General features: G+C 42.7%; 106 protein-coding genes, 1 tRNA gene and 1 other RNA gene (1 of these 108 running past the window's edge). 74 read left to right on the top strand and 34 right to left on the bottom strand.

Going from position 1 to position 115,343, the window contains the following annotated elements:
• A protein-coding gene (locus tag L4D20_RS21560; protein WP_428803655.1) for a hypothetical protein crosses the window boundary here: on the top strand, window positions 1-455 show its end. Its footprint begins 1,717 nt before the window's first position; only the last 455 of its 2,172 coding nucleotides appear in the window; its start codon lies off the left edge, out of view; it ends in the stop codon at window positions 453-455.
• Between the two features lie 72 nt (window positions 456-527).
• On the opposite strand, the gene suhB is transcribed toward L4D20_RS21560, so the two are convergent.
• Window positions 528-1,331: an inositol-1-monophosphatase gene (suhB, locus tag L4D20_RS21555; RefSeq protein ID WP_428803654.1), complete on the bottom strand. Its 804-nt coding sequence runs from the start codon at window positions 1,329-1,331 to the stop codon at window positions 528-530.
• A gap of 178 nt (window positions 1,332-1,509) precedes the next feature.
• Here suhB and trmJ point away from each other — a divergent pair, with 178 nt between their 5' ends.
• From trmJ to L4D20_RS21455, 20 genes are all read left to right on the top strand, one after another.
• Window positions 1,510-2,235 (top strand): tRNA (cytosine(32)/uridine(32)-2'-O)-methyltransferase TrmJ, encoded by a 726-nt coding sequence (gene trmJ, locus L4D20_RS21550; RefSeq protein WP_428803653.1) that lies wholly within the window; start codon window positions 1,510-1,512, stop codon window positions 2,233-2,235.
• A gap of 114 nt (window positions 2,236-2,349) precedes the next feature.
• Window positions 2,350-2,853 (top strand): Fe-S cluster assembly transcriptional regulator IscR, encoded by a 504-nt coding sequence (iscR, locus tag L4D20_RS21545; protein ID WP_428803652.1) that lies wholly within the window; start codon window positions 2,350-2,352, stop codon window positions 2,851-2,853.
• 26 nt (window positions 2,854-2,879) lie between these two features.
• Window positions 2,880-4,094, top strand: a complete 1,215-nt coding sequence (locus L4D20_RS21540; protein WP_428803651.1) for an IscS subfamily cysteine desulfurase — start codon at window positions 2,880-2,882, stop codon at window positions 4,092-4,094.
• Between the two features lie 33 nt (window positions 4,095-4,127).
• A complete protein-coding gene (gene iscU / locus L4D20_RS21535; RefSeq protein ID WP_428803650.1) occupies window positions 4,128-4,505 on the top strand; it encodes a Fe-S cluster assembly scaffold IscU in 378 nt (125 codons plus the stop codon).
• A gap of 65 nt (window positions 4,506-4,570) precedes the next feature.
• Window positions 4,571-4,894 (top strand): iron-sulfur cluster assembly protein IscA, encoded by a 324-nt coding sequence (iscA, locus tag L4D20_RS21530; protein ID WP_428803649.1) that lies wholly within the window; start codon window positions 4,571-4,573, stop codon window positions 4,892-4,894.
• A 128-nt stretch (window positions 4,895-5,022) separates the two neighbouring features.
• Window positions 5,023-5,538 (top strand): co-chaperone HscB, encoded by a 516-nt coding sequence (gene hscB / locus L4D20_RS21525; protein WP_428803648.1) that lies wholly within the window; start codon window positions 5,023-5,025, stop codon window positions 5,536-5,538.
• Window positions 5,539-5,653: 115 nt separating this feature from the next.
• Entirely contained in the window at window positions 5,654-7,507 is a 1,854-nt protein-coding gene (hscA, locus tag L4D20_RS21520) for a Fe-S protein assembly chaperone HscA (RefSeq protein WP_428803647.1), read from the top strand.
• Window positions 7,508-7,519: 12 nt separating this feature from the next.
• Window positions 7,520-7,858 (top strand): ISC system 2Fe-2S type ferredoxin, encoded by a 339-nt coding sequence (gene fdx, locus L4D20_RS21515; protein ID WP_428803646.1) that lies wholly within the window; start codon window positions 7,520-7,522, stop codon window positions 7,856-7,858.
• A gap of 38 nt (window positions 7,859-7,896) precedes the next feature.
• Complete coding sequence (gene iscX, locus L4D20_RS21510) at window positions 7,897-8,097, top strand: Fe-S cluster assembly protein IscX (protein WP_428803645.1); 201 nt, start codon at window positions 7,897-7,899, stop codon at window positions 8,095-8,097.
• Window positions 8,098-8,240: 143 nt separating this feature from the next.
• Complete coding sequence (pepB, locus tag L4D20_RS21505; RefSeq protein WP_428803644.1) at window positions 8,241-9,536, top strand: aminopeptidase PepB; 1,296 nt, start codon at window positions 8,241-8,243, stop codon at window positions 9,534-9,536.
• Window positions 9,537-9,625: 89 nt separating this feature from the next.
• On the top strand, window positions 9,626-10,057 hold the full coding sequence (ndk, locus tag L4D20_RS21500; protein WP_428803643.1) for a nucleoside-diphosphate kinase: 432 nt from the start codon (window positions 9,626-9,628) through the stop codon (window positions 10,055-10,057).
• Between the two features lie 202 nt (window positions 10,058-10,259).
• Complete coding sequence (gene rlmN, locus L4D20_RS21495) at window positions 10,260-11,381, top strand: dual-specificity RNA methyltransferase RlmN (RefSeq protein ID WP_428803642.1); 1,122 nt, start codon at window positions 10,260-10,262, stop codon at window positions 11,379-11,381.
• Window positions 11,382-11,736: 355 nt separating this feature from the next.
• Window positions 11,737-12,717, top strand: coding sequence for a cytoskeleton protein RodZ (gene rodZ, locus L4D20_RS21490; RefSeq protein ID WP_428803641.1), 981 nt, complete (start codon window positions 11,737-11,739; stop codon window positions 12,715-12,717).
• A 9-nt stretch (window positions 12,718-12,726) separates the two neighbouring features.
• On the top strand, window positions 12,727-13,881 hold the full coding sequence (ispG, locus tag L4D20_RS21485) for a flavodoxin-dependent (E)-4-hydroxy-3-methylbut-2-enyl-diphosphate synthase (protein WP_428803640.1): 1,155 nt from the start codon (window positions 12,727-12,729) through the stop codon (window positions 13,879-13,881).
• Between the two features lie 15 nt (window positions 13,882-13,896).
• On the top strand, window positions 13,897-15,165 hold the full coding sequence (gene hisS / locus L4D20_RS21480; RefSeq protein WP_428803639.1) for a histidine--tRNA ligase: 1,269 nt from the start codon (window positions 13,897-13,899) through the stop codon (window positions 15,163-15,165).
• A 78-nt stretch (window positions 15,166-15,243) separates the two neighbouring features.
• The gene (locus L4D20_RS21475) at window positions 15,244-15,858 is read left to right on the top strand and encodes a YfgM family protein (protein ID WP_428803638.1); all 615 of its coding nucleotides are present in this window, start codon (window positions 15,244-15,246) and stop codon (window positions 15,856-15,858) included.
• 12 nt (window positions 15,859-15,870) lie between these two features.
• Window positions 15,871-17,031 carry an outer membrane protein assembly factor BamB gene (gene bamB, locus L4D20_RS21470; protein WP_428803637.1) on the top strand — a complete coding sequence of 387 codons (1,161 nt, stop codon included), beginning with the start codon at window positions 15,871-15,873 and terminating at the stop codon, window positions 17,029-17,031.
• 218 nt (window positions 17,032-17,249) lie between these two features.
• Window positions 17,250-18,737 carry a ribosome biogenesis GTPase Der gene (gene der, locus L4D20_RS21465; RefSeq protein ID WP_428803636.1) on the top strand — a complete coding sequence of 496 codons (1,488 nt, stop codon included), beginning with the start codon at window positions 17,250-17,252 and terminating at the stop codon, window positions 18,735-18,737.
• An 81-nt stretch (window positions 18,738-18,818) separates the two neighbouring features.
• Window positions 18,819-19,697: an alanine--tRNA ligase gene (locus tag L4D20_RS21460; RefSeq protein WP_428803635.1), complete on the top strand. Its 879-nt coding sequence runs from the start codon at window positions 18,819-18,821 to the stop codon at window positions 19,695-19,697.
• Window positions 19,698-20,008: 311 nt separating this feature from the next.
• Window positions 20,009-20,236: a zinc ribbon domain-containing protein gene (locus L4D20_RS21455; protein WP_428803634.1), complete on the top strand. Its 228-nt coding sequence runs from the start codon at window positions 20,009-20,011 to the stop codon at window positions 20,234-20,236.
• Between the two features lie 28 nt (window positions 20,237-20,264).
• Here L4D20_RS21455 and xseA read toward each other — a convergent pair whose 3' ends face one another.
• Window positions 20,265-21,596 carry an exodeoxyribonuclease VII large subunit gene (gene xseA, locus L4D20_RS21450; RefSeq protein WP_428803633.1) on the bottom strand — a complete coding sequence of 444 codons (1,332 nt, stop codon included), beginning with the start codon at window positions 21,594-21,596 and terminating at the stop codon, window positions 20,265-20,267.
• A 209-nt stretch (window positions 21,597-21,805) separates the two neighbouring features.
• On the opposite strand from xseA, the gene guaB reads away from it, so the two are divergent.
• From guaB to L4D20_RS21425, 5 genes are all read left to right on the top strand, one after another.
• On the top strand, window positions 21,806-23,269 hold the full coding sequence (gene guaB / locus L4D20_RS21445; protein WP_428803632.1) for an IMP dehydrogenase: 1,464 nt from the start codon (window positions 21,806-21,808) through the stop codon (window positions 23,267-23,269).
• Window positions 23,270-23,395: 126 nt separating this feature from the next.
• Window positions 23,396-24,949: a glutamine-hydrolyzing GMP synthase gene (guaA, locus tag L4D20_RS21440; protein WP_428803631.1), complete on the top strand. Its 1,554-nt coding sequence runs from the start codon at window positions 23,396-23,398 to the stop codon at window positions 24,947-24,949.
• A gap of 284 nt (window positions 24,950-25,233) precedes the next feature.
• Window positions 25,234-26,946: a chitinase gene (locus L4D20_RS21435; RefSeq protein WP_428803630.1), complete on the top strand. Its 1,713-nt coding sequence runs from the start codon at window positions 25,234-25,236 to the stop codon at window positions 26,944-26,946.
• Between the two features lie 250 nt (window positions 26,947-27,196).
• The gene (locus L4D20_RS21430) at window positions 27,197-28,729 is read left to right on the top strand and encodes a Na+/H+ antiporter NhaC family protein (RefSeq protein WP_428803629.1); all 1,533 of its coding nucleotides are present in this window, start codon (window positions 27,197-27,199) and stop codon (window positions 28,727-28,729) included.
• Window positions 28,730-28,931: 202 nt separating this feature from the next.
• Entirely contained in the window at window positions 28,932-29,561 is a 630-nt protein-coding gene (locus L4D20_RS21425; RefSeq protein ID WP_428803628.1) for an acetate uptake transporter, read from the top strand.
• A gap of 85 nt (window positions 29,562-29,646) precedes the next feature.
• On the opposite strand, the gene L4D20_RS21420 is transcribed toward L4D20_RS21425, so the two are convergent.
• Window positions 29,647-31,191, bottom strand: a complete 1,545-nt coding sequence (locus tag L4D20_RS21420; protein WP_428803627.1) for an alanine/glycine:cation symporter family protein — start codon at window positions 31,189-31,191, stop codon at window positions 29,647-29,649.
• 395 nt (window positions 31,192-31,586) lie between these two features.
• On the opposite strand from L4D20_RS21420, the gene L4D20_RS21415 reads away from it, so the two are divergent.
• The 10 genes from L4D20_RS21415 (at window position 31,587) to L4D20_RS21370 (ending at window position 43,178) form a co-directional block, all read left to right on the top strand.
• A complete protein-coding gene (locus L4D20_RS21415; protein WP_428803626.1) occupies window positions 31,587-32,564 on the top strand; it encodes an ion channel in 978 nt (325 codons plus the stop codon).
• Window positions 32,565-32,871: 307 nt separating this feature from the next.
• The gene (locus L4D20_RS21410) at window positions 32,872-33,459 is read left to right on the top strand and encodes a DedA family protein (protein ID WP_428803625.1); all 588 of its coding nucleotides are present in this window, start codon (window positions 32,872-32,874) and stop codon (window positions 33,457-33,459) included.
• A complete protein-coding gene (locus L4D20_RS21405; protein WP_428803624.1) occupies window positions 33,456-34,589 on the top strand; it encodes an ATP-grasp domain-containing protein in 1,134 nt (377 codons plus the stop codon). Before L4D20_RS21410 ends, L4D20_RS21405 begins: the two co-directional genes overlap by 4 nt.
• Before the next feature lie 65 nt (window positions 34,590-34,654).
• Complete coding sequence (locus L4D20_RS21400; RefSeq protein ID WP_428803660.1) at window positions 34,655-35,194, top strand: hypothetical protein; 540 nt, start codon at window positions 34,655-34,657, stop codon at window positions 35,192-35,194.
• 1 nt (window position 35,195) lies between these two features.
• Window positions 35,196-35,960, top strand: coding sequence for an NRDE family protein (locus tag L4D20_RS21395; protein ID WP_428803623.1), 765 nt, complete (start codon window positions 35,196-35,198; stop codon window positions 35,958-35,960).
• 101 nt (window positions 35,961-36,061) lie between these two features.
• Window positions 36,062-36,490 (top strand): YHS domain-containing (seleno)protein, encoded by a 429-nt coding sequence (locus L4D20_RS21390; RefSeq protein WP_428803659.1) that lies wholly within the window; start codon window positions 36,062-36,064, stop codon window positions 36,488-36,490.
• Between the two features lie 38 nt (window positions 36,491-36,528).
• Window positions 36,529-38,310, top strand: a complete 1,782-nt coding sequence (locus tag L4D20_RS21385; RefSeq protein WP_428803622.1) for a bifunctional lysophospholipid acyltransferase family protein/GNAT family N-acetyltransferase — start codon at window positions 36,529-36,531, stop codon at window positions 38,308-38,310.
• A gap of 308 nt (window positions 38,311-38,618) precedes the next feature.
• Window positions 38,619-39,131 (top strand): hypothetical protein, encoded by a 513-nt coding sequence (locus tag L4D20_RS21380; protein WP_428803621.1) that lies wholly within the window; start codon window positions 38,619-38,621, stop codon window positions 39,129-39,131.
• A gap of 10 nt (window positions 39,132-39,141) precedes the next feature.
• On the top strand, window positions 39,142-41,739 hold the full coding sequence (locus tag L4D20_RS21375; RefSeq protein WP_428803620.1) for an LruC domain-containing protein: 2,598 nt from the start codon (window positions 39,142-39,144) through the stop codon (window positions 41,737-41,739).
• 170 nt (window positions 41,740-41,909) lie between these two features.
• Window positions 41,910-43,178 carry an O-acetylhomoserine aminocarboxypropyltransferase/cysteine synthase family protein gene (locus L4D20_RS21370; protein ID WP_428803619.1) on the top strand — a complete coding sequence of 423 codons (1,269 nt, stop codon included), beginning with the start codon at window positions 41,910-41,912 and terminating at the stop codon, window positions 43,176-43,178.
• Between the two features lie 65 nt (window positions 43,179-43,243).
• On the opposite strand, the gene L4D20_RS21365 is transcribed toward L4D20_RS21370, so the two are convergent.
• Window positions 43,244-43,774: a hypothetical protein gene (locus L4D20_RS21365; RefSeq protein WP_428803618.1), complete on the bottom strand. Its 531-nt coding sequence runs from the start codon at window positions 43,772-43,774 to the stop codon at window positions 43,244-43,246.
• 448 nt (window positions 43,775-44,222) lie between these two features.
• Here L4D20_RS21365 and hflX point away from each other — a divergent pair, with 448 nt between their 5' ends.
• Window positions 44,223-45,566, top strand: coding sequence for a GTPase HflX (gene hflX / locus L4D20_RS21360; RefSeq protein ID WP_428803617.1), 1,344 nt, complete (start codon window positions 44,223-44,225; stop codon window positions 45,564-45,566).
• A 228-nt stretch (window positions 45,567-45,794) separates the two neighbouring features.
• Here hflX and L4D20_RS21355 read toward each other — a convergent pair whose 3' ends face one another.
• On the bottom strand, window positions 45,795-47,126 hold the full coding sequence (locus tag L4D20_RS21355; RefSeq protein ID WP_428803616.1) for an MBL fold metallo-hydrolase: 1,332 nt from the start codon (window positions 47,124-47,126) through the stop codon (window positions 45,795-45,797).
• A gap of 483 nt (window positions 47,127-47,609) precedes the next feature.
• On the opposite strand from L4D20_RS21355, the gene L4D20_RS21350 reads away from it, so the two are divergent.
• Both L4D20_RS21350 and L4D20_RS21345 read left to right on the top strand, forming a co-directional pair.
• Complete coding sequence (locus L4D20_RS21350; protein ID WP_428803615.1) at window positions 47,610-47,939, top strand: helix-turn-helix domain-containing protein; 330 nt, start codon at window positions 47,610-47,612, stop codon at window positions 47,937-47,939.
• Window positions 47,936-49,189 carry a type II toxin-antitoxin system HipA family toxin gene (locus L4D20_RS21345; RefSeq protein WP_428803614.1) on the top strand — a complete coding sequence of 418 codons (1,254 nt, stop codon included), beginning with the start codon at window positions 47,936-47,938 and terminating at the stop codon, window positions 49,187-49,189. Before L4D20_RS21350 ends, L4D20_RS21345 begins: the two co-directional genes overlap by 4 nt.
• A 97-nt stretch (window positions 49,190-49,286) precedes the next feature.
• On the opposite strand, the gene ssrA is transcribed toward L4D20_RS21345, so the two are convergent.
• Both ssrA and smpB read right to left on the bottom strand, forming a co-directional pair.
• Window positions 49,287-49,652, bottom strand: a transfer-messenger RNA (tmRNA) gene (ssrA, locus tag L4D20_RS21340).
• Between the two features lie 66 nt (window positions 49,653-49,718).
• Window positions 49,719-50,201 (bottom strand): SsrA-binding protein SmpB, encoded by a 483-nt coding sequence (gene smpB / locus L4D20_RS21335; RefSeq protein WP_428803613.1) that lies wholly within the window; start codon window positions 50,199-50,201, stop codon window positions 49,719-49,721.
• Between the two features lie 114 nt (window positions 50,202-50,315).
• On the opposite strand from smpB, the gene L4D20_RS21330 reads away from it, so the two are divergent.
• Both L4D20_RS21330 and L4D20_RS21325 read left to right on the top strand, forming a co-directional pair.
• Window positions 50,316-50,759: an SRPBCC family protein gene (locus L4D20_RS21330; RefSeq protein ID WP_428803612.1), complete on the top strand. Its 444-nt coding sequence runs from the start codon at window positions 50,316-50,318 to the stop codon at window positions 50,757-50,759.
• Window positions 50,749-51,084, top strand: coding sequence for an RnfH family protein (locus L4D20_RS21325; protein WP_428803611.1), 336 nt, complete (start codon window positions 50,749-50,751; stop codon window positions 51,082-51,084). The genes L4D20_RS21330 and L4D20_RS21325 overlap by 11 nt, the downstream gene beginning before the upstream one ends.
• A 117-nt stretch (window positions 51,085-51,201) precedes the next feature.
• Here L4D20_RS21325 and bamE read toward each other — a convergent pair whose 3' ends face one another.
• From bamE to nadK, 3 genes are all read right to left on the bottom strand, one after another.
• On the bottom strand, window positions 51,202-51,561 hold the full coding sequence (bamE, locus tag L4D20_RS21320; protein WP_428803610.1) for an outer membrane protein assembly factor BamE: 360 nt from the start codon (window positions 51,559-51,561) through the stop codon (window positions 51,202-51,204).
• Window positions 51,562-51,757: 196 nt separating this feature from the next.
• Complete coding sequence (recN, locus tag L4D20_RS21315; RefSeq protein ID WP_428803609.1) at window positions 51,758-53,422, bottom strand: DNA repair protein RecN; 1,665 nt, start codon at window positions 53,420-53,422, stop codon at window positions 51,758-51,760.
• A 188-nt stretch (window positions 53,423-53,610) separates the two neighbouring features.
• On the bottom strand, window positions 53,611-54,495 hold the full coding sequence (nadK, locus tag L4D20_RS21310; protein ID WP_428803608.1) for an NAD(+) kinase: 885 nt from the start codon (window positions 54,493-54,495) through the stop codon (window positions 53,611-53,613).
• 141 nt (window positions 54,496-54,636) lie between these two features.
• Here nadK and grpE point away from each other — a divergent pair, with 141 nt between their 5' ends.
• From grpE to L4D20_RS21285, 5 genes are all read left to right on the top strand, one after another.
• Complete coding sequence (grpE, locus tag L4D20_RS21305; RefSeq protein WP_428803607.1) at window positions 54,637-55,239, top strand: nucleotide exchange factor GrpE; 603 nt, start codon at window positions 54,637-54,639, stop codon at window positions 55,237-55,239.
• Window positions 55,240-55,541: 302 nt separating this feature from the next.
• Window positions 55,542-56,813, top strand: a complete 1,272-nt coding sequence (locus tag L4D20_RS21300) for a dicarboxylate/amino acid:cation symporter (protein ID WP_428803606.1) — start codon at window positions 55,542-55,544, stop codon at window positions 56,811-56,813.
• Between the two features lie 234 nt (window positions 56,814-57,047).
• The gene (dnaK, locus tag L4D20_RS21295; protein ID WP_428803605.1) at window positions 57,048-58,967 is read left to right on the top strand and encodes a molecular chaperone DnaK; all 1,920 of its coding nucleotides are present in this window, start codon (window positions 57,048-57,050) and stop codon (window positions 58,965-58,967) included.
• Window positions 58,968-59,230: 263 nt separating this feature from the next.
• On the top strand, window positions 59,231-60,382 hold the full coding sequence (gene dnaJ / locus L4D20_RS21290; RefSeq protein ID WP_428803604.1) for a molecular chaperone DnaJ: 1,152 nt from the start codon (window positions 59,231-59,233) through the stop codon (window positions 60,380-60,382).
• 282 nt (window positions 60,383-60,664) lie between these two features.
• Entirely contained in the window at window positions 60,665-61,054 is a 390-nt protein-coding gene (locus L4D20_RS21285; RefSeq protein ID WP_428803603.1) for a hypothetical protein, read from the top strand.
• Between the two features lie 96 nt (window positions 61,055-61,150).
• On the opposite strand, the gene L4D20_RS21280 is transcribed toward L4D20_RS21285, so the two are convergent.
• Window positions 61,151-61,579, bottom strand: coding sequence for a type IV pilin protein (locus tag L4D20_RS21280; protein ID WP_428803602.1), 429 nt, complete (start codon window positions 61,577-61,579; stop codon window positions 61,151-61,153).
• Window positions 61,580-61,680: 101 nt separating this feature from the next.
• Here L4D20_RS21280 and L4D20_RS21275 point away from each other — a divergent pair, with 101 nt between their 5' ends.
• The 6 genes from L4D20_RS21275 (at window position 61,681) to tadA (ending at window position 67,046) form a co-directional block, all read left to right on the top strand.
• Entirely contained in the window at window positions 61,681-62,190 is a 510-nt protein-coding gene (locus L4D20_RS21275; RefSeq protein ID WP_428803601.1) for a GspH/FimT family pseudopilin, read from the top strand.
• Window positions 62,171-62,761 (top strand): PilW family protein, encoded by a 591-nt coding sequence (locus L4D20_RS21270; protein WP_428803600.1) that lies wholly within the window; start codon window positions 62,171-62,173, stop codon window positions 62,759-62,761. Before L4D20_RS21275 ends, L4D20_RS21270 begins: the two co-directional genes overlap by 20 nt.
• The gene (locus tag L4D20_RS21265) at window positions 62,758-64,071 is read left to right on the top strand and encodes a hypothetical protein (RefSeq protein WP_428803599.1); all 1,314 of its coding nucleotides are present in this window, start codon (window positions 62,758-62,760) and stop codon (window positions 64,069-64,071) included. The genes L4D20_RS21270 and L4D20_RS21265 overlap by 4 nt, the downstream gene beginning before the upstream one ends.
• Window positions 64,061-64,474, top strand: coding sequence for a type IV pilus modification PilV family protein (locus tag L4D20_RS21260; RefSeq protein WP_428803598.1), 414 nt, complete (start codon window positions 64,061-64,063; stop codon window positions 64,472-64,474). The genes L4D20_RS21265 and L4D20_RS21260 overlap by 11 nt, the downstream gene beginning before the upstream one ends.
• Before the next feature lie 297 nt (window positions 64,475-64,771).
• Window positions 64,772-66,331 carry an AbgT family transporter gene (locus L4D20_RS21255; protein ID WP_428803597.1) on the top strand — a complete coding sequence of 520 codons (1,560 nt, stop codon included), beginning with the start codon at window positions 64,772-64,774 and terminating at the stop codon, window positions 66,329-66,331.
• Window positions 66,332-66,518: 187 nt separating this feature from the next.
• The gene (tadA, locus tag L4D20_RS21250; protein ID WP_428803596.1) at window positions 66,519-67,046 is read left to right on the top strand and encodes a tRNA adenosine(34) deaminase TadA; all 528 of its coding nucleotides are present in this window, start codon (window positions 66,519-66,521) and stop codon (window positions 67,044-67,046) included.
• A 108-nt stretch (window positions 67,047-67,154) separates the two neighbouring features.
• On the opposite strand, the gene L4D20_RS21245 is transcribed toward tadA, so the two are convergent.
• Both L4D20_RS21245 and mltF read right to left on the bottom strand, forming a co-directional pair.
• Complete coding sequence (locus L4D20_RS21245; RefSeq protein ID WP_428803595.1) at window positions 67,155-67,289, bottom strand: hypothetical protein; 135 nt, start codon at window positions 67,287-67,289, stop codon at window positions 67,155-67,157.
• 243 nt (window positions 67,290-67,532) lie between these two features.
• A complete protein-coding gene (mltF, locus tag L4D20_RS21240; RefSeq protein WP_428803594.1) occupies window positions 67,533-69,107 on the bottom strand; it encodes a membrane-bound lytic murein transglycosylase MltF in 1,575 nt (524 codons plus the stop codon).
• Between the two features lie 307 nt (window positions 69,108-69,414).
• Here mltF and purL point away from each other — a divergent pair, with 307 nt between their 5' ends.
• From purL to L4D20_RS21225, 3 genes are all read left to right on the top strand, one after another.
• Window positions 69,415-73,311 carry a phosphoribosylformylglycinamidine synthase gene (purL, locus tag L4D20_RS21235; RefSeq protein WP_428803593.1) on the top strand — a complete coding sequence of 1,299 codons (3,897 nt, stop codon included), beginning with the start codon at window positions 69,415-69,417 and terminating at the stop codon, window positions 73,309-73,311.
• A gap of 230 nt (window positions 73,312-73,541) precedes the next feature.
• On the top strand, window positions 73,542-75,068 hold the full coding sequence (locus L4D20_RS21230; RefSeq protein ID WP_428803592.1) for a sensor domain-containing diguanylate cyclase: 1,527 nt from the start codon (window positions 73,542-73,544) through the stop codon (window positions 75,066-75,068).
• Between the two features lie 184 nt (window positions 75,069-75,252).
• Complete coding sequence (locus L4D20_RS21225) at window positions 75,253-75,561, top strand: DUF3622 domain-containing protein (RefSeq protein ID WP_428803591.1); 309 nt, start codon at window positions 75,253-75,255, stop codon at window positions 75,559-75,561.
• A gap of 89 nt (window positions 75,562-75,650) precedes the next feature.
• On the opposite strand, the gene L4D20_RS21220 is transcribed toward L4D20_RS21225, so the two are convergent.
• From L4D20_RS21220 to tsaA, 5 genes are all read right to left on the bottom strand, one after another.
• A complete protein-coding gene (locus L4D20_RS21220) occupies window positions 75,651-75,842 on the bottom strand; it encodes a DUF4250 domain-containing protein (protein ID WP_428803590.1) in 192 nt (63 codons plus the stop codon).
• Window positions 75,842-76,048, bottom strand: a complete 207-nt coding sequence (locus L4D20_RS21215) for a YaeP family protein (protein WP_428803589.1) — start codon at window positions 76,046-76,048, stop codon at window positions 75,842-75,844. Before L4D20_RS21215 ends, L4D20_RS21220 begins: the two co-directional genes overlap by 1 nt.
• 106 nt (window positions 76,049-76,154) lie before the next feature.
• A complete protein-coding gene (locus tag L4D20_RS21210) occupies window positions 76,155-76,829 on the bottom strand; it encodes a tellurite resistance TerB family protein (RefSeq protein WP_428803588.1) in 675 nt (224 codons plus the stop codon).
• A 180-nt stretch (window positions 76,830-77,009) separates the two neighbouring features.
• Window positions 77,010-78,725, bottom strand: a complete 1,716-nt coding sequence (locus L4D20_RS21205) for a proline--tRNA ligase (RefSeq protein WP_428803587.1) — start codon at window positions 78,723-78,725, stop codon at window positions 77,010-77,012.
• Between the two features lie 114 nt (window positions 78,726-78,839).
• A complete protein-coding gene (gene tsaA / locus L4D20_RS21200; protein ID WP_428803586.1) occupies window positions 78,840-79,535 on the bottom strand; it encodes a tRNA (N6-threonylcarbamoyladenosine(37)-N6)-methyltransferase TrmO in 696 nt (231 codons plus the stop codon).
• Between the two features lie 361 nt (window positions 79,536-79,896).
• Between tsaA and L4D20_RS21195 the strand changes: the two genes are divergently transcribed.
• The gene (locus L4D20_RS21195; protein ID WP_428803585.1) at window positions 79,897-81,486 is read left to right on the top strand and encodes an AbgT family transporter; all 1,590 of its coding nucleotides are present in this window, start codon (window positions 79,897-79,899) and stop codon (window positions 81,484-81,486) included.
• A gap of 110 nt (window positions 81,487-81,596) precedes the next feature.
• Here L4D20_RS21195 and L4D20_RS21190 read toward each other — a convergent pair whose 3' ends face one another.
• Both L4D20_RS21190 and L4D20_RS21185 read right to left on the bottom strand, forming a co-directional pair.
• Entirely contained in the window at window positions 81,597-82,043 is a 447-nt protein-coding gene (locus tag L4D20_RS21190; RefSeq protein WP_428803658.1) for a YaiI/YqxD family protein, read from the bottom strand.
• 16 nt (window positions 82,044-82,059) lie between these two features.
• The gene (locus tag L4D20_RS21185; protein WP_428803657.1) at window positions 82,060-82,350 is read right to left on the bottom strand and encodes a hypothetical protein; all 291 of its coding nucleotides are present in this window, start codon (window positions 82,348-82,350) and stop codon (window positions 82,060-82,062) included.
• Between the two features lie 809 nt (window positions 82,351-83,159).
• On the opposite strand from L4D20_RS21185, the gene L4D20_RS21180 reads away from it, so the two are divergent.
• Window positions 83,160-83,666: a GNAT family N-acetyltransferase gene (locus L4D20_RS21180; protein WP_428803584.1), complete on the top strand. Its 507-nt coding sequence runs from the start codon at window positions 83,160-83,162 to the stop codon at window positions 83,664-83,666.
• On the opposite strand, the gene L4D20_RS21175 is transcribed toward L4D20_RS21180, so the two are convergent.
• Complete coding sequence (locus L4D20_RS21175; RefSeq protein WP_428803583.1) at window positions 83,626-83,925, bottom strand: DUF3301 domain-containing protein; 300 nt, start codon at window positions 83,923-83,925, stop codon at window positions 83,626-83,628. The genes L4D20_RS21180 and L4D20_RS21175 overlap by 41 nt on opposite strands.
• 33 nt (window positions 83,926-83,958) lie before the next feature.
• Window positions 83,959-84,999, bottom strand: coding sequence for a DUF3549 family protein (locus L4D20_RS21170; RefSeq protein WP_428803582.1), 1,041 nt, complete (start codon window positions 84,997-84,999; stop codon window positions 83,959-83,961).
• A gap of 87 nt (window positions 85,000-85,086) precedes the next feature.
• Between L4D20_RS21170 and L4D20_RS21165 the strand changes: the two genes are divergently transcribed.
• The 3 genes from L4D20_RS21165 (at window position 85,087) to L4D20_RS21155 (ending at window position 87,274) form a co-directional block, all read left to right on the top strand.
• Window positions 85,087-85,401: a YqcC family protein gene (locus L4D20_RS21165; protein WP_428803581.1), complete on the top strand. Its 315-nt coding sequence runs from the start codon at window positions 85,087-85,089 to the stop codon at window positions 85,399-85,401.
• The gene (gene truC / locus L4D20_RS21160) at window positions 85,401-86,123 is read left to right on the top strand and encodes a tRNA pseudouridine(65) synthase TruC (RefSeq protein ID WP_428803580.1); all 723 of its coding nucleotides are present in this window, start codon (window positions 85,401-85,403) and stop codon (window positions 86,121-86,123) included. The genes L4D20_RS21165 and truC overlap by 1 nt, the downstream gene beginning before the upstream one ends.
• Window positions 86,124-86,224: 101 nt before the next feature.
• Window positions 86,225-87,274, top strand: coding sequence for a serine hydrolase domain-containing protein (locus L4D20_RS21155; RefSeq protein WP_428803579.1), 1,050 nt, complete (start codon window positions 86,225-86,227; stop codon window positions 87,272-87,274).
• An 82-nt stretch (window positions 87,275-87,356) separates the two neighbouring features.
• On the opposite strand, the gene dxs is transcribed toward L4D20_RS21155, so the two are convergent.
• Genes dxs through xseB form a run of 3 tightly spaced genes read right to left on the bottom strand, consistent with a single transcriptional unit; the run spans window position 87,357 to window position 90,386 of the window.
• The gene (gene dxs, locus L4D20_RS21150; protein ID WP_428803578.1) at window positions 87,357-89,222 is read right to left on the bottom strand and encodes a 1-deoxy-D-xylulose-5-phosphate synthase; all 1,866 of its coding nucleotides are present in this window, start codon (window positions 89,220-89,222) and stop codon (window positions 87,357-87,359) included.
• A 21-nt stretch (window positions 89,223-89,243) separates the two neighbouring features.
• Window positions 89,244-90,128 carry a (2E,6E)-farnesyl diphosphate synthase gene (gene ispA, locus L4D20_RS21145; RefSeq protein ID WP_428803577.1) on the bottom strand — a complete coding sequence of 295 codons (885 nt, stop codon included), beginning with the start codon at window positions 90,126-90,128 and terminating at the stop codon, window positions 89,244-89,246.
• 15 nt (window positions 90,129-90,143) lie between these two features.
• Complete coding sequence (gene xseB / locus L4D20_RS21140; protein ID WP_428803576.1) at window positions 90,144-90,386, bottom strand: exodeoxyribonuclease VII small subunit; 243 nt, start codon at window positions 90,384-90,386, stop codon at window positions 90,144-90,146.
• A 450-nt stretch (window positions 90,387-90,836) separates the two neighbouring features.
• On the opposite strand from xseB, the gene pomA reads away from it, so the two are divergent.
• The 7 genes from pomA (at window position 90,837) to rlmM (ending at window position 97,715) form a co-directional block, all read left to right on the top strand.
• Window positions 90,837-91,601, top strand: coding sequence for a flagellar motor protein PomA (pomA, locus tag L4D20_RS21135; RefSeq protein ID WP_428803575.1), 765 nt, complete (start codon window positions 90,837-90,839; stop codon window positions 91,599-91,601).
• 10 nt (window positions 91,602-91,611) lie between these two features.
• The gene (locus L4D20_RS21130) at window positions 91,612-92,565 is read left to right on the top strand and encodes a flagellar motor protein MotB (RefSeq protein WP_428803574.1); all 954 of its coding nucleotides are present in this window, start codon (window positions 91,612-91,614) and stop codon (window positions 92,563-92,565) included.
• Window positions 92,566-92,759: 194 nt separating this feature from the next.
• Complete coding sequence (gene thiI, locus L4D20_RS21125; protein WP_428803573.1) at window positions 92,760-94,208, top strand: tRNA uracil 4-sulfurtransferase ThiI; 1,449 nt, start codon at window positions 92,760-92,762, stop codon at window positions 94,206-94,208.
• 491 nt (window positions 94,209-94,699) lie between these two features.
• Window positions 94,700-95,608 carry a transcriptional regulator GcvA gene (locus L4D20_RS21120; protein WP_428803572.1) on the top strand — a complete coding sequence of 303 codons (909 nt, stop codon included), beginning with the start codon at window positions 94,700-94,702 and terminating at the stop codon, window positions 95,606-95,608.
• Window positions 95,601-96,239, top strand: coding sequence for an alpha/beta fold hydrolase (locus L4D20_RS21115; RefSeq protein ID WP_428803571.1), 639 nt, complete (start codon window positions 95,601-95,603; stop codon window positions 96,237-96,239). Before L4D20_RS21120 ends, L4D20_RS21115 begins: the two co-directional genes overlap by 8 nt.
• Window positions 96,229-96,627 (top strand): DUF423 domain-containing protein, encoded by a 399-nt coding sequence (locus L4D20_RS21110; RefSeq protein ID WP_428803570.1) that lies wholly within the window; start codon window positions 96,229-96,231, stop codon window positions 96,625-96,627. The genes L4D20_RS21115 and L4D20_RS21110 overlap by 11 nt, the downstream gene beginning before the upstream one ends.
• Window positions 96,624-97,715 (top strand): 23S rRNA (cytidine(2498)-2'-O)-methyltransferase RlmM, encoded by a 1,092-nt coding sequence (rlmM, locus tag L4D20_RS21105; protein ID WP_428803569.1) that lies wholly within the window; start codon window positions 96,624-96,626, stop codon window positions 97,713-97,715. Before L4D20_RS21110 ends, rlmM begins: the two co-directional genes overlap by 4 nt.
• Window positions 97,716-97,817: 102 nt before the next feature.
• On the opposite strand, the gene xni is transcribed toward rlmM, so the two are convergent.
• The 5 genes from xni to queF all read right to left on the bottom strand — a co-directional run bounded on the left by xni (window position 97,818) and on the right by queF (window position 105,123).
• The gene (xni, locus tag L4D20_RS21100) at window positions 97,818-98,588 is read right to left on the bottom strand and encodes a flap endonuclease Xni (protein ID WP_428803568.1); all 771 of its coding nucleotides are present in this window, start codon (window positions 98,586-98,588) and stop codon (window positions 97,818-97,820) included.
• Window positions 98,589-98,674: 86 nt separating this feature from the next.
• Window positions 98,675-100,051, bottom strand: coding sequence for a nucleotide 5'-monophosphate nucleosidase PpnN (gene ppnN / locus L4D20_RS21095; RefSeq protein ID WP_428803567.1), 1,377 nt, complete (start codon window positions 100,049-100,051; stop codon window positions 98,675-98,677).
• Window positions 100,052-100,314: 263 nt separating this feature from the next.
• The gene (locus L4D20_RS21090; protein ID WP_428803566.1) at window positions 100,315-101,880 is read right to left on the bottom strand and encodes a GGDEF domain-containing protein; all 1,566 of its coding nucleotides are present in this window, start codon (window positions 101,878-101,880) and stop codon (window positions 100,315-100,317) included.
• A gap of 116 nt (window positions 101,881-101,996) precedes the next feature.
• Window positions 101,997-104,255 carry a tetratricopeptide repeat protein gene (locus tag L4D20_RS21085; protein ID WP_428803565.1) on the bottom strand — a complete coding sequence of 753 codons (2,259 nt, stop codon included), beginning with the start codon at window positions 104,253-104,255 and terminating at the stop codon, window positions 101,997-101,999.
• A gap of 22 nt (window positions 104,256-104,277) precedes the next feature.
• Window positions 104,278-105,123, bottom strand: coding sequence for an NADPH-dependent 7-cyano-7-deazaguanine reductase QueF (gene queF, locus L4D20_RS21080; protein WP_428803564.1), 846 nt, complete (start codon window positions 105,121-105,123; stop codon window positions 104,278-104,280).
• A 113-nt stretch (window positions 105,124-105,236) separates the two neighbouring features.
• Here queF and syd point away from each other — a divergent pair, with 113 nt between their 5' ends.
• Both syd and L4D20_RS21070 read left to right on the top strand, forming a co-directional pair.
• Window positions 105,237-105,782, top strand: coding sequence for a SecY-interacting protein (gene syd / locus L4D20_RS21075; protein WP_428803563.1), 546 nt, complete (start codon window positions 105,237-105,239; stop codon window positions 105,780-105,782).
• Between the two features lie 21 nt (window positions 105,783-105,803).
• On the top strand, window positions 105,804-106,592 hold the full coding sequence (locus L4D20_RS21070; RefSeq protein ID WP_428803562.1) for a Zn-ribbon-containing protein: 789 nt from the start codon (window positions 105,804-105,806) through the stop codon (window positions 106,590-106,592).
• Between the two features lie 160 nt (window positions 106,593-106,752).
• On the opposite strand, the gene L4D20_RS21065 is transcribed toward L4D20_RS21070, so the two are convergent.
• The 3 genes from L4D20_RS21065 to metN are packed head-to-tail and all read right to left on the bottom strand — an operon-like array spanning window position 106,753 to window position 109,309.
• Window positions 106,753-107,562, bottom strand: coding sequence for a MetQ/NlpA family lipoprotein (locus L4D20_RS21065; RefSeq protein ID WP_428803561.1), 810 nt, complete (start codon window positions 107,560-107,562; stop codon window positions 106,753-106,755).
• Between the two features lie 45 nt (window positions 107,563-107,607).
• Complete coding sequence (locus L4D20_RS21060; protein ID WP_428803560.1) at window positions 107,608-108,285, bottom strand: methionine ABC transporter permease; 678 nt, start codon at window positions 108,283-108,285, stop codon at window positions 107,608-107,610.
• Window positions 108,275-109,309 (bottom strand): methionine ABC transporter ATP-binding protein MetN, encoded by a 1,035-nt coding sequence (metN, locus tag L4D20_RS21055; protein ID WP_428803559.1) that lies wholly within the window; start codon window positions 109,307-109,309, stop codon window positions 108,275-108,277. Before metN ends, L4D20_RS21060 begins: the two co-directional genes overlap by 11 nt.
• A gap of 214 nt (window positions 109,310-109,523) precedes the next feature.
• Here metN and gmhB point away from each other — a divergent pair, with 214 nt between their 5' ends.
• From gmhB to treC, 5 genes are all read left to right on the top strand, one after another.
• Window positions 109,524-110,075, top strand: coding sequence for a D-glycero-beta-D-manno-heptose 1,7-bisphosphate 7-phosphatase (gmhB, locus tag L4D20_RS21050; RefSeq protein WP_428803558.1), 552 nt, complete (start codon window positions 109,524-109,526; stop codon window positions 110,073-110,075).
• Window positions 110,076-110,159: 84 nt separating this feature from the next.
• Complete coding sequence (locus L4D20_RS21045) at window positions 110,160-110,507, top strand: MliC family protein (RefSeq protein WP_428803557.1); 348 nt, start codon at window positions 110,160-110,162, stop codon at window positions 110,505-110,507.
• Window positions 110,508-110,644: 137 nt separating this feature from the next.
• Complete coding sequence (gene treR, locus L4D20_RS21040) at window positions 110,645-111,592, top strand: trehalose operon repressor TreR (protein ID WP_428803556.1); 948 nt, start codon at window positions 110,645-110,647, stop codon at window positions 111,590-111,592.
• A 178-nt stretch (window positions 111,593-111,770) separates the two neighbouring features.
• Window positions 111,771-113,195, top strand: a complete 1,425-nt coding sequence (treB, locus tag L4D20_RS21035) for a PTS trehalose transporter subunit IIBC (protein WP_428803555.1) — start codon at window positions 111,771-111,773, stop codon at window positions 113,193-113,195.
• Window positions 113,196-113,291: 96 nt separating this feature from the next.
• Window positions 113,292-114,977, top strand: a complete 1,686-nt coding sequence (gene treC / locus L4D20_RS21030) for an alpha,alpha-phosphotrehalase (RefSeq protein ID WP_428803554.1) — start codon at window positions 113,292-113,294, stop codon at window positions 114,975-114,977.
• A 194-nt stretch (window positions 114,978-115,171) separates the two neighbouring features.
• On the opposite strand, the gene L4D20_RS21025 is transcribed toward treC, so the two are convergent.
• Window positions 115,172-115,256, bottom strand: a tRNA-Tyr gene (locus tag L4D20_RS21025).
• Window positions 115,257-115,343 lie beyond the last annotated feature (87 nt).

Here is a 115,343-nt window from a genome sequence, read left to right as displayed (position 1 = left end):
ATGAGTTTAGATATAGTGACATTATAGATAAAGTAATATTAAAAGCGATTAAGGAAGATGATTTTGATGAGGAGGAAGTTAAGTCGTATTTCCTTAACTACGAAAACCCTGCCAAGGTACTTGATACAAATTGGTATGCTATTAAACCGATGTACGAAAAAAAATATCGAGAGTTGATTTCAGATAAGAAAAAATTCACGTCTATTAACGATATACGACTTACCTCAGACTGCGTTATTCGAGCTCTCAAGTATATAAGAGAGATTTACCGTCATAAAATAAGTAAGACAAGTATTGTTTCCTTAAATGCTCCTTTATCACTTTCGGAACCTTTACCTAAACCAACAATTACTCAGAATAATGAAGCTAAAAAGAAAAGTAAGCCTGTGCTGAAAAAGAAAAATATATTAATTATTGATGATGACGTTGCAGGTGAAGATGAGGGGGAAAGTTAAGCTGTTACTTTTGACGTTCAGAAACGAAAAAGCCTCGCTATAAGCGAGGCTTTGAATTTCTATATAAACCGATTATTTGAGCATCGCTTCATTAGCGTTCTCACGGATGTGCTTCAGAATAGCTTTTACGCCACGAGCACTAGAGCCAACAGTGTTACCTGACTTCATGTAGTCAGTACCGCCAGAGAAATCAGTTAAGATTGCACCAGATTCACGAGCGATAAGCTCACCAGCCGCAAGATCCCAAGGCTTAAGACCTAGTTCAAAGAAACCATCTACACGACCGGCAGCTAGGTAACAAAGATCAAGAGCAGCAGAGCCTGTACGACGGAAATCAGCACAATCTACGAATAGAGCAGACATGATTTTGAAGTAAGATTCAGAATGCTGTTTTTGTTTGTATGGAAAGCCAGTGGCAAGAATAGCACCATTAAGATCTTTCAATGGATTTACACGTAGGCGACCATTGTTAAGTTGTGCACCAGCACCGCGTTGAGCTGTGAACAGTTCGTTTAACATTGGGTCGTATACACAAGCAACTTCTGTTTTACCGTTGATGCGTACAGCGATAGATACAGCGAAGTGAGGAATACCTTTTACAAAGTTCGTAGTTCCATCCAGTGGGTCGATGATCCATTGCACGTCGTTATCTTTACCTTCGATAAGACCGTTTTCTTCACCAATAACAGAGTGATCAGGGTATGAACTCTTAATAGTATCGATGATTAGTGCTTCAGCCTCACGATCTACATTGGTCACAAAGTCATGTGTACCTTTTAATGTAGTCTCGATTTTGTCTGGGTTTTCTAGTGATTTAGCAATATGATTGCCCGCTTTTCGCGCAGCGCGAATAGCAATGTTTAGCATTGGATGCATACAAATTTTCCCAACGGATGTTAAAGAACGAAAAAAGCTGGCGAAGTATACCAGAGCTGAAGTGAAATGGAAGTGGTTATTTTTTGTTCGGTTAAATTGAGTATCATTTTCTCGTCACAATTTGCAACATAGATATGTTAGAATTTGAACGTTTTTAATCATGTTGTAGAGAAGCTATATGTTAGACAACGTTAAGGTTGTACTTGTTGGTACATCACATTCAGGAAATATCGGTTCTGCGGCTCGTGCTATGAAAGTGATGGGGTTAAGCCAACTTGTTTTAGTTGACCCACAGTGTGAAATCGATGATCAAGCGCTTGCATTGGCCGCTGGTGCTAGTGATCTTGTTGAGAATGCAACGATAGTAGATACCCTTTCTCAAGCCGTTGAAGATTGTCGACTGGTTGTCGGTTCTAGTGCACGTTCTCGTACTCTTGATTGGCCAATGCTAGAGCCAAGAGAATGTGGTGAGAAGTTCGTGAGTGAAGGTCAGAAACAGCCAGTAGCGTTAGTGTTTGGACGAGAAAGAACGGGTTTAACAAACGAAGAACTGCAAACTTGCCATTATCACGTATGTATCCCAGCAAACCCAGAATACAGTTCACTGAACTTAGCGATGGCGGTACAGACATTAAGCTATGAAATACGAGTGGCGCATTTAGCACAAGAGCAGAGCCAATACGCAAAAAGTGATAGCTCACCGGAAGAATATCCACGTCACAAAGAGTTAGAAATGTTTTACGATCATCTTGAAAAAGTGATTACAGAGACCCAGTTTATCTCTAAAGAACAACCTGGTCAGGTCATGAATAAACTTAAGCGACTTTTCAGTCGTGCTAGACCAGAAATACAAGAGCTTAATATCTTACGAGGCATTTTGTCTTCGATTGAGAAAAAGCACTAAGTATTAGTACGAACTCAAATTGAATACCTGACTAAATTGGTCAAATTAATACTTGACCAATTTAGTCAGGTATGAAAAAATCCATACCACATAAATAATGTGGATATGAGCAATATGAGACTGACATCTAAAGGAAGATATGCGGTAACAGCCATGTTAGATGTGGCGCTGCATTCTCAAGAAAGCCCAGTGCCCCTCGCTGATATTTCGGAACGACAAGGCATTTCTCTCTCTTATTTAGAGCAACTGTTTTCTAAATTAAGAAAAGCAGGCTTGGTTGCAAGTGTTCGTGGGCCTGGTGGTGGTTATCGTCTTGGTGAAGATGCTGATCAAATTGCGATTGGTTCAGTTATTTCCGCAGTCGATGAGTCAGTAGATGCGACTAAATGTAGTGGGAAAGGAAATTGCCAAGGTGGTTCTCGTTGTCTTACTCACACATTATGGCGTGACTTGAGTGCACGAATTAGCGGTTTTTTAAATAACATTACACTTGGTGAGCTAATGAATGATAGCGAGATATTAGACATCTCGGATCGTCAGGATATTAAATTAGCGGTAGACCAAGGAGTATCAAAGAAAATACCTAGCGCAACTTTTGGCGCGAATGTTCGCTCTTAGCGAAATGGTTTACATTGGAGTAATAAATGAAACTGCCTATTTATTTTGACTATTCAGCAACATGTCCAGTCGACCCACGAGTTGCCGAAAAAATGGTTCAGTGTATGACGATGGATGGCAACTTCGGTAACCCTGCCTCTCGTTCACACCGCTATGGTTGGCAGGCAGAAGAGTCCGTGGATAATGCTCGTGAGCAAGTCGCTGACTTGTTAAATGCTGATCCTCGTGAAATTGTATTTACATCTGGCGCAACAGAATCAGATAATCTTGCTATAAAAGGCGCTGCGCATTTTTATGGTAAGAAAGGTAAGCATGTCATTACCTGTAAAACTGAGCATAAAGCCGTACTTGATCCATGTCGTCAATTAGAGCGTGAAGGCTATGAGGTGACATACCTTGAGCCTGAATCAAATGGCATTATCGATCTGAACAAGCTGCAAGCTGCAATGCGTGATGACACTGTGCTTGTTTCTATCATGCACGTAAATAATGAAATTGGTGTAATTCAAGACATCACATCAATTGGTGAGCTGTGTCGTGAGCGTAAGATCGTATTCCATGTTGATGCGGCGCAATCTGCTGGTAAAATCCCGCTAGACGTTAAAGAGATGAAAGTTGATCTGATTTCACTTTCAGCTCACAAAGTGTATGGCCCTAAAGGTATCGGCGCTCTATATGTAAGCCGTAAACCTCGTATTCGTCTTGAAGCTCAAATGCACGGCGGTGGCCATGAACGTGGTTTCCGTTCTGGTACATTAGCGACGCACCAAATCGTTGGTATGGGCGAAGCATTCGCCATTGCTAAGCAAGATATGCAAAAAGACTTTGAGCACGCTAAAGCACTTCGTGAACAGCTACTTAATGGTGTTATCGACCTTGAAGCAGTCACTGTAAACGGTGATTTAGAGCAACGTGTACCGCACAATCTAAACGTAAGCTTCGCTTTCGTAGAAGGTGAGTCACTGTTGATGTCTTTGAAAGACCTAGCGGTTTCTTCGGGCTCTGCATGTACTTCGGCGAGCTTAGAGCCATCATACGTGTTGCGTGCACTTGGCCTAAATGACGAATTAGCGCACAGCTCAGTAAGATTTTCTTTCGGTCGTTTTACAACGTCAGAAGAAGTGGACTACGCAATCGCACAGATTCGTGTAGCCGTAAACAAATTACGCGACATGTCTCCTCTATGGGATATGTATAAAGAAGGGATTGATTTGGACACCGTTGAGTGGGCACATCACTAATCTCAGGGATATAGAGGATTCGAGGTAACTATCATGGCTTATAGCGAAAAAGTAATAGATCACTACGAAAACCCACGTAACGTAGGTTCGTTTGATAAAGAAGACCCAAGTGTCGGTAGCGGCATGGTTGGCGCCCCCGCTTGTGGTGACGTAATGAAACTGCAAATTAAGGTAACACCAGACGGTATTATCGAAGATGCAAAATTCAAAACTTACGGTTGCGGTAGCGCAATCGCTTCTAGCTCACTGGTAACAGAATGGGTTAAAGGTAAGAGTATTGATGAAGCAGCAGCAATCAAAAACTCTGAAATTGCAGAAGAGTTAGAATTGCCACCAGTGAAAGTTCACTGTTCAATTCTAGCGGAAGATGCGATTAAAGCTGCTGTTGCAGATTACAAGAAAAAGCGTTAATTAACGGACGGGAGCATTATTGCTCCCTCCGAGTTCTACTTATTATAAAAACACAAGGTTGTAGTATGGCCATCACCATGACAGATACGGCAGCAGGCCGAGTTCAATCATTCTTAGATAACCGCGGTAAAGGTATCGGGTTGCGACTAGCAGTGAAAACGACAGGCTGTTCAGGTATGGCATATGTACTTGAGTTCGTAGATGCATTGAACGAAGAAGACCAAGTGTTTGAACACTCCGGTGTGAAGGTCATCATCGATCCAAAAAGTTTGGTTTATTTAGATGGAACCGAGTTGGATTATGTAAAAGAAGGCCTAAACGAAGGGTTTGAGTTTAACAACCCTAATGCCAAAGGTGAGTGTGGTTGTGGTGAAAGCTTCAACGTTTAATTCACTATAGTGTTTTATCGACCAAAGTATTTAGCAGACTTCAAGTTTAAAGCTTCTACTGCGTCTAATTAGATAAGATAGCTAGGAATGCAGTATTGTCCTAGCTAGCATCTTAGGATTGATGTTTCATGAATCATTTTGAATTATTTGGGCTACCTATTCAGTTTGCACTGGACGGTAGCCTTCTTTCTTCTCAGTTTAGAGAACTGCAAAAACGCTTCCACCCAGATAACTTTGCTGCTGCCTCTGAGCGTGATCGGTTAATGTCAGTGCAGAAAGCAGCACAGATTAATGATGCTTACCAAGCACTCAAACACCCGATCTCTCGAGCTGAATATCTACTCTCACTGAATGGTGTAGAGTTGCAATCAGAAACGCAAACTCTGCAGGACCCACTGTTTTTAATGGAACAGATGGAGTTAAGAGAGGAGCTAGAAGATATCGAATCAGCGACGGATGCAGAAGATAAACTGTTTGATTTTGAAAGTAGAATCAGCGCCATGTTTAAGAAACAGCAATCAGAGCTTGAAATAGAATTGAGAAACGCTGACTGGACTAGCGCCGCTGATTTAGTTAGAAAATTAAAATTTATTGCTAAGTTATTACAACAAATAGAACAGGTCGAAGATCGGTTGCTTAGCTAGTAAAAAGCAAGTTAGTAAAAATAAATCTAGTTGAAACAAAATTAATTATGGCGAAAGCTAGTTAAGATAATAGCGAATTTAGACAACGCTAATTAGGATAATTAAGGACGCTTAAATGGCACTACTTCAAATTGCCGAACCAGGACAAAGCTCTGCACCTCACCAACATAAATTGGCAGCAGGGATTGATTTAGGTACAACCAATTCACTTGTTGCTTCTGTTCGAAGTGGCGAAGCGACTCCTCTTAAAGACGATCAATCACGTACGATTCTCCCTTCTGTCGTAAATTATTCTGGTGATACTTTAACTGTCGGTCAGAGTGCTCACGATCAAGCTGAGTCAGATCCTCTTAACACGATTATTTCGATCAAGCGTTTAATCGGCCGTTCATTGCAAGATATTCAAAGTCGTTACCCAACACTACCGTATCAATTTGAAGAGAGTGATAACGGGTTGCCTGTGTTACAAACAGCGCAAGGTTCAAAGAACCCGATTCAAGTTTCAGCCGACATATTGAGAGTGTTAGGGCAACGTGCTGAAAAAACACTAGGTGGAGAATTAGCTGGTGTGGTGATTACCGTTCCTGCGTATTTTGATGATGCTCAGAGAGCTGGAACCAAAGATGCAGCTAATTTAGCCGGTTTACATGTACTACGTCTTCTAAATGAACCTACTGCAGCGGCGCTCGCGTATGGTTTAGACTCTGGAAAAGAGGGCATTATTGCTGTCTATGACTTAGGTGGCGGTACGTTTGATATCTCCATTTTACGCTTATCAAAAGGTGTGTTTGAAGTATTGGCAACCGGTGGAGATTCTGCGCTAGGTGGCGACGATTTTGATCACTTGATTGCTGAACATCTGTTGTCACAAATCAATATAAATACAGAGCTAACCGCAGAGCAACGTCGACAGTTACTTAATGCTGCGACGCAAGCAAAAATTGAACTGTCAGCACATGAGAGCTGTGATGTTTCAGTACTCGGTTGGCAAGGGACATTAACTCGCACTGAGTTTAATGATCTCGTGACACCTTTAATTAAAAGAACATTACTCTCTTGTCGCAGAGCATTAAAAGATGCCTCTGTGGAGAAGGATGAAGTTATGGAAGTCGTCATGGTTGGCGGCTCTACACGGACTCCACATGTTCGTGACCTAGTTGGTGGATTCTTTGACCGTAAACCGTTGACTGATATTAACCCTGATGAGGTTGTGGCCATAGGTGCTGCTATTCAAGCTGACGTACTTGCTGGGAATAAACCAGATTCAGAAATGTTACTGCTCGATGTTATTCCACTTTCATTGGGCATTGAAACAATGGGTGGATTGGTTGAAAAAATCATTCCACGCAATACCACAATCCCTGTCGCTAAAGCACAAGAGTTTACGACGTTTAAAGATGGTCAAACAGCCATGACCATCCATACCGTTCAAGGTGAGCGTGAAATGGTTGATGATTGTCGATCGCTAGCTCGCTTTGCACTGAAAGGAATCCCTCCAATGACAGCTGGAGCTGCACATATCCGTGTGACTTATCAAGTTGATGCTGATGGACTACTTTCAATTACAGCAATGGAAAAAAGCACAGGTGTGAAGTCTGACATACAAGTCAAACCATCCTATGGCTTGAGTGATAATGAAGTCGCTAGCATGCTGAAAGACTCAATGACTTATGCAAAAGAAGACATGGGCGCTCGAGCACTAGCAGAACAGCGTGTAGAAGCCGATCGAGTTATTGAAGGCCTTATCGCGGCTATGCAGGTTGATGGTGACGAGCTGTTATCTGAAGCTGAAGAACAAGCACTGATCAAAGCGATAGAATCTTTGATTGAGCTTCGTAATAGTGATGATCCAGATGCCATTGAGCATGGAATTAAACAGACTGATAAAGCGAGCCAAGATTTTGCTTCTCGTCGTATGGATAAGTCCATTCGTGCCGCGCTATCAGGCCAGTCAGTTGATGATATTTAAGAGATAAAATTTATGCCTAAAATTGTAGTGTTACCTCACGAAGACCTTTGCCCGGAAGGTGCTGTATTAGAAGCAGAGAAAGGACAAACTGTTCTCGATGTTGCCCTTAAAAATGGCATTGCTATCGAGCACGCTTGTGAAAAATCGTGTGCTTGTACAACTTGCCACGTCGTTATTCGCGAAGGCTTTGACTCACTTGAAGAGAGTGATGATCTTGAAGATGATATGTTAGATAAAGCTTGGGGCTTAGAGATGGAGTCTCGTTTAGGTTGCCAAGCGAAAGTAGCAGATGCAGATTTAGTGGTGGAAATTCCAAAGTACACCTTAAACCTTGCGTCAGAAGAGCACTAAACTTAACAAATAGGTTAACTACTAATTAAGGAATAATGATGAGCTTGAAATGGATTGACTCGCGTGACATTGCGATTGAGCTTTGTGATTTACACCCAGACACAGACCCTCAAACGGTTCGCTTTACAGACCTTCACCAGTGGGTGCTGGATCTTGAAGATTTTGAAGATGATCCCAAGCACTCCAACGAGAAGATCTTGGAAGCTATAATGTTGTGTTGGATGGATGAAATCGACTAGTTACCGGAAAAAGAACGAATAACTATTAAAACGGACCTTATGGTCCGTTTTTTTTATCAAATTGACACTTTCATCCTACATAATGCTAACATTCTTGCGTTATTAAAAATGGTATTAAAACCTTACACAGACAAGGAGAAACCATGTCAACACAGATGTTCCTATTTATCAGTCGTGAGCCTGCTCAGCCACAGTGGGGCGACAAAGCCATTTTGTCATTTTCAGACAATGGTGCAACAGTCCATATTGGCGAAGGCCATGACCTTGGTGCGGTCCAACGTGCAGCTCGTAAACTAGACGCTCAAGGTGTTAAGTCAGTTTCCTTGCAAGGCGAAGGCTGGGATCTAGAAAGTATCTGGGCTTTTCAACAAGGCTACAGAAGTCCTAAAAAAACCAATAATCTCGAGTGGGAACCATTAGATTCTGAGTCACAAGTTGAGTTAGAAGCTCGCATTAAGACAACCGATTGGACTCGCGACATCATTAATAAGACGGCTGAAGAAGTCGCGCCTAGACAGCTAGCAACAATGGCCGCTGAATTTATTAAGTCAGTAGCTCCTAAAGGTACTGTCAGCGTTAAGATTGTTAAAGATCGTGATCTATTGGCTGAAGGCTGGCAGGGGATATTTGCCGTTGGCCGTGGTTCAGAGAGAACGTCAGCGATGCTTCAACTCGACTATAACCCAACAGGCGATGAGAATGCGCCTGTGTTTGCCTGTCTCGTTGGTAAGGGAATTACATTTGACTCAGGTGGTTACAGCATTAAACCTGGTCAGTTTATGACAGCTATGAAGGCTGATATGGGCGGCGCTGGAACGATCACCGGTGGACTCGCATTAGCTATTACACGTGGTCTTAATAAGCGCGTGAAGCTAATTTTATGTTGTGCTGAGAACATGATTTCTGGTCGAGCATTAAAGCTAGGCGATATCATCACGTACAAAAATGGTAAGACTGTTGAGATAATGAACACGGATGCAGAAGGCCGCTTGGTTCTAGCTGACGGGCTTATGTATGCAAGTGAACATAATCCTGAGCTTATCATTGACTGTGCGACCCTGACCGGCGCGGCTAAAAATGCACTGGGTAATGATTATCATGCATTGCTAAGTTTTGATGATGAATTATCACAAAAAGCATTGAGTGCCGCAGGTCATGAAAAAGAAGGTTTATGGCCACTTCCATTAGCTGACTTTCACCGTGGAATGCTACCATCAAACTTTGCTGATTTGTCCAATATCAGTAGTGGTGATTACACTCCAGGTGCAAGCACCGCAGCAGCGTTTCTTTCTTACTTTGTTGATGATTATAAGAAAGGCTGGGTTCATATGGACTGTGCAGGTACTTACCGTAAGTCTTCAAATGACAAATGGGCTGCAGGCGCAACAGGAATGGGCGTTCGCACTCTAGCTCGCTTCCTAACAGAACAAGCTAAATAGCATTTAATAATCAGATACATCTAATTATAAAAGCCGCTAAAAATCATAGCGGCTGATAACAACAATAATTGAAGCAAAAAGGATATTTTATGGCTCTTGAAAGAACTTTTTCTATCGTTAAACCAGATGCAGTAAAGCGTAACTTGATTGGTGAGATCTATCACCGAATCGAGAAAGCAGGCCTACAGGTTATTGCTGCAAAAATGGTTCAACTTACTGATGAGCAAGCTGGTGGGTTTTACGCAGAGCATGAAGGTAAAGAGTTTTACCCTGCGCTTAAAGAGTTCATGACATCGGGGCCAATTATGGTTCAGGTTCTTGAAGGGGAAAATGCTATTGGTCGTTACCGTGAGTTAATGGGAAAAACCAACCCAGAAGAAGCGGCGTGTGGCACACTTCGCGCTGATTACGCTATCAGTATGCGTTATAACTCTGTACACGGTTCAGATAGCCCTGAATCTGCTGCTAGAGAGATTGAATATTTCTTCCCGAGTTCAGAAATCTGCCCGCGTTCGAACTAAATATTCGCAAGTAAAAAACGTATATTTCAAACCTCAGCCTACTTGCTGAGGTTTTTTATGCCTGTATTAGTATGAAAGGTTAATAAATAACCACTGGTAAATAATAGAGTTAACGATTTCCAACTAGACTTAACTTGTTGGCAACACGTAAAGGCTGTACAATTCGCGCCCTTAAATCTTGTTTCTGTTATTGAGAGGCTACATGACCACTGAAAAAATCAATCTACTCGATTTTGATCGTAAAGGTATGCGTAAATTTTTTGCTGAAGAGTTGGGTGAAAAAGCATTCCGCGCTGATCAGTTGATGAAGTGGATTTATCACTTTGGTTGTGATGACTTCGACAAGATGAATAACATCAATAAAAAGCTTCGCGAAAAACTAAAGCACCGTTGTGAAATCAAAGCACCTTATGTGTCTGAAGCACTTCATTCAAAAGACGGCACCATTAAATGGGCGATGCGCGTTGGTGATCAAGACGTTGAAACAGTTTATATTCCAGAAGAAGACCGTGCGACTTTGTGTGTCTCTTCTCAAGTAGGCTGTGCATTAGAATGTAAGTTCTGCTCAACTGGGGCGCAAGGCTTTAACCGTAACCTTAAAGTATCAGAGATTATTGGTCAGGTTTGGCGTGCAGCGAGAGAGATCGGTCTAGAAAAAGAGACAGGTCGTCGCCCTATTACCAACATCGTAATGATGGGCATGGGCGAGCCACTTCTCAACATGAAAAATTTAATCCCTTCATTAGAGATCATGCTAGATGATTTTGGCTTTGGTTTGTCAAAACGACGCGTAACAGTGTCGACCTCAGGAGTTGTATCAGGCCTTGATCAAATGACCGGAACGATTGACGTTGCTCTAGCAATTTCTCTACATGCGCCAAATGATAAGCTTCGTAGTGAAATTATGCCGATTAATGATCGCTGGGATATTCAAGACTTCTTAGCTTCAGTTCGCCGATACATCGCATCGTCTAATGCAAACCGCGGTAGAGTGACGGTTGAATACGTACTGCTTGATCATGTGAATGATGGAATGGAGCACGCACGTGAATTAGGCGAGTTGATGAAAGACACGCCTTGTAAATTTAATCTAATTCCGTTTAACCCGTATCCGGGATCTCCGTACAAAAAACCGAGCAACTCTCGTATTGATCGTTTTATGAAGACGCTTATGGAATATGATTTTACGGTCACGACGAGGAAGACTCGTGGTGATGATATCGATGCAGCATGTGGACAATTAGCTGGCGATATTATTGATAGAACCAAGCGGACAAAAATGAATGCGGCGGTCGGTCAGCAAATACCAACCAAATCGCTTTAATTCGAAAGATGAAAACAAAGCCAGAGCATGCTCTGGCTTTGTTGTTTTTACATTTTGAAATTAAATTATTGCGATTCTATGTAAAATTTATGAAAAACCTTGACCTGCTTGTGATTTTCGATTGATGGGCATGTTGTTAATCGGTCAATATCTATTAGAATTGCTTATTAGCCTGGTGTTTCAGTTTTGATTCAGGTTTTCGAAGGATTTTTAAGGTTATTACCTTGAATTTTGCTGTATTAAGTGAGGTTAATCCCTTAACAACTATCTGTTTTTGTACATTGAAGTGACTACCAACTATAACTAATAAAAGTTATCGCTTTACAAGAACACCTAAACGAGAAGTACATTACTAATGAGTACTGAACAAGATATTGTAATTGAAGCGCCACAAGTGGCAGAAAAAAAGAAAGAAGCGGGAACGATTCTTAAAGAGCGACGCATTGAGTTAGGATTAAGCCAGAAACAAATCGCTGATCGTTTACGTTTGCGTTTATCTCTTATTGAAGGAATAGAAGACAATAACTTTGAGTCAGGGCAGGTCGCGACGTTTATTCGTGGTTATTTGCGCTCTTATGCAAAAGCGGTAAACATAGATGAATCGATCGTTTTAAGTGCACTGGCTGATTGTGGGGATGCCCAGCATCAAGAGCAAGAGATGATGAGCTTTTCACGCAAAACCAAACGTGAGCGCCATGATAGCCGTATCATGATGCTTACTTGGGGAATTCTAGCGATCATTATCGCAATCTCATCAATTTGGTGGTGGCAAAACCAACTCCAAGACACACTGATCATATCAAGTAGCGATGAAATTGAAGCCATTCAAACGGAATCAAATCAATCGACCCAAATAGAAACGTTAGATCCAGTTGTAGAAAGTGAGCTGTCTAGCGAGCTTCCTGAGCCAATATACCAACAAGAAAATTTAGACGAAAGTACACCTGCTGAAGTTGTTGATACTCAAACTGTTGCGCCACCTACGAGTGATGCAAGCGTTGAAGCGATTGAAGTAGCTAAGCCTGCTGAAAAAGTAGAGCCAGTTGTTATTGCTGAACCTGTTGCTAAAGAAAATGAACCTACACACTCTTCTGCAACGCTACGTCCGCTAACTATGACCTTCAAAGCTGACTGTTGGATCCAAGTGAAAGATGCCTCTGGTAAGGTACTTTCTACAGGGATTAAGAAGGCAGGTCAGAACATCAATTTAGATGCAGAATCTCCGCTAAATATTATTCTAGGTGCACCAGAAAGTGTTTCAATGACATTTGCGAGTGAACCTGTCGACCTTTCTGGGTATACTTCAGGTAAAGTAGCTCGATTCACCTTACCTTAGAACCTAATTATGCAATACGAATCCCCTATTAAACGTCGCCCATCGACACGTATATACGTGGGTGACGTGCCTATTGGTGATGGTGCCCCGATTGCGGTGCAGTCCATGACTAATACACGCACGACCGATGTAGCCGCTACTGTGGCTCAAATTCGATCACTTGAAAAAGTGGGCGCTGATATTGTTCGCGTTTCCGTGCCAACAATGGATGCAGCAGAAGCCTTTAAGCTGATTAAACAGCAAGTTTCTGTTCCGTTGGTGGCCGATATTCACTTTGATTATCGCATTGCACTTAAAGTTGCTGAGTATGGCGTGGATTGTTTGCGCATTAACCCCGGTAATATCGGCAGTGAGGCACGTGTTCGCTCTGTTGTTGATTGCGCACGCGACAAAAATATTCCTATTAGAATCGGTGTTAATGGCGGTTCATTAGAAAAAGATATCCAAGTTAAATATCGAGAGCCGACACCTGAAGCGTTAGTTGAATCTGCAATGAGACATGTTGATATTCTTGACCGTCTTAATTTTGATCAATTTAAAATTAGCGTCAAAGCGTCTGATGTTTTCTTAGCGGTCGACTCATATCGCTTATTGGCGAAGAAAATCGATCAGCCTCTGCACCTAGGGATTACGGAAGCGGGTGGCATGCGTGCTGGCTCGGTAAAATCATCCGTTGGCTTAGGGATGTTACTCGCAGAAGGTATCGGTGATACATTGCGAATCTCTTTAGCGGCTGATCCAGTTGAAGAGATCAAAGTTGGTTTTGATATTCTAAAATCACTTAGGATTCGCTCTCGAGGTATTAACTTTATTGCTTGTCCTAGCTGCTCACGCCAAGAGTTTGATGTGATCAATACAGTGAACGCATTAGAAGAGCGCCTTGAAGACATTATTACTCCGTTGGATGTATCCATCATAGGCTGTGTTGTAAACGGACCAGGCGAAGCTGAAGTCTCTCATTTAGGCTTAGCGGGAAGTAATAAAAAAAGCGCATTTTATGAAGACGGTAAACGTCAAAAAGAGCGATTTGATAACGATGATCTTGTTGCAAAATTAGAAGCAAAAATTCGAGCTAAAGCATCTATGGTTGACGAAAGTAACCGTATTGCTGTTCAACAAATTGAAAGCGCTCAATTAGACAATGATCAAATCGACAATAACTAATTTACGGTAAATATTGTGGCAAAACATATTCAAGCAATCAGAGGCATGAACGATTGTCTCCCAACTCAATCTCCGCTTTGGCATAAAGTTGAAGGCGCGGTTAAAAGTGTAGTTAGCGCTTATGGTTACAACGAAGTTCGTATGCCAATTGTTGAGTCAACTCATTTGTTTAGCCGTGCAATCGGTGAAGTAACCGATGTGGTTGAAAAAGAGATGTACACGTTCGAAGACCGTAACGGGGACAGTTTAACATTGCGCCCAGAAGGGACTGCTGGTTGTGTTCGTGCTGGGATCGAAAATGGTCTTTTGTACAACCAAGAACAACGCTTATGGTACATGGGACCAATGTTCCGCCATGAGCGTCCACAGAAAGGTCGTTACCGTCAGTTTCACCAGTGTGGTGTTGAAGTCTTTGGCTTAAACGGCCCAGACGTTGATGCTGAACTAATTATGATGACAGCGCGTCTTTGGCGTGAACTCGGTATTAATGAACATGTTCGTTTAGAGCTTAACTCTATTGGCTCGTTAGAGGCTCGTGCAAACTATCGTACTGCGCTAATTGCTTACCTTGAGCAATACCAAGACGTGCTAGACGAAGATTGTAAGCGACGCTTGCATACTAACCCTCTAAGAGTGCTAGACACTAAAAATCCAGACGTTCAAGCGATCCTAGGTGACGCACCGAGCTTATCTGAGTATTTAGATGATGAGTCAAAGCAACATTTTGCAGGTTTGTGTGAACTTCTTGACGCTGCAGGTATCGAATACACCGTTAATGAGCGTCTGGTTCGTGGCCTAGATTATTATAATCGTACCGTTTTTGAGTGGATCACCGATAGCTTAGGTGCTCAAGGCACTGTATGTGGTGGCGGTCGCTACGATGGTTTAGTTGAGCAACTAGGCGGTAAAGCAACTCCTGCGGTTGGTTTTGCTATGGGCTTAGAGCGTCTCGTTCTGATGATGGAAACTTTAGAGCTGACTCAAGTTCGTCGTAGTGTTGATGTTTACATGGTGACAGCTGGCGAAGGAACAACGATGGCAGGGATGAAGCTTGCTGAACAACTTCGTGAGCAAGTACCAGGTCTTCGTGTTATGAGCCACTTCGGTGGTGGTAACTTTAAGAAGCAATTTAAACGTGCTGATAAAGTAGGTGCGGCAGTAGCGTTAGTACTTGGAGAAAACGAGGTGACTAATAATACCGTTGTCTTTAAAGACCTATCTGCTGGTACGCAAGATACTTACTCACAAACGGATGTTGCAGCTAAGTTAGCTGAACTTATTTAATTAACCGTTAAATTAATAACTAATTAATATTAAGTGGTGTCGGTATGACATCACTTATCGAATAACAGAGGACAGCAAGTGGAAGTCTACGATTCTGAAGAACAACAAGTTGAAGCGATTAAAGATTGGTGGAAAGAGAATGGCAAAGCCGTCATTCTTGGTGCAGTCGTTGGTCTTGGTGGTTTATTTGGTTGGCGTTATTATCAAGATGCAGCTCTAGAAGCAAAAGAACAAGCATCTGAATCTTACACCCAAGTGATGACTGCGTTACTGAGTAACCAAGCAGGTAGCGATGAGCAAGTTCAAAGCTTTATCGATGCCAACGCTAAATCAGAATATTCAGTTCTTGCCGCGCTTCAGTTAGCAAAAGTTCAAGTTGAAGCGAATCAACTTGATGAAGCGCTTGCTCAACTAGAGTGGGCTAAAGCGAACAGTAAAGATGAAGCGCTTAAAGCGGTTATTATCTACCGTGTAGCTCGTATTCAAGCAGAGCAAGAAAACTATGCAGGTGCGCTAGCTGAACTGAGTAATATTACCGATGCAAATTGGTCTGGTCGTATTGCTGAACTACGTGGTGATATCGAGCTAAGACAGGGTAATGAAGATGCAGCGTATGCCGCATATTCAGAAGCTCAGCAATCAGCGGACGCAAGCCAAACTCTACAACTTAAGCTTGATGATTTAGCCAAGTAAGGGCTTTTGTTGATGAATAAACTACTGAGCAGGCTTTTGATGTCAGCCATCGCTGTAGGTACGCTTATAGGGTGTGCAAGCGAAGAAGATACAATCATTATGGCACCAGTGCCTATGGTGACAAGTGAGTTTACACCAGAGCAGCAATGGCGCGCTTCGGCAGGTGGTGGTGTTGGCCATTACTTTTCTAAGCTAACGCCTGAATACGCATATGGTCATGTCTTTGTTGCAAGTCGAGACGGTGTTGTTAAAGCCCTTGATCCTGAAAATGGAAAAACGCTATGGCAGACTGATTTAGAAGAAGATGTATCAGCCCGTTTATCCGGTGGTATCACTGCGGCGTATAGCCAAATTTATATTGGTAGTGAAAACGGCCAATTGATTGCACTGGATGCCAAAACCGGTGAATTAGCTTGGCGCGTTGATGTTGACGGTGAAGTACTGGCTGCCCCTGTTGCAGACAGCAATATGATCATCGTTAATACCAGCCGTGGCATGTTAATCGCTTTAGAGCAATCAACAGGCGTTCAAAAATGGGCAATCAGCACTGATGTACCTAATCTGACCTTACGCGGTGACAGTGCACCTGTTACTGTTTCTGGTGGTGTATTTTGGGGTACAGCTAACGGTCGACTAGCCGCTGCAATTGTGGAACGTGGTCAACTTATTTGGCAACAGCCAATTGGTATGCCGCAAGGTTCAACTGAGATTGACCGTTTGGTTGATGTCGATGCCTCACCAGTTGTTATCGGTAGCACCTTATACATTGTTGGATTTAATGGTCAATTAACGAGTATTGATCTTCAATCTGGCAGACCAATGTGGAAGCGTTCATACTCTTCAGCAACGGATCTAGCAACAGATGGTAGCCGTATATATCTAGTGACGGATCAAGATCATCTTATTGCTGTTGATGCACGAAGTGGCACTGAGATCTGGAGTAATAAAGATCTAGAATATCGCCAATTAACAGCGCCAGTGATTATTGATAATCGAGTGGTTGTTGGTGATAGTGAAGGTTACTTACACTGGTTAGATCGCAGCAGTGGCGAATTTGTCGCACAACAACTGGTTGATGACAGTGGTTTTGCCGTTGGCCCAACTGCAATTCCTGATGGTTACGTCATCGTAACCCGCAATGGCGATGTAAAGAAACTGACGATCAATAAGTAATATCGTGATATAATTCACATTCGGCTCCTTGCTGTTATCAGCTAGGGGCCGTTTTATTGAGAAAAATCAAATCATGTGGTTATAGGTAACTGCATTGCGCTGTTTTCTAAGAGTCTGTTTATTCGAACCAATTTATATGGGAAGGATAATATGGGGTTTTAGACCTATGGCAATCCGTTACCTATAACTACATATAGAACATATTGTAGAGGTTTATTATGGTACCTGTTGTTGCTCTTGTCGGGCGTCCAAATGTAGGAAAATCTACATTGTTTAACCGACTGACACGTACTCGTGACGCATTGGTTGCTGACTTTCCTGGTTTAACTCGTGACCGTAAATATGGTCATGCTAAATCAGAAGAACATGAATTCATTGTGATTGATACGGGTGGTATTGATGGCACTGAAGAAGGTGTTGAAACAAAAATGGCGGCTCAGTCGCTAGCAGCGATTGATGAAGCCGATGTCGTTTTGTTCATGGTTGATGGCCGTGCTGGTCTTACGCCTTCAGATGAAGCGATTGCAAAACACTTACGCTTAATTGAAAAACCTTCAATGCTTGTGGTTAACAAAATTGATGGAATTGATGGCGATGCTGCTTGTGCTGACTTCTGGAAACTAGGTGTTGATGATATGTACCAGATCGCAGCTGCTCATGGCCGCGGTGTAACAGCACTTATTGAACTTGCTCTAAATCCATTTGCAGAAGCATTAAAAATTGAAAATGGCGAAATTACCGATTTAACGGATTTCGAAGATGATGATGAAGAGCAAGTAGAGTTTACTGAAGAAGAAGCTGAAGAAGAGTTCAAGCGCCTTCAGGATCAGCCGATTAAACTTGCTATCATTGGTCGTCCGAACGTTGGTAAATCAACGCTAACTAACCGAATTTTGGGTGAAGAGCGTGTGGTTGTTTATGATATGCCAGGAACAACTCGTGACTCTATCTACATTCCGATGCAGCGCGATGAGCGTGAATATGTATTAATTGATACCGCAGGTGTTCGTCGTCGTAAGGCTATTAACGAAACCGTTGAAAAATTCTCGGTAGTTAAAACGCTAAAAGCAGTTGAAGATGCGAACGTTGTATTACTTCTTATCGATGCTCGTGAGAATATCTCAGAGCAAGACTTAAGCTTACTTGGATTTGCATTGAACGCTGGACGTTCGATTGTAATCGCAGTAAACAAGTGGGATGGTCTTGATAGTGATGTAAAAGAGCACGTGAAAAAAGAACTGGACCGTCGTCTAGGCTTTGTTGATTTTGCTCGTATTCACTTTATCTCTGCACTACACGGTACAGGTGTTGGTCACTTGTTCGAATCGGTTCAGGAAGCGTATAAGTCAGCAACAACACGTGTAGGTACTTCAGTACTGACTCGTATCATGAAGATGGCATCTGATGATCACCAACCACCAATGGTTCGTGGACGCCGCGTTAAGATGAAATATGCGCACGCTGGTGGTTATAACCCACCAATCGTTGTTATCCACGGTAACCAAGTAAAAGAGCTACCGGCATCTTACAAACGCTACCTAATGAACTACTATCGTAAATCATTAGAGATCATGGGTACGCCAATTCGTATTCAGTTCCAAAGCAGTGAGAACCCATTTGAGGGTAAGACTAATAAAGTAACTATCTCTCAGGAGCGTAAACGCAAGCGCCTGATGACGATGGTGAAAGGTCGCAACAAAAAATAGTTCAGTGCCCAAGCTTATTGCTTGGGCTTTTTTTTGCCCTCCATACACAAGCCTATATTAACAACTAAACAGTAGACTCCTATGACTGTAACTCCAACCATTACTCAATTTTGCCACCAAACGTGGCAGTTAGACTCGTTCATTCAATTAATCTCTAAACAAGATGGCAACACGTATGTTGTGACGGAGAGAACGCCTTTCCATCCTGTAAGCCACATATGGCCCGATCACCCTGCGGACCAAGGTCATCTTGAAATCGCGGGAAAATCGATTTCTGTAGACAATTGTCTTGTTGGTGCAGTCGAAGTTGCAACGCAGCAACTATTCATTGGCGATGCCATTCCTGTTAAGCGCGATGCCGAAGGGTGGGTATTTGTCGTTGTTCACTGTTTTCAGAGTGACGTCGATGAATTAAAAGTCAATGAATCCATCACTTGGGTCGTTGATAAAGCGTATCAGCAAAGCCTAAGTCGAGGTCACAGTGCGGGCCACTTAGCTTACCTTGCGCTGAACAAAGTACTCGCGGAAGGTTACTGGCGCAAAGATGCAGACAGAAAAGACCCGCACGGGCACCATGACTTTAATAGCTACGCACAAGTCACCAGTTTTGTAACCGAAGACCGATGTGTAGATGTGTACCGTTTAGGTAAAACACTACGTAAGCGAGGTTTAAACAGCGCACAAATGCTGGAAGAGTTAACGTCTATAGAGAGTCGCGTAAATGATCAATTGGTTAGTTGGTTAGAGACCAAAGCTGATGTTCTTATGACGTGCGATGGTGACTCTTTAACAAGCTCACGATACTGGTCATGTGATTTGGCTGAAGGCAGTGTGGCGACCATACCTTGTGGCGGAACACACGTTAATTCTTTGGTGGAGTTTGAGAGTATTCAGGTATCGCTAATTCAGCTTGATGAGCAGAATATTGAAATGCAAACTGCTGTAAATGAAGTAAATTAGATTTACGATACTTTTATGAAAAACTAATTGGTCTCGTTTTTTATATATCAATCGATATAAAATATCGGTTAAAATTGAAATGCAGCACATGTAACTTATGCTTTCGGTGTGTGGTGATATAAATGTTCTTTTTATGGGAGATCGCTGATCAAGTTGGATAAAGCGTAAGATCATTAAAGGATCTTTTGTTGAAATGATCAATGATCGTTCGCTTGGGATTTATCAAATATCACAGATCAAGAAGAGTTTAATATAGCGAATCTAACGGTCAGTCTTAAACCGTTAGCATTGTTTAAATGAGAGAGAAACTTATGAGTAGTAACCATTGCCCAAAATGTGAAAATTCATTGGAGTGGGTAGGGCATTATTCTTGCTTTTCTTGCGAGGTTGATTACACCAAGAAAGCATTTTGTCCTGACTGCGATGCGGAATTAGAGAAACTTCAGGCGTGTGGTTCAGCGAGCTACTTTTGTAACTCGTGTAATGAGCTGAAGTCGAAGTCTCGAGTTAAGGTTGTCTTTGAAGAGATGAAAGCCTAGTTATCTTAACGATGACTTTAGCGTGCTTCTAGTTGACGGTTGAGCGAATGTCGCCTTCAGCTAAACGGGTGAGTAACTTATCGCCCGTTTTCACTTGCTCAGCACGAGTAATCACCGAGCCTTTACTATCTTGTGTAATTGAATAGCCACGTGAAAGCGTCGCCAGCGGGCTGACTGTATCAAGCTTTTCTGCCATCAAACTAAATCTATGACGAGTATTTAAAAGGTGCCTTTGCATCGCATCAACAAGCTTTTGCTCAGATTGAGCTAAGTGTGAGCTTTGCTGACTTAACTGAATTACGGGAGATTGCAGTTGCAGCTTATGTTCTAATCGACTGAGTTTGATTTTTTGGTTGTTCAGGTATTGTTTTGAAGCGTGATGTAACCGAGCTTCTAATTGATCTATTTGCTGACTTTGCTGCTGAAGTTGAACACTAGGATGCTGCTTATCTAGACGGTGGTTCAATTGAGCGATATCAGCTTGTTGCGCTGACATATAGTGGCGCATCGCGTTTAGCAAGTTTCTCTTCTTCGCCATTACAGCTTGTGCTTTATGGCTGTTATCTCGGCTAACGAGTTCTGCGGCGGCCGAAGGTGTTGGCGCACGCATATCTGCAACGAAATCAGCAATAGTGACATCGATTTCATGACCGACTGCACTAATGATCGGGATTTGACTGGCTGCGATCGTTCGAGCGACGATCTCATTATTAAAGCACCAAAGATCTTCCAGTGAACCGCCCCCTCGACCAACAATCAACACGTCGCACTCTTGACGGCTGTTTGCACGACCAATTGCTTGAGCTATCTGTATTGCGGCATCTTGCCCTTGCACGACTGTTGGGTAGACAACAACGGGCAAACTCGGATCACGTCTTTTCAACACATCTAGAATGTCAAAAAGAGCGGCACCTGTTTGAGAGGTAATAACGCCTACACACTTAGGGTGTTCAGGTAAAGTTGATTTACAGCTTTGAGAAAAAAGACCTTCTGCTGCAAGCTTCATCTTTAGTTCATCGAACTGTTGCTGCAGTTGTCCGTCACCTTCTGGCTGCATGCTATCAATAATAAGCTGATAATCACCTCTTGGCTCATAAAGAGAGAGGCGTGCTTTTACTAATACTTGCTGACCATTTTTGGGTTTAAACGTAACTCGGCGATTATTGCCTTTGAACATCGCACATTTAACTTGGGCGCGAGAATCTTTTAGCGTGAGGTACCAGTGGCCAGACACAGGAGATGAAAAGTTGGAGATCTCTCCCACGAGCCAAACAATACCCATTTGATTTTCAAGCAGTAATCGAACTTCAGAATTAAGGCGTGAGACAGTGAAGATATTTTGGTTGGTCAGAGAAGACACAGCTAAACTCGTAGACGTGAGCGTGGAAGATAGCGGCAATATACTACATAACAAGGGGGTAAATGCAAATTAAAATCAGATAAATGTGTAGCCAAGCGATTGCGCCGTGCGTATAATCCGTCTGCAATATCAAATCCAAATGACTTTATTATGCGAAACGATAGAGTCGGATTTACTCCTTTTAACTCCTTTGTTGTGAGATATTGCAAATGCTACGAATCGCAAAAGAAGCCTTAACTTTTGATGACGTTTTACTCGTCCCGGCACACTCTACTGTTCTTCCGAACACAGCTGATCTTCGCACTCAGCTTACTAAAAATATCGCGTTAAACATCCCAATGATTTCAGCATCCATGGATACTGTTACAGAAGCTCGTTTGGCAATCGCTCTTGCCCAAGAAGGTGGCATTGGTTTTATTCATAAGAATATGTCCATTGAGCAGCAAGCTGAGCAAGTTCGCTTAGTTAAGATATTTGAAGCGGGTGTGGTTTCTGCTCCAGTTACCGTTCGTCCAGATGCGACCATCCAAGATGTTGTTGCGCTGACGGAAAAACACGGTTTTGCAGGTTTCCCTGTTGTTACTGAAAGCAATGAATTAGTTGGTATTATTACTGGCCGTGATATTCGCTTCGTTACTGATCTTTCAAAGAAAGTTGATGTAGTAATGACACCAAAATCTCGCCTAGCATCAGTTAAGGAAGGCGCAACTCGTGAAGAAGTGCAAGAGAAAATGCACGAAGCACGCGTTGAAAAAGTACTGGTTGTGAATGATGAATTCCAACTAACCGGTATGATCACAGCAAAAGATTTCCATAAAGCAGAACGTAAACCTAACGCGTGTAAAGATGACAAAGGTCGTCTACGTGTTGGTGCTGCTGTTGGCGCAGGCGCAGGTAATGAAGAGCGCGTTGCTGCTCTTGTTGAAGCTGGCGTTGATGTTCTACTTATCGACTCTTCACACGGACACTCTGAAGGTGTTCTTAACCGTATTCGTGAAACACGTGCGGCATTCCCTGATTTAGATATCATTGGTGGCAACGTTGCTACCGGTGCTGGCGCTAAAGCGTTAATCGAAGCGGGTGTTAGTGCAGTTAAAGTTGGAATCGGCCCGGGTTCAATTTGTACAACTCGCATCGTTACTGGTGTTGGTGTACCACAAGTTACTGCTATTTCAGACGCAGCAGAAGCAGCCGCTGAGTACGGTATTCCAGTTATTGCTGATGGCGGTATTCGTTACTCTGGCGATATCTGTAAAGCGATCGTTGCTGGCGCATCATGTGTCATGGTGGGTTCTATGTTCGCAGGAACAGAAGAAGCACCGGGTGAAGTTATCCTTTATCAAGGTCGTTCATACAAATCTTACCGTGGTATGGGTTCGCTTGGCGCAATGTCTCAAGGTTCATCGGATCGTTACTTCCAATCTGATAACGCAGCTGACAAGCTTGTACCAGAAGGCATTGAAGGTCGTATCGCTTATAAAGGTCGCCTAAAAGAGATCGTTCACCAGCAAATGGGCGGGCTTCGTTCAAGCATGGGCCTAACTGGCTCACCAACGATTGAAGTAATGCGTAATAAAGCTGAATTTGTGATTATCTCAGGTGCGGGTATGAAAGAATCTCACGTACATGATGTTCAGATCACCAAAGAAGCACCTAACTACCGTCTAGGTTAATGCATAATGGTTGCGCTTATTTAATAAATAGGCGCGACGAAAACGATTGCTTTATCACTTGAAGACTTAATGAGAGGCGGGTACACTCGCCTCCGTTTCATTATTTAGCTAATAAGACTACCTCAAATGACTAAAAATATTCATGACCAACGTATTCTAATTCTGGACTTCGGTTCTCAATACACGCAGCTTGTTGCACGTCGTATTCGTGAGATCGGTGTCTACTGTGAGCTTTGGAGCTGGGACGTAGAAGAAGCTGACATTCGTGAATTTAACCCAGACGGTATTATCCTATCTGGCGGCCCTGAGAGTGTGACGGAAAATAACTCTCCACGTGCCCCTCAATATGTATTTGACTCTGGCGTGCCAGTATTTGGCGTATGTTACGGCATGCAGACCATGGCTGAGCAGCTAGGTGGTAAGGTTGCAGGCTCTGATGAGCGTGAGTTCGGCTACGCAGCCGTTCAAGTAACAGGTGAATCTGCTCTATTTAAAGATCTTGAAGAGACGCAAGATGTTTGGATGAGCCACGGCGACAAAGTTGTTGAGATCCCATCAGACTTCGTAAAAGTTGCGCAAACGGACACTTGTCCATACGCAGCAATGGCGAATGAAGAGAAAAAATACTACGGAGTACAATTTCACCCAGAAGTAACGCACACTAAAAACGGCTTGAAAATGCTGGAAAACTTCGTACTTGATGTATGTGGTTGTGAGCGTCTATGGACATCAGAATCAATCATTGAAGACGCAGTTGCTCGTATTAAAGAGCAAGTAGGTGATGACGAAGTGATTCTTGGTCTGTCTGGTGGTGTTGACTCTTCAGTGGTAGCGATGCTTGCTCACCGTGCAATTGGTGACAAACTAACGTGTGTGTTTGTTGATAACGGCTTACTTCGTTTAAATGAAGCAGAGCAGGTTATGGAAATGTTCGGCAACAAGTTTGGTCTTAAGATCATTCACGTTGAAGCTGAAGAGCGTTTCCTAAAAGCACTTGAAGGCGAATCAGATCCAGAAGCGAAGCGTAAGATCATTGGCCACGTATTTGTTGATATCTTTGACGAAGAGTCGAAGAAACTATCAAACGCGAAATGGTTAGCGCAAGGTACTATCTACCCTGATGTTATCGAATCAGCTGCGTCTAAAACAGGCAAAGCCCACGTTATCAAATCTCACCACAACGTTGGTGGTCTTCCTGATGACATGGAAATGGGTCTTGTTGAGCCGCTACGTGAGCTATTTAAAGATGAAGTTCGTAAGATTGGCCTAGAGCTTGGTCTTCCGTACAACATGCTTTACCGCCACCCATTCCCTGGGCCTGGTCTAGGTGTTCGTGTTCTTGGCGAAATCAAGAAAGAGTATTGTGATTTGCTACGTCGTGCTGATGCTATCTTCATTGAAGAACTTCACGCGGCTGATCTTTACAATAAAGTATCTCAAGCATTCACTGTATTCTTACCAGTACGCTCTGTTGGCGTAATGGGTGACGGTCGTAAATACGATTGGGTTGTTTCGCTACGTGCGGTAGAAACTATCGACTTTATGACTGCCCATTGGGCACATCTGCCATATGACTTCTTAGGTAAGGTTTCTAACCGTATCATCAATGAAGTTGGTGGAATTTCACGTGTTGTTTACGATATTTCAGGTAAGCCACCTGCGACTATCGAGTGGGAATAATCTTTAACTAGATTAATTCTGCAAATGAAAGCCTCGTAATTATTACGGGGCTTTTTTATTACCTGATGATATTCGATTCGCTTATAGCTGCTACGCGTCGGTTGTTTACCTAACACGTGTTTTTTGTAGCACACCGTTTACTCTTAATGTCTACCGAATGCCAAATGGTTTACATTCGAACAAAGTGACTCGCAAGTTTACCTTTCTGTAGCCTTTTCCACTGCACCTATCTCTATCAACGCTCTAATCTTTGGTGAATTTCCGGTGAAACAAGGACTTCACTAATGAAGAAGCGTAACCATCTAGCCTTATGGATAGGCTGCACACTCGCTGCTAATAGTATGGCAGCATTAACCATTCAACCTGACCCCGAAAATCCTACGGGGTATATTGTTTCGCGCGTTGACCTTGAAGCGAATGCCGCTGAGAAGGCCAGCGATCCTATGTATGCTATATGGTCTCAGGCGCTGCAAACGAGTAGTAATAGCGTTGTAGAACAAATTGAACCTAACCTTGCGTCAAACCCTTCGAACGTAAAGCGTGTTGAAAATGTCTTCCCACAATCTGAGTGGGATTTCTTAACGCACATGGCAGCTCCTGAATACACCTACACACGTTTCCTGCGTGCGGTCGGCAAGTTCCCTGCGTTTTGCGGAGAGTACACCGATGGAAGAGATTCTGATGCGATTTGTAAAAAATCGATTGTGACCGCGTTTGCTCATTTTTCTCAGGAAACTGGTGGGCACATTGCTAAAGATAATATCTCTGATAACCCATTAGCGTTAGAAGAGTGGCAACAAGCACTAGTACATGTGCGTGAAATGGGCTGGTCTGAAGGAGAAGAGGGCTATACAACCGGATGTGGACAAAACGATTGGCAGAATCAACGTTGGCCTTGTGCAGCCGGACAGGGCTATTTTGGTCGTGGTGCTAAGCAACTTTCGTATCACTTCAATTACGGTGCTTTTTCAGAAGTCATGTTTGATGGTGATGCGACGGTATTGCTCAACAATCCCGGTTTAGTGGCCGACTCTTGGCTCAACCTTGCATCGGCTATTTGGTTTTTCTTAACTCCACAAGCGCCTAAGCCGGCCATGCTGCACGTGATTGATAGAACGTGGTCACCGTCAGTACGTGAAACCGAAGCGGGAATTGGTTATGGGTTTGGTACGACAATCAACGTTATCAATGGCGGTATTGAGTGTGGTGAGCAAAACAAAGACAAAGGTCAGCCGGTTAACCGAATTCGCTATTGGGAAGGATTATCCAATCATTATCAGATCCCAGTTGAGGCAGATGAGCAGAACACCTGTTGGCAACAAACTCCCTACGGAAGTTTGAATCTTAATGGTGCAACCGATGTTCTCTACACTAACTGGGATGGCAACTGGAAGTATTACGCTGATCGCCCTGAAGGGTATTCATTTGAGTGTGAGTTAGTCGGCTTTCAAACGGCATACTCTGCACTGGTTCCCGGAGATTACGAAAAGTGTGTGACAAACTTTTATGGGTCACACGCGAGTTGGCCTGAGGTTCGTGTTGTAGCCCTGCTTGACCCTGTTGATCCAACCGAACCGCCCATTGGAGGCGTTGCTGCATGGGATGCAAATAAAGTCTACTTAGCGGGAGATAAAGCCAGCCTTAATGGGGTCACTTATCAAGCTAAATGGTGGACGCAGGGAGATGATCCAGCAACAGGAGGTGCATGGGAAGCGATTGCTGGAGAACCAACAACACCTCCAACCGAGCCGCCAGTAACAGAGCCCCCAGTTACCGAACCTGAGCCGCCAATTACAGAAGAGCCACCTGTCACTGAACCACCAGTGACTGAGCCAGACCCAAGTACATTTACACCTTGGCAACCAGGAAGTTCGCAAGTGAGTAATGGAGAAAAGGTGAGTTACTTAGGTAAATGCTTCATCGCTAAAAATGGCCCTGGAGTTTGGGAAAGCCCAACTCAAAGCAATTGGTTCTGGGATGAGATTGCCTGTCAGTAGAGTTGATGATTAAACGTTAACGCTTTGTAGGGAGGGGTTAGCGTCGCACATAAAACAAAAGCCGAAGCATAAGATTAATCTATTGTTTCGGCTTTTTTAATCTCGACTCTCTGCCTATTTTGCAAATCACCTCACTTCATTTGGAAGCTTTGTTTATTTTAGAGAATAAAGTACTGTACAAAGTGCGTTTGTGAATTTATATTCAAATTTAAATTATAAATATTCTATTATTTAGGGTTAAGGTGTACCTATGGAACAAGCGGATATCACGTCTCTCATCCCCATTTTGATTACTTTGGTTTTGTCGTTAGCAACAAGAAATGTCGTTATTGGTCTTTTTGCCGGTGTGCTTAGTGGCGTTGCAATGATCAACAACATGTTTACCGAACTCAACCCTTTAGATACTTTTGGCAGTATGGTCAAAGATTACTTAGTCCCTCAGCTTACCGATAGCTATAATGCAGGGGTGATCATGCTGTTGATTTTTATTGGCGGTTTCGTTGCTCTGATGGAGAAGTCTGGCGGTGGTGTTGCTTTCGCTAAAAGAATCATTCAGTGGGTGAGCAGTAAATGTCAGGCCCAAATTTCGGCTTGGTTTGGTGGGATCGTTATATTTTTCTCAGACTTAGGTACGCCATTAATCGTTGGTCCTGTTTTTCGCCCTCTTTTTGATAAGCTGAAATTGTCGAGACAGAAACTGGCTTTTATCATCGATTCAACGTCGTCGCCAGTGGCCATTCTTATCCCCTTTATCGGTTGGGGTGTTTACATTATGGGGTTAATTCAAAAGGAGTTCACCGCGTTAAATGTCACTATGTCTGATTGGGATGCTTTCATTGGTGCGATCCCTTTTCAATTCTATGCATTCTTGGCGATTTTCATTGTACCGTTAGTGTCTTTGAAGGGGCTAGATTTTGGGCCAATGGCTAAAGCTGAGCGTGATTGCCAAGCGGGCGTTATTTCAGGGGCTAACTCGGATACATTAAATCCATTCTCGCATAAAAATGCAAAAGCATCTTTTGTCTGGGCACCACTACTGGTGATGGTCGGCGTATTGTGTTCTATGTTGGTGCCTCAAGGGTTTCCTTTCCAACAGGTGGCTGGTTCATCATTCCGAGCAGCGCTATCGTCAGCTTACTTCTTTGCTGCTATTACATTAATTTCGTTGATGGCCTTTTATGGCGTAAGAAAGCTATCAGATGGCGTTTCCGTTTATCTTAAGGGTATGGGAGGCATGATGCCCGTGGCAATCATATTGGTTCTTGCATGGGCACTGAGCACAGTAGGTAAAGAGCTCGGTACGGCTGCTTATATTGCCGAACAAGCACAAGGTGGTTTCCCTAATTGGTTAGTACCGGCTGTCGCGTTCTTGCTTGCGGCTATTATTTCATTTGCTACCGGCTCGTCGTGGGGAACATTCGCGATTATGATGCCATTAGTGATTCCAACGGCGATCGCTATCGATGCGCCACTGCTTGTTTCTATTGGAGCGGTACTTTCTGGTGGGTTGTTTGGTGATCATTGCTCACCAATTTCTGAAACGACCATTCTCTCCTCTACTGGAGCGGGCTGTGATCAGTTTGAACACTTTAGAACTCAGTTGCCTTACGCACTAATGAATGGTGGCATTGCGTTAGTAGCGTTTGTAATTGCAGGTTTTACGGGCAGTGCGTTAACGCTTATTGGAGCGCTTGTGCTTCAAATCGTTGCGATTACCGTTCTGTCTAAACTCGATAAACCAGCCAGTGTAGAACAAGCTTCCTTACAACAAGAGAACGTTTAATCAACTCGTAATCATCATTGTTTCGTCAGTATCAATAGAAAGGAGCCTCATTGGCTCCTTTTTCTTCTCGTCGATATATCTCAGTATTCCTTAAGCGATCATTTCAACAACCTTAGTTTTCGCCAACTAATTACCCCATTTACATTTTATTACACTAAACTCCGCGTGTAATGTTTATAACTATTTTTTAAAGGCGAGTAAAATGTCAACGAAACTAGCAAACCCAGCGCCACTTGGCTTAATGGGTTTTGGTATGACGACCATACTGTTAAATATCCATAATGCGGGTTATTTCCCAATCGATTCGATGATCTTAGCAATGGGTATTTTTTACGGCGGTTTGAGTCAAGTTATCGTTGGTATTATGTGCTTTCAGCGTGGTGATACGTTTGGTACAACTGCATTTACATCATATGGCCTGTTCTGGTTAAGCTTAGTCGGCATCATCGTTATGCCATACATGGGTCTACCAGCAAGCCCTGCTCACTTTATGGGTTGGTACCTAGCATTGTGGGGAATCTTCACAGGCTTTATGTTCATCGGTTCTTTGTGCTACCCACGTGCAAAACAGGTCGTGTTTGGATCATTAACTATCCTGTTTGCTTTACTTGCGGCTCGTGACTTTACGGGAAGTGAATTGATTGGAACGATTGCCGGTTTTGAAGGGATCTTCTGTGGCGCAAGTGCGATTTACTTTGCGATGGCGCAAGTGATCAACAACGAATATGGTCGTACAGTTTTACCTATCGGTGAAAAGAAGGCACTTAAATCTGTTCCAGTAACAGAACAAGCAGTGTCACAAGATACAATGACGGCTAAGGTTGCTGCATAGTCAGCGTTATCGTTACGATTGAAATAAAAGAAAAGGGTTAGCTAATATAGCTAACCCTTTTTAATAACTGGTCAATAAAGAGTTATTAAGTTGAAGGTTGTTCCACAGGCTTAGTATCTTCTACTTCAGCGTGTGGTGATTTTCCTGTTTTACGTTTGTATTTTTCTTCCCAGTAAGTTGCACCTTTGATGCCTAATTTTACAGGGTTAAACGTAAATTCAGTGACGCCACGTTTCTGCTGTTCTTCATAATCGGCAAGAGCTTTTAATGCAGGCTTCGACATAAAGAAAATAATCAAAATACCGATAATGTTTAGCCAAGCCATTAAGCCTACACCAACATCACCCATTGCCCATGCCAAGTTAGCACTCTTCACGGTTCCGTAAAAAACTGCTGCCATGATGACAAGTTTTAGAACAAACATTAAACCGTTAATTTTTACTGTTCTACGTATGTAAGCAATGTTTGTTTCTGCAATGTAGTAGTAAGCAAGAATAGTGGTAAATGCAAAGAAGAAAAGAGCAATCGCGATGAATGGTTTGCCCACACCAGGAAGCGCACTTTCAATCGCCATTTGCGTAAATACAGGACCGTTAGCACTGATGTTTTCAGCAATGTTTTGTACGATAAATGCGTCTGGGCCACCGTGTACGTTGTACGCACCTGTGATCAGAATCATAAACGCAGTTGCTGAACATACTAGTAGCGTATCGATGTAGATAGAGAACGACTGAACAAGACCTTGTTGAGCTGGGTGATCAACACTTGCTGCAGCTGCAGCGTGAGGGCCAGTACCTTGTCCAGCTTCATTTGAGTAAACACCACGCTTAACACCCCAACCAATAGCAGCACCAAAGCCAGCCATAGGCGTGAATGCATCACCAATGATCATTGCAAAGATACGTGGTACCTCACCAACGTTTAGTAGGATGATAACGAAAGCCGTGATGATATAAGCAAGCGCCATGAAAGGCACAACAACTTGAGTGAAGTTTGCAATACGTTTAACGCCACCGAAAATGATGAAGCCAAGAATAATTGCTACAACAGTACCGGTGAAAATTTTAGCAAAACTGAACGTACCGATAGCTGTTTCAATCATGTCGCCAGAACCGAACGCAGCTTCTACTGCATTACCGATACTGTTTGATTGAACGCCGGGGAGAAGAACACCACAGGCAAAAATCGTCGTGATAGCGAAGATCCAAGCGTACCATTTTTGGCCCATCGCTTTTTCGATGTAATACGCAGGACCACCACGGAACTGGCCTTCGTCTTCTTCTTTATAGATTTGAGCCAGAGTTGATTCTGCATAGGCAGTAGCAGCGCCAAAGAAGGCGACAACCCACATCCAGAATACTGCACCTGGGCCACCAAATCCGATAGCAGCAGCAACACCAGCAATGTTACCTGTGCCGACTCGGCCTGATAGTGATACGGCTAAAGCTTGGAATGAGGAGATACCCTTGCTTGAGCTCTTTCCTGACAACAATAGACGCCACATTTCAAAAAAGTGACGAATTTGTACAAACCTGGTGATGATGGAGTAGAACAATCCAGCGCCTAGGCACAAATAGATCAGCACTGGGCTCCAGATAATTCCATTCATAAAATCAACAAACGACTGCATGAGCTTTTTCCCTGTTTATGTAGTGATTATTTTTCAATCGACACATTAACGTTTTTGTAGCGAACTTGTTAATGCTTTTGTCTATTCAGGTTTCTGGTTGTGACTTAGTACACAAATCTATTCTTGTTATGATTTATAGGTGAAATATCTGGTAGAGGTGTAAACATTGCGTTAATAAATTGTTCACAATATGAGTTTTGAAGTTTAATAGCGGCTCTGAATGTCACGAGTTGCGGTGATAATGCCTAGTTATTGGTTGGTTTTTAGATAGTCATGCCTTTCGTGCTCGGAGTTCGAGGGTAGAAGGGAAGGCTTGCTCATCGAGGGAACAAACATAAATTTTCAATGGCAACTTAATCGCGACCTCCTACAATTAATTACTGAGGGGTACGCATATGAAATCAGAAGAGAGCCAATGTAGTTATCAAAGCCCCGATAACTGGTGTTGTGATCAACCTTGTGGCGACTCGGGACTGTGCTATTGGCATGATCCTAGTGTAGATAAAAGTCATGATGATATACGTGAAAAGGTTGAAAGCTGGGCTGCTGAGGGGAAACCCTTAGATGGATTTCAGTTGGCGAAAACGAACTTGGTGGATATCAATCTAGTAAACCGAGGGAGTAAAGAAGGTTATAAGTGTAGAGACGTAGATTTCTACCGTGCAGATTTATCTCATGCACATTTTTTCGGCTTAGATTTACAGGGGTCTTCATTAATGAAGGCTAAGTTATGTTCGGCAAACCTACACTGTGCAAAATTAGATAATTGCAACTTATTAGGTGCGGATCTTGGCCGAGCAAGGCTTGAAAATATTGAGTGGGGAGATTCATTAAAACAAGAGATAGATACCCGGGCAGCATTAAAACTAGGCGATCGTAACAAAGTTGTTTCTTTATGTCAGGAAGCCGAAGAGGTTTGTCGAAACATTCGAAAGCAATGTGAAAAAGAAGGGCTGTTTGAAACCGCAGGGACCTTTTTTAAAAAAGAGATGAGGTACCGTCGCTATCAAATGCCACCTTTGAGTTTTAATCGTTTTATCTCAAAAACGGTGGATTTATTTTGTGGGTACGGTGAATCACCAATTCGAGTGGTGGCATTTTCGCTGGGTTTGATTTTAGCGTGTGCAATGGCGTATTTTTTGTTGGATACAACGGCTCATAACCCTATTTATGCTGATGTAGAAGGTTGGCGCTTTTATGCTTATGAGTTCTTCAATGCTGTCTACTTCAGTGTTGTCACTTTTACGACACTCGGTTACGGAGATATATCACCCCACGGGATTGCAAGGTTTATTGCAGCGTTTGAAGCGTTTTTAGGCAGCTTCACCATGGCTCTGTTTGTGGTCGTTTTTGTTAAAAAGATGACCCGGTAAATAACCAGTTTCAATCTTACTAAAGGCAATAATGTAAAAAAAAGCAGATGCTTATGTATCTGCTTTTTGTCTTTCTATAGCCATGTAACCTTTCTTCTCTCGTGTCATCCACCCTGAACTTTCATCGTTTACACGCCGGCAGTTGACGTTCTCTTATTATTAATTGTTATGTTTTTATTTTTTGATATGTAATTTTTCAATCTTTATCTCGGTCTGATTGAAAGCGGATATTGAATGTAGGCAGTTCAGTTGTTTTTAAATCAGCTTATCGGAGGGGTGCAGTGAAAGAAGGTAAACGGAGAAGCATGTGTCACTAATCACGAGTTTACAGACCCACCTTTTGACTGGCACAAGCTCAACGCTGTGGCTGTTTGTGGGGGTTATTTTGCTTTCTTATCTATTAGAAGATCTTGCCATCATCGCTGCGGCAGGCATTGCTATGCAGCAGTTACTGTCACCATCGTTGGCTTTATTAGCCATTTTTCTTGGCATAGCGTCAGGTGATATCGGGCTCTATTACCTAGGAAAAGGAAGCCGATATTTTAGAGGTCTACGTTATAAAGCATTAACAAACCGCCACTTTAGGGTGCTGCGAAGGAAGTTACACCAAAGGACATTTCTTAACTTGTTTATCATCCGTTTTATTCCCGGGATGAGAACCGTGGGGTTTACCTTGAGCGGTTATTTTTCCATCCCCTTACCCCGCTTTCTAATTGCAGTACTTAGCGCTAGCGCGATCTGGACGGCGCTTATTTTCAGCACCATCTATTCTTTAGGTAGTACAGACTGGATTCAAGAGAGCAATTATCAATGGGTCACTATACCGATTGCGCTGTTAGTACTTATTACCGCAAATCGCTTACTTAATAAAACACTTTCTAGAGGTTATGGATGAATTCGACGCTGAGCACAAAATGCATTGCCAAAAATAAAGTGAACGCTGGAATGCCGCCACTAGAGATCGATGCGACTGGCGCGGTATCTCCTTATGAATTTCTCCCGAGTTGGCTTTTTTATACGCCAGTGATGATTCAAAGTGTGTTTCTTGGCATTAAGCATTGGGATATTGGCTTGCCGCTGATTGCGAATCCAAGCATTAAACTCAGTGGCATGGTCGGGGAATCAAAACATGACATCCTCTCTTTAGCGGGAGAACAAGCGAAAGAGTGGATCTCTCCGTTTATTACGTTAACGAAAAACAGTGAAGCCTCCGATGCTCTATTAGCACAGGCGTTATCGGAGATGAAGAGAGAGGCACTTGATTTCCCTATTGTGGCTAAACCGGACTTAGGGTGTCGAGGGGTTGGCGTTAAGCTGCTGCAATCACCAGAACAGTTGCACGGCTACATAAGAACATTCCCACTCAATGCTCGATTTTTATTACAGCAGAAAGCACCTTATCAAGCGGAAGCTGGGGTTTTTTACGTGCGTTATCCTGGTAACAGAAATGGCGAGATCATATCGATCACGCTTAAATACGCGCCATCGGTTATCGGTGATGGATTGCGTTCACTACAAGAGTTGATTGAACGCTGCCCTCGAGCGGGTCAATTAGCGCATCTCTACTTACCTAGGCATAAAGAGAAACTCCATTGGGTACCTAAAGCGGGGGAGGAGTTTCAACTCGCCTTTGCGGGTAGTCATAGCCGTGGCTCAATATTTCGAAACGGTAATCAATACATCAGTGACGCGTTGACCAAAAGGCTGGATGAAATTTTCGATGATTTTGATGGATTTCATTACGGCAGGCTAGACGTCAAATTTGAAGACATTGAGAAATTGATGGCTGGAGATAAGTTTACGATTTTAGAAATCAATGGAGCAAGTAGTGAAGCTGCTCATATCTGGGATCGCAATACCCCCCTTAAAGAGATCTTTCTCACCTTGCTTGAGCAGTATCGAATTTTATTTGATATCGGAGCGAAACAAAAATCACTTGGACACAAGCCCCCCTCGATTTCTACGCTATTAAAGGCGTGGCAAGAAGAGAAACGATTGACAGAGCAGTATCCGGCAACTGACTAACTCAAAATACAGGGATTCATATGTTTGCACTTTCCACACCAGACTCAGCTTTAATTTATAACCGCATGTATAACGAATCAGCGATTACCCCTGTGGTTTTGGGCGCTATTGAGACGCTTGAGCAAGGTTATCAGTTTCTTACCGATATTACGGATGCACAGTATTGTCACGATGCAAAACCTCATTTATCAAGCACTATTGGGCAGCATTTTCGACATTGGCTCGATTTGTTCCATGCCTTGCTATGTTCGAAGCATCCGTCTCAAGAGAGTTATCAAATTGACTATAACCAGCGTAGGCGTGGGCATGAAGTAGAAGAGCTTCGTCAGACTGCGATGGAAGAAATTATGTATTTTATCGAACGCTTAATGAAGATGAATGCGAATGACCTACGCTCACAGGTTGTGATTTTAACTGAGGTTTCTTTAAGTCGAAGCGAAGTTTGCACGATGTCCTCAACCTTTGAGCGTGAACTTACCTTTGCAGCGCTACATGCCAATCATCACTTTGCAATGGCAAAAGTTGTGATGACGTTATTGGATGTGAAAACGAACGACGAGTTTGGTTTAGCTCCGGCCACGGCCACCTTTATAAGAGGGCAATAAGATGTGTTCAGTGTCGTGGATAATTAATGAGTCAGGCTACCACGTATTTTTTAATAGAGACGAACAAAAGAGCCGTGCTTTGGCGTTGCCACCTAGGCAGCTCAACGTCAACGGTGTTGAAGTGTTGATGCCTATCGATCCTGCCGGCAATGGCAGCTGGGTAAGCTTAAATGAATTTGGGCTGTCGCTTTGCTTGCTGAACAACTATCAAGGTGTCGTTCCGAGTAGAACACTCAGGAAAAGTGATTTAGTGAGCCGTGGGCTATTGCTCAAGCAATTATCGGGTTATGCCAACATTAAGCAGATTGAACACGCCTTCCATCAACTCAATCTCAATCAATTTGCACCTTTTACGTTATTGGTGTTCTCGCCAGTGACAAGCTCAACCCCATTAAGCGTGGTGGCATTTGCATGGAATGGACAAGAGAGTTCTATTTACCCCACTGAGTGTCCTCTATTTTCATCCAGTGTTGATGTGGATGCGGTTAAAGCTTATCGGCTAGAGCAGTTTCGACAATTCACTGCCGATGATAATAGTGTCGATTCGCTATTAAAATTTCATGCACACCATCACCCAGATCAGATGCATCTTTCGACCTGCATGCACAGAGCGGATGCGCAAACAGTGAGTATGACGTACTTAAATGTGTCAAAGAGTCATCAGTTTATGGCGTATGTCCCCGGCTCTCCCTGTGAACATTTATCAAAACAAGCCATAGAACAGAATCAATATCAGCTCTGTCATAAAACCTCTCTGGTTTCGTAACAGACTTGCAATAGAGGATACATAAAGTGAACGCATCATTAATTCCAATCGATAACCGTCAGAAAAACAAACCTGTGGGTATATTCTTTCATTTCAAGATCATGCTAGGTGGGTTACTGCTTTTAATTAGCTCTCATGGTTATGCTGCCGATGAAATCTATACCGGTTTTTTCAGTAGTAAGGCGCTTGGTGGTTATGACACGGTTGCCTACTTTACTGATGGTAAACCCGTTAAAGGTAGCACTGATTTTCAAACTGAGTATAAGGGCGCGGATTGGCTCTTTTCATCACATGAAAACTTACAAGCCTTTATTGCAAACCCGAACAAATACGCTCCCCAATATGGGGGCTACTGCGCTTGGGCGGTGTCAGAGAAAAATGATTTTGCACCTGGCGATCCTGAGCAGTGGTCATTAGTCGATGGAAAACTGTATCTCAACTACAACAGTGACATTAAACGCCAATGGGAAGCAAAGCAGGCTCACCACATTGCTCAGGCTGATAAGCATTGGCCTTCGCTCATTCAATGATAGTCGATAAGTAACAGAAATAATTAAGGTGATTTATTATGATCAGTAGCCCTTTTCGTTTACAACGTCATACGCCATTTGGTCTCGGAGAGTCTGTTGTTGAATGGGCTACTGGGTTATCTAAGTTAGACTTTTTGTACCAAAAGCGTCCTTCTACTCGTTCAAGTTTTGAGTTCATGAATTACACCCTATCAGCACTCAATGTTCGTTATTTGGTTGAACAAGGAGAAGTCGCTGCTATTCCTACATCGGGTCCAACCGTCATTGTGGCCAACCACCCTTTGGGTGCAATTGAAGGTGTCATACTGGCCGATCTCATTGGAACTATTCGACAAGATGTAAAAGTGCTAGCAAACCAGATGCTTAAACGCTTGCCTGAAATTGATGATCTATTTATTGGGATTGATGTCTTTAACGGTAAAGATTCTAGACGAACCAATGCCAACGCAGTGAGGGAAGCCCATCGACACTTAGCTGATGGAGGGCTGCTCATTGTTTTTCCTGCTGGTGAAGTATCCACTTATCAAGGTAATTCAACCACTCTGTCTGACATAGAGTGGAGCCAATCTGTGGCTAAATTTATTAAGCGTAGTCAGGCTGTTACCGTTCCAATTTTTATTAATGGTCAAAACAGCCCACTATTTTATCAGGCTGGTAAAGTGCATCCGCTATTGCGCACAGCTCTACTTGGTCGTGAACTACTCAATAAAAAAGCGACCAGTATTGCTATCTCTATTGGTAGTGCCATTCCATACTCTGAATTGAAAGACTTTGAGTACGATAGAGATGTAGTGAACTATTTAAGGCTCAACACATACTTAATGAGCTCTAGTATATCAACAGACCGAAAGACGCTTTTGGATCATGATGATCCCTCCTTGTTTGATACTCCGATAATCTCGCCTATTAGCCCTGATTTTTTACAACAAGATATCTCGTCGTTACCGGATTCAATGTTATTGATCGAGAAGGGAGATTACCAAGTCTACTATGCGCCAACTCAAATGTTACCCAATGTGATACAGGAGATCGGTCGAATTCGAGAAGAGAGCTTTCGTCAAGTGGGTGAGGGGAGTGGGTTGGCTTGTGATGTGGATGAGTTTGATCTGCACTACTATCAGTTATTCGTTTGGAATCAAAAAGAAAAGGAGATTGTGGGTTCGTATCGAATGGGGTTGGTGGATGAACTCGTAGAACAACATGGTTTACAAAGTCTCTACTCTAGAAGCTTATTTCAGTACGACGAGAGCTTTATAGATTCGCTTGATAATAGCATTGAAATGGGACGCTCCGTGGTCGCTAAAAAATATCAACGAAATCTGAATTCCCTGCTGATGCTTTGGAAAGGGATTGCCACCTTCGTCTATCGAAATCCTCGCTATACCCACTTATTTGGTCCGGTTAGTATCAGCAATGATTACAGCCATGTAGCGCGTCAGCTGATGGCGGCAACGCTCTCTGTTCACCATTATGATCAAGAAAAAGCGACTCTTGTGAAAGCAAAGACGCCGCTACGTAGCAGCGGAAATGTTTTTTGGCAGACGAATTTACTCTCATCACTCGCGAGTGTTCCTCTACTTTCTAAGGTGTTAGCGCGCATGGAAAAAGGAAAAGGGCTACCCGTGTTACTTCGTCAATATTTGGGCATGAATGGCAAACTGGTGTGCTTTAATGTAGACCCTGCTTTTCAAGATGCGCTTGACGGTTTGATTGTCGTGAATATGAAAGCGGTTCCTCTCAAAACACTCAGTAAGTATATGGGTAAGACAGAGGCGATGGAGTATCTAGCGACTACTAGCGACGCAAAGGGTAGACCTTAATAAAGGGAGATTGACTGATTTCCTTCAAACTTTACACCGCCGACTATATTCATATCTATTTATGTTGTGACGTTATTAACTCACAGCACTTTCAATTGTTAAACCAAGTATGGCAAAAAGTGCAGTTCTCAAAATTGGGTTGAATTTGATATTCAATTTGGGAATTCCTCCATTCTTTCTACTTTAAAGCTTTATATTAAGCAATATCAATTGCTTATATTCATCTGTTAACTGGCATAAGCCTTGCTCCCTTACTCTATTACGCCGTAATTTCCCATTATTATTCAGGCTTAAGTGAGGTCGCGATCATGACAAGTTTTCTAAAAATAAAAACAATACCAATCGTGCTGGTACTACTAGTGAGTGGTTGTGGAGGAGGTGATGGTGGTAGTGGCTCAAGCAGTGGTGGGTCAGGCAGCGGAACTGCGTCAACAGTCAATAGCCCAGATGAAGAGGTATCAAGCTCTTCTACAGAGACAGGCCCGACTCAGCAAGAAATAGAAGCAATGGCAACTAAGTCACTCACCTCTTCAGGCTCTAGTGGCGATTTTAGTTTTTCTAATCAGCGACAAGTCAGTGTTCGTTTAAGTTTTGAGTATCTTCAGCCTCATACCACCATTGAAATATATATCAAAGCGGATGAGCAACAGGCAGTGTTGCTAGAAAAAGGTCAGATGCAAAACGCTGATCTTTACGTTACAGCCTTACCTATTCCAAGTGACATCAGTGAGCTTCATGTCAGCCTTGATGGCAGTGACCCTTCAGACTTTATTATTGCGATTAACAGTGCAAATGTCGCATACCATTCTTTTGATTATTAAGGAGCGAGTTATGAGATACATAACCACAGCAATTAGGGGGATGGTATTTACTCTGCTTCCATTTTGGGCATATTCCGCGCCTTTTTTAGCTCAGGACTTAAGTGAATTCAGCCAAGATCTTTATCATCAATTTGGTTATGACGTTGCGATAAATAAAGATCGCGCCATTGTTTCTGTACCAGGTTCTTCGGGGTCGGAGGGGCAAGTGTGTCTCTATTTAGTGAACGACGAATCTTGGTCTGAGGAGCAATGCTTATCACCGACAACAAGCCAAGGAAATAGCGTTACTCTATTTGGGCGTTCCATTGATATCTCTGACCAATACGTAGTGATAGGAGCTAAAAGACAAGGGGCGGTAAGTACTGGCGTGGCGTATGTGTTTGTAAATAACAATGGAACATGGCACCAAGAGGCTGAAATAACCCCGCCCAATGGGGGCAACAATACAATGTTTGGCATTACTGTCAGTGTTGATGGAGATTACCTAGTTGTGGGTTCTCCGAGTCAAGGCGCCAACAATAATGGTGTCGTATATTCTTACGTGAGAAGCGAGTCTGAATGGAAGTTTGATCGTAGCTTTGAACCTGACTCATCAAATAAAAGTCGGCACTTTGGCTCTTCTATCCACTTTTCTCAGAGTTACCTAGCCATTGGTGACTACGAACATGGAAGAAATAAAGAGGGATCGGTAACCGTTTACAATCAAGAAGATGGCATTTGGACCAAGCAGGCAAGGCTAACTGGTGGCGCTGTTACTAAAAGCAGTGAATTTGGAAAAGTAACCGCTATTTCAAAAGATTACCTATTGGTTGGTGCACCCCAGGAAAATCACCCATCGCTAAAAAATAAGAAAAAATGTGGTGCGGTGTATGTTTATAAACGTAGTCTGACTCAATGGCAGCCTTTGGCGAAACTGGTCTCGGATGATCTAGACCGTAATGACAACTTTGGTAGTGCAGTGGCCATTTTTGATGATCACTTAGTCATTGGGGCAAACGGTAAAGACTCACGCAAAGGAGCCACGTACACCTTTAAGTTTAGCCATGGGGTATGGGAGCAGGTAGATAAAATTAGCTTAAGTAATGCCAGCAATAACGATGACTTTGGTTCCTCGGTTGCTATATCGGAAGATTACCTAGTTTTGGGGGCTCATAATAGATCGACTGGTCTCAAGTATTCCGGGTCATCGTATATTTACGACTTAGACAAAGATACCTCACCAACAAGCTATGAACTGGCGACTCTTGCGTTATCGACACAATTAATCGCCAATACAGGGGATACAGTGATTGAAGAAACAGACAGTGATGGCGATGGCTTATCGAATATTGATGAAACGGCAATATTGAAGACGGATCCTAATAACCCTGATACTGACGGCGATGGTATTGATGACAGACAAGAAGCGTTACTTTATTTGTCTGATCCTCTTGAACCCGATACGGATTCTGACGGTCTATCCGATCTCGAAGAAATCATTACATACAACTCTGATCCAACAATGGCCGATACCGATGGTGATGGGTATTCTGATGCTACAGAGGCGTTAATACTCAATACTGAACCTTCGTTAGTGGATTCTGATTTTGATGGGCTAACCGATGAAGAAGAGCTAACAATGACGGGAACAAATCCATCTTTATCAGATACTGACGGTGATGGTTTGACTGATACCCAAGAGTTATATCTATTCCAAACCAGCGAAGACAACGCCGATTCTGATTCAGATGGATTCAGTGATGGTAATGAAGTTAACTATTACGAAACCGACCCATTGGATTCAAGTAGCAAACCCGTTAGCACAACAATCAGTAGTACGTTTAGCCCTTCATCGAGTGAAGAAGGCACTATGGCGTTTGAAGATGAATGGCCAATAACAGGGGATTATGACTTTAACGATGCAGTTGTGAATTACAATATAGAAGAGACGAAAGTGAATGGTCTTGTAAAAATGATCACTTTTAGGGTCAGACCCGTTGCAAGAGGGGCAATCTATGATAATTCACTGCGTTTGGTCATCAACACACCGATCAGTAATGTCGAGAGTGCGACTTCAAAATCAAGGGGCGTTACCCGTTCTCTTATGCCCGTTGCTGATATCAATAAAACTCAATTTATGCTCATTGAAGATTTAAAAAGTGCGCTGCCTCCACCGACAGGACATAAGCTTTCAAACACACTAACAGGTTCACAAAAAATCAATGGTCACCAGTTTGTAGTTACGATTGAATTCAAGTATCCAATGGATCCTGAAATACTTGGCGCGCCGCCTTACAATACTTTTATTGCCAGAGAGCTAGAACATGGTGAAATCATAGAAGTTCATTTCCCCGGTTTCCCTCCTACACGTCATGCGTCGAGACGAAAATTTGGGTCAATACATGATGATTCAGATCCATCAGAAGACAGGTTCTATCAAACAGAAGAAAACTTACCTTGGGCGATGCAAATGCCGAGTTCGTGGCACTCTCCGAAAGAGAAGGTCGATCTTTCCAATGCTTATCCTGACATTCTTAATTGGGCAAAAAGTAAAGGGAAGCAAAATAAGAACTGGTATAAGAGCAAAAGAAAGTCCCAATTTATATTTGATGAGGTTGAAGACTTATAGCTAACGCAGACCTAGTTTAAAGTGAAGAGGTAGAGTTTGGGTAGGGGACAGAGCTTAGAGAACTCAGAGGGATAATATTCATCAATCTGTGATGAAGCAATCTTCTATGTCGCCAACAATATGTGTCATGATGCTTGTACAAAAATAATACAATCATCAAGGACGATATAATGAAAGACGAAACGCTATCGATTCACTTTGGCTACGAAACCGATCCAACAACCAAGTCTGTGGCAACGCCTATCTATCAAACGGTCGCATACGAGTTTGATGATGCCCAGCACGGCGCTGATCTATTTAACTTAGCCGTGCCGGGAAATATCTACACGCGAATAATGAACCCGACTAATGACGTATTGGAAAAACGCATGGCCGCACTTGAAGGCGGAATCGCGGGATTAGTTGTCAGTGCGGGTAGCGCAGCTATCACTTATGCGATTCAAACACTTGCAGAATCGGGTGACAATATCGTTTCAACACCTCAGCTTTATGGCGGGACGTATACCCTGTTTGCACATATGCTGCCAAAGCAAGGCATCGAGGTTCGATTTGCCAAAGATGATAAACCAGAAAGCCTTGCAGAGCTTATCGATGAAAATACGAAAGCTGTGTATTGTGAAACCATTGGTAACCCAGCCGGCAATATCATTGATCTAGAGCGTATTGCAGAACTTGCTCATGCGCAGGGAGTCCCTGTGGTGGTCGATAATACGGTTGCAACACCAGTATTATGTAAGCCTATTGATTTTGGCGCGGATATTGTTGTTCATTCATTGACAAAATATGTAGGTGGCCACGGTACGACTCTCGGGGGCGTGATTGTCGATTCAGGTAAGTTCCCATGGGCTGAACATAAAGAACGGTTCCCTGTATTCAACCAACCAGAGCCTTCTTATCATGGTGTTGTGTATACGGAAGCATTTGGTGACGCTGCATTCATTGGCCGAGCACGTACGGTACCACTGCGAAATACGGGAGCAGCGTTGTCACCGATGAATGCCTTTATGCTCATGCAGGGGCTAGAAACGCTATCACTTCGTATGGAGCGCCACACTGAGAACGCTCGAAAAGTTGCAGACTACTTAAGCCAACATAATAAAGTCAGTTGGGTAAGTTATGCCGGTTTACCAACATCTGAATATTTCCCGCTGGCTGAAAAATACATGAAAGGAAAACCATCAGCAATTCTATCATTTGGCTTGAAAGGTGGTTACGAAGCAGGTGTTCGTTTTTATGATGCTCTTGAGATCTTTAAGCGATTGGTGAACATTGGTGATGCTAAGTCATTGGCTTGCCACCCTGCCTCTACGACTCATCGCCAGATGGATGAACAAGAGCAAAAGCGCGCCGGTGTATTCCCTGAAATGATTCGTTTATCTGTAGGTATCGAGCACATTGAGGATATTCTTGCGGATCTTGATCAGGCACTCAACGCATAAACACATTCATATAAAGAGAGAGCCAGAGTAACGGGTTCTGGTTCCTCTTTACTGACACTCGACTTTTAACGGCAATGCTCCCATGCATTCGCATCAATTTCATCAGCTTTAAATTGATTAGAAAAATGCTCCAGTAGCGCTGCAAGGTTACTGCCGTTATCTAAGATGGGGTTGATCACCAAATTGGGGCTAACTTGAATATCGCACCCTTGTGGTTGTGCATTCGTTGCGATCACAACAGGAACAATGAATTTATCTTGGTTTAATGGATGGTGCTCTTTTAATTCCAGAGCTAGGTTATGCGCCATAGCAATATCATCGCTGCTATATTCACTTTCTCCTACCTTGAATACCACAACAAACACTAAGCCACGATACAAAAAGACCACATCAATTTTAGCCTCACTATTGCATGGCTGATAGTCAAATATTATGTGTCCTGCAAGGTGCAATAGTTCATTGATTTGTGCTTGAATTAACTCGATTTTCTCAATGAAACGAGTAGGCGGATTGCCCTGCAAAGCAGAGATTATTAACTCACTATTAGTGCGAGAAAAATCATACAGCGAAGCAGAATAGAGAGAAGGGGAGGTCATAGAAAATACATTAATTTTGTTGTTTTTCTGATTGTATCGAGTTGCGGTCATTGACTCAAGGCTGTGAATCTGAAGATATAAGACCATCAGAATAAACTACAATTAGAGACGTAGTAAACGGGAGGGATCATCGTAACCCAAATCGATTTAATGCTAGTTTTAAGTTGATGTTTTTGGTGTATCTTATTGTTTGTACAGAGTTTAATTCAATATTGGCTGGTTGGCGCTGTTCGTGTGAAAAACGTTCAAAACCTTTTGGGTTCCCATGTGCTAAATGAAAATGAGTCATTACGGAGATGCATTTGTAAGTGTATGATTTATCACCAACTAAAATAATATCTGCAATTACTATTCTATAACGCTATAAAGCTTACCAATAACAGCGTAGGATCAGGCCACTTTTGACTCTAAATTAGGCCTGCACTTCGGTGCTCTATCATCAAAAATTATGAAACTAACCGCTAAACCGTCACTGAATAACGCATTACTTATCTCTATCTGTACACCGAAGTTTAAAGGTGATGAGGCAGCAGAATCACTTGCAGAGTTAGCTCGCTTGGTGACTACGCTTGGGTTTAAAGTGGTTGGAACTCAGTCGCAAAAACAAAGCTCAACTCAAGGGCTGAATGTATTGGGTCTTGGAAAACTCGCTGAAATCGCTCACCTCACTGGTAATAAAGGGTCGATTGAAGAGGAAGAGGATGAGTTCGATGAGTTTTTTGATGAGACTGACTTTGATGATATTCCATCCGAGAACTTACCGCTCTCGTGCGCGGATGTGGTGGTGTTTGATTGTGATTTAACCGCATCACAAATGCGTAATGTTGAAAATCAACTTGGCGTAGAAGTGTATGATCGTACGGGTATCATTATTGAAATCTTTAGCCGACACGCTCGAACTCGAACTGCTCGCTTACAGGTGGAAATTGCTCGCCTTAATTATATGGTGCCACGACTAAGAGAATCGATGCGTGGTGATAATGAGCGCCAAATGGGTGCGGGTTCCGGCGAAACAAACTTTGAGTTGGATCGCCGTAAAGTACGCGATCAAATTGCCGATTTAAGACGTGAGCTGGTTAGCGTACAAGCAGAACTTAAAGGCCGCCGTAAACAACGTGCCGAGCTGTTTAGTGTCGCTTTAGTCGGCTATACCAATGCGGGTAAATCTTCAATGATGCGCGCAATGACAGGCAGTGACGTATTATCGGAAGATAAGCTCTTCGCTACGCTTGATACAACCGTACGAGCGCTTTACCCAGAAACGCAACCACGTATATTGGTGTCTGATACCGTTGGCTTTATTAAAAAGCTGCCACATGATCTCGTTGCTTCATTCCACTCAACGCTGGCTGAAGCTCATGATGCATCATTACTTCTATATGTCGTTGATGCATCAGACAAGACGTTCCGTGCTCAGCTCGATGTTGTGCATGAGGTGCTAGGGGAAGTGGGTGTTGAGGGTATTGAAAAACTGTTGGTTCTGAACAAATCTGATCGACTGAGTGAAGAGCAACAACAAGCGCTGATGGAAGAGTTTCCTGATGCGATGATGACATCCACTCGCAACCCACTTGATATCACCAAGCTGCATGAGTACATCGTCAATGTTGCGGAGAATGGCATGGTTGAAGATGAGATTATTGTCCCTTACACAGCAAACGGCATAATTGGTGAGATCCGTTCTAGTATGAGTGTTACCAAAGAAGAGTATGAATACGATCATATAAAGCTTTCAGTACGTTCAAGCTCAATTGACTTAGCAAGATTGAAAAAGCGAATGCTGACCGTTTAAACAGGGATATTCCCTTATGTATTAGCGTGCCTAAAACCGTGTGGTTTTGCGGTTCTCTTTCAATCTGTCGACGGCATTTATTTCAGGCTCTAACATTCGTTAGGGCCTTTTTATTGATAAATAACTAGCCGTTTGGCTAGGTAAAAAAGGGATTGGATCATGGCAACCCAAACCGATTGTAACCCGGTTTGTTAGAAGGTGATATCTAGTTAACCTATTGTTTCTACGTTATTTTACTACCACAACTCCTGTTTGCGTCAGCTCACTAGCAAAACGTTCTTTAGCTTTAGGTTCACCATGTATCAAATGAATAGCCTTTGGTGAAGGGGATATCCCGTTAATGAATTTCAATAGGTCACTTTTATCCGCGTGTGCTGAGTAACCAGACATAGTGTGTATCTGTGCATTGACTTCAATGACCTCATCATCAATATTGACGGTGTTACTACTATTTTTACTTTGATTTTGAAGTTCACGCCCTAATGTTCCTTTCGCTTGGTAACCGGCAAAAATCACGTCAGTACGACTATCCGGTAGTAAGGCTTTCAAGTAATTCATGATTCTTCCACCTTGGCACATCCCCGACGCTGCAACAACAATCGCAGGCTCTCCAGTCGATTTCAACCTGTTGACGATTCGTTGGTGGCTTCGATGATCGTTCACCGTTATGCACTGCTCAAAGGCGAGCGGGTGACGGTTTGATTGCAGGCGTTGTTTCGCTTCATTTCCCCAAAGCTGTTTAAACCTCCGATAAGACTCAGTGACTCTTTGAGCCATTGGTGAGTCGAGGATAATAGGGATGTCGATATCTATCTGTTGAGAGTTAATAAGCTGTTCAATATCGAACAGTAGCTCTTGAGTTCGACCCTCACTAAACGCAGGAATTAAGATAGTACCCCCATCGAGCAAAGAACGATCAGTGATCGCTTTGAGCCTTTTGCCTCTAGTATTGATATCTTCATGTTGGGAATTACCGTACGTGGTTTCAATCAGTAAGTGGTCGGCACGTTTTGGTGAAACAGGATCGGGTAAGAGAGGAGTATTACTTGGCCCTAGGTCACCAGAAAACACGACGACTTCTTGATTAGGAAGGCGAACCTCAATATAAGCAGAACCAAGGATGTGCCCAGCGTGTTGGAATCGAGCATAAAGCCCTTTCGTCACATCGTTGGTAATCGGAAACCACTGATCGTATTCATGAGGGCGCAACATTCGGCGTATTTGATTGAGAACTTGTTCTGTTTTTCTGTTCGATAGACCAAGCTGAAGTTTTAAGCTGTCTTCGAGCATCAAAGGAACAAGTTCTGCGGTAGCTTCACTGCAATAAATCGGCTTATTGAATTTAGTAGCAAGTAACCAAGGCAAGCGACCTATATGATCGATATGGCAATGGGTGAGCAATAGTGCATCGAGGTGATCAGTTTCAAATTCAATGTCTAATGGCCGCTTATCAGCCCCTTGAAATAACCCACAATCGACGAGAATAGCCTGATCATCGGATCTTAGTTCATGACAAGAACCAGTGATGGTGTCCTTTCCTCCGTGATGAATGATTTCCATAGTTCACTCCTCAAATGGATACTCAATCACAGTGCCTGTAGTTTTGGCCTCAAACAATGATTGAAAAAAGAATTGCGACTATTAAGAGATTTTCTAGTGACGAGATAACTTGTGGAGACTGAAAAAACTGAAGGTTTCACGCAAATAAAAAGGGCCAACTCTTTCGAGTTGGCCCTTTCCAAACGTTTGGTGGGCTGGCGTAAGTTGAACTTGATTGTTATCTATTTGATATTTAATGATATTGATTGGTTTTATTTTTATTGATGTACCCTATGGTGTACCTATTCTTTTTCGTTACCGTATTTTTTCTCAAAATATTTATAATTTGCCTTATTCCTAAACCGATTTGGTTTCATTGCTAAACAACTCTTTTGTTGTTTATTTCTCTTTATACAACTTATAAGTTGTTGGTGGTTGTATTTACAACTAATATGTTGTTTATAGTGTCCTATACAACTTAAAAGCTGTTCGAGGGAGTTAGTGATGAAGAATATAGATGAAATAGCAGCACTGCTTATTGAGCAACGCAAGAAGCTCGATATTGAGCAGAAAGACATGTACATGAGAATTGGCATGAAGCAGCAGCAGTATCAGCGAATTGAAGCAGGTAGTGACGTAAAGCTATCAACCTTACTCAGGATTTTAGAAGGATTGGACTTAGAGCTCTCTATTTTACCTAAAGGCCCGAAAACCATTCTTTCCTCGTCAAATAAAGTGTCAGAACGTCAAAGCGATAGCACCCAAAGCGCAGATGGATTGCAAGATGATACTGATGATCTCGGCTTTTGGTTCGATACAGAGGGTAAATCATGACTAGGCTGGTAGAAAAGGTCGAGGGTCTTAATATCCGGTTACATGGCATAGATGTAGCGGTTATTACACATTATGCTGGTGGAAAAAATATACTGACGTTCAATCCCAAGTTTATCTCTATACCAACAGAAAATCGTCCAGTTTTTACTTTGAGGCAGTTACTGGATTCGGGGTATTTAAACAAAGCGCAAATTAGGACAGACAAAATCCCACCAGTATTATCCAACCTGTTACCAGAAGGAGCGTTAAGAGAACTGACCGCCAAGGCACTACAATGTCACACCAACAATGAGTTCTCTATTCTTGCGTACTTGGGTTCAAACCTGCCGGGGGCATTAATTGCTGAGCCGATAGAGGCTGGTAATTTGCCTAGTTGGGCACTCGAGCAGCGTTTATCAACAGAGCCTCAACAGATTAATGTAAAGCATGCAGATACTAAATTTTCACTTGCTGGTGTACAGATGAAGTTTTCTTCGTCTCATCTTGATGGTCGTTATCATATTGACCAAGAAATATCGAAAGATATATGGATCATTAAAACTCCGTCTACAGTCCATAAAGGTGTACCCGTTAATGAATATACCTGCATGAAACTGGCTGAAGCGGCAGGAGTTGAGACTCCTGAAGTTCGCTTAATCGATCTTGATGAGCTTGAAGGGTTGCCTAGTATTAGGTTACCAGATGAACAGTATGCATATGGCATCAAGCGCTTTGACCGAAGTGACAATGGGCGTATCCATACAGAAGACTTTGCTCAAGTATTTGGTCTATATCCTTCGGATAAATATCAACAGGTTAATTATGAGCAACTTGGTAAAGTGCTTTATCAATCGAGCTCAGAGCGCTTGAAAGATATACAGCAAATGGCAAGAAGGCTGCTTATCAATATCTTGCTTGGCAATGGTGACGCCCACCTAAAAAACTGGACGCTTATCTATAGTGATGAGCAATCTCCTCGCTTGTCTCCACTTTATGATGTGGTGTTTACCACGCCATACATTGAACACGATAGCCTTGCCCTTAATATGGCAGGAACTAAGCAGTGGTTTAATATAACGATGGATAACTTCAAAGTATGGTCAGAGAAAACGGGTGCGCCTTGGGTGGCGATTAAGCCTCACCTGCTTGATACATTAGATATAGCAAAAACCAGATGGCCTGAGTTGTTAATCGATTTGCCTATGCTGGAGCAGCACAAGGATGCATTGAGGTTACATTGGGATAGTCTAAGTGTCGATTTCCGATTCTAGTAAGCAGGAAAATTATTAATTACCTAACTTTAAACGGTGTTGAACGCAGGTGATAAAAAAAGGGCCAACTCTTTCGAGTTGGCCCTTTCCAAACGTTTGGTGGAGCTGGCGGGAGTTGAACCCGCGTCCAAAAATCATTCATCATTGGTACTACATGCTTAGTCGATCTTTAAATTCACCAAGTACCTGCGAACCGACACGCTAGTAAATGACTATCCTGAATTAAATTTCGAACTTCATCTCTCAGGCGGGAGAATCCGATCTAGCTAGTTTGGGTTTGACTCTCTGTTATTCCCCGTCTTACAAGCGGAAGCTAGGGCAGAAAGGCTCTCAACAGGTTATTAAGCTGCTAGTGCGTAGTTTTCGTCGTTTGCGACTATATTTTGCGGCTTTTAACGTGGCCAACCGCCCCACGGCATGCACCTCAGACTTCAAAATTCTTGTCGAATCCTAAATCAGCCCCAAGTGTTATTTGCATAGTACCAGAAAAGCTTTGCCTGTCTAGACTTGTGCGTTTAAGTGCTCAATATTAACGCAGATTACTCTTCATAATCCGTGCTTTATCGCGAGCCCAGTCTTTTTCTTTCATATCAGTACGTTTATCGTGCAGCTTTTTACCTTTCGCGACACCTACTTTTAGTTTCACCCATGAGCGAGACCAGTAGAGAGCAGTAGCGATCAGTGTCATACCTTCACGGTTAATACGACCAATTAGGTTGTCGAGTTCTTTACGAGAGAGTAGTAGCTTACGTATGCGTGTCGGGTTAGCGACAACGTGCGTTGATGCTTGAGTTAATGGTGTGATTGTCATACCACTAATAAATGCTTCGCCGTCACGAACATACACATAGCTTTCTGCGATATTAGTTTTACCTTCACGCAGAGATTTTACTTCCCAGCCTTGTAGCTCCAAGCCAGCTTCAATTTCATCATCAATGAAATATTCGTGGCGAGCTTTTTTGTTTTGAGCGATGGTATTGCTACCCGCTTTATTCTTTGATTTCTTTGCCATAGTGCCTGCATTATACGGCTTGGATTTCGGTTAGGAAATCCTTATTTGCTCTAAGAGAGAATAAACGTAGAATTACAGCTATAAATGATTATGTAAAGCAGTACTGGAGTTAACATGAAACAAGTGAGTCGTTCGGCATTAGTCTCGTTTAGTGCTGAGCAGATGTACGCATTAGTGAATGATGTCTCAAGCTATCCTCAATTTTTACCCGGATGTTCAGGCTCTCAGGTTCTCGAATCAACCGAAACGTCAATGGTTGCATCTGTTGATGTGTCAAAGGCAGGTATCAGCAAAACATTCACCACATCGAATCAGTTGAATCATGGCCAATCAATAATAATGAATTTGGTGGACGGTCCATTTAGCTCGTTAACCGGCGGCTGGTATTTTACTCCGCTAGATGAAGGCGCTTGTAAGGTTGAGCTTAAGCTAGAGTTTGAATTTTCTAGCAAAATGGTTGAGCTAGCGTTTGGTAAAATCTTTAGTGATTTGACTAGCAATATGGTCAGTTCTTTCACTAAGCGAGCTAAAGAGGTCTATAGCTGTTATGAGTATTGAATCTGAGATGATCCATGTAGAAGTGGTGTATGCGCTTCCTCAAGAGCAACGCGTGTTTACTTTGGTTGTAAATAAATCAATGAGCGTGGAAGAGATTATTGTTCAATCAGGCGTGTTGGCGCTGTATCCCGAGATTGATTTAAAGCTGAACAAAGTAGGTGTGTTCAGTCGAAATATTAAGCTTGATGCAACGATTCAAGATAAAGATAGAATTGAGATTTACCGACCGTTATTGGCTGATCCAAAAGAGATCCGAAGAAAAAGAGCTGAGCAAGCCAGCAAAGCAGCTAAAGCGAAGGCCGCTAAAGAGAAGGCTAACAGTTGACGAAAGGCGTCAGTTCAATAAGTGCTTTGCGCATGAATAACACCAATAAAAATGGCCCGTATTTCTACGAGCCATTTTTTGTATTCTATGTATGTAGTCGTTAGCTATTGAAACTAACTAGTTAATACTTTCGAAAAACTGATCCCCGGCTGGAAACTCACCGGCAATATCAACCAGTGTGCCTGAAGGGTCAAAGTTAACAACCAAGTTTTGTTGAACTGAGTCTTTGTGGCCAGCGGTATGGTGATAAATATAGTACCAAGTATCTGGGTAACCATTTTCAATCAGCATTGGTGAGCCCATTACGTAGCGCACTTGCTCTTTAGTCATACCAAATTTAAGTTGGTCGACGGCTTCTTGTTCTACGTAATTGCCCTGATTAATGTCAATTCTATAAACAAGTTTCTCTAACACAGAACAACCAGTTAGCATTGTTATTGCTAGCGGTGCGATGACTAACCATTTTTTAAACTGCATATCTTCTTTCTTTACAAATGAACATTAAACTGCGGTGATAATAAACAACCTAGGCGAAGAAGTAAAAAACTCCTTCACCTTTGAACTGTTTCAGACCGTGAATTTAGAGATAGGTTGCAAAGAAAGTTCAAATAGAACGAAAAGTGGAACTTATTGGGCCTAGTGCACCCCTAGGCCTATATATTAAATCGGTTGTTTATGCGGCAATTAATAGTTCTTTCGCATTTGCCAAAGTCGATTGAGTAATCTCACTGCCGCCGAGTAGGCGAGCAAGTTCAGTGATTCGCTCTTCAGTACCCAGACTGTGCATCTTAGTTTCTGTCTTTCCTGCCTTCGTTGCTTTAGCAACAAACAGCTGTTGATGGCCGCAGCCTGCAACTTGAGGTAAGTGGGTGACACAAAGAACCTGTGTCGATTGCCCCAGTGTTCTTAGCATCTTTCCGACTACGGCTGCAGTTGGGCCACTGATACCGACATCAACTTCATCAAAGATCAAACTAGGAGTCTCAACCTTTTGCGCCGTGATAACTTGAATCGCAAGTGAAATTCGAGATAGCTCACCACCTGATGCGACTTTAGCGATTGGTTGTAATGGTTGACCTGGGTTTGTTGAAACAAGGAAGCAGACAGAATCCATACCGAGTGGAGAAGGATGAGCACCTTCACTGTCGACCGAGATTTGGAACTTTGCTTTCTCCATGCTGAGTTCATGCATGCTTTGGCTGATAAGTTTATTTAGTTCTTTAGCGTAACGACAGCGAGACTTATTGAGCTTTTCGGAGGCAGATAAGAATGTTTGGTACTTGCCTTCTAACTCTTGTTCTAGTTCATCGAGGCGTTCATCAGAACAATCTAACGCTTCGATCTGCGATAGTAGCTCTTGGTGGTGCTGATAGAGTCCGTCGGCCATAACATGATGTTTACGAGCAATAGACATCACTTTCGAAAAACGCTCTTCAACATACGCCATGCGTGCAGGGTCAACATCGATATTATCAAGATAACCACGTAGCTCTGCATTGACTTCTTCGATCTGAATTATCGCTTCTGCAACCATACTTGGTAACTCAGTAAGTGTTTCGTCAAGCTCAGCAAGTTGTACTAAGGACTGATTGGCCGATTGCAAAATACTAAGCGCATTAACTTCTTCACCTTCGTAGATAAGCTCGATAGCCTGTTGGCAGGTTGAGGCAAGCTCTCCACTGTTGGATAGGCGTTTGTGTTCTTGTTCGAGTTGTTCATATTCGTCCTCGCCAAGAGAGAGCTCATTTAGCTCTTTGATTTGATATTCAAGAAGTTGTTTTTGCGCTTGGTTTTGCTGACTGTTTTCTTTGAGTTTTTTAAGTAAGTTATCAGCCTGACGCCATTGTTGATAGGTATTGCGTGTATTCTTTAGCAGGTTCAAATGCCCAGCATATTGATCGAGCATTGCCATTTGGTAGTCACTTTTCATCAATTGATGGTGTGCATGCTGACCGTGGATGTTGATCAGTAGCTGGCTGAGTGACTTTAATTGGGAAAGCGGAACAGGGCTGCCATTAATGAAGGCTCGCGAACGGCCCTCTTTTGTAATGGTACGACGCAAAATACACTCACTACCATCAAGTAGATCGTTGTCTTCAAGCCAGCGAGAAGCAAGTAAGTTATTGTCTAATAAAAATGCTGCGCTTACTTCGGTTTTTTCTTCGCCTTGTCTCACCATGCCGGCTTCAGCACGCCCACCTAAACAAAGACCGAGTGCGTCAATAGCAATTGATTTACCCGCACCGGTTTCGCCAGTAATACTGGTCATCCCTTTTGAGAGCTCGAGCTGCAAAGATTTAACGATAGCGAAGTTGTTTACACTTAGGTGAGCTAGCATTTTATTTACCTGTACAATTAAACAATACTGTATAAGAAAACAGTATATACTGTTTCTTTATACAGTAAAGTTACACAGGTAAGTTATTTTTGCTTATTGATTACTATGTGAGCAAGATCGACTGAGCAGGTAATGTCTAATGATCTAGCAATACGTACCGAGCTATCAACATTCCACGTGTGACCAAATCAAAACAGCTTACTAGACCATCCAAGCTTATTTCGTAGTACGTGGTAGTAGCTATAGTCTTTTGGGTGGATCAGCTTTAGAGCTGTAGGGCTTTGATAGATATGTATTTCATCACCTGGTGAAACAGGCAAGGATATTTGTCCATCACAGCTTACTTCTTGTGTTCCTCTGTTGTCTGGAGAGACAATAAGTTTGATTCGGCTATTCCCGTCCACAACTAATGGGCGGCTAGATAACGTGTGGGGAAACATTGGCACTAAGCTAATCGCGTTCAAACTAGGAGATAGAATTGGACCACCACCTGACAACGAATAAGCGGTTGAACCTGTTGGTGTTGCCACGATAAGCCCGTCAGATCGTTGAGAGAACGCAAACGTATCATCAATGTAAACTTCAAACTCAATCATGTGGGCGACTTGACCGGGGTGTAATACGGCTTCGTTAAGTGCTGAGTTATGGCTCTTTACTTGCCCATGGCGATGAATTTCGGTTTCTAATAAGAAGCGGTTTTCTATTCGGTACTCACCGTTAAGAACGCCGAGTAAGTCGCCTTGAAAGTTGTCTGGGTCTAAATCAGTTAGGAAACCTAGGTTGCCTCGGTTCACACCGATAACGCAGATATCAAATCGAGATAGCACTCTTGCAGCGCCAAGCATGTTGCCATCACCACCAACAACAATGGCAAGATCGGCTTTTTTGCCCAGATCAATTAGACTAGAAAAATTCTCTTTAGGGATATCATCAAGAATATCGCATAAACGGTCATCAATAAAAACTTGGTAACCTTCTGCGGTTAGCCATAAATAGAGCTCTTTATGTGTTTGTATTGCTTGCTGATCTCGTGGTTTTCCGATGATAGCAATCACTTCAAAGCATTTTTTCATAGGTTTTCCAGACTAATTAGACTTGAATCAAGAATCTTCATCCCCATAATAATGGCAAGTCACCCCTTTATGCGAATTTTTGTGCCCCTAATTGAGTAACAAATAGTATAGGTGCACGTTGGAATGAATTCTGGAGATATCATGAGCAACGAAGAAAACAAAATGAAAGAAGAAGAACTAAAGAATACAGAAAGCACAGAGCAACAAGCTGATGTTGTTGGAAGCGATGCTGATATCGAATGGAATGAAGAGTTACAAGTTGATGAGCAAGAAGCAAAGATCGCTCAACTTGAAGCTGCTCTACTAACAAGTGAAGCAAAAGTTCAAGATCAGAAAGACTCGGTATTACGCGCGAAAGCAGAAGTAGAAAACATGCGCCGTCGTACTGAAGTTGAAGTTGATAAAGCGCGTAAGTATGCCTTGAACAAGTTTGCTGAAGAGCTGCTACCTGTTATTGATAACCTTGAGCGTGCAATTCAATCTGCTGATACTGAAAATGAAGCGGTTAAGCCGGTTCTTGAAGGTGTTGAAATGACGCACAAGTCTTTTGTCGATGTGGTTGCTAAGTTTGGTTTAAAAGAGATTAACCCTGAAGGTGAAACTTTTAACCCTGAATTACACCAAGCGATGTCTATTCAAGAAAGTGCCGATCACGAGCCTAATTCAGTGATGTTCGTAATGCAAAAGGGTTATGAGCTAAATGGCCGAGTTATTCGCCCGGCGATGGTAATGGTGTCTAAATAATACCCATTATTTATAGGTTTTTATGAAGAGGAGCTGATGCTCCTCTTTTTTTTGTCCAGTTGTAAACATTTCTGTTACTCAATTATTAAATCTTATCCACTGCTAATTCCTTACCAACCTAGTTGTTAATTCCATATATTTTAATAATTTCGATATTTATCTCTCCAGTAGTGGTTTGTATGAAAGGTTGTTGGTGCTTTCCTTTGTGTGTTCACTGTGTATTATGACTGCCTTCTCGGCGTTAGACCGAGTTTTTAACTAATAATTAACACATATGCACACATAGCAACTGGAGTTGAACGATGGATAAGTCGCTCTCAAGTAAAATATTTATAGGACTTTTCACTGGTCTTATTTTAGGTACTGCAATTCAATATTTGTTTAGCGGTGTAACGTTCATGGATACATACCTGTTAGGTCTCGCTAACGGTGTTGGAACCATGTTTGTTGAAATGATCAAATTAATGGTTGTCCCATTAGTTTTCTTCTCAATCGTCTGCGGTATCGTTGATCTAAAAGATCTCTCATCGTTTGGTCGTTTAGGCAGTAAAACTTTTTCTTTGTACATTCTAAATACTGTTATCGCGATTATTCTAGCTCTGACTATTGGTATGATCTTCCAGCCAGGTGCTGGTGCTAACCTAGCGGGTACAGTTTCTGAATCAGTAGAGTTTGCGACAACAGATACGCCTGATATCTTCTCTTTGATTGTTAATATCGTACCAAGTAACCCAGCAGCGGCGTTTGCAAGTGGCGATATGCTTCAGATTATCTTCATGGCTATTCTGGTTGGTATTGGTATTCAAGCGATGAAAGAGCGCGGTGCACCAATCGCTAACGCTTTCAAACTTGGCAATGAGCTGATGATGAAGCTGATTGGTCTTGTGATGGGGCTTGCTCCGTACGGTGTGTTTGCGTTGATGATTAATCTAGGTGCAACACTAGAAGCAGGTACATTAATGTCAGTGGCAGGTTATGTCGCTCTTGTTATCGCAATGCTTCTGTTCCAGATTTTTATCTTCTACCCAACAGTCGTTGCACTTACTACGCGTTGTTCTTCAAAAACGTTCCTACGTGCCGTTCGTGAGCAAATCTTATTCTCACTTTCTACAGCAAGTTCAAACGCAACGATTCCTGTAACGATGCGTACGTTGACTGAAAAACTCGGTGTATCGAAATCGGTAGCGGGTTTTGGTGTTCCTCTAGGCGCAACGATGAACATGGCGGGTGTGTCTGTTTACATCGCACTGGCAACTATCTTCGTCGCTAACGCATTTGGTCAGCCAATTGTAACCGCTGATCTGTTCATGCTTGGTTTCACTATCTTACTTCTTTCCATTGGCGCTGGTGGCGTACCTGGTGGTGGTGTTGTAATGGTCGGTGTTCTATTGCATCAACTAGGGTTACCTCCTGAAGGTTTGGCAATCATCGCAGCCGTTGACCGTATCAATGATATGTTCTGTACATCATCTAATGTTGTCGGTGACACAGCAGTGAATACCATTGTTGCTCAATCGGAAGGGGAAGTTGCTGAAGATGCAGTAACAGCTGAGCCTTCACGCGCAACCGCTTAAATGACTAGTCATAATTGAATACCAAAGCAGAGCTCGTTAGCTCTGCTTTTTTATGCGAGAAATATAAGAACTTTTTTACGATTAACCCTTGAAAAGGAATTTGACGCCCTTATCTATGGTGCATACAAAACAAAGATTAAATTTTTGTTTATTCGCAAGGGTTGAAAGCCCACTATACGCCCCCCACATAGGGGATATAGAAAATCTAAATAGAATTAATTCGGAGATCGCCTGATGGGTAAAATCATTGGTATTGACTTAGGTACTACTAACTCTTGTGTTGCTGTTCTAGACGGTGACAAGCCACGTGTATTAGAAAATGCAGAAGGTGAGCGCACAACCGCTTCCGTTGTTGCATACACCGACGGTGAAACGCTAGTAGGTCAGCCTGCAAAACGTCAAGCGGTAACTAACCCAACTAACACGCTATTTGCAATCAAGCGTCTTATTGGTCGTCGTTTTGAAGACGAAGAAGTACAACGCGACATCGAAATCATGCCATTTAACATTGTTAAAGCTGATAACGGTGATGCTTGGGTTGAAGCGCAAGGCGAAAAAATGGCTGCTCCTCAAGTTTCTGCTGAAGTTCTTAAGAAAATGAAGAAAACAGCTGAAGACTTCCTAGGTGAAGAAGTGACTGGCGCTGTTATCACAGTTCCTGCTTACTTTAACGATGCACAACGTCAAGCGACAAAAGATGCTGGTCGTATCGCTGGTCTTGAAGTTAAACGTATCATCAACGAACCAACAGCTGCTGCACTAGCTTACGGTCTTGATAAGAAAGGCGGCGACCGCACTATTGCTGTTTATGACCTTGGTGGTGGTACATTCGATATCTCAATCATCGAGATTGATGAAGTTGAAGGCGAGAAGACATTTGAAGTACTAGCAACTAACGGTGACACTCACCTAGGTGGCGAAGACTTTGATAACCGTCTAATCAACTACCTAGTAGATGAATTCAAAAAAGAGCAAGGTCTAGACCTTAAAGCTGATCCTCTAGCGATGCAGCGTGTTAAAGAAGCAGCAGAGAAAGCGAAAATCGAACTTTCTTCAGCACAGCAAACTGACGTAAACCTACCTTACGTAACTGCTGATGCAACTGGTCCTAAGCACATGAACGTTAAAGTAACTCGTGCGAAACTAGAATCTCTAGTTGAAGACCTAGTACAACGTTCTCTTGAGCCTCTTAAAGTTGCTCTAGCGGATGCTGACCTATCTGTAGGTGACATCGACGATGTTATCCTAGTTGGTGGTCAAACACGTATGCCAATGGTTCAAGCTAAAGTTACAGATTTCTTCGGCAAAGAGCCGCGTAAAGATGTAAACGCTGATGAAGCTGTTGCAATGGGTGCTGCTGTTCAAGGTGGTGTTCTAGCTGGTGACGTTACAGATGTACTTCTTCTAGATGTAACTCCTCTATCTCTTGGTATCGAGACGATGGGTGGCGTAATGACTAAGCTAGTTGAGAAGAACACGACTATCCCAACTAAAGCGAACCAAACGTTCTCTACAGCAGAAGACAACCAGAATGCGGTAACTATCCACGTTCTTCAAGGTGAGCGTAAGCAAGCGACTTACAACAAGTCTCTTGGTCAGTTCAACCTAGAAGGCATTCAAGCTGCACCACGTGGCATGCCTCAAATCGAAGTAACTTTCGATCTTGATGCGGACGGTATCCTACACGTTTCTGCTAAAGACAAGCAGACGGGTAAAGAACAGAAGATCACTATCCAAGCTTCTGGCGGCCTAAGCGACGACGAAATCGAAAAAATGGTTCAAGAAGCGGAAGCGAACAAAGAAGCAGATAAGAAGTTCGAAGAACTTGTTACTGCACGCAACCAAGCTGACCAAATGATTCACGGAACTCAGAAGCAAGTAGAAGAAGCTGGTGAAGCTCTACCTGCAGAAGACAAAGAGAAGATTGAAGCAGCAATCAAAGAACTAGAAGAAGCGAAGAAAGGCGACGACAAAGAAGCTATCGACGCGAAAGTTCAAGCTCTGATGGAAGCATCTCAAAAGCTAATGGAGATTGCTCAGCAGAAAGCTCAAGCTGAACAAGCTCAAGGCGGCGAAGAAGCAGGCCAACAGCAAGCTCAAGACGAAGACGTTGTTGACGCTGAGTTTGAAGAAGTTAAAGAAGATAAGAAGTAATCTTATCGTTAGAGGGCAAAGCACTGAACCAGTGTTAACTCTCTAATTTAGAAGTGTTTTCTATAACTGAAAATGTTTCTAAACTATCGATGCGGGCGTTTGAGGAAACTCATACGCCCGTATGCTTGTCCATGACGTATCAATATAGCTAAATGTTTTTAATTGAATGAAGACACAATAGTTTTAATTAAAGCCTTTAGCTATATCGATACAACCGCAAGCGGAGCATAGCCGCTTGTTGCATTAATTTGGTGATCAATAGCATGTCAAAACGTGATTTTTATGAAGTATTAGGCGTCAGTCGTGACGCATCTGAACGTGATATTAAAAAAGCGTACAAACGCTTAGCAATGAAATACCACCCGGACCGTAATCAGGGTGATGACACTTCAGATGAAAAATTTAAAGAAGTAAAAGAAGCGTACGAAATTCTGACCGACTCTCAAAAGAAAGCCGCTTATGACCAATACGGCCATGCAGCATTTGAGCAAGGCGGAATGGGTGGCGGCGGCTTTGGTGGTGGTGGCCAAGGTGACTTCGGTGATATTTTCGGTGATGTCTTTGGTGATATCTTCGGTGGCGGTCGTCGCGGTGGCGGCGGTGGTGGTCATCGTGCCCAACGTGGTTCTGATCTGCGTTACAACATGGAGTTATCTTTAGAAGAAGCGGTGAAAGGCGTTTCTAAAGAGATTGAAATCCCAACACTTGTTCACTGTGATACTTGTGACGGCAATGGCGCGAAAAAAGGCTCATCTCCAGAGACTTGTGGCACTTGTCACGGTCATGGTCAGGTTCAAATGCGTCAGGGTTTCTTTGCTGTTCAGCAAACTTGTCCTAGCTGTAACGGTAAAGGCAAGATCATCAAAGATCCTTGTAACTCTTGTCATGGTCAAGGCCGCAAGCAGAAAACGAAGACGCTTAACGTTAAGATCCCATCAGGCGTTGATACTGGCGATCGTATTCGCTTATCTGGCGAAGGTGAAGCCGGAGATATGGGCGCACCAGCAGGCGACCTTTACGTACAAGTACATGTGAAAGAGCACAATATCTTTGAGCGTGACGGAAACAACCTTTACTGTGAAGTACCTGTGAGCTTTACAATGGCTGCACTTGGCGGTGAAGTTGAAGTACCAACATTAGATGGTCGCGTTAATCTTAAAGTGCCAGATGAAACTCAAACGGGTCGTATGTTCCGTATGCGTGGTAAAGGCGTGAAAGGTGTTCGTGGCGGCGGTGTAGGCGATTTGATCGTTAAGTTAGTGGTTGAAACGCCAGTTAAGCTAAGCTCTCGTCAAAAAGAACTACTACGTGAGTTTGAAGACACTTGTGGTGGTGAAGCGGCGAATAAGCACAAGCCTAAATCAGAAGGCTTCTTTAACGGTGTTAAGAAGTTTTTTGATGACCTAACCAGCTAGAATAATTAAACGTTCTAGACAGTATGTTTTTAAAGACCAGCTTAATCGCTGGTCTTTTTGTATCTGTTCTTTTAAACATAAGATTTAATCTGAACCAAAAAAATCATCCCAACCTAACGTTGAACGACAAAAATAACAAAGTTGCTGTTAATCTAACGTCATAACTTTGAATGCTTTTTCAGCAGCTGTAAAAGCTACGTCAATAATCCCTATGATTAACAAAATCATGATCTAGCCCTGATAGTCTCGCCTGCTTTTGAATACGCTATAAAAAGGTGTAACGTGAATATAGTTAGAAAAAGCGCATTGGTTATTGCTCTGTGTATCACAAGCATTGGGGCACAAGCTGGTACTGCAGTGGGATTGTTTGTTGGGGAACCGTTCTGGGGACTAGAATTCAAACACAACGATATAAGATTTAACGTCAGCCTTGATGACCAATTTGGACTTGGGGCAAATAAATCATTTCAGGTATCAAATACTCCCCTGTATCTTTTTGTTGGCGGCCAGTACATAGATAGAAATACAAACTATATGGCGGTGACATCAGGGATAGGGGCAGAGCTTCGGGTAAAGCCGATGGGGTTCTATATCGATGTGGGGCCGAATCTATACCTTGATGAAATGCAGTTCGAGTTAGAAGCAAAAGCGGGTTTGAGAGTCTATTTTTAATTATCTCTTTTAAGATCTAAACCTATTCGGTCTTCACTTAAAAAGCGTAATCTGTTGTTTCAGGTTACGCTTTTTAGCTTCAGATTGAGTGCTCGCTTACCAACACTCAATAGGGGACCTCTGTCCCTTTGCATTGAGCGTCATCTTATTATCATTGGATAAACAGCTATCGTTTGTTTGCCCTTTTGTGGTTTGTGCCAGAGCCATGATGGTATAAGGCGTCGTTGATGAACTCGCAATTGAGAATTGATATCTGTCAGTATCACTATCGCAAATCGTGCAACTCCCTCCTGAAATGATGTTCGACCAATCATAGCTGCCTTGGTAACCCTCCTCTAGTATCAGTTGCATTCTGAGCATGTCTGTTTTGGCTGCTGTTCTATGCGCTTTTAACACATGGTTGGTATAACTGGGGTAAGCAATCGCTGCGAGAACCGCAATGATGGCGACTGTGAACAATAATTCGATCAGCGTCATTCCAACCTCTCTTTTTTTGTAGCGGTTACAGTTAAATAATTGAATCATTACGAGTTGTCCTTACTTAATTTCCTCCTATTTTTATTAGCTGTTAGCATCGGCGCAAGTGGATTAATTTATAAACAATAAGTTTCATAGGAAGTTGAGAAATGACTCGCGGGTTTACTTTATTAGAACTGGTAATCACGATTAGTATTTGTGGGGTTGCTCTAGCTTTTGCAGCGCCAAGTTTTAGCAATATGGTGGCAGACAGCAAAATGAAACGCTTAGCAACCGAATTTAATGGTTTCATTATCCAAGCTAAATCAGAAGCAGTAATGAGAAATAAAAAGCTCTACGCTCATTTCTCCTTTCCGGAAAACACTGAAAATTCATTAGGCACTTGGAATGTCATTTTGGCGGATTCAGATACCCTACCGGGCGCCGATAATATCGCCTACTTTGATGGTCAGCCTTTCTATGGATTAACGGTCAAGCATACTTATAGCTCTCAGCAGATCGCGTTTGATGCGATACGTGGTAGGCCTAAATCGGGTAGTTTTATTTTCCAACCTGTATCGAGTAATTCCAACCAATTAGCCATAAAAACATCGAACCCTCCGGGGAGAGTTAAGGTTTGTAGCCTCGAGGGGGATCATTATGGCTATAAAACTTGTTAGAAAGCAGCAGGGAATTGCACTAATCGAAGTTATGATCTCAGCACTTATTGGGATTATTGCTATAGGGATTATTGGTTCAGTCTTTCTGACTGGACAACGCATTGCCAAAGAGCGTTCTCTTGAATTACTCGTTTTACAAAGTTTGATGAGCACCAGTTCGATGATGAGAGCCGATATTCAAAGAGCGGGCTTTGATGGAGGGTCGGGTAACTCATTAACACTTCAAGGCTCGACAAGTACAGTTGCAGTGAGTGGCGCGAGTATGGGTTTTGTCTATTATTTACCTGATATTAATAAATACCAAAATATCAAATATAAGCTTAGTGAAGGCCAGCTTTATAGCTGTGAAAGGAAAGATACAGCCATCGCCTCGTTAAACAACTTAACAGGGTGTGCAAACTTACTTGATCAAAATATCATCAATGTCGTCTCTATGGCGATATCAACTACACCACTTGTTACCAGTAGTGCAACCAATCTATTGACTCATGTTTACTTAGAAGCCGAACTGCATGATGGCAGTTATAACCAATCGGTTTCGATGGCAATAAAGCAAAGGAACTGGCTATGAAGAAGAGATTAGTTAGTCGTGGCACTTACAGTAAACAGCGAGGAGTCACTGCGCTATTGGTTACTGCATTATTATTAATGGGGACGCTAGCCTTTGCGCTAGGGTCTTATCGAGGCGTTTTTTATCAAATAAAAGTTGCGAATAATCAGATTGATGATCGTAAAGCGCACTGGCGGTCAGAAGGCGGCCTAGAGTGTGGATTTAGCTCGATGGTATTCAATAACGACAGTAGTATTCCGACTAACTTAAACAGTATTTGCTCTGATATGGACCTGAATTCGCTGCAAGCGAGCGTTAGTGATCCTGAGCGTTTGGTAGCTCGCTATAACAATAAAAAAGTCAGTAAAAGCATTACCTTTTCGAGTGGAACTGGGGCAGGGGCTGTGAAATCAACGTCCGATTTGCTTATTCGTGGGTCTACACTAATCTCTCCTCCAGATCCAGGTTATAGAAACAGTGAGGGAGATTACGAATGTGTTGCCGTCGTAGTAAGTAATTACATTCTTGCCACGTATGGCATGGTTAATGATGGCGTAGGGGAAGCGATTACCAAACCGAGTGCGGACTTCGATAACAGTTCAGATTGTGCAGCTGGCTACAAAACTGATATAGAAGACGTAAACGTAGGAATATGGCGGGATTCATCAAATAACCATGTTTCTTTCCATGCTGAAAATGATCTGCAACACGATGAAACTCTAAATCCATTTAAAGAGTTGTTTGAGAAAGAGAGAGGGGAGTGGGAGCAGGTAAGGGATAACCCTGAAAATGAGTTTCTCACTTATACAATGCTAGGCTCGGATATAAATTGTGTAGATAAATTTAAAAACGACTTGATTTTGGGCAAGCCAAATAAGGTTTGGATAGATGGTAGTTGTCAATTAGATAGTAGTGAGGTTCATACTATTCAGTCGAGTAACCCCGGGACTTACCTGTTTCTGATAGTACACAATGGAGTGCTGTCAATTAGTGGTGCAGCTACTATTGAGGGAGTGCTTTTTCATTTTAATGAAAGCTATGCCGCACACCCTGATAATTGGCAGGGATTCACAAATATCGCAGATCTAAATTTTACATTTGACGCGCCAATATCGATGCTATATGGAGAATCGACGCTCCTGACACCAAAGCATGCCACTTTTTTTCAGTCAGGTTCTATGCAGTTTACTGGTGGAATGATATTCGATACTCGAGGTCAGATGGCACTCTTTAATAACTCAATGAGGCTTCAGTTTAACAGCGATATTACCTCTAGTTTTGAATTTTCGGCCAAACCCAAATGGAAGAAGGGGTCTTGGAGTGACCACTAAACAGAAAGGTTTTAGCTTAATTGAAGTTATGATCGCATTCATATTGATTGGTGTGGCTTCCTTAGGGCTAGTGAAACTTCAGACCTATGTGGAGGCGAGAGCAGGGCATGCTAAAACCAGCTTAACGGCTTTGTATGTCATTGAGTCTCAGTTGGAATTGTTTCGCCAAAGAGGTATATCGTCAGCAGGTGCTAGCTATTCTCTGAATGATGTACACAGTGAATGTAATGCAATGACGGAAAATGGCGCGACCTTAGATGTCCAGCTTACTTGCGAGTCGACGTTGATCTTAAGTGATAGTGTTAGTTCTATATCAATGAAAGCGTACTGGAGCGATCGTTATCAACAAGATCAAGAAGTAAAGATTGTGACCATGCTGTCTAAGTATAGTGAGTTCGATTAAATATCGAACTTTTTGGTAAAGTTGGTGTTATATATCGAGTTGATATAGTAATTGTAGTGATAGTTACTGCATGAATGTGTTTTGTTTAGGTTTAAATGTTGTTTATTTCTCGTATGTGGTGTTGTTTGTTTTTTGTTGCACGTTGATTGTGTTTTTGCAAAATATGTCCCTGTTTAAGAAAAATGTCATAGAACCTTGTGCTTTTATGGTGTGAATTTTATAAAATAGACAGTGATATATAGACCATTCATATTATTTCAAAGGTCTATGGCAACCACACACACATACGGAGTTACCATGAGTAACCAAGCTACGAAACAAGCACCATCGCCGAAGCCGAGCGGTATGGATCGCTTTTTAAACGCCATCGAAACAGCAGGTAATAAGATTCCAGATCCTGCGATTTTATTCTTCTGGGCACTTGTTATTGTTTGGGTTTCATCTGCAATTTTATCTAACGTCTCTTTTGATCTGATAAACCCTCGTACTGGTGACGCACTAGAAGTAAATAACTTACTTACAGGTGAAGCGCTTGCAAGTTTCATGGCGAACATGGTAACGACGTTTACTGGTTTTGCTCCTTTAGGTATCGTATTGGTTGCTATGCTAGGTGTTGGTGTTGCTGACGCTTCTGGCTTCATCCAAACTGGCCTTAAGAAGATGCTTAACTTCACGCCAGCTAAGCTTCTAACTCCAATGCTAATCTTGGTTGCTATCGTATCTCATACGGCAGCGGATGCAGGTTATGTACTGGTTATTCCACTAGGTGGCATCATCTTCCACGCAGCGGGTCGTCACCCTCTAGCGGGTATCGCAGCAGCGTTTGCTGGTGTATCAGGTGGTTTCTCTGCAAACTTTATTCCTTCAGGTATCGATCCTCTACTAGCTGGCTTCACACAAACAGCAGCGAACGTTCTTGATCCTGAATACGTTATCAACCCATTAGCGAACATCTTCTTTACTGGTCTGTCTTCATTCCTAATCGTTGGTATCGGTTGGTGGGTAACTGAGAAAATCATCGAACCTCGCCTTTCTAATACACCTGTAGATGAAGATGCTGAAGAAGCTCCTGATCTAGGTACGTTCACTGAAATCGAATCAAAAGCATTCCGTTGGGCTGGTTGGGCAATGGTTGCTGGTATTGCAGCACTTGTGTTCGCTCTTATGCCTGAAGATTCAGCACTGCGTTCTCCAGAAGGTGAACTAACTGCATTCTCTGCGCCTCTAATGCAGTCAATTGTTCCGCTTATCTTTATTCTATTTGTTATCCCTGGCATCGTTTACGGTCGCATCTCAGGTAAATTCAATAGCAACAACGATATTATTAAATCAATGTCAGAGACTATGTCTACGATGGGCGCATACATTGTAATGTCGTTCTTCTGTGCTCAGTTCCTATCTGCATTTGGTCAATCAAACATTGGTACTATGCTTGCGCTTTACGGCGCTGAAGGTCTTAAAGCAATGGACCTTGCTGGTGAAATGACTATCGTTGGTATGATTCTTCTTACTGCGTTTGTTAACTTACTAGTCGGTTCTGCATCGGCTAAATGGGCTCTAATTGGTCCAATCCTAGTTCCTATGTTGATGGTTGTTGGTATCTCTCCTGAGTTATCTCAAGCGGCTTACCGTGTTGGTGATTCTGTATCTAACATTATCTCTCCACTAATGGTGTTCTTCCCACTTGTGGTTGTTTACTGTCAACGTTACGTTAAGTCGACAGGTATCGGTACACTAGCTGCTCTTATGATGCCGTTCTCTATCGCAATGCTAATTGGTTGGACTATCTTCCTACTAGCTTACTGGGCACTTGGTATCCCTCTAGGTATCAACGCTCCTTACACTTACACAATGTAAGTGTGCATTAAGGCTTCACTATTGGTGTTTCCTTAACGTAATATCAGATAACAAAGCCCGCGATAACCTTCGCGGGCTTTTTCTTGTCAGCACAATCAAGGTAGACTTCTGATATCTTTCTTAGTAGCTCAATCATTGTCATGATGTGCTTTCAGCATTACGTTTTTTATTATTTCGGAGTTTGATCGTGTCTCTTTCTCAATTTACTTCACAAGATGAATTCTTCATGCGGCGCGCCCTTGAGTTAGCTTCAGTTGCAGAAAGTGAAGGCGAAGTGCCTATCGGTGCTGTTTTAGTTCGTGATGGTGAGATTATTTCTGAAGGATGGAACCGCTCAATTGGTCAGCATGATGCGACGGCTCATGCCGAAGTTGAAGCGTTGCGAAAAGCCGGACAGGTATTAGAGAATTATCGTTTATTAGACACCACCTTATATGTCACGTTAGAGCCGTGCCCTATGTGTGCTGGTGCGCTTTTACACAGCCGAGTTAAACGTGTTGTGTTTGGTGCCACCGATCTTAAAGCGGGCGCAGCAGGTACCGTTTTAGACTTGTTTGAAAGCCAAGCTGCGTATCACTACGCAGAGGTTGAAAAAGGGTTGCTCGAAGATGAGTGTAAAGTCGTATTACAAGCATTTTTCAAACGTAGACGAAAAGAGATAAAGGAAAAAAAGCGGAAGTTGAAGCTAGATCTAGAAGGAAAGTCAGAAGAGTAGATAAGTTAGACGTAGAGTCTTAGTAGGGGGTATTTCAGCAAACATCTATGCTTGGATATATTGTCTTTACTTGAATATATCGCTACTGATAGATGCTTGCCTGTTTGATTAATCCATCTGTAATTGAGTATAAGTTCGGTTTCGCCAAATAATTTTCTTCTTATTATTTGATAACATACGCTTTCTACGCGTCGCTGAAACCGTTTTACTCAAACGTTTGGATTGCATTTTACGTTTCATCATAAAATACTCCTTTAAAGGTTCTTACTATTATCGTCTCAAACACGTTGGTTTGAGTCATTCAAACTTGATTACCTTACCTTTATAAAAAGTAAATGTTACGGCAATATGAATGTGTCTGAACTAAATAATATATGGGGTTTGTTCGGGTAAAATACAAGGAACCTGTAATATAAAAAGCGCACTAACTGATTAAGTTAATGCGCCTAGATAGTGAGAGTATTATTCGTTCGCTTTACTACCCTATTACTCCGTTGATGATGTCACTTCGGTATTGGAAGCATCCGAATCTTCAGAGCCTTCACCTGTATCAACACCTTCTGATGTTTCAAGCTCGGCACTTTCAGCACCCGAAACAAGCGGTGTTTCTGGTTGAATAACCGTAAGGTCATCAATATTAGATTCTGATGAAACACTTCTTTGCTCTACGTGGCCAATAATACTTTGATAATAGCGACGTATATTTTCAACGTAATTTCTTGCTTCATCACCACGAGCGAACCCGTAATAGGTCTGGCTATAATACTTCTTCTGCCTTAGCAGTGGTAAGCGGTCTTTAACATCGGCCCAAGCGTCTGGGTTGCCACCTTGTCGCTTGGTTAAGCGTCTTGCATCCATCACATGGCCAAAGCCAACGTTGTAAGAGGCCAGAGCAAACCAGATTTTCTCATGATCTGAAATACTATCAGGAATGCGATCGACCATTTTTCTTAGGTACCTCACTCCCCCCCAAACCGACTGTTCTGGGTCCAAGCGGTCAGTCACACCAACACTTTTGGCGGTAGGAAGGGTAAGCATCATCATGCCACGTACACCCGTTGGCGATCTTGCGGTTGGATTCCAGTGAGACTCCTGATAAGCCAATGCTGCAATTAAGCGCCAATCAAACTCTTCAGAGTACTGCTTAAATAGAGGTGACCATTCGGGCAGTTTGCTATCGAGGGCTCGAATAAAAGCGCGAGTATCGACATAGTCAAAACTGCCAATATGACCAATGTATTTCTCTTCGAGAGCAGCAAGTTGCCCCGATTGCTTGAGTGAGCCAAAGAATTCGATCAAGAGGGCATATAGGCTTTCATCTTCAGAGCGATTGATAAACCAAGAGATAGGTTGGTCTTCTGTAAGTTCAAAAGCGATCGCGATATCAGGGTAAATACGCTGAGACAGAGATATCTCGATGGAGTCAGCAACACTGAATCGTTGCTTCCCTTCAGACACCTGCTTTAGTAGTTCGTTGATATCGGCATCAATATCGACCGAGTATTCAAAGGTTTCATGCTGAGCTTTTAACTGGGCAAGGGTGTTTTTAAAGTGCGAATCGTCAACGATACTGACGATAGGGTTGCCATCGTTACCTTCAATTAACTTTTCTTGCCTCGCGAGTAACTGCTCAAAATTTCTTGGACGCCATTGCCCTTTTTTATACACCAACTGTTGGCTGACGTAATAATAGGCGGGTCCTGCTCTAAACTCTTTCAGGCGTTTCTCTGATTGGCTGAGACCTGCGGCTATTATGTCTATTTCGCCATTTTTGAGCGCGGGGTAGAGGCTAGACATCCGGTAGGCAGGTTTCATTTCAAGCTTAACACCAAGCTCATTTGCAAATTCTCTTACTAATTCGTAATCAAGCCCAGCAGGACCATCGGGTCCAATATAGTAAGAAAGCTGATTGTTTAGCGTGCCAACGCGTAAAACGCCACGATCGAGAATCTGTTGAAGCTCGCTTTTTGGCTCTGATTCTATTTGGCAGCCAGTAAGCATTACAGATGCAAATATAAAGGCGGCAGTCAGTTTTAGTTTCGACAGTGTGCTGTTCAACATTTTTTAAGTTCTCATACATCTAGTATCGCTTTTATATCAAAGCCTAACGGTATGGAAAAGCAGAGTTATAAAAGAATGAGCGGACCGAGTATTAATTCGTCAATTACGGTGTAATCTGAAATTGACAAAAAAAATGACGCAAACGGTTGCTTTTGGTGTTACATCACAAAAGTAATTGCTTTATAATGCGCTCGCAACGGAGAGGGGAAATCGGCATAAGTTTCAAGATTATCTTTATTATATAAAGGTAACTTGTTGAATTTATACCAATATCACCTTAATCAATTGCATAAAGAGACCTAAGCACATGAGAATTTTGCGTGGCTCCCCAGCCCTTTCTGAGTTTCGTGTTAACAAGCTTTTAGAGCTTTGTCGTGAATTAAGCTTACCAGTAACTGGTATTTATGCTGAATTTACCCACTTTGCTGATCTTACGGCAGACCTTGACGCGTCTGATGTTGAAAAATTAGAAAAGCTGCTGACTTACGGTCCTACGATTGAAGAGCATGAACCAACAGGTTTGTTGCTACTTGTAACGCCTCGTCCGGGTACCATTTCTCCTTGGTCTTCTAAATCGACCGATATCGCTAATAACTGTGGCTTAAATAAAGTCGCACGTTTAGAGCGCGGTACGGCTTATTATGTAGAGTCTTCTTCTGAGCTGACTGAACTTCAACTTGTTGAACTTAAAGCTGTCTTGCACGATCGCATGATGGAAGTCGTGTTTACTGACTTCGACGCCGCAAATGCATTGTTCCAAGTTGCAGAGCCAGCTCCTTATGCAGAAGTTGATCTTATCTCTGGTGGCCGTAAAGCCCTTGAAGTTGCGAACGTGACCCTTGGTCTTGCACTTGCTGAAGATGAAATTGATTACCTACTTGAAAGCTTTACAGAAAAGCTTGGTCGTAACCCAACTGATATTGAACTAATGATGTTTGCCCAAGCAAACTCAGAGCACTGTCGTCATAAGATTTTCAATGCAGATTGGACAATCGATGGTGTTAAGCAAGATAAATCATTGTTCAAAATGATCAAAAACACCTTCGAAGTGACGCCTGAAAACGTATTGTCGGCATATAAAGACAATGCAGCGGTAATGACAGGCTCAACTGTTGGTCGCTTCTTCCCTGATCCAGAAACGCGTGAATATAACTACCACCAAGAGAAAACACACATCTTGATGAAAGTTGAAACGCATAACCACCCAACGGCAATCTCTCCTTGGCCGGGCGCATCAACAGGTTCAGGCGGTGAAATCCGTGATGAAGGCGCAACAGGTATTGGCGGCAAACCAAAAGCGGGTTTAGTGGCGTTCTCAGTATCAAACCTTAAGATCCCGAACTTTGTTCAACCTTGGGAAACAGATTTTGGTAAGCCAAGCCGTATCGTTACTGCTTTGGATATTATGCTTGAAGGCCCTCTAGGTGGCGCAGCATTCAATAACGAATTTGGTCGTCCTAACCTTCTTGGTTACTTCCGTACTTACGAAGAGAAAGTAAACTCTCACGCAGGTGAAGAAGTACGTGGTTACCACAAGCCAATCATGCTGGCTGGTGGTCTAGGTAATATTCGTGACGACCATGTTCAGAAAAAAGAGATCCCAGTTGGCGCAAGCTTAATTGTGCTTGGTGGTCCTGCAATGAACATCGGCCTTGGTGGCGGTGCTGCTTCTTCAATGGACTCTGGTTCTTCTTCTGAAGATTTAGATTTTGCTTCAGTACAACGTGAAAACCCAGAGATGGAACGTCGTTGTCAGGAAGTGATCGACCGTTGTTGGCAACTAGGTGATGCGAACCCAATCGCATTCATTCACGATGTAGGCGCGGGTGGTATCTCAAATGCACTTCCTGAGCTAGTAGACGATGGTGAGCGTGGTGGTATCTTTAACCTACGTGACGTGCCAAACGATGAACCGGGCATGAGCCCTCTTGAAATTTGGTGTAACGAATCTCAAGAGCGTTACGTAATGGCCGTTGCTGACAAAGATATGGCAACATTTGAAGCGATTTGTAAGCGTGAACGTGCACCGTTCGCTGTGGTTGGTAAAGCAACAGAAGAGCGTGACCTTAAACTAGAAGATTCGCACTTCGACAATACGCCAATCGATATGCCAATGGACATCTTATTAGGTAAAACACCTAAGATGCACCGTGATGCGAAAACGCTGAAGGTAAATAACCCAGCAATTGATCGTTCTGGCATTGAGATGAACGAAGCGGTAGAGCGTGTTTTACGTCTTCCAACTGTTGCTGAGAAAACATTCCTTATCACTATCGGTGACCGTTCGGTAACAGGTCTTGTTGCTCGTGACCAAATGGTTGGCCCTTGGCAGGTTCCTGTTGCTAACTGCGCAGTTACTGCCGCAAGTTACGATACTTACCACGGTGAGGCGATGTCTCTTGGTGAGCGCACGCCAGTTGCTCTGTTAGATTTCGGCGCATCAGCTCGCTTAGCTGTTGGTGAAGCAATTACAAACATTGCTGCGACCAACATTGGTGATATCAAAAACATTAAGCTATCGGCTAACTGGATGTCTCCAGCGGGTCACCCGGGTGAAGACGCAGGTCTTTACGAAGCGGTTAAAGCCGTTGGTGAAGAGCTATGTCCTGCGCTTGGCCTAACTATTCCAGTTGGTAAAGACTCTATGTCGATGAAGACCAAATGGGAACAAGATGGCGAGCAGAAAGAAGTAACGTCTCCGCTTTCTCTAGTTATTACTGCGTTTGCTCGTGTTGAAGATGTTCGTAAGACGATCACTCCTCAACTGCGTACAGACAAAGGAGCTTCAAGCTTAGTACTTATCGATCTAGGCAACGGCAAAAACCGTCTAGGCGCAACAGCATTGGCACAAGTTTATAAGCAGCTTGGCGATAAACCGGCAGACGTAGACAACGCAGAGCAGCTAAAAGGCTTCTACGACGGCGTTCAAGCACTGGTTGCAAACGACCATGTTGTCGCTTACCACGATAAAGGCGATGGCGGCCTATTCGTTACGCTAGCTGAAATGGCATTTGCTGGTCACTGTGGTGTTCAAGCGAACATTGAAGCATTAGGTGAAGATACGTTAGCAGCACTATTCAACGAAGAGTTAGGTGCAGTGATTCAGGTTCGCAATGAAGAACTTGATGCAGTGAAAGCGATTCTTGCAGATAACGGCCTAGCGGCATGTTCACATGTTATTGGCTCTGTTGAAGCTTCTGACGAGTTAGTGATTAAGTCTGGCGAGCAAGCCATTGTTGAGCGTAACCGTACTGAACTACGTACTATCTGGGCTGAAACAACGCATAAGATGCAAGGCTTACGTGACAACCCAGTATGTGCAGACCAAGAGCACGAAGCGAAGAAAGACAACTCAGACCCAGGTCTAAACGTTAATCTAAGCTTTGATGTGAACGAAGATATTGCTGCTCCTTATATCAACAAGGGCGCTAAACCTAAGATGGCGATTCTTCGTGAGCAAGGCGTTAACTCTCACGTTGAGATGGCAGCGGCATTTGACCGAGCAGGCTTTGAAGCAACCGATATCCACATGAGCGATATCCTAACGGGGTCTGCAGTACTTGAAGAGTATAACGGTCTTGTTGCTTGTGGCGGTTTCTCTTACGGTGACGTACTAGGTGCTGGTGAAGGTTGGGCGAAGTCAGTTCTATTTAATGAACAAGCTCGTAACCAGTTCGAAGGTTTCTTTAAGCGTGACGATACATTCTCTCTAGGTGTATGTAACGGTTGTCAGATGCTTTCTAATCTGAAAGAGCTTATTCCTGGTGCAAACAACTGGCCACGTTTTGTTCGTAACGAATCAGAGCGCTTTGAAGCTCGTTTCAGCCTAGTTGAAGTTCAGAAGTCAGACTCTGTTTTCTTTGATGGTATGGAAGGCTCTCGTATGCCAATCGCTGTTTCACACGGTGAAGGCCGCGTAGAAGTACGTGATGGTGAGCACTTAGCTGCGATTGAAAACTCAGGTACTGTTGCTCTACGTTACGTTGATAACAACGGCAACCAAACACAACAATACCCAAGTAACCCGAATGGTTCACCAAACGCTATCACAGGCTTAACAACCACCGATGGCCGAGTAACGATTATGATGCCTCACCCAGAGCGTGTTTTCCGTACGGTTGCAAACTCATGGGCTCCAGAAGGTTGGGGTGAAAATGGTGCTTGGATGCGTATGTTCCAAAACGCACGTAAGAATGTAGGCTAATGTTTAGCTAACACAGTTCAAATCTTTATTAGAATCGTCACTCATTGAGTGGCGATTTTTTTGTGCTCTTAAAAAATAGTAGTAGATATCGTTGTATAAATTTGGGAGGTTTACGCACAAGTTGGAGTGGTTAAAGATACTTCCTGATGTTGGCTAAAGCTTGTTACCTTAACTAAGCTTAAGGCCTTGATTAAAGGAATAAGAGCACGCCACCGAGGAGCACCGTCATAATGTCCGTTTCCAACTGGAGTATGAGAACTCTCTCAGGTTTTATGTCCTTTCTAATTGTTGTGATGTTTCTATGCGCTTATTTCGCTTTTAAGTTCTTATGGTCTTATGACAAGGCGTTAGAGCAGGTAGAGAATATTCATGAAAGAGAGCTTCAACAGGTCAATACGATGTTGGATCTCGCTAAAGACGACTTGGAAGGGAAGCTTTCCGACTATGCTGCATGGGATTCTATGGCGCAATTTGCTAGTGACGGTAATGACGAGTTTCGACAAGATGATCTCAATATTCATACGCTTGTATCTATGGGTTTGGAAGGTGTGTTTGTTTTTAATAAGGAGAAGGAATCAGTCTATTCAAAGCGTTATGATCATATTCAAGAAAAAGAAGTGGTGGTGGGAAGTGAACTTCCAAGTTACTTTAATAGATTGCTGCGCAAGGCTGAAGAAAGCTCCACAGAGGAGCTTAATGCAATTACCGGGCTTATTGCGTTTGAAACGCATGCGTACATCTACTCATTATCTCGGATCTGCAATAGTGAAGCACTTGAGTGCGACAATGGCTTCGTTATATTTGTAAGCCCACTAGAGCCCGACTATTTAGAGCTTGTAGAGAAAACAACCGGGCTAAGTGTTTCTATCAAAACATTAAAAACAATACCTATTATTCATCATGAACATGGAACTTCAGCTGAGAGCTACCTTAATTATTTGGATCCGATCTCTCTTTTAAATATCAACATTCAGATAACGCACAGCATAGTAAGGCCGAAGTTTATAGAAGCAGATGAATTGAGTGTTGTCGTTGGTTTCGCATTCACGCTGTTTTTTATGAATACACTACTGGTTCACAAGTTAACAGAACCGATCAATCAAGCCCGAAAAGCCTTTATTGAATTTGCACAGCAAGGTAAAGCCTTGCCAGAAGAGAACCAATTTGTTTCGAAAGAGATGAAGCAGTTTTCCAATACAATTAATCGTCTAATTCATGAACTAGATGCAAACCGGAACGAATTAAAGTGGCAATCTGAACATGACTTTTTAACGGGACTCGCCAATAAACGTTTACTGGAAAAATTAACCACAAGGTGGGTAGATGATCCTAAGATCGCTCATTTAACGCTTTTTATGATCGATATCGACTACTTTAAGCCATATAACGACCATTATGGACACTTAGCCGGTGACCAAGCCTTAGAGCGGGTAGCAAAGAAATTAGACAAGTCTATCCTTATAGAGAATCAGGTGTTAGCACGATTTGGTGGTGAAGAGTTTTGCTTAGTGATCGCTGCATCGACACCATTTGATAGTCAAGCTATAGCGAAGCAGGTTCATAATAATATGAGAACATTGGGCATATTACATGAACATTCAAAAGTGGCTGAAACGTTAACGGTGAGTGTAGGCGGGGTACATTGTGTAAGAGGCTCTAAAGAAACGTATCAAAGCTTGGTCCATAAAGCCGATCTTGAACTATATAAAGTGAAGGATAATGGACGCAATGGCACCAGTGTAATAGAAGGAAGCTAGGTATTTAGTGAGTTCATGACCATTTGAGTTATGTTTTGATGAAAATGAATAGATAAAACAGCGGAAAATTGAATGCATTTGTGCTCTAATACCGCGCTTACCAAGGGATGGTTTTAAACGCGCTCAATATAGATAGAATTCTTAGCGTTGGGCAATCCCTGATTAATCCCTTAGGAATACGAAAATGGCTTCAAATAAAAAATTTGCTATCCGCTTAGTTGAAAAGCGTACTGGCTGGGCTGCTGAAATTACGCGCCAAGTAACATCTCGTAAAGTTGTAGTATCAAAGCGTGAACTAGGCTTTGAAACAGAAGCTGAAGCACAAGCTTGGGCTGAAAAAGAGCTAGCTGGTTTTGTGAAAAATCAAGCTGAGCGTAACGAGCGTAAAGGGAAGCAGCGACAAGAGCGTGAAGAACGCGAAGCCGCAGCTGCACGTGAAGCAGAGCAACGCAGAGAAGCTCGCCTTGCTGCTGAAGACGCAGAAGAAGAGTAACGACTCTTTTGAAATGAAAAAACCGCCTATTGAATTGGCGGTTTTTTGCTTTTAAGAGGTAACTAGCTTTTAGAAGGTCATAAGTTGAATTAACGAAACTGACCTGCATCAGGTAAGAAATCAAACCCAGCAGTGGCTAACTTAGCTTCCAATGCTGTTTTATCAATTTCGAAATAGACCGCCAGTTTATCAAGGTCACCACCAAATTCATCACGAAGCTTCATATTGACGATGCTCATAAGCATAATCGGGTCCATCGTTTCAAAATTTGAAAGATTCATTACTTGTCCTCAAAATCCGAAATCAAAAGATTTGCTGCTGCAAACGCTGCTTTTTCTCGTGTATCTTTCGATAACGTTTCATCTGCTGCAATGTCATTAAGCGCTTTAACTGCACACGAAATAGCCTTTGGTATGTATCCTTGATCTCCACTGCCAATTTGAGCGTAAAGTTCACGAACTAAGTCACAGCAACCGTATACTTGCATGTTAATTTCCTATAAATGATAGCTGCTCTCAATATACACACTGGCTAAAGCAAAAACAAAGCATGAGTTTGTTTTAGCGCAAGGTGTGTCAGTGTCTGGTTGAAAGTTAACCTTGTACCTGCTGCTCTAATTGATAAGTCACCTCAGGATCGAGGTTTAGTTGCTTACTCAACTCTTGCAAATAACTCTTTTCCATAAAGTTCTGCTCATCAACAATGAGTAGCGAAGCTAGGTAAATCTCGCTTGCTTGTTGTGGCGAATTTGCAAGTTGTGCGATGTCACTTGGGTCGAGTGGTTTATTCAATTCTTGGTGAATCAATTGTTGTACTGAGCTATCAGCGCCCATTTCTGCGACGGCTTGCTCTATACGCTGCATTTCTTGTTCGTCAACGTGTCCGTCAGATTTTGCTGCAGCTATCATGGCTTTAAGAATGAGGGTTTGGTGGCTGCTATCCGTTTCATCAAACGTCGATGATGGAGCGTTACTAGGGGAGTTTGTTGGTTGCTTAGCTTGCCAATCATTGTAAACCTTGTATGCCAAAGTTCCTAAGGCCGCTGCACCGCCAACGACGGCAACTTTAGTACCCATTTTACGTGCTTTTTTTGATCCCATGAGAGCACCAATTAAACCGCCGCCAACGGCTCCAGCTCCTAACGTTTTTAGCTTACTGTTATTTGAGCTCATTGAGCTAAGACCTGATGCGTGTTTGGCTAACTTTGTTGAACCCTGTTTAAGGATGTCAGATTTAAGCGCTTGATTGAGAAGACTAGTTAGATTCATAAATACCTCCAGTAGATATAGCTGAAGTCTAAAGTGGTATGAATGAACACAGGATTAATATTTTAAAAATTAATAAGTGAGATTTTTTAGGATGAGCTTTTGGATAATCGAAAAACAAAAAGGGCTGGCATATTGCCAACCCTTTAAAGCTAGGTAACCGTTGCTTATTTAAGTCGTTACTTACTTAAGCTGTGATTTTACATGCTCTACAATGTCCGTCATTGGGATTGCTGATTTCTCTCCAGCACGACGGTTTTTATATTCGAAGTTGCCTTCATCCATGCTGCGATCACCGATAACGATCGTGTGTGGAATGCCCACAAGTTCGATATCTTTGAACATAACGCCCGGACGCTCTTTGCGATCATCGAAAAGAACTTCAATACCCATAGCCGTTAGTTCATCGTATAACTTTTCAGCTGCTTCTTTAACGCGCTCAGATTTGTGCATGTTCATTGGAACAATAGCCACTTGGAATGGTGCGATAGCTTCTGGCCAGATGATGCCGAACTTATCATGGTTTTGCTCAATTGCTGAAGCAACAACACGTGATACACCGATACCGTAACAACCCATCTCTAGAGTTGCACTCTTACCGTTAGGACCAAGAACGTTACAGTTCATCTTCTCTGAGTAGTTTGTACCCAGTTGGAAGATGTGACCTACTTCGATACCACGTTTTAGCTGAAGCGTGCCTTGGCCACATGGGCTCAGATCGCCTTCAATAACGTTACGTAGGTCTTCTACTTGACCAAGTTCTACGTCACGTCCCCAGTTAATACCGAAGTTATGTTTACCGTCAACGTTTGCACCAGCCCCGAAGTCACTCATTACCGCAACTGTGCGATCTACGATGAATGGCAGTTCAAGACCAACAGGACCAAGCGAACCTGGACCAGCACCGATTAACGCACGAATTTCTTCTTCCGTTGCCATCTCAAGTGGAGCGGCAACCTCTTTAAGGTTCTCCGCTTTCACTTCGTTAAGTTCGTGGTCGCCACGGATAATCAGCGCAATGATATCAGCATCAACGTCGTCTGAAGCTTTAACAAAAAGCGTTTTCACTGTTTTTTCAATCGCTAAGCCGTGTTGTTCAACTAGTTCTGCAATCGTTTTTGCATTTGGCGTATCGACCAGTTCCATCTCTTGAGTTGGTGCAGCAAGTTCAGTCGTTGGTGCCAAAGCTTCAGCTTTTTCGATGTTAGCAGCGTAATCTGACTCAGAAGAGAATGCGATCAGATCTTCACCGCTTTCAGCTAATACGTGGAATTCGTGTGAAGCACTACCACCGATGGCACCAGTATCCGCTAGAACTGGGCGGTAATTAAGGCCCATGCGGTCGAATGCTTTACAGTATGCATCATGCATTGCGTCGTAAGAGTTCTGTAGACCTTCTTTGTCGATGTCGAAGCTGTATGCATCCATCATCGAGAATTCACGGGCACGCATCACACCAAAACGAGGGCGTCTTTCGTCACGGAATTTAGTTTGGATTTGGTACAAGTTTAATGGAAGCTGCTTGTAAGAGTTCACTTCGTTACGTACAAGGCTAGTGATCACTTCTTCAGCTGTTGGGCTTAGGATAAACGGACGCTCATGGCGATCAGTGAAGCGAAGCAGTTCTGCGCCCATCTTTTCAGCACGGCCAGTCTCTTCCCAAAGTTCAAAGGGTTGAACAACGGGCATCAAAGTTTCAACAGCACCTGCGTTATCGATCTCTTGGCGAACGATGTTTTCAACTTTACGTAGTACACGTAGACCAGTAGGTAGCCACGTGTATAGACCTGAAGCAAGTTTACGGACCATACCTGCACGTAGCATCAGCTGGTGGCTAATGACTTCTGCGTCGTTTGGGGTCTCTTTCAGAGTGGCAAGAAGATAGTTACTGGTGCGCATTATTATATCCGTTCATCTTAGTTGAATGCCTTTGCATAAAGCTCGCTAATTACGTGCTTTATGGTGACATTGGAAAAAGTGTTAGCCAGCAATAATAGCAGCCAAACGAGTTTGTCAAAAGTCTTCTATTGCAGTAACGGTCACTAAGTTAGCCGAAACGGTGAATTTCACATTTAAGTCGAATAGATTGACGGCGTATTCTTTATTATCAGGCTTTTTCTTTTTGTAGGCAGGGCGAGGATCTTGTGACAGCACTTGCTCGATGACCGCTGTTTTCATCTCTGAGTCTTCGAGTACTAACAGTGCTGCTTGAGCCTTTGAGCTGAATATTACTGCTACAGTCTCAGGCTCTTGTTCTGCATAACTACCAGTTGCCTCAGTAATAGCGTCAGAATAGGGGATATAAGGTTTGATATCGACGATGGGGGTTCCGTCAACAAGATCGACTCCGCCTAGGTCGATATAGACTTGATTACCTTCTTGAACAACACCGCGTATGGATACTGCCGACATACCGATTCCATTGGGGCGAAAGGTTGAGCGAGAGGCGAAGACGCCAATACGTTCATTGCCACCTAATCGAGGTGGTCGAACGGTAGGTTTCCAACCAGCAGCGAGATTTTTATCAAAGAGAAAAAGTAACCATAGGTGGCTAAAGTCGCTAAGCCCACGAACAGATTCCATGCAGTTAGCGTCGTTAAGAAGCTTTATGCGAGACGTTGCGCTCGGTACTAGCCTTGGTTGTCTTGGTACAGCAAATTTTTCGTTATAAGGCGTCTGAATAACACCGATAGGATCAATAGAATACACGCGTGACCTCACAACTTTGTCTTTTTAGTCATTCAATTGAATTTTATATGAACGCCTAATGCTTCAGGTTTATTGATGTGATGGCAGTTTAACAAAAATCCACCAAGAATAAGCAGTTAGAGTGGGCTCTCTGAGTGTTAATTACCTTTTTTTAGATAATTCATTGTGATTTTTTAGTTATAAACTCTGTGTTGGTGTTAATTTATAGTTAATAGGGCTGGCTTTTGATATTTTTTGTTACATGTTGAGCTTCAGTTTTTACAATCTGTAAAGTAATGTGCTGAATCCCTGCGTATTGACAGCGTAAGGTCAGGAAACAAAAACAAACTATAAATTACAAGCAAACACAATGGAGGGACAGATGAGTTCATCTGCTTCGATTAAACAAAACTCACCAAAAAAGCCGATCTTTACGCGCTTTCTTGATGCCGTAGAATACTTGGGGAATCTATTACCTCATCCTATTACTCTTTTTGCTATTTTCTGTGTAGCGATTCTCGTTACGTCAGGTATTGCCGGCTATTTTGAAGTGTCAGTAATAGACCCTCGCCCTGAAGGCGCAAGCGGTCGTGCTGCTGATGGTATGATTCATGTCGTAAGTTTATTGAATGCTGAAGGATTACAGCGCATCGTCACTAGCTTAGTTAGTAACTTTGTTGGCTTTGCTCCACTAGGTACGGTACTTGTTGCGCTACTAGGTGTTGCTATTGCTGAGCACTCTGGTCTTCTATCTGCTGCTATGCGCGGTATGGTAATGGGCGCTTCGAAGCGTATGGTAACGGTAGCTATCGTATTCGCTGGTATCATTTCAAATACAGCATCTGAGCTTGGTTACGTTGTTCTTATTCCTTTAGCCGCGATGATGTTCCACTCGTTAGGTCGTCACCCTCTAGCTGGTCTTGCAGCAGCGTTTGCAGGCGTATCTGGTGGTTACTCAGCTAACCTTCTTATCGGTACGGTCGATCCTCTACTGTCGGGTATTACAGAGACAGCGGCACAGATGCTAGATCCTAGCTACTCTGTAGGTCCTGAGGCGAACTGGTACTTCATGTTTGTTTCTACTTTCTTTATTACAATTGCGGGTGCATTTGTTACTGAGAAAATTGTTGAGCCTAAACTGGGTAAATACAACGAAGAAGAAGCAGCAGAAGACTTATCTAACGATTCAGTTGGTAAACTAACAGACATTGAAAAGAAAGGTCTTAAGTTTGCAGGTGTTGCTGTTCTATTAGTAAGTGCGGTACTCGCTTGGACAGTTGTTCCTGCTGATGGCATTTTACGTCACCCAGTAACTGGTGAAATTGCAGGTTCTCCATTCCTAAGAAGCATCGTAGCTTTCATCTTTGTCTTCTTTGCTATTCCGGGTTTTGTTTACGGTAGAATTGTTGGAACAATGAAGAACGACCGTGACGTTATTGATGCAATGGCTAAGTCAATGTCTTCAATGGGTCTATACATCGTTCTTGTATTCTTCGCAGCTCAGTTCGTTGCATTCTTTAGCTGGACAAATTTCGGTCAGGTATTCGCGGTTGGTGGTGCAAGCTTCCTACAGAACATCGGCCTAACAGGTCCAATGCTGTTCTTCGCATTTATCCTAATGTGTGGCTTCATTAACCTAATGATTGGTTCTGCTTCTGCACAGTGGGCAGTAACAGCACCTATCTTTGTTCCAATGTTAATGCTGGTTGGTTACGCGCCTGAGACAATTCAAGCGGCTTACCGTATCGGTGACTCAACAACGAACATCATTACTCCAATGATGAGCTACTTCGGTCTAATTCTTGCTGTTGCAACTCGCTACATGAAGAACCTAGGTATCGGTACGCTTATCTCAACCATGCTGCCTTACTCGGTAGTCTTCATGGTTGGTTGGAGCTTCATGTTCTACGTATGGGTGTTCCTACTTGGTCTACCTGTTGGCCCTGGCGCTGCGACTTACTACACGCCATAGTCCATGATTAAGATATAAATAAAAAACCTGCGAATTTCGCAGGTTTTTTTATGCTTTCTAATTAATGCTAATGGCATCTAGTTTATATAAGTAGATGTTTGAGCAAAGGATTAGCGTCGTTTAGCTAGAATACGGTCTAAGTGATTCGCAAACTCGCGTCGGTCTGTTTGAGATAGTGTCGCAGGTCCGCCTGTCTGAACACCGCTTGAACGCAGTGTATCCATAAAATCACGCATATTTAGGCGAGCTTTGATGGTCTCCGTCGTATAGAGTTCACCACGAGTATTCAGTGCTAAAGCACCTTTAGTGATCACTTCATCGGCAAGCGGGATGTCAGAGGTAATGACTAAGTCCCCAGCGTTGGTTCGACGCACAATTTCATTATCAGCAATATCGAAGCCTGCTGGCACTTGAATAGAGTGTATATTGGCACGCTTAGGTACGGGCACTACGTGGTTGGCAACAAAAGTACACTCAACACCGGTTCGTTCTGCGGCGCGTACGATAGTTTCGCGGATCACTTTTGGACACGCATCGGCATCAACCCAAATCTTCATCATTATTCTTTCTCGTTTAATTTAGCTCGTTTAATTTAGCTTCTAAAGATTCAACACGCTTGAGAAGTTGTGAAACTTGCTGCTCTAGATTTGTTATTTTATCTTGATCTGAAGTGGCGGCAGTTGCGACTTCGACCTTTGGTACTCGATTCGACGCTTTCCAGCTTTTAATCGCGGTGATCAGCGCAGGCATAGGGACTGAAGTACTCAGGCGTGCTTTGACTAACGCAACAGTCGGTTCTTTTCCTTCATGAGCAAGGCTCGATAAAACCTTGGTCAGCTCATCGGTGACATTTTGAGTTAACATCATTTTCTCCTTCCTAACTCTCTGCGGGCATCATACTTTTTATTCTGAATTTTGGCGAATCTCAAAATAGGCGCTGCCATGTGAGAGATCTCTTACAAAGCGCGTGAGATAACAGCATTTTGACTCTGCATATATGCGATGTGTTATATTTAAGTTGTTGATTTTACAGTGAGTCTATTTTATTTATCGTGAAGGAAAAAATAATTAATATTTGGATATATTGTCTAAAAACAGAAATCGCGTAAATTAGAACTTGTCGGAAGGAGTTTGACACGGAATAGGATACAACCAAGGACTTGGTTATCTTCAGGATGAAGATGTGACGGCTAGGATAGCGGTCAGCAGGAAGCGAAGGACATTGTACGGATACAACAGTTACTAGGATGGTAACTGCGAAGGAACGACAATGGACACCTCTAGGAAGAGGCTAGGACAGCATCAGGATGATGCAAAGGACACCGCTCAAGGAACAAGTGATGAGTGCTGACGAGGATAGTTAGCGATCAGGATGATTAGGACACCGCTAGGACGGCGACGTATGGAAATGCTGATGGATTCAGCCACTATTATGGATGATGCATGGAGCACTAACGAGTAGCCGGACTGCTGCGAGTAAGACTATAACCCCGATACGCAAGTGTCGGGGTTTTTCTTTTTTGCAGATAGGCTCTTTCCTTTGACAGAAAACTCAATAACAATGCTAAAAACAAACCTAGATCAATGCTCCCTATTGGTAGTTGGTTTATTTTTCGCTTCTTCAAATATGGCGTTACACGAACACCTCGAATAGTCGTTATCAAGGAATAGATATGACCATAGTAACTCGACGATTAATGTTACTTCCCTACAGCGAATCTTTGCAGTCAGAATTTCTGATGTTGAATTGCTGTGTGAAGAATCGCGCGGAAATGAACGGTCCACATACTGTTTCATCCGCAAGAGAGTTATTTGAAAGAGTTTTAAATGATTCGTCTATGTACTGTATGGCGGTTTTAGATAATTACAATCGCGAATACATCGGCCATATCTTTATTTCTCAATTAGACACAACACCTGAGTTAGGTTTTATTTTAGATAAGGCGTATTGGGGAAAGGGATTGGCAAGTGAGGCTTTAAAGGCGTTTATTCCTAAAGCGTATAGAGAGTTATCCCTGAAAAAAGTGATAGCAACCGCCAATACTCATCATACCGCTTCGATCAAGTTACTCGAAAAGCTTGGTTTCCAACGTACAGGAGAAAACCAAGACTTTCATGGGCCATATTATGAGTATGAGATTACAGCCGATGTGGTGGCAGGTGAAAGTTCATTGGCCTAAAGCCACTCATCATTAACTCTCCTTGGTAACAATCGTCTCCGAGTGATGAAAACTCAAAGTGATAGACAGTATACCAACGCCAATCTCCTTTAGGTGTTCTAACCTTATGTTGACCTAAAGCGACAGACACTAACTGTAAATCGAGCTGTTTGCATTTTCTCTCAATTGCCGCTTTCGCTAGTTCGCCCTGTCTTCGTTGCTGCCAAAAAATGAAGCAAACTAAACTTAGGCCGACAATAGCCATCAAATCACCAATCATACGCTATCCTTTCGCAGAGCTAATCAATCAAAATCATGACGAACGAGCTGATTTTTGTAATAGAAGCAGCGCGTTAGCCAATTCTTTTGATGGGTTTGAGTGTAACAGCGGCAAGATCACTAGACGCAGTTCCGGTAGCATGACTAAGTCTGAAAATAGTTGATTAAACAGATCCTGATTACCCGTCTGTGCCAGTCTAAGTAAAAACAGCTCAGCGACTTTTGGTTCAGCCAGTAAATGCCATGAGCGACCCGCAATACCGATCAGAACTTCTTGATGGCTTAAGCGAGGGCTTGCTAAAACCGATTCAACCACGGGTAATGAAATGGAACGATCTGCGCCTGATAGTGCTCGGCATAGAGCAGAGAGTAAAAACAGGTCGGGCTCATCTTTCTCAAGTTGCTTTGTCGTTAGATCGACAATGTGCGTTGCAAGTTTGTCTGATATATCTGTGTGCTCAAGTGCGCCTAGTAGAGCGTAAAGCGGTTCATTGGGTAGATGACGCAAAGCCTTACGAACCATGATTGCATTTTGTGAGTGACCGAGACGGGCACAAAGATCGGTGATGCCTTGAAGCCCAACAGTCTGCCAGTTGTCCCAACCTAGATCACCGGTGAAGTAGTGCTGAGCGTGCTCATAATACTGGCTACTAGCAAGATCCAAATCAGAGCGAATCTGACTATTAAATACCGCCATTTTGTCTTCACTTGGCTTATAGGTATATGGATTATTTGCAAGCTTCTCTTGTTGTTCTTCACTCATATCTTGGCTGATTCTAGAACCCATAGCCTCTAATACAAACTTTAAGAAATTACCGATTTCGGCTTGCTTGAGCAGTCCTCGTTCATCGAGTTCAAATTTTAAAAACCAGATCCACGGTTGTTGCTTTTCATTCCAATACGCGATCGCTAAATGTGCTTTTCGTTGTAGTGGGTAAGGGTAGGGTTGTTGCCCTTTTTCTACACGAGAGAAAGTCGTGTTCTCTATTGTTTTGATTCGGCGACCTAGATCAAAAATCTTGTATTCGCAGCCACTATTTTCAAGTAGCTCGGTAAGTGTATGAATAAGTTCCATGGAAAAATTGACCTTAAGTTTCTTTGCTTATTACATGGTATCCTAGCGCGTAATTTCAAGGTCCCAACGTAAAATTCAGAGTGATTAATGACCCAATCTGCACAACTTCTTCTGTTGCTTGACGAGTTACAGCGAGAGCTTTCGGAAAAACAGCTTTGGCAAGGTGAAATGCCGAGTCAAACAGCGTTAGAAAGCCAGCAACCTTTCGCCTTAGATACACTTGAACCTGAGCAGTGGTTACAGTGGATTTTTATCCCTAAAATAAAAATGCTGATGCAGAAAGGTAGTCCATTGCCAAAGGGCTTTTCCATTGCGCCTTACTTTGAGCAAGCGTGGCAAGACAAACCACAATTTCAAGCCATTATTCGAGTGACACAAAAAATAGATAAGGTGTGCCAGTAATGTTAGAGATAATCTTTCAAGATGAGTATTTGGTTGCGGTTAATAAGCCCGCGGGAATGTTGGTGCACAGAAGCTGGCTAGATAAACACGAAACACAGTTTGTGATGCAAACATTGCGCGATCAAATTGGTCAGCATGTATTCCCGCTGCACCGATTAGACCGACCGACTTCTGGTGTTCTTGTTTTTGCCCTATCAAGTGAAGTGGCTTCGCAAGTGATGCCGATGTTTGCTAATCATGAGATGGAAAAGACTTATCACGCTATCGTTCGTGGTTGGATAGAAGAAGGTGGCGTTTTAGATTATCCGCTTAAAGTTGAGCTTGATAAAATAGCCGATAAATTTGCAGCCAAAGACAAAGAGCCTCAAGAGGCGGTTACTGCATATCAGCCAATCGCGAAAGTGGAAGTTCCGTTTTCTACTGGGAAGTTCCCGACGAGTCGTTACTGCTTAATGGAAATGAAACCACAGACAGGGCGTAAACATCAGTTACGTCGTCATATGGCGCACCTGAGGCACCCTATTGTCGGTGACACGAGCCATGGTGATGGGAAACACAATCGACTGTTTAGAGAAAACTACGATGCCTATCAATTGATGCTGCACGCTTCTGAATTGAGCTTTATTCACCCATTTACTAAAAAAGAGTTAGTGCTCAAAGCGAGATTTGATGAAACTTGGCAAGGGCTGATGTCTAAGTTTGGTTGGGAAGTTGGAAGATAAATTCTCTGTATAAAAGTGCGCCACTGATCGCAAGCTAATCATTCTGCCACAAGAAGCCATAATATTTGTGTTTAACTCATGAAAAATAAGGGGTTAAGCACATGCGAAAAACTTATCTCTATCTGATTTTTGTTCTTTTTCTTTCCGGCTGTGAACCCGCAGATATTCACATTGAGTCTCTATCCGAACCATTTCAACATGTAGTGGAGGATCTTGATGCGAATAAAGCCAATAATCTTCATAGCTTGATAATTTGGCAAGACGGTCAGACACTGGTTGAGCTATATAGAACTGCACCGGGCAGAGAGCGTGACTATAAAACGCCGGCGCTAAAGGTTGGCGTTGATGAACTTCATAATCTCCATTCAGTGACGAAATCGTTTGTCGCTACGCTGATTTTTATTGCCATCGACGAAGGAAAGATAGCTGGATTAGATCAAGCTGCATTTTCATTTTATCCTGAGTACCAAGAGTTAGACCTTGAGAAAAAAATGACGATTACGATCGGTGATTTACTCAATATGTCATCGGGGTTTCCACTGAATGAGCTCATTTCTGAAAGCTACCAAACAACGGCTAATCATTTTAATCGTCACTATTTAGCAAAAGACCTCGATCAATTGATGTTTAACCTTAATGTAGTTTTCGATCCCGGTAGCAAGTTTTCTTATAGTGGTTTTTCTACAGTGATGTTATCTAGGATTGTAGAGAGAGTGTATGACGGGGAAGCTTTTAATAAATTAATGAAAAAAAAGCTGTTTGATCCACTGGGCATAACACAATATGAGTGGATGAGCCAACATGGCAGTAATGTTGCTGGTGCGGACTGGGGACTTCGTTTGACGTCTAGAGATTTATTGAAATTTGGTCAGTTATATCTAAATCAAGGTAAGTGGGATGGTCATACGATATTTTCTGATCAATGGATAAGCCGCGTGGAATCGCCAGTATTTGGCTTGTATCCAAGTAGTTATGGTATGCACTTTTGGCAGCCTGGTTTGATCCCTAATTCCTATGCCGCTATTGGTATTGGAGAGCAATATGTCATCATCATTCCATCTAAAAAATCAGTGATTATTGCCACTGGAGGGAATTATGATGTGGGCGGCCCAACATTGAAATACTTATCTAAATTAGCGTCGGTACTGTAGCCCTTCTTTACTGAAACCAAAGGGCTATAAAACAAAAAACGAAGCACAAAGCTCCGTTTTCAAATTGGCCTAGCAGTGCTAATTACTTTTCTAAGTAATTGCCGATCGATTTCTCAATGCCATCTGCATCTAACCCAAGGTCAGCATAGAGTTCTTGCTGTGACCCCTGTGGAATAAACTTATCAGGAATACCAAGGTTTAATACTGGCTTGATGATTTTCTCGCTCATCATGTATTCAATTACACCAGCACCGGCACCACCGGCAATAGCATTTTCTTCAAGAGTAACGAGCACATCATGATTTGCTGCTAGTTCGGTGATCAAAGCTTCATCAAGAGGCTTTACAAAACGCATATCAGCAACCGTTGCGTTGAGTTTACCTGCAGCTTCTAACGCTTCAGGTAGGAAAGTTCCGAAGTTTAGAATCGCGACTTTCTCACCTTGGCGAAGCATGCGGCCTTTGCCTATTTCAAGCGTAGTAAATTCAGATTGAATATCGCTCCCCATACCGCTTCCACGAGGGTAGCGCACAGCACTTGGACCCGTATGTTGATGACCGGTGTATAGCATTTGACGACATTCATTTTCGTCACTTGGCGTCATGATGGTCATATTGGGGATACAACGCATAAAGCTTAAATCAAACGCACCTTGGTGAGTTTGACCGTCGGCCCCAACGAGTCCTGCACGGTCAATGGCAAACATGACTGGAAGATCCATGATTGCGACATCGTGAATCAGTTGATCATAACCACGCTGTAAGAATGTGGAGTAGATAGCCACAATCGGTTTATCACCCGCAATCGCCATTCCTGTCGCAAGAGTTACAGCATGTTGCTCTGCGATGGCTACGTCAAAGAACTGTTCCGGATACTCTTTAGCAAAGCGCACCATGCCAGAACCTTCTCTCATTGCTGGCGTAATCGCCATCAATTTAGGGTCTTGCGCGGCCATATCACACAGGAAATCACCAAATATCTTAGAGAATGTTGGTTTTGAACTGTTGCTCTTAGGCAAGCTTGAGTGACTAGGGTCGAACTTAGGCACACCATGATAACCAATAGGATCTTTTTCAGCAGGCTCATAGCCTTTGCCTTTTTTGGTCATTATGTGCAGGAACTGCGGACCTTTAAGTCCACGCATGTTTTTCAGTGTTTTGATTAGCTCGTTAACGTCATGTCCATCAACTGGGCCAATATAATTAAAGCCAAGCTCTTCAAACAGCGTGCCAGGAACTACCATTCCTTTTAGGTGTTCTTCAGTACGACGAACAAGCTCTTTGATTGGCGGAACACCAGAAAGCACCTTCTTGCCACCTTCACGAATAGAGGTGTAAAGGCTACCAGATAGAACTTGAGCGAGATGGTTATTAAGAGCGCCAACGTTCTCGGAGATCGACATTTCATTGTCATTTAGTACAACAAGCATATCGGAATGAACATCACCTGCGTGATTCATCGCTTCAAAGGCCATGCCTGCGGTAATGGCACCATCACCAATAACACTAACGACTTTACGGCCTTTATTCTCTTTTTCTGCACTAATTGCCATCCCTAAGGCGGCACTGATTGAGGTCGAAGAGTGACCGACTGAAAGGGTGTCAAACTCACTCTCTTCACGCCAAGGGAATGGGTGTAGTCCATCTTTTTGGCGGATAGTTGAAAGCTGATCACGACGACCGGTAAGAATCTTATGCGGATAAGCTTGATGGCCAACATCCCAGATCAGCTGATCAAATGGAGTGTTGTAGACATAGTGCAATGCAACCGTTAACTCAACAGTACCAAGGCCTGATGCTAAATGGCCACTAGATTGGCTCACTGAGTTCAATAGGTAAGTACGAAGCTCATCACACAGCTTTGGCAGTGTTTCGCGTGGAAGGCTACGTAGTTCATCTGGCATATCTGCCAGTGATAATGTTGGATATTTTGAAATATCAAGAGTCATAGTATTGCGTGCTTATTATGTTTAGTTCTTGCGTTCGATGACGTATCGGGCGAACTCTTCAAGTGATTTTGTATTGTATGGAATCGCTTCGAGTGCTTGAAGGGCTTCATTCAATAGAGTGTGAGCTTTATTTATCGCACCGTCTAATCCTAGTAAAGAAGGATAGGTGCTTTTATTTAATTCTTGGTCAGAGCCTTGTGGTTTTCCAAGTGTTTCCGTGTCGCCAATAACATCTAATATGTCATCTTGAACTTGGAAGGCAAGACCAATAGCATCTGCGAATTTATCGAGCTGAGGCTGAACCTGAAGACCTTTTTTGCCAGCGGCTAATGCCCCTAAGCGGACTGCACATTTGATTAATGCACCGGTTTTATTACGGTGAACTTCTTCAAGTTCTTCTAGAGTCACTTGTCGGTTTTCTGCTTCTAAATCCAGAGACTGCCCAATACACATGCCTTGTGCGCCAGACGCCTGAGCTAATGATTGAACCATTTTGATTCGCATCACTTCCGCTTCTGCCGCTAATTCACCTTCAGCGAGAATAGAAAATGCCAGAGTTTGCAGAGCATCTCCGGTTAAAATAGCAGTCGCTTCGTCGAATTTAATGTGGCAAGTCAGTTGCCCCCGACGTAGTTCATCGTCATCCATTGCAGGAAGATCATCGTGAATCAATGAATAGGCGTGAATACATTCGATAGCCGCAGCTGGGGTGTCTAATTCGTTTTGCGCACAACCGAGCATTTGCCCTGTTGCGTAAACCAAAAATGGTCTTGCGCGTTTGCCACCGAGTAGTAGCCCGTAACGCATGGCGTCAACGAGTGTCTGATTTTGGTGTGGCAAGCGATCTAACCATGCGTTTAGAACGCGGTTATTCTGTTGTTGATAAGCGGTTAACGCTTCAATCATAACGGATCTTCACTATTATTCCGATGGAGACTCAAACGAGCTAAGTGGTGCTTCGTCGTCATTTTGCAGCAAGATACTGACACGTTGTTCAGCATCGCTTAATTTTGTCTGGCCAGAACGAGCTAAAGCAATCCCACGCTCGAATTTCTTCAAAGCGTCATCAAGGGCTAAATCGCCATTTTCTAACTGATCAACTAAGGTATCGAGTTCGTCAATGGTCGCTTCGAACGACATATTTTCAGGTTTTTTGCTGGCCATAATCTGTCTAGTTTAGCTGTCTAGTTTGGAAATATGGACGAAAGTTACCTTAGGGCGTGGTGATGGTCAAATTTAACCAAAAGAAATTGTTAGAAAAGTGGAGCTTAAACGGTCTCTTTCCTATACCTAAATGACAGTATGCTGTGTTTATTAAAGCTTATGTTGATCAAGTGAGTAAAATACTGTGACGCAATATTGATACATTTAACGGCTGTTGTGATAAAAATGCATCGTTTTCACCTTGATATATTGATCTGTGTGGCGAAATACTTTGAAAGGAATTCCAATAATTTAGTTAAAGATCTTATGATCGGGCCGATAACTAATTTAACTGGCGAAATAATACCAATTTCTCTTATTCTTAAATAACATCAATTTGATCAGTCGCATTGTGTATTGTTGGATTGGTATCAATCTCATATTCGCTGAAAATAGCATGAGGAGTGCTTTGTGGATTTAGCAACGCTGTTAGGACTCATCGGTGGTTTTGCCTTTGTCATCATGGCGATGATTCTTGGTGGAAGCATCATGATGTTCGTCGATGTCACCTCGGTTTTGATTGTTGTCGGTGGCTCCACCTTTGTCGTATTGATGAAGTTCACTGTGGGACAGTTTTTCGGTGCAGCGAAAATTGCCGGTAAAGCTTTCATGTTCAAAACGGACGAGCCAGAAGATTTGATTGCGAAAGTGGTTGAAATGGCAGATGCAGCTCGTAAAGGTGGCTTCCTTGCTCTAGAAGAGATGGAAATTACTAATGGCTTTATGCAAAAGGGCATAGACTTATTAGTAGATGGTCACGATGCTGATGTTGTTCGCGCTGCGCTGCAAAAAGATATTGCCTTAACCGATGAACGACACGATTTTGGTGCCAGTGTTTTTAGAGCTTTTGGTGATGTATCGCCAGCAATGGGAATGATCGGTACATTGGTTGGCTTGGTTGCGATGCTTTCAAACATGGATGATCCTAAGTCGATTGGACCCGCGATGGCGGTTGCCTTGTTAACTACTCTCTACGGTGCGATTTTATCCAACATGGTTTTTTTCCCAATTGCTGATAAATTGTCAATGAGGCGTGAACAAGAGAAGCTAAATCGTCGTTTAATTATGGATGGCGTGCTTGCTATTCAAGATGGTCAAAATCCACGAGTTATCGACAGTTACCTCAAGAACTACCTTCATGAAGGTAAACGTGCTCTTGATGTAGATAACGAGTAAGGAACGCAGTATGGATGATGAAGAAAGCTGTAAATGTCCACCACCGGGGCTCCCCCTGTGGATGGGAACATTTGCTGATTTAATGTCACTACTAATGTGTTTCTTTGTACTACTGCTCTCATTTTCTGAGATGGATGTACTGAAATTTAAGCAAATTGCGGGTTCGATGAAATTTGCTTTTGGTGTACAAAACCGTCTAGAAGTGAAAGATATCCCGAAAGGCACCAGTATCATCGCTCAGGAGTTTAGACCGGGGCGACCAGAGCCAACACCCATTGACGTTATCATGCAGCAAACCATTGATATTACTCAGCAGACCTTAGAGTTTCATGAAGGCGAGTCTGACAGAGCGGGTGGTAATCAGCGAGATAAAGGTAAGCAGACTGGTGGTAAGTCTCCGGAAACATCGACCAAAGATAATCAGAATACCGATCCTCAAGAGCAGCAACAACAGTCTCAGGCGCAAGCAAAAGAGCTAGAGATATTAGAAGAGGCGATTAAAAAAGCTTTAGAGCGAGAGATTGCAGAAGGGGCCATTGAAGTTGAGAATCTTGGGCAGCAAATAGTTATTCGGATTCGAGAAAAAGGTGCTTTCCCTGAGGGTTCTGCCTTCTTGCAACCGAAGTTTAGACCTTTAGTTCGTCAAATTGCAGAACTGGTCAAAGATGTTCCCGGAATCGTGCGTATCTCAGGCCATACCGATGATCAGCGTTTGGATTCTGAACTGTATCGTTCTAACTGGGATCTTTCATCACAACGTGCTGTTTCGGTAGCTCAAGAGATGGAAAAAGTACGTGGGTTCTCTCATCAGCGCTTAAGAGTAAGGGGAATGGCTGATACAGCGCCACTTGGTGACAATGATACCGCAGCTCAACGCTCTCGAAATCGACGTGTAGAGATAAGTATTATGCAAGGTGAACCTCTCTACAGTGATGAGGTTCCATCGGCACCACAGGATCCTTAATACTTGGTTTATTTAACTAATTTGTCTTAAAGCAATAGCTTTGAAAAGGTGAGTGTAATGCTCACCTTTTTTATGTCTGTTACCTCGTGTATAATCTTGCGCCCTTATAGAGCGGTTATTCGATCCGTCTTCTTAATTGAAGATTTGAAAGAGGGTAACCACGTTGCGAAAGCGTTCAACTTGTGAAGTGAAGTATGAAATTTATTGTTAAGCCCCATCCAGAGATTTTTGTAAAAAGTGATTCGGTGCGTAAGCGCTTCACAAGGATTCTAGAATGCAATATTCGCAACGTTTTGCAAAGTCGCACTGAGTCTGTTGCAGTTTTTAACCGTCGTGACCACATTGAAGTGACCGCACAAAGCGATCAGTTTTATAAAGAGACGCTTGAAGTACTGACGCATACTCCGGGTATTCATCACTCGCTTGAAGTGCAGCAGTCTGAGTTTAAAGACCTGCATGATATCTACGAGCAAGTGCTAGAGTTAAATCGCCCTAATATCGAAGGTAAGACCTTTTCAGTACGTGCGAAGCGCCGTGGAAAGCATGACTTTACGTCGATAGAACTTGAGCGTTACGTTGGCGGCGGTCTAAACCAAGCGGTTGAGAGTGCGAAAGTAAAACTGACTAAACCAGAAGTAACGGTCAAAGTTGAAATTGCTAACGAGAAGCTAAACCAAGTTATATCACGTCATAAAGGTTTAGGTGGCTTCCCTCTAGGCACTCAAGAAGACTTGTTAAGCCTTATTTCAGGTGGATTTGATTCTGGTGTTTCAAGTTACCTGCACATTAAACGTGGCTCTAAAGTACATTACTGTTTCTTTAACCTAGGTGGTCCTGCGCACGAGATTGGCGTTAAGCAAGTCGCTCACTTTTTGTGGAACAAGTACGGCTCGTCAGCAAAAGTGAAATTCATCTCTGTTGACTTTGATCCTGTTGTTGCTGAGATTTTAGAAAAAGTTGACGATGGCCAGATGGGCGTTGTGCTAAAACGTATGTTTATGCGTGCAGCAGGTCAAGTTGCTGAGAAGTTTGGTATTCAAGCTCTGGTAACTGGTGAAGCACTGGGTCAGGTATCAAGCCAAACGCTGACGAACCTTCGTCATATTGATAACGTGACAGATTCTTTGATTCTTCGCCCTTTGATTAACTGGGACAAAGAAGACATCATTGATGTTGCTCGCGCTATCGGTACTGAAGACTTTGCGAAAACAATGCCTGAATACTGTGGCGTGATTTCTAAGAAGCCAACCGTTAAAGCGGTAAAAGCGAAGCTAGAAAAAGAGGAAGCGAAGTTTGATTTTGCTATTCTTGATGACGTGGTGACCAATGCTCGTGTGATGGATATTCGTGACATCGCAAAAGAGAGTGAAGAAGCTGCCCCTGAAGTTGAGCATGTTCAGCAAGCTGATAGTCACGCAATCGTACTGGATATCCGTAGCCCTGATGAAGAAGACGGTAATCCATTAGAGGTTGATGGCGTTGAAGTGAAGCATATTCCTTTCTACAAACTAGGCACACAGTTTGGCAACTTGGCGCAAGATAAAGAGTACCTTCTTTATTGTGACCGAGGCGTAATGAGCCGATTGCAAGCGCTATACCTGCAAGAGCAAGGCTTTAACAACGTTAAAGTATATCGCCCTTAGCTTTTGGTTTGATTGGCTATAGGGTCAATCATAAGGCGTTTGAAAGACAATGAAGAACGTGAATCGTGAAAACGGTTCGCGTTTTTTTATATCTTCTGTTTGTGTGAAAAGATGGAAGAAAGCGAATAAAAAGGTCGAGGATAAGAAAAAGAAAAATAAAGAGGAGAGGAAGTCGAGGGGGAGTGGAATTGGATAGATAAAAAAACACCGCCATAAAGGCGGTGCAAAATAATTTGACAGACAGGTCAAAAATACAGGAAGTTGATTTTACCTTTAGGATATCAAGGGAAAATATTGGTAGAAATCTACCTAACTCGAAAATCGAGTCTGCAAACACAACATCGCAACAACTAACCAATTAATTCTGGAGAGAATTAAGCCGTTCAGGCTAGCGCTGCGGGATGAAATATAGAATTTCTCTGGCCGCTAAGCAATCGACAATTTATAATGTTTCAGATTAAAAAAACTAATCCATATTATTGAGTGTCCCTATGTCTAGAAGATTGCCACCACTTAATTCGCTGAAAGTGTTTGAAGCCGCCGCCCGACACCTAAGTTTTACACGCGCAGCCGAGGAATTATTTGTTACTCAGGCTGCGGTCAGCCATCAGATAAAAGCATTAGAAGAATTTTTGAGTCTAAAACTTTTTCGTCGTCGTAACCGTTCGTTACTATTAACCGAAGAAGGGCAGAGCTATTTTCTCGATATCAAAGATATTTTTTCATCGCTTGCCGAGGCAACCGACAAAGTTCTAGAGCGAAGTGAGAAAGGCGCATTAACCATCAGTTTGCAACCTAGCTTCGCAATCCAATGGCTCGTACCTCGTTTAGCAGATTTCAATCAGCAGCAACCGGATATTGACGTAAGAATTAAAGCTGTGGATATGGATGATGGCTCACTCACGGATGATGTTGATGTTGCGATTTATTATGGTCGTGGGAACTGGCCAGGTTTACGTGCTGATAAGTTGTATCAAGAATATTTGGTCCCTTTATGCTCTCCAGCATTGTTACTGGGAAATAAGCCATTAGAAACTCTTGAGGATTTAAAGGCTCACACGTTATTGCACGATACATCTCGTAAGGACTGGAAACAGTTTACTAAGCAATACGAGTTAGAGGGAGTGAATGTTAATCATGGCCCTATTTTTAGCCACTCAACCATGGTGCTACAAGCGGCTGCGCACGGGCAAGGTATCGCTCTTGGGAATAACGTACTAGCACAACCTGAGCTAGAGGCCGGGCGTTTGATAGCACCTTTTGACGAGAAGTTCGTCACTAAGAATGCGTTTTACGTGGTATGCCATGACAAGCAGGCCGACATGGGACGAATTGCGACATTTAGAGATTGGATGTTAGCCAAAGCACAAAGTGAACAAGAGGTGTTTTTAGATGAGTAACTATATTATCGATGGGCAGCTTGATGATGCAATGAAGGAACAGCCATTGTTTATCTTTGCTCATGGTGCCGGGGCTGGCATGGATCATCCGTTTATGCAGCAAGTCGCCTCTGGTTTAGCTAAAAAAGGAATTAAAGTTATTCGCTTTAATTTCCCTTACATGGTCATTCGAGCTAAAGAGGGCACTAAGCGCCCGCCAGATAGAGCGCCAAAGCTTCTGGAAGCCTACAAGCAGGTTATAGAAGATGTGGCCGATAAGCCTGTTGTTATAGGTGGTAAGTCAATGGGAGGACGTATGGCGAGCCTTCTAGCAGAAGAAGAGTTGGTGGCGGGAGTTGCGTGCTTGGGCTACCCATTTCACCCTCCTGGTAAGCCTGAGAAGTACAAAGGTGAACATTTGGCTACGCTTGATAAGCCGTGTCTCATTTTACAAGGAGAGCGTGACACGATGGGAAAGAGAGAAGAGATCCCCGAGTTCGCTCTATCAAAAAGTATCACAGTTGAGTTTATTCCTGATGGTGATCATAGCTTTAAGCCAAGAGTACGTTCGGGCTTTACCGAAGCACAAAATATTGCCTTAACCGTAGAGAAACTTAGCGACTTTATTTTCGAGGTTTACAATGAGAAGTAAGTCATTACTTACGTTCTGCGGATTGTCTGGTGGACTATCCGTTATATTAGGGGCATTTGCAGCGCATGGTTTAAAGGCCATGTTATCGCCTCAGTTACTAAGCGCATTCGAAACGGGTGTGCAGTATCAGTTTATTCATACCATCGCGATTGCGTTATGCGCTATTTTAATTCGGATAAATATTGACTCAAAAGCACGAAAGTATTTTTTCCTTGCCGCGATTTGCTTTATCATCGGCATCCTTTGTTTTAGTGGCAGCCTTTATGCACTCGCTCTGACCGGAATTAAATGGTTCGGACCTATCACTCCGTTTGGTGGTCTACTCTTTATTTTTGGGTGGGGATTGTTTACTGCCGCAGCACTACAGTTAAAAGAGGTTAACAAGTGAAACACGTCATGCTCTATTGCCGCTCTGGTTTTGAAAAAGAGTGCGCAGGTGAAATTCAAGATAAAGCGAATCACTTAGAGGTGTTTGGCTTCCCTCGTGTAAAGAAAAATACCGGTTATGTGCTGTTTGAGTGCTACCAAGAAGGTGATGCAGCCAAATTGATTAAAGCTGTTGATTTTCAATCGCTTATTTTTGCTCGTCAAATGTTTGCAGTTGCTGTGGAAGTAAGCGAACTACCATCAGAAGATCGTATCTCACCCATTTTACAACAATTGAGTGAAGTGGACGGTTTTCCTCGTTGTGGCGATATTCGTATCGAAACACCAGATACCAACGAAGCGAAAGAGCTGCTCAAGTTTTGTCGTAAGTTTACCGTACCGATGCGTCAAGCGATGCGTGGTAAAGACTTACTGTTTAGCAAAGATAGCCCGAAAAAGCCTGTGCTGCATGTCTGTTTCGTAGCTCCGGGCCACTGTTATGTGGGTTTCTCTTATCCTAATAACAACTCAAAATTCTTTATGGGTATCCCGCGTTTAAAATTCCCATCAGATGCGCCAAGCCGTTCAACTCTCAAACTGGAAGAAGCATTTCATGTCTTCATTCCTCGTGATGAGTGGGATGAGCGTTTAGCATCAGGTATGTGGGGCGTTGATTTAGGTGCTTGTCCCGGCGGTTGGACGTATCAGTTAGTGAAACGTTCGATGTTTGTTCATGCGGTTGATAACGGCATGATGGCAGACAGCTTAATGGAAACGGGTCAGGTTAAGCACCATCAAGAGGATGGGTTTAAATTTGAACCGGATCGTAAGAACGTCACTTGGCTTATTTGCGACATGATTGAGAAGCCATCTCGCGTTGCTCAATTGATGGGTGAGTGGATCATCAGTGGTTGGGCTAAAGAGGCGATCTTTAACCTTAAGCTGCCGATGAAAGGCCGCTATGATGAGGTTCTTCAAGATATCGAAAACTTGAAGCAGTTCTTAGAAGAGAACAATGTGAAGTTTAAGCTGCAAGCGAAGCACTTGTATCATGACCGTGAAGAGATCACTGTTCATGTTCAATGTTTATCGAATATTTCAGCGCACTAAGCACACCTGATATATTGAAATCCCACGTATGTTCGCTGATGGCGAGGATAGTGGGATTTTTTGTATCTGTCTTTAAATCGGAATAGCGGTTTGCTAGAGAGATTATTGCTCGGTAAAGCGTAAATCTTGCAGGTTAAATCCTAGCTCTATATCTGTTTTAAGCGCACAAACAATCTTACACGTACGCGCCGATTCAATGTGTTCATCAAATTTCTTACGATATTTAGGAACAAGATCATCAGCAATGAAGGCACTTTCAATATCTGGATATAAATTAAGAATCTCTTTGGCAGCCTTAGGCCCAACCCCCGGAATGCCGGGGACTTGACTCGAACTGATGCCGGTTAACCCCCAGAAATCTGACAGTTGACTTGGCTTCACACCAAATTCTTGTTCAATGAATGGCGCATCTAACCAACGGTGTTGGAAATAATCTCTAATTTGTAGGGTAGGAGAAAGCAGTTGGCAGTAACCTTTATCTGTCGAGATGATCGTTACTTTTTCACCGTGTTTTGCGACTTTTACCGCCAACGTGGCCACTAAGTCATCGGCTTCGTCACCGTCAGAGAGCAGTGAATCAATCCCTAAATTCCACCAAGCTTGTTGAATCTTATCCAAACCATGCATTAGCGGTTCAGGCATTGGTTTGCGATTTTCTTTGTATTTAGGGAGCACTTCTGCTCGCCAACCTCGATCTTGCAGGTGATGATCAAAGACGGCAATAATGTGAGTGGGCTCAGACTCTTTAATGATGCGTTTTAGCGTTCGGCTGGTGGTTTCTATCGTTCTTGTGATATCCGCGGGATCAGGCTGAGCAGAGTGGACGCGACGAATGAGATTGAGCGCATCGATGATCACAAGGTGTATAGACATAACATTCCAATAAATAAGGGCTTATTCAGCCCTTATTGTAATGAATCAATTATAGATTGCCACCGTTGGTGGAGCAGTCGTTACGACTATCGATCGTTGCTTTCCGTTGTGGCTATTTGATAGCACGGAACGTAATCACTACCACCGGGCAATTTCATGCGATTTTGATCGACGAAATCGTTCAGTAGTTTATCCATCTTCTCCATCAGAGCAGCATCACCGTTAATGGTAAAAGGTCCATGTTGTTCAATCTCATGGATTCCTTCTGCTTTAACATTACCCGCGACAATGCCAGAGAAGGCCTGTCTAAGCGAAGCTGCCAAGTTTTCAGCTGGTTGCTCAAGGTGTAGGTCCAAATCAGCCATACTTTCATGAGTCGGCTCAAAAGGGAGCTGAAACTCGGGCCCAATTTTTAACGACCAATTAAAGCTATAAGCATCGCCCGTCTCTTTTCTATACTGTCTGACATCCGGCATAGCTTGGCTGATGATTTGAGCTGCTTTTTCTGGGTCATCGATAACAATTTGATAGTGCTTTTGTGCGTCTTCACCAAGGGTGTCACCGATAAATTTATCAATAGAGCGGAAGTAGCTTTCACTCTCTTTTGAACCAGTAAGAACAATGGGTAGTGGCTGATCGGCATTATCTGGGTGCATCATTATGCCAAGAATATATAGCAGCTCTTCTGCTGTCCCCGGTCCCCCAGGGAAAATAATGATACCGTGAGCCATACGAACAAATGCTTCGAGACGTTTTTCAATGTCTGGCATGATGATCAGTTCATTCACTATAGGATTTGGCGGCTCAGCTGCAATAATTGATGGTTCCGTTAAACCTAAGTAACGACGTTCTTCATAACGCTGTTTTGCATGCCCAATAGCAGCCCCTTTCATTGGGCCTTCCATCGCACCGGGTCCACAGCCGGTACAAATATTCAGTTCACGAAGTCCAAGCTCGTGGCCGACCTCTCTTGTGTATTGATATTCAGTGGGGTTAATCGAGTGTCCACCCCAGCAAACGACAAGGTTCGGCTCAATACCTGGTGTTAGTGCCCCTGCGTTACGCAAAATACCAAACACGAGGTTGGTAATATGTGCCGGGTTAGTGAGGTTGAGTCGTTGGTTATCAGCAAGGTGCATGTTGACGTACACAATGTCGCGCAAAACCGAAAATAGGTGTTCTTGAATGCCTTTAATAATGTTGCCATCGACAAAGGCGTGATCAGGAGCATCGTTTAATTCAAGCTTAATTCCTCGTTCACGGCGGACCACGTTGACATCAAATGACTTGTATTTTTCTAATAATTCTTTGGAGTTATCAGTGTGGCTACCAGAGTTCAGAACCGCTAATGTACAATTTCGATATAGCTGATAAAGATCGCTCGATGCTGTTTTTTTAAGGCGCTCAACTTCAAGTTGAGAAAGCAGATCCATGCTGCCTGCAGGGCTAATATGAGTGATCATAGTCGCCTCCTATTATTGGGGAAATTAATAGCTAGAGAAACAAACACACCAGATGAAAAACGTAAGGTGTATTTATTATCTTAGCAAAGAAATTCTTTATGTAACTATTTGAAAACATTAAATCAATAAAATTCGTGCTACAAAGTTACAAATGGAGATTAAAAAGGGTGAGGAGTGTGAGCGAGTTAAAGCTTACTGAAAGTGCAAAATATAATTGATTAGAGAAAAAGATAGCCATTTGAAGATAGTAGATAAACTTGGGGTTACTTCCAGACTATTTGATTAGTTCCTAAATTTTTGGCTTCGAGAAGGTTTCGGTTGATACGTTCTAATACTTCTTCTGGGGTGTCGGCTTCTTTAAACAGTGTGCTAGTGGCGGATAGCGTAATAGAGATGCTCTTATCTTTGAATTTAAACGGCAGCTTACTCACTTGCCTTTGAATTGTTTGGACGATTTTGTAGCACTCGTTATCTTCACGCTCCGGAAGCAGTAAAATAAACTCTTCACCAGCATACCTTGCGACGGTGTCAGTATCAGAGATTTCTTTCGAAATAGTACGAGCAATAATTTTTAGCGCTTTATCACCCGCGACATAGCCAAAACTATCGTTAATCGCTTTGAACTTATCAATATCGAGAAGAACGACTCGCAGATTGTGTTGCGCTCTAATCCAGCGGCGATACTCTAATTCCATTCGGTCATTAAAGGCCGTACGGTTATACACTTTGGTTAGAGGGTCAAGCAACATGCGCTTAGCTTGATCTTCAAGGCGGCGGCGATGATCCTGAGTTAAATCAAACAAGGCTTCTAATTGCTGTTTTCCGTAACCCATCCGCTCGATAAGGGCTTGCTCTCTTTGCTCTGCATGATTCAATCTTTCAGAAAGAGAGGCGAGTTGAACTAACAGAGGATTCATCTCTTGTTTTAGTTCAGTAATATCAGTGGACGTTGTCATCGTTGACTTAGACTTAACGACCAATGCATCAAGCTCTTTGTTCATGCTTTGTCGCTGCTCAAAGTAGCTTTGGCTTTGATCCACGCTCTGACCTGAGCTTTTTAGTGTGGTAGCGAGTGAAGAGTTTACTTGCTCAAGAAATTGTTCCGAGGTTTTACGTTCAAAATTGGTCCCATCGATAACCAGTTTTAGAACCTGTAGGGTTAGCTCAAGCAAAGACTGTGTGGAAACGCCAAGTAATAACTTTGCTCTGATATCAATCAGTAGGTCACCAGATTCGCCTTCAAAATCCAATTCAGTAATTAAATGCTGAAGTTCGTCCGATAGGCGTGACAGTAATTCTTTATCTGCGGCGTTGTTTATCTCAGATAATGCAGTGTCGGGATTGGAGGTGATGATTTTAATCGAACGTTCATAGATAGCGAGAAGCTGTAGAGCGTGGGTAGAATCTTTAGTGTGTTGAGCGCCAGAGTAACTAAGGAGATCTCTTAAGTCACGCTTAAGCCTAGGCGGTAGCCCAGTTACACGCAGGAGTGTCTCACCGCTGTGCTTGACTTGTGAATCTAGCTGAACAGTCTTTTTTTCCATAGTCAACGTCTGTTGTTTCAGCATTCTTTCTAATACGGCGAGGCGAGGTATTAGAGTGCTGATATCTTTATGTTGCTCAAGCGCATGACGCAAATCAGCTAAGTTGGCGCTTAGTTTTGAATTTTCTTCACCACAAGCATAACTGAGAGATGCAACAATACGCTTAAGAACGTTTTGTTCTCGTTTAAATTTGAACGATGAATCTCGTTGTGTCAAACGAACTTGCTCGAGTTCGCTTTTTAGCTTTAAAAGCTCTAATTCTAAATCTTGTTCGAGAACGCCCATGCAACTTAACTATACGTCGATTATAAAAAGATCAAATATGATCTTATTAACTAATTCATCGATAATAACAAAATAAATCATTACGTCACTGAATCTAAGGTCTGAATGGACAGGATTTATCCATCTTTTAATAGTTTTTTGATGCTGTCCTCATTCTTGTAAGAAGAATGCACTTTTATTAAGCCTTGATTGATTGAATGTTTACATGCTTTTCTTATATTTCCAGTTGCAAGGCTCGCAGCTGGTGCATTTTCAATAGCCTTTAAATAGACCCATTGGCTTGAATGTTCTTTCATACTTAATGTTCGAGCAACACTGGTCGACATAAGTAATATATCAATCAACTCTTTGTCACTAATAGCAGTATAAGCACGTGGTAAAAATGGGTAATCAGCAATTCCGACTCTTACTATTCTCATCATCTCTTGCTCAGATTCAAATTCTTTCACCCATTCCTGTATTTTATTAAATATCTGTTCAGGATCTTTATTATCTTCTCCTTGTGGCTCGATGTAGAGAAGGTTGGCGTCAGAGAAGTGATAGATTCGAGCAGGAGCGACAACTTTTGATTTTAGGAACTCACCAAACGAAGCCTCTAACTTTAGGCCATCTTCATATCCATGCTGCAAGTACATGTTTCTTAAAAATGGAAGATCAATGAGCACGAACTTTAGACGATCATTTAAAGGTTCATTAATCAATTCACCCAGTTGCCACTGTTCAAATTGATGACGGCTATGCGCGAGAGACGTAGGTAACTTATCATTTAGCATGCGTAAGTTGGGTAGCGTTGAACGAGAATGGGTAAACAGTGCGTCATTAAGTGCGGTATTGTCTAAGTTCAGGCGCTGAATCACGTAGCCACGACGAAGCAGAACAATGAATACCAATACACCGAGAGCAAACAAAGCCCAAGAAATACGACGTGATTTGATAAATTTGTCGTGAGTCTCTTTGAGTTCCTCTTTCTGACCAGCAAGGTGCAAAGTTTGCTCTACAAACTCTTTTTGCTGACGAAAGGCTTCTTCGTTGATCAGGTTTAGAGACTGCTGCTGAATACGAGATAATGAATTGAACTGTTTTAGATTCTCTAGCGCTTTAGCTAAATTCCCTTTCTGTTCGAAACCTAAATAAAGTAGTTGGTAGGCTTGTGTTTGAATACTGAGATCTTTTAACTCAATACCTAACTCAAGTGCTTCATTGGCGTAAGCGTATACTAAGACGGGCTCTTTCTTGTGATGGGCCAGACCTGCATTTAATAACAATGCTTCTGCCTTTAGGCTTGGAATATTCGCGTATTCCAACAAGTTCTCTGCTCTGTTTAAATACTGTTCGGTGAGTGAAAAGTTATAAAGCTGAAGATATGTTGCCGCCAAAGACAAACGTATATCAATGACGTTTTCAATCTTGTTGATCTTACGTTCATGATCGATAACGTTGAAGTAATGGACAAGTGCTAAGTTATATTTTGACTGCTGGAAGTAAATATCGCCCATTTGTTTAAGGACATCAGCAAGTACGATTGAACTTTGATAATTATCGTAAAAATCAGCAGCCTGAGATAGGTGTCGAAGAGCGATATCAAAGACTTTTCTCTCATAGAAAAGCTGAGCTAGCAGTCGATTAACTGCCGCCAATTGACCACTTGAGTTATCTTCGATGGCTTGCCAGTACCCTATTAGCAACTGTGAGAGCGCGCGGTTATAGAGTTTATGATTTAGATAGTGCTGGCCAACAGCAATGTGATAATTGATATAGGTAGATTTGGATTTTAATGAGTCAACGTAAGGCTTTACTTTAGCAAAGTATTGATTGGCTAACTCTATATGTCCATCGTATGAGGCGACTTCCGCTTTTAGCATGAAGATTTTATAGTAGATAACACGGGCAAATTGGTCAGCGTGCTTAATTGCACTGTACTTCAGTTGTATATCTTCAATATCTTGATTTGTTTGTTGAGAGTTACGCGTTTGAAGCCACGATAGGCGGCTATTTAGGATCTTAATGCTTAACTTCAAATAGTGGAGACGATACTGAGTCGCTAGTTGCTCTGCTTCGGCTAAACGCACATTTGCAGCGGTGATATTACCGAGGTTGTATTCCGCCTGAGCAAGAATTGTTAATGCGTCAATGGTGCTTGTTGGGGTACGAACCGTACTGTCACTTTCATCACGATTCATTGCCGACGGACTTTCATTTTGATCTGTCATAAGCTTACGCTGAGTGAGGTAATTGAGCGTAAGCGCTTTTGACTGCGCTGGCACTATGCCTAATAAATTATTTGCTTCATTCAGTGTGGCAGAAGAGTAAACACTCGCATTGACGAAAGTTGAAAACAAACAAACCATTAAGCATAGAACTCGCTTCCAGCGCATTGATAGCATCCTAAGTAATTCCTTATTGACGAGCCATTCGTTTATTATGAGCAGGCTTCGCATTTTCCGATGAGCGATATGGATTAATATCTAAGCCGCCGCGGCGAGTATAACGAGCGTATACCGTCAGCTTGGTTGGCTGACAATATTTCATGATGTCAGTATAGATACGTTCAACGCACTGTTCGTGAAACTCATTATGCTCACGAAAAGAGACGATGTATCGTAACAGAGCTTCACGATTAATTTTTTGACCTTGATATTGAATCTCTACACTGCCCCAATCTGGTTGGTTGGTAATTAAGCAGTTAGACTTCAATAAATGGCTGTGTAGCGTTTCATCGACAACTTCTTCGCTGATTGAATTCTCTAGCAGTGTCTCATCAAAATCGTAACTATTGATTTCAATCTCTTGGTTATCAATACAATCACCTTGCATGGAGACAATCGGTTGGTCTGTGTAATCGGTAACAGGGTAAATATTCAATGCCACTGACTCACCCGCACAGGCCGAAAGGTCTGTACGTAATCGTTCAGAAACTTCTTCCCAGTTACTGAATTTAGTTTGATTGTAGCTATTGAGATAAAGCTTAAAAGACTTAGATTCGATAAGGTTAGCACTGGTTGCTGGGATTGCTATTTCACCCACCGCGACCTGTGGCAGACCATTACTATTTAGCCAAGACAATTCGTACATAGTCCAAATATCGCAGCCTAAAAAAGGAAGGCTATCACCAAGGTTCAAATCATCTCGATTCAAACTACGTGGCACTGGCTGAAGTAGGCTTGCATCATATTGATTGGTGTATTGCGTCTTTTGGCCTAATGTCAGCCCTGCAAGCTCTTTGGCATCAGAATATTTGCTCATACTTTGTCTTAAATTAGATTAGAATGGCGAGAATTTTACGCAATCCCTAGCGAACTGTCATTAAATGAAATAGCACTTCGCAGGCTTTCCTTACCGATATTTTGGAGATATTCATGACTTCTCGTACCTCTCAAGCGCTTTTCACATTTAGCCAAAGGTATTTAGATGCATATCAATTAGCACATAACTCGCTTCCTAAAAATGAAGACCTAGTTGAGTTAGTGTCGCCATGTGTAGAAGAAAAGCAGAAAGATAGCGTGCTATGGAAAGCGTATCCACGTGAAAAATATGCCGATTTCACTAATGTTGAGAATGGGATTGAGCTGACATTACATGATGATATTAAAGCATTCTATGGAGCTCAATATAGCGCAGATATGAATGCTAAATGGGAAGGTAATGAATTAACACTGCTGCAGGTTTGGAGTGATGATGATTTTGTGCTTCTACAAGAGAATATCCTCGGTCACTTGGTTACGCAGCGACGATTGAAATTGAAACCAACGGTATTTATTGCAGCAACTGACGCTGAGCTAGATGTTATTTCTATCTGTAATTTGTCTGGTAATGTACTTTTAGAGCGGCTTGGTACCGATAAGCGAGATGTATTGGCGCAAGATCTTCAAGAGTTTCTAACTAACTTAGAGCCTGCTGTTTAGCCAATATTCGAGAAGAAGAACATGTACGTAGTTGAACTGCAATTTGAGTGTTTTGATAACACAACCGTTAGTGCTGTTGATAAAGCCATTAATGGTTTAATGGATGCATTAAGGTATAACGGCCAAGCGCTTGGCCGTGAATTTCCAATAGTGATGGGCGAGGGCGAGTTTTTTGTCCGTGTTGTTTGCCCAGAGCAAGATAGCTTACACCCAAAGCATCACTCCGATTTTGTTAAAGTCTGTTTTGACCGCTTATCTGAAGCGAGTTTGCTAGCTCCTAAAATGCGATTACTTGGAAGAGACTTAAACTCTGAAGAGACTGCGGAAGAAGAGACGCCTAGTTGGCAGATCCTTTACACCACTTTTGTTCATACTTGCTCTCCGCTCCGTAGTGGCGAAACCTTATTGCCAATTCCGCTCTATCGTAATCCGCCTACGTTTAATGGCGATCATAAAGCGCTGATCAAGTGGCAAACTGAGTGGCAAGCGTGTGATGAAATTCAAATGGCGGGGAGCTGCAAAGCTGAATACGCGACACAGAAAGAGATTTGTGATGTGGATAGTTTGCTGTTTCGTCGTGGGTGGGATCTAAGAGGCCGAATTGAGTTTCTAACCAAAGTACCTACCTACTATTACCAATACCGTGTTGGTGGTAAAAGCTTGGCGGATGAAAAACAGCGTAAGTGTCCTAAGTGTGGTGGTGAGTGGTTACTCGAAGAACCTGCACACGACATGTTCCACTTTAAGTGCGATGACTGTCGTATTGTATCTAACATCTCGTGGGATCAGATTAAAACGTACCATTCGTAACTGTCTTTAATTATGGATAGCCTTTGTAAAATAAGGCTTCGTGTAGAAAGAAAAAAGCCGATATTTTCTCACTATAGCTAGTGGACAATATCGGCTTTTTTAATGGTTCAAGTTGTTATGACATTACGGCATAACTTTACTTCAAGAAGCTAAGGGCTGATTACCAACCTTTAACCACACCACCTTGGAAGATTTCAGAAGCAGCATTGTAAACTTCTTCAGTTTGGTACGCTTTAACGAAGTTCTGTACGTTTTCAGCATCAAGATTGTCTTCACGAGAAACGATTAGGTTTACGTATGGAGAGTCTTTGTCTTCAACGAAGATACCATCGTTTTGTGGTGTTAGGTTGATAGAGCTTGCGTAAGTCGTGTTGATGATAGACAGAGCAACGTCATCTAGAGAGCGAGGAAGTTGCGCAGCATCTAGTTCAACAATCGTGATGTTCTTAGGGTTTGTTACGATATCGCGAACCGTTGCTAGTAGACCAGCGCCTTCGCGTAGAGTAATTAGACCTTGTTGCTCAAGAAGAAGCAGTGAACGACCTAGGTTTGTTGGATCGTTTGGAACGGCAATGCGAGCGCCATCTTCGATTTGGTCAACAGAGTCGACTTCTTTTGAGTAACCCGCGATTGGGTATACGAATGTGTTGCCTGCGATTGTGATTTTGTAACCACGGTCAATCACTTGTTGATCAAGGTATGGCTTATGTTGGAATGCGTTAAGATCGATAGAACCATCGTCTAGTGCTGCATTTGGAGTAACATAATCTGTGAAAGTGACTAGCTCAACATCTAGGCCGTATTGCTCTTTAGCAATTTTTGCTGCAACTTCAGCAACTTGTGCTTCAGCGCCAGCCATAACACCAACTTTGATTTTGCTGCTGTCTTCAGCTTTGTCGCCGCAACCAGCTAGAACAAGTGCAGACGCTGCTGCTGCGATGGTTAGTAAACCTTTAAGGCTAAATTTCATGATTATCTCCTTTATCAAAAAATGAATATTGTGTAATTAGCTGCTTTAACGGTGATCGACACGGCGAACAATAGCGTCACCAATCGATTGAATAATTTGTACCAGTACAATTAGCATAACGACCGTTACACCCATGATGACAACATCATATCGGTGGAAACCGTATCGAATTGCGACATCACCTAAGCCGCCTCCGCCAACAGTGCCGGCCATTGCTGAGTAGCTCACTAATGTCACCAACGTAATCGTTACAGCGTTGATGATGGTAGGCAGAGCTTCAGGCAGTAGTACTTTAGTAATAATTTGTGTTGGTGTCGCACCCATTGATTGTGCTGCTTCGACAAGACCTGTCGGTACTTCCAATAGAGCACCTTCAATCAAGCGCGCAACAAATGGAATTGCACCAATCGTTAGTGGAACAATTGCAGCAGTCGTTCCGATGAATGTACCCACTAACAGTTTAGTTACAGGAATAATCGCGACCATCAGAACTAAGAAAGGGACTGAGCGACCGATATTAACAATAGCGCCTAGTACTGCATTGAATTTGGTGTTCTCTAGTAAGCCGCCTTTTTTGGTTGTGTGTAGAATCACACCAAGCGGGATACCAACGCCAAAACCGACGATACCTGCAACGCCAACCATGTAGATTGTTTCCCATGTAGCACCTAGTAACAGGTCTCCATTTAGGCTAAGCCAATCCATCAAACTGTTAAAGGACATAACCAAGTACCTCTACTTTTACTTTGTTCTCACGCAAAAATTCAATTGCGGCATTATCGTCTTGTTCATTACCAAAAAGCTCAGCGACCATCATGCCGAACTTAACGCCGCCAGCGTAATCTAAATCTGAGCTGAGAATGCTCACATCGATATTAAATTTACGAGCGATTTGCGATACTAAAGGCGCATCAACTGTTTCACCGGTAAACTCTAAACGTACTAATGGGTAGCTACCCTCAACACGTGTCTCTTGTAGGCGAACTTGGTAATCTTCTGGAATAGTAAGATCGAGCGTCGAGCGAATGAATTCGTGTGCTAGCTCTGTCTTAGGGTGAGCGAAAATCTCACCAACCGTGCCTTTCTCAACCAACTCACCATCACCAATAATCGCTACTTCGTGACAGATGCCTTTCACCACATCCATCTCGTGCGTAATCAGCAAGATAGTAATGCTAAGTTTGCTGTTGATTTCACGCAGTAGCTCTAAAATAGATTGAGTCGTTGCAGGATCGAGCGCACTTGTTGCCTCGTCACACAGTAGAACCTTCGGGTCAGATGCTAATGCTCGGGCAATAGCAACACGTTGCTTCTGACCACCGCTTAGGTTAGCCGGGTAGGTGTCCCGCTTATCTGATAGGCCAACAAGCTTTAACAGTTCAGAAATTTTTCCTTCGATGTGCTCTTTACTTTTACCTGCTAACTCTAAAGGTAAAGCGATGTTGTCGAATACGGTACGTGACGAGAGCAAGTTAAAGTGTTGGAAGATCATACCTATATTACGGCGAGCTTCACTTAGTTCTGATTTGCTTAGCTTGGTTAAGTCCACGCCATCTACAACGATAGAGCCAGTGGTTGGCGCTGACAGCATGTTCACACAGCGAATCAGGGTGCTTTTCCCTGCACCTGATGAGCCAATCACACCAAAAATGGTGCCTTGCTTGATGTGAAGGTTGATGTCTTTTACTGCCACAATCTCTTTTGTGCCTTGGTAAAAAATCTTGTTTACTTGATTTATCTCAATCATTTTCTTTCCTGTGCAGGGACAACAGAATAATATTTTGAACTGTATCTCATTTAGTAGAGGATGCTATGGTGTTCGCTTATTTGTGTCAATAGATATTTTTACGTCTAGACGTCTAAACGTTCGTTTGTGCTAGTATCAAAAGTAATTAGATAGTGATGAAAGAAATAAAGCGTGCGATAATTCCTGACAATATTAAGTAAATTGAGTATGAATTTTGGCCAAACCAGCAGTGTTTTTAGACCGAGATGGCGTGATTAACGTTGACCATGGTTATGTCCATGACGAACATTCCTTTGAGTTTGTTGAAGGCGTGTTTGAAGCGACTAAGCAACTTCAGGATATGGGGTATATGCTTGTATTAGTCACCAACCAGTCAGGTATTGCACGTGGCATGTTTGATGAAGACCGTTTTTTGTCACTAACTCAGTGGATGGATTGGAACTTTGTCGATCATGGTGTTGATTTTGATGGTTTTTATTATTGCCCTCATCATGCTGAACATGGTGTTGGTAAGTATAAAGAAGAGTGTGAATGCCGAAAGCCAAAACCGGGCATGTTTATTTCAGCACGTGATTTTCTCAAAATCGACATGGCTAAATCAGTCATGGTTGGCGATAAAGCTGAAGACATGATGGCCGCAGAGGCGGCAGGTGTTGGTACTAAAATTTTGGTTCGTACGGGTAAACCAGTAACGGACAAAGGTGAATCGTTAGCGACCACTGTGCTCGATAGCATAAGAGATGTTCCTGCCTATCTATCGAATTAAGAGGTCGCCTAGCGGCCTTTTTTATTTGTTGTACATATGAGGACGAATAAAAAAGTTAAGATGAGATAAAATTAGGAGGTCATTATGCAGAAACGATTGTTGATCCTAATAGCATGTGTTCTTAGTTTACTTGGCTGCTCTCAATCCTCTTCTGTTGATGGGATGAAAGTAAATGAGAGTTTATTCCATACCTATAACTGTGAGTCAGATAAAAGCTTCGACGTTGCGTATATTCCAGATAGTGAAATTGCGGTGTTGCGTGTTGCTGAGAAAGAGTATGCACTTATCCAGATTCGTTCAGGATCGGGTACTCGATATATTCTTAACGATGGTACAGCTGAGGTTGAAAACCCTGTAACGTTGCGCACAAAAGGCGAAGAAGCTCGCTTAGAGCTCAACCAGCACGTTTACAAAAACTGTAAAACACAATAAATTAATAGTAATTAGTCTGTTGAGTACATAACTGAAACACAGCCTTTGATGTACGCAGGCAGTTAGGTTACTTCATAATGTTGGCAATCTTATGGTTTGCCGATAGACACTCCTTTTGATGAAATTCCCCGAGAAGTATGAGCAAAAAACTCACGATTCATGACATCGCAAAGCTTTCTGGCGTTGGTAAATCTACCGTATCACGCGTGTTGACGAACGATCCAAAAGTAAAACCAGCCACACGTGCAAAGGTTGAACAAGTCATCCAAGAGTCTGGCTATATTCCGTCTAAATCTGCGCAATCAATGCGGGGAGGAAGTCAGAAGGTCGTTGGTGTGATTATCTCTCGTTTGGACTCTCCTTCAGAGAATAAAGCGGTGGGAAGCATGCTAAATACGCTATATGCCGCAGGTTATGATGCCGTGATCATGGAGAGCCAGTTTGACAGGCTCAAAACGAATGAGCACCTTGATGTCCTGAAAAAGCGTAATGTGGATGGTGTGATTGTTTTTGGTTTTACTGATTTGGACACTGAAAAGCTAGAGTTGTGGCAGGGGAAGTCAGTTGTCATTGCCATGGATACTGAAGTAACGTCATCTATTAATTATGATAATCATGGCGTTATACACCATGCATTGCAGTATTTATCCGATCTTAACTTACAAGAGATCGCCTTTATTGGGGTTGATCCTAGCGATAAAACTACAGGTAAGTTGCGCTTAGACTCCTATCTGTCTTGGTGTCATGAGCACCAAGTTACTCCCGTCTATCAAACAGGGCAGCTTCATCACGAAAGTGCTTATCAATTGGTGGAGAAGGTGCTGACCAGCTCGACCCAAGCCGTTGTGTGCGCTAGTGATACGCTCGCGCTTGGGGTGATTAAAAAGCTGCAAGAACTTGGTCGTGAAGATGTTATAGTGACAGGTGTCGGAGGCAACGAACTACTCTCTTTTCTTTTCCCTAAAGTGCACAGTATTGATCCGGGTTATACACTTGCAGGACAACAAGCCGCTAAGTTGTTGATCTCCCATGTAAATGGCAATTCTGATCTGGTACATATCACCCAGAACCCGATCATTTCTTAAGTCACTAATTTATATTTGAATTAAAATTATACTGTGATCACACTCAATTTATGGGACTGTTCCCATTTTGATTTGTGATGGAGTCTGTCAGTATGCTTACTAAGTTGTGGGAATGTTCCCATTTCAAGGTGAAACATAGAAAAGACTCGAGTGAGACTCCAATAGGGTGGACAAGGATATGAGCAAGATAGCGAGACAAGACGTTGCGCGTCTTATAGAACTAGTTGGTGGCAGCGATAACATCGCCAGTGTTAGCCACTGCTTAACACGACTTCGTTTTGTGCTGAACGACACTGACAAAGCGGATGAGAAAGCACTAGAATCATTAAGTGTGGTTAAAGGCTGCTTTACCAACGCGGGTCAGTTTCAAGTGGTTATTGGTACTGAAGTCGATGACGTGTATGCCATCCTGATTGAACTTTCAGGTAAATCAGAATCAACTAAAGATGATTCAAAGCTTGCTGCTCGCCAGAACATGAACATCCTAGAGCGTGGGATCTCTCACCTAGCTGAAATCTTTGTTCCACTATTGCCAGCCATCATTACTGGTGGTCTTATTCTTGGTTTCCGAAATGTGATTGGCGACATCAAGATGTTTGAAGGCCAGTCTCTTACTGAAATTAGTCAATTTTGGGCAACAGTGCACTCCTTCTTATGGCTGATTGGCGAAGCTATTTTCTTCTTCCTACCTGTTGGTGTTTGTTGGGCGACAGTAAAAAAACTTGGTGGTACGCCAATTCTAGGTATTACCTTAGGTGTGACCTTAGTTTCGCCTCAACTGATGAATGCCTATTTAATCGGCAAAGAGGTGCCAGAAGTTTGGGACTTCGGCCTATTTGTGATTGAGAAAGTTGGATATCAGGCTCAGGTTATTCCAGCCATGCTAGCGGGTGTCGCTTTGGCGTTCATTGAAACAAATCTTAAACGTATTGTACCGTCGTATCTTTATCTTGTGGTTGTTCCGTTTGTATCCATCATCGTTTCTGTAGTTCTTGCGCACGCATTGATCGGTCCTTTTGGTCGCATTCTTGGCAATGGTGTCGCGTTTGCTGCCAAAGTAGCAATGACGGGTGACTTTGCTGTGATTGGTTCGATGATCTTTGCATTCCTCTACGCACCACTTGTCATTACTGGTATTCACCACACAACCAATGCGGTTGATTTACAGTTAATGCAAGAGCTTGGTGGCACTCCTATTTGGCCGTTGATTGCATTGTCAAATATCGCTCAAGCCTCTGCTGTTGTTGGCATTATCATTATCAGCAAAAAACATGGAGAGCGTGATATATCCGTTCCGGCTGCAATTTCGGCTTATCTTGGTGTCACAGAGCCTGCTATGTACGGCATTAACTTGAAGTATAAGTTTCCAATGCTGAGCGCCATGGTGGGTAGTGCACTAGCTGCGGCGATTTGTGGTAGTGCGGGGGTTATGGCAAATGGTATCGGAGTAGGTGGCCTACCGGGGATCTTGTCGATTCAACCGCAGTACTGGGGGATCTACTCAATTGCGATGTTAGTTGCGATTCTTGTTCCTGCAGCTTTGACTCTGTTCTTTTACAAGCGAGCGCAGCTTAAAGGTGAACTTGAGCCAGTCAGTGCTTAATTGATAACTTTTATAGCTACTCAATTTTCAATAATTCAATTTGGAGTGGCGTTTTGCCACTCCCTCTCAATTTTTCTTTGGTAAGTGAGATCGTTGATGACAATGATAAACGTGGATAAAAACTGGTGGAAGAAGGCAACTATCTATCAAATCTACCCAAAAAGTTTTTGTGATAGTGGGAATAAAGGTACTGGCGACATTCAAGGGATTATCTCTAAATTAGATTACCTGAAGTTACTTGGGGTTGATGCAATTTGGATTACGCCTATCTACGAATCACCCATGATCGACAACGGTTACGATATTGCTGATTATTACAGAGTGAATCCTGATTTCGGCACGATGGATGACTTTGATGAATTACTAAAGCAAGCCAAACAACGCAATATTCGTATTATTATGGATATCGTGGTTAATCACACGTCTACTGCTCATCATTGGTTTCAATCGGCACTTGGTGATGTAAATAGCCCATACCGTGATTACTATATTTGGAAAGATCCGGTCAATGGCGATATTCCCAATAACTGGCAATCCAAGTTTGGTGGCAATGCTTGGGAGTTAGATACGAAAACCAACCAATATTACTTGCATTTGTTTGCTAAAGAACAGGCGGATCTCAATTGGGAAAACCCCAAGGTTCGTGAAGAAGTAAAACAGGTGATCAGTTTTTGGGCTGAGAAGGGGGTTGATGGATTCCGATTAGATGTGATCAACCTAATATCAAAGCAACAAGACTACGCGAGCGATGACATTGGTGACGGTCGCCGTTTCTATACTGATGGTCCGCGGGTACATGAGTATCTACAAGAAATTAGCGAAGCGGTATTTAACAAATATGGCAGTGTCACCGTTGGTGAGATGTCATCAACTACACTAGACCACTGTCAGCAGTACTCTTCAAGTGATGGTAAAGAGCTTTCAATGGTGTTTAACTTTCATCATCTAAAAGCGGATTACAAAAATGGTGAGAAGTGGACCAACGCGCCATTTGATTTCTTGCAGCTAAAACAAATATTTAATCATTGGCAGGTAGGGTTAAATGGTAAAGGGTGGGGAGCACTCTTTTGGTGTAATCACGATCAGCCTCGGGTTGTTAGCCGTCTAGGTAACGATACCCAATATCGCGTAGAATCCGCCAAAATGCTCGCAGCTTCCGTTCACATGATGCAGGGGACACCGTACATATATCAAGGTGAAGAGATAGGAATGACCAATCCTGGTTATACAGAGATATCTCAGTATCAAGATGTCGAAAGTACCAATATGTACGACATCATGGTTAACCAACAAGGTGTGAGTCACGAAGAGGTGATGGCTATTTTGGCGAAAAAATCTCGTGATAACTCTCGAACACCTATGCAATGGGATAGTTTGGAGTTTTCTGGATTTTCGAAAGGAATGCCGTGGCTTGACGTTGCTGAAAATTATACTGAAATTAATGCTAATCAAGCAGTAGATGATCCCAACTCCGTGTTCTATTTCTATCAAAAACTGATTCAACTGCGTAAAGAGATCGACGTTATTACTACGGGCAACTATCTTGATCTGTTGCCAGAGCATGACGCTATATTTGCTTATCAAAGGAAAAGTGAGACTCAGACGCTGATCTGTTTGAATAACTACTATGGGGCTGAAGTTGAGTGCGTACTGCCTGATGAAGTTGATGCTAAAAAGGCGCGTTACTTACTTGGTAATTACCAAAGTATTGAAGGGCAGGTAGTGTCTCGCCATCAGGTGTTAAAGCCTTATGAAACCAAGATTATCTTAATTGAGTCATAGTACGTTGGTTAAAACCCCCTAACTAGGTGCTTTCAAGTGGTTCAATTTTTAGACCTCGCTCTGTCGAGGTCTTTTTTACATCTGATAATTTTTAACGGAATAAGTGCCTTTTGATATCTTTTAAAACCAAAGGCACTGGGGTTAGGGTATTCCAAATGCAAAAAAGCCAGCTCAATGAGCTGGCTTTCGAAATATGGTGGGGGGGGACGGATTCGAACCATCGAAGGCGGAGCCGGCAGATTTACAGTCTGCTCCCTTTGGCCACTCGGGAACCCCCCCAGGGGTTTTATGCTTTCACAAGCAAAACTCAGAATGTTTTCCCAACACGTTTTCTAAGTTGTTCTCACCGCTAATTAAAGCGTCGAG

This window comes from Vibrio kyushuensis (assembly GCF_050337325.1).
In the GTDB taxonomy this organism is placed as follows: Bacteria; Pseudomonadota; Gammaproteobacteria; order Enterobacterales; family Vibrionaceae; genus Vibrio; species Vibrio kyushuensis.
This window is presented reverse-complemented; position numbering and strand designations above follow the sequence as displayed.

Bases quoted from the DNA above. Each gene is read 5' to 3' on its own strand.
- suhB (WP_428803654.1), bottom strand. From the start codon at position 1,331: ATGCATCCAATGCTAAACATTGCTATTCGCGCTGCGCGAAAAGCGGGC.
- trmJ (WP_428803653.1), top strand. From the start codon at position 1,510: ATGTTAGACAACGTTAAGGTTGTACTTGTTGGTACATCACATTCAGGA.
- iscR (WP_428803652.1), top strand. From the start codon at position 2,350: ATGAGACTGACATCTAAAGGAAGATATGCGGTAACAGCCATGTTAGAT.
- L4D20_RS21540 (WP_428803651.1), top strand. From the start codon at position 2,880: ATGAAACTGCCTATTTATTTTGACTATTCAGCAACATGTCCAGTCGAC.
- iscU (WP_428803650.1), top strand. From the start codon at position 4,128: ATGGCTTATAGCGAAAAAGTAATAGATCACTACGAAAACCCACGTAAC.
- iscA (WP_428803649.1), top strand. From the start codon at position 4,571: ATGGCCATCACCATGACAGATACGGCAGCAGGCCGAGTTCAATCATTC.
- hscB (WP_428803648.1), top strand. From the start codon at position 5,023: ATGAATCATTTTGAATTATTTGGGCTACCTATTCAGTTTGCACTGGAC.
- hscA (WP_428803647.1), top strand. From the start codon at position 5,654: ATGGCACTACTTCAAATTGCCGAACCAGGACAAAGCTCTGCACCTCAC.
- fdx (WP_428803646.1), top strand. From the start codon at position 7,520: ATGCCTAAAATTGTAGTGTTACCTCACGAAGACCTTTGCCCGGAAGGT.
- iscX (WP_428803645.1), top strand. From the start codon at position 7,897: ATGAGCTTGAAATGGATTGACTCGCGTGACATTGCGATTGAGCTTTGT.
- pepB (WP_428803644.1), top strand. From the start codon at position 8,241: ATGTCAACACAGATGTTCCTATTTATCAGTCGTGAGCCTGCTCAGCCA.
- ndk (WP_428803643.1), top strand. From the start codon at position 9,626: ATGGCTCTTGAAAGAACTTTTTCTATCGTTAAACCAGATGCAGTAAAG.
- rlmN (WP_428803642.1), top strand. From the start codon at position 10,260: ATGACCACTGAAAAAATCAATCTACTCGATTTTGATCGTAAAGGTATG.
- rodZ (WP_428803641.1), top strand. From the start codon at position 11,737: ATGAGTACTGAACAAGATATTGTAATTGAAGCGCCACAAGTGGCAGAA.
- ispG (WP_428803640.1), top strand. From the start codon at position 12,727: ATGCAATACGAATCCCCTATTAAACGTCGCCCATCGACACGTATATAC.
- bamB (WP_428803637.1), top strand. From the start codon at position 15,871: ATGAATAAACTACTGAGCAGGCTTTTGATGTCAGCCATCGCTGTAGGT.
- der (WP_428803636.1), top strand. From the start codon at position 17,250: ATGGTACCTGTTGTTGCTCTTGTCGGGCGTCCAAATGTAGGAAAATCT.
- L4D20_RS21460 (WP_428803635.1), top strand. From the start codon at position 18,819: ATGACTGTAACTCCAACCATTACTCAATTTTGCCACCAAACGTGGCAG.
- L4D20_RS21455 (WP_428803634.1), top strand. From the start codon at position 20,009: ATGAGTAGTAACCATTGCCCAAAATGTGAAAATTCATTGGAGTGGGTA.
- guaB (WP_428803632.1), top strand. From the start codon at position 21,806: ATGCTACGAATCGCAAAAGAAGCCTTAACTTTTGATGACGTTTTACTC.
- guaA (WP_428803631.1), top strand. From the start codon at position 23,396: ATGACTAAAAATATTCATGACCAACGTATTCTAATTCTGGACTTCGGT.
- L4D20_RS21435 (WP_428803630.1), top strand. From the start codon at position 25,234: ATGAAGAAGCGTAACCATCTAGCCTTATGGATAGGCTGCACACTCGCT.
- L4D20_RS21430 (WP_428803629.1), top strand. From the start codon at position 27,197: ATGGAACAAGCGGATATCACGTCTCTCATCCCCATTTTGATTACTTTG.
- L4D20_RS21425 (WP_428803628.1), top strand. From the start codon at position 28,932: ATGTCAACGAAACTAGCAAACCCAGCGCCACTTGGCTTAATGGGTTTT.
- L4D20_RS21420 (WP_428803627.1), bottom strand. From the start codon at position 31,191: ATGCAGTCGTTTGTTGATTTTATGAATGGAATTATCTGGAGCCCAGTG.
- L4D20_RS21415 (WP_428803626.1), top strand. From the start codon at position 31,587: ATGAAATCAGAAGAGAGCCAATGTAGTTATCAAAGCCCCGATAACTGG.
- L4D20_RS21405 (WP_428803624.1), top strand. From the start codon at position 33,456: ATGAATTCGACGCTGAGCACAAAATGCATTGCCAAAAATAAAGTGAAC.
- L4D20_RS21400 (WP_428803660.1), top strand. From the start codon at position 34,655: ATGTATAACGAATCAGCGATTACCCCTGTGGTTTTGGGCGCTATTGAG.
- L4D20_RS21395 (WP_428803623.1), top strand. From the start codon at position 35,196: ATGTGTTCAGTGTCGTGGATAATTAATGAGTCAGGCTACCACGTATTT.
- L4D20_RS21390 (WP_428803659.1), top strand. From the start codon at position 36,062: ATGCTAGGTGGGTTACTGCTTTTAATTAGCTCTCATGGTTATGCTGCC.
- L4D20_RS21385 (WP_428803622.1), top strand. From the start codon at position 36,529: ATGATCAGTAGCCCTTTTCGTTTACAACGTCATACGCCATTTGGTCTC.
- L4D20_RS21380 (WP_428803621.1), top strand. From the start codon at position 38,619: ATGACAAGTTTTCTAAAAATAAAAACAATACCAATCGTGCTGGTACTA.
- L4D20_RS21375 (WP_428803620.1), top strand. From the start codon at position 39,142: ATGAGATACATAACCACAGCAATTAGGGGGATGGTATTTACTCTGCTT.
- L4D20_RS21370 (WP_428803619.1), top strand. From the start codon at position 41,910: ATGAAAGACGAAACGCTATCGATTCACTTTGGCTACGAAACCGATCCA.
- L4D20_RS21365 (WP_428803618.1), bottom strand. From the start codon at position 43,774: ATGACCTCCCCTTCTCTCTATTCTGCTTCGCTGTATGATTTTTCTCGC.
- hflX (WP_428803617.1), top strand. From the start codon at position 44,223: ATGAAACTAACCGCTAAACCGTCACTGAATAACGCATTACTTATCTCT.
- L4D20_RS21355 (WP_428803616.1), bottom strand. From the start codon at position 47,126: ATGGAAATCATTCATCACGGAGGAAAGGACACCATCACTGGTTCTTGT.
- L4D20_RS21350 (WP_428803615.1), top strand. From the start codon at position 47,610: ATGAAGAATATAGATGAAATAGCAGCACTGCTTATTGAGCAACGCAAG.
- L4D20_RS21345 (WP_428803614.1), top strand. From the start codon at position 47,936: ATGACTAGGCTGGTAGAAAAGGTCGAGGGTCTTAATATCCGGTTACAT.
- smpB (WP_428803613.1), bottom strand. From the start codon at position 50,201: ATGGCAAAGAAATCAAAGAATAAAGCGGGTAGCAATACCATCGCTCAA.
- L4D20_RS21330 (WP_428803612.1), top strand. From the start codon at position 50,316: ATGAAACAAGTGAGTCGTTCGGCATTAGTCTCGTTTAGTGCTGAGCAG.
- L4D20_RS21325 (WP_428803611.1), top strand. From the start codon at position 50,749: ATGAGTATTGAATCTGAGATGATCCATGTAGAAGTGGTGTATGCGCTT.
- bamE (WP_428803610.1), bottom strand. From the start codon at position 51,561: ATGCAGTTTAAAAAATGGTTAGTCATCGCACCGCTAGCAATAACAATG.
- recN (WP_428803609.1), bottom strand. From the start codon at position 53,422: ATGCTAGCTCACCTAAGTGTAAACAACTTCGCTATCGTTAAATCTTTG.
- nadK (WP_428803608.1), bottom strand. From the start codon at position 54,495: ATGAAAAAATGCTTTGAAGTGATTGCTATCATCGGAAAACCACGAGAT.
- grpE (WP_428803607.1), top strand. From the start codon at position 54,637: ATGAGCAACGAAGAAAACAAAATGAAAGAAGAAGAACTAAAGAATACA.
- L4D20_RS21300 (WP_428803606.1), top strand. From the start codon at position 55,542: ATGGATAAGTCGCTCTCAAGTAAAATATTTATAGGACTTTTCACTGGT.
- dnaK (WP_428803605.1), top strand. From the start codon at position 57,048: ATGGGTAAAATCATTGGTATTGACTTAGGTACTACTAACTCTTGTGTT.
- dnaJ (WP_428803604.1), top strand. From the start codon at position 59,231: ATGTCAAAACGTGATTTTTATGAAGTATTAGGCGTCAGTCGTGACGCA.
- L4D20_RS21280 (WP_428803602.1), bottom strand. From the start codon at position 61,579: ATGATTCAATTATTTAACTGTAACCGCTACAAAAAAAGAGAGGTTGGA.
- L4D20_RS21275 (WP_428803601.1), top strand. From the start codon at position 61,681: ATGACTCGCGGGTTTACTTTATTAGAACTGGTAATCACGATTAGTATT.
- L4D20_RS21270 (WP_428803600.1), top strand. From the start codon at position 62,171: ATGGCTATAAAACTTGTTAGAAAGCAGCAGGGAATTGCACTAATCGAA.
- L4D20_RS21265 (WP_428803599.1), top strand. From the start codon at position 62,758: ATGAAGAAGAGATTAGTTAGTCGTGGCACTTACAGTAAACAGCGAGGA.
- L4D20_RS21255 (WP_428803597.1), top strand. From the start codon at position 64,772: ATGAGTAACCAAGCTACGAAACAAGCACCATCGCCGAAGCCGAGCGGT.
- L4D20_RS21245 (WP_428803595.1), bottom strand. From the start codon at position 67,289: ATGATGAAACGTAAAATGCAATCCAAACGTTTGAGTAAAACGGTTTCA.
- mltF (WP_428803594.1), bottom strand. From the start codon at position 69,107: ATGTTGAACAGCACACTGTCGAAACTAAAACTGACTGCCGCCTTTATA.
- purL (WP_428803593.1), top strand. From the start codon at position 69,415: ATGAGAATTTTGCGTGGCTCCCCAGCCCTTTCTGAGTTTCGTGTTAAC.
- L4D20_RS21230 (WP_428803592.1), top strand. From the start codon at position 73,542: ATGTCCGTTTCCAACTGGAGTATGAGAACTCTCTCAGGTTTTATGTCC.
- L4D20_RS21225 (WP_428803591.1), top strand. From the start codon at position 75,253: ATGGCTTCAAATAAAAAATTTGCTATCCGCTTAGTTGAAAAGCGTACT.
- L4D20_RS21220 (WP_428803590.1), bottom strand. From the start codon at position 75,842: ATGAATCTTTCAAATTTTGAAACGATGGACCCGATTATGCTTATGAGC.
- L4D20_RS21215 (WP_428803589.1), bottom strand. From the start codon at position 76,048: ATGCAAGTATACGGTTGCTGTGACTTAGTTCGTGAACTTTACGCTCAA.
- L4D20_RS21210 (WP_428803588.1), bottom strand. From the start codon at position 76,829: ATGAATCTAACTAGTCTTCTCAATCAAGCGCTTAAATCTGACATCCTT.
- L4D20_RS21205 (WP_428803587.1), bottom strand. From the start codon at position 78,725: ATGCGCACCAGTAACTATCTTCTTGCCACTCTGAAAGAGACCCCAAAC.
- L4D20_RS21195 (WP_428803585.1), top strand. From the start codon at position 79,897: ATGAGTTCATCTGCTTCGATTAAACAAAACTCACCAAAAAAGCCGATC.
- L4D20_RS21190 (WP_428803658.1), bottom strand. From the start codon at position 82,043: ATGAAGATTTGGGTTGATGCCGATGCGTGTCCAAAAGTGATCCGCGAA.
- L4D20_RS21185 (WP_428803657.1), bottom strand. From the start codon at position 82,350: ATGTTAACTCAAAATGTCACCGATGAGCTGACCAAGGTTTTATCGAGC.
- L4D20_RS21180 (WP_428803584.1), top strand. From the start codon at position 83,160: ATGACCATAGTAACTCGACGATTAATGTTACTTCCCTACAGCGAATCT.
- L4D20_RS21175 (WP_428803583.1), bottom strand. From the start codon at position 83,925: ATGATTGGTGATTTGATGGCTATTGTCGGCCTAAGTTTAGTTTGCTTC.
- L4D20_RS21170 (WP_428803582.1), bottom strand. From the start codon at position 84,999: ATGGAACTTATTCATACACTTACCGAGCTACTTGAAAATAGTGGCTGC.
- L4D20_RS21165 (WP_428803581.1), top strand. From the start codon at position 85,087: ATGACCCAATCTGCACAACTTCTTCTGTTGCTTGACGAGTTACAGCGA.
- truC (WP_428803580.1), top strand. From the start codon at position 85,401: ATGTTAGAGATAATCTTTCAAGATGAGTATTTGGTTGCGGTTAATAAG.
- L4D20_RS21155 (WP_428803579.1), top strand. From the start codon at position 86,225: ATGCGAAAAACTTATCTCTATCTGATTTTTGTTCTTTTTCTTTCCGGC.
- dxs (WP_428803578.1), bottom strand. From the start codon at position 89,222: ATGACTCTTGATATTTCAAAATATCCAACATTATCACTGGCAGATATG.
- ispA (WP_428803577.1), bottom strand. From the start codon at position 90,128: ATGATTGAAGCGTTAACCGCTTATCAACAACAGAATAACCGCGTTCTA.
- xseB (WP_428803576.1), bottom strand. From the start codon at position 90,386: ATGGCCAGCAAAAAACCTGAAAATATGTCGTTCGAAGCGACCATTGAC.
- L4D20_RS21130 (WP_428803574.1), top strand. From the start codon at position 91,612: ATGGATGATGAAGAAAGCTGTAAATGTCCACCACCGGGGCTCCCCCTG.
- thiI (WP_428803573.1), top strand. From the start codon at position 92,760: ATGAAATTTATTGTTAAGCCCCATCCAGAGATTTTTGTAAAAAGTGAT.
- L4D20_RS21120 (WP_428803572.1), top strand. From the start codon at position 94,700: ATGTCTAGAAGATTGCCACCACTTAATTCGCTGAAAGTGTTTGAAGCC.
- L4D20_RS21115 (WP_428803571.1), top strand. From the start codon at position 95,601: ATGAGTAACTATATTATCGATGGGCAGCTTGATGATGCAATGAAGGAA.
- L4D20_RS21110 (WP_428803570.1), top strand. From the start codon at position 96,229: ATGAGAAGTAAGTCATTACTTACGTTCTGCGGATTGTCTGGTGGACTA.
- xni (WP_428803568.1), bottom strand. From the start codon at position 98,588: ATGTCTATACACCTTGTGATCATCGATGCGCTCAATCTCATTCGTCGC.
- ppnN (WP_428803567.1), bottom strand. From the start codon at position 100,051: ATGATCACTCATATTAGCCCTGCAGGCAGCATGGATCTGCTTTCTCAA.
- L4D20_RS21090 (WP_428803566.1), bottom strand. From the start codon at position 101,880: ATGGGCGTTCTCGAACAAGATTTAGAATTAGAGCTTTTAAAGCTAAAA.
- L4D20_RS21085 (WP_428803565.1), bottom strand. From the start codon at position 104,255: ATGCGCTGGAAGCGAGTTCTATGCTTAATGGTTTGTTTGTTTTCAACT.
- queF (WP_428803564.1), bottom strand. From the start codon at position 105,123: ATGAGCAAATATTCTGATGCCAAAGAGCTTGCAGGGCTGACATTAGGC.
- syd (WP_428803563.1), top strand. From the start codon at position 105,237: ATGACTTCTCGTACCTCTCAAGCGCTTTTCACATTTAGCCAAAGGTAT.
- L4D20_RS21070 (WP_428803562.1), top strand. From the start codon at position 105,804: ATGTACGTAGTTGAACTGCAATTTGAGTGTTTTGATAACACAACCGTT.
- L4D20_RS21065 (WP_428803561.1), bottom strand. From the start codon at position 107,562: ATGAAATTTAGCCTTAAAGGTTTACTAACCATCGCAGCAGCAGCGTCT.
- L4D20_RS21060 (WP_428803560.1), bottom strand. From the start codon at position 108,285: ATGTCCTTTAACAGTTTGATGGATTGGCTTAGCCTAAATGGAGACCTG.
- metN (WP_428803559.1), bottom strand. From the start codon at position 109,309: ATGATTGAGATAAATCAAGTAAACAAGATTTTTTACCAAGGCACAAAA.
- L4D20_RS21045 (WP_428803557.1), top strand. From the start codon at position 110,160: ATGCAGAAACGATTGTTGATCCTAATAGCATGTGTTCTTAGTTTACTT.
- treR (WP_428803556.1), top strand. From the start codon at position 110,645: ATGAGCAAAAAACTCACGATTCATGACATCGCAAAGCTTTCTGGCGTT.
- treB (WP_428803555.1), top strand. From the start codon at position 111,771: ATGAGCAAGATAGCGAGACAAGACGTTGCGCGTCTTATAGAACTAGTT.
- treC (WP_428803554.1), top strand. From the start codon at position 113,292: ATGACAATGATAAACGTGGATAAAAACTGGTGGAAGAAGGCAACTATC.